We start from the raw sequence: 115,343 nt of genomic DNA on the forward strand, positions 1-115,343 counted from the left end.
CCGTGCGCGCCGTTGAAGAACGCCATGATCCAGCCGGAAATCGGGCTGCCGATCATGCTCGACAGCGGCAAGCCGACCATGAACAGCGCCACGATGCGAGCACGGCGTGCATCGGGATACCACTGCGTCAGATAGAGCAGTACGCCCGGCAGAAATCCGGCTTCGGCGACGCCGAGCAGGAAGCGCACGATATAGAACTGCATCGGTGTGGTGACGAACAGCGTCGCGCCCGACAGCAGACCCCAGGTAATCATGATGCGCGCGATCCACAAGCGCGCACCAACCCGCTGCAGAATCAGATTGCTCGGTACTTCGAAGAGGATATAGCCGGCGAAGAACAGACCCGCGCCCAGGCCGTAGACGGTATCGCTGAACTTGAGCGCGTCGAGCATCTGCAGCTTCGCGAGACCGATGTTGATCCGGTCGAGATACGCCGCGAAATAACACAGACAGAAGAACGTGATGAGACGGATCGTAACCTTGCGATAGAGATCGCTGTTGTCGGTGCTGCTCGTGTCGAGCACGGCACTGCCCTGATAAACATTCGCCATGACTGCCACTCCCGGAAGGTGGTGCGAAAAAAGGTGGATGTCGTGCGACAGAGATCACTCGCACTTCGCTTGCAGATATCTGTGTATCACGCTAAAAACGTAGCGTATACGCTTCAAAATACGATGTCGAAAAATACTGATCAAAGCCCATCGAATTTCCTCGTTGAGTCGCTCTATTCCTCGTAAAAATGCCTGTAATCCGTGCTTTTTTACGAGCATGTTCGTGCTTGTTGCACAACGAAAGTGCACGGAAAATGTAAAGCGTGTTAGCTACAAATAAGCCACCCGATGCGAGGGCTTGATCAAGGTCGTATTGAGGGTCCGGTTAGAGGGTGTACACTCTTTCTCTTTCGTCTTCAGGCCGCCCGGCCTTGTACCCCTATGGCGCCGCGCAAGGATTCCTACGACTTTCACGATCAGATCGGCCACTTGTTGCGTCGTGCGTATCAACGGCACGTCGCGATTTTTCAGGAAGCGATTCCTGATTCCGATCTGACCGCCGCACAGTTCGTCGCACTGTGTGCGGTCAAAGAGCAGCAACCGTGCTCACTGAACGACATCGTCAAAGCAACTGCAATCGATCAGGCGACGATCCGCGGCGTCGTCGAGCGTCTGAAGGCGCGTGCACTGATCGAGGTGGGCGCCGACCCGAACGACGGACGCAAGCTCGTCGTGCGTCCCACCGCGGCCGGCCTCGCATTGATCGAGCGTACCGTGCCGTTCGCCCAGGAGGTCACGGAGCGCACCTACGGCGCGCTGAATGCGGGCGAGCGCGTCGCCATGCTGTTTCTGCTGCGCAAAATGATGGAGTCGGATGCAGACGGCGAGTAAGTGAGTCACACCGTAATCGTCTTGCCTGGCTCCTAAATATTCGTCGCCTGCGCCGGTTCAGCCGCCAGCAGCTTGCCGGCGGCGCGCAAACCTTCGCGCACAGTCTCTGGCGTGAACGGCGGCGCGAGCAGGCGCACGCCAGTCGCGTCGTAGATCGCATTCGCGAGCGCGGCGGGTCCAGGCACGGAGGCCGATTCGCCGGCGCCCAGCGGCGGTTCGCCTTGACGCGGCATCAGCACGATGTCGACGGCCGGCAATTCCGGAAAAGTCAGGATCGGATAACTGCCCCATTCGCGGCTCGCCACCTTGCCGTCGATGAATCGCACGCGCTCCTTCAGCGAGCGGCTCAGTACCTGGATCACGTTGCCGTGAATCTGATGACGGACGCCGTTGGGGTTGATCATCGTGCCGGTGTCCTGGCCGACCGTGATGCGCTCGACCCGCACCTGCCCGGTCACGCGATCAACAACGAGTTCCACAGCCCACGCTGACCATGCCGCGCCAAAACCCGGAAAGCGACTGTGCACGTAGCGTGCGTAAGCGATGCCATGTCCGCGCGCATAGCGCTCGTTAGCCGCTTCACTGCCGCGCTTGCGATGCTTCCAACCGGCGCGCGCGGCAAGCGCTTCAAGCAGTTCGGCGGCGCGTGTGTCGTTCAGATGGCGCAACCGAAAATCCAGTGGGTCACAGCCGGTTAGCGCGGCCATTTCATCGGCGAACGAATCGTGCGCGAACGAGTTGGGCAGCGCCGACACACCGCGAAACCATGATGAACGCACGAGCGGGGCGAGATCGTCGCATGCGAAACGGCGGTGTGGGCTTTCGTACGGCGAGACAGCGGTGCGGTCGCCCATTTCGAAGACACGCGCTTGCGGGGCGACGGCGCCTGTCAGCAGTGACGCGAGCAGCGGTGCATCGTTCGACGGATAGCGCGTCACGAAGTCGTAGCCGAGAAGACGGCCGTCGTCGCTCACCGTGCCGGTGACGTCCACCACCTGGCCACAGCCTTTCGGCTCCCACGTGTGTTCGTCGGCACGCGAGAGCTGCACGCGCACCGGCGCACCGACCGCGCGCGAGAGCAGCAGTGCGTCGCCGCAGACGTCGTCCGCACAATTGCGTCCGTAGCAGCCCGCCGCTTCCATGCGGACGACGTCGATGTCGGCTTCGTCGCGTTGCAGGAGAGTCGCGAGATCGCAGCGTAGCGAGACCGGATTCTGCGTACCCGACCAGACGGTGATGCGTCCCTTGCCGGGCTCCCGGTAGTCGGCCACCGAACACGATGGACCGATCGAGCCATGCATCTGATAAGGCCACACGTAGGTGCGCGACAACGTGGTCGTGCCGGGCAGGCCGCGCACGGATTCGACGTCGCCTTCTTCCAGCAGAGGCCGTCGTTTTGCCGGCGCAGCGGAGATCGCAGCGCCTGGATCATCCAGAGATTCGAGCGGCGGCAGCGGCTTCCATTTGACGCGCAACTCGCGTGCGGCACGAATCGCCTGTTCTTCGCGCTCGGCCACGACGCCGATGAAATCGCCGATCACCACCACGTCTCGTACACCGGCAATATGGGCGACGGATTCGCGTTCAACCTGCTCGAAAGATGTGCCGACGAAAGCGCCGCTATCGATGCCGCTATAAGGCGGACGCACCACCCGCCCGTGCAGCATGCCGGGCACGCGCATGTCATGCACAAAGGTCAATGCGCCGGTCGCCTTCGCCGGCAGATCGACGCGCGGCGATGAACGCCCGACGAGCCGGTACGTCGATGGATCCTTGACGGGTGTGGCGATGTCGAGTTCAAGCGTCATGCTGCGGCCAGCGAGCAGTTCGGCAAAAGTCACATGTGCGCCGTTCGGGTTGGCCGCGCAGAAAATCCGGGCGTCGTCAGTGGCAAGCTGTTCTATGGCGACACCGAGGCGCTGCGCCGCGAGTTCGAAGAGCGCGCCGCGCGCCTGCGCCGCCGCACAACGCAGCGGTACCGCCGAAATCTGGATCGTCGCACTGGCGATCGTGGGACCCTGATTCGGCGTGGCGGCGGTGTCGCCGAGCAGCACCGTGACGCGCTTCGCCGGCACGTCGAGTTCTTCCGCGACGATCTGGCCGAGCGATGTGCGTATGCCCGTGCCGAGATCGACGTGACCGTTGAACGCGAGGATCCGTCCGTCATCGAGTATCGCGACGAAGACTTCGGGTACGTCCGGCACGTAGGTCGAGAGGCTGCCTGGCTGTCCGGCGGCGGGCGTGACGGGCGCAGCCGGCCGCCGGATTACGGCAAGACGGCCGATGCGTGCCAGAAGTTCGGAGCGATTCACGGGCGGAGTCCCTGGATGTGCACCACGCTCATGCGTCAACGCACGCGCTGCTCGATCGCGACCAGCGCGTCCGCGAGCGGCATCACCGCCGCGTACTTCTGCTGCATGTCAAACAGGTTCGCGTCGTGCGGGCCGATGGCCCGATCGCCGACGCAGTCGGACAACACCAGCGGCCGGAACCCATATGACATCGCATCGACAACACTGGCGCGCACACAACCACTCGTCACCGCACCGGCCACGAGCAGCGTTTGCACGGCGCGCTGCGTAAGCCACGGCGCGAGTTGCGTGCCGAAGAACGCGGACGGCACGGTCTTGCGCACCACCAGTTCGCCTTTCGCGGGCGTCAGTTCCGGCACGATCGCACTATTGGGATGGTCTTCGGTGAGCGTCGCCATGCCCGGCACCTTCAGCGAGAACACGTTGTCGTCGCTGCCGTCCTCCGCGTAGACGATGCGGCTGTGTGCGACCGGCCAACCCGCGGCGCGGGCGTGGGCAAGCGCCGTCACGGTACGTGCGATCGCCGGTGCGATATTGCCGCCGCCGAATGTAGACGGATCAGCAAAGCCGACCACGAAGTCGACGATCAAGAGGCCAATATTGCCGTGCACGGGCAGCGGCGTGCCGAACCCTTGCTGCTGATACACATGGGCTTCGGCGTGCGTTTGGGGAGCATTCATCGCATTAGGTCTCAGCGTGTCGGTTCGATTACGCGGCCGTCGCGCACGACGACATCATCGTCGAGCAGCACGGTGCAGTGGCGCAGCGGAATATCGATGTGGCAGGTCGTGGTGCGGCTGCCGCCGCCTTCGTTGTTCGGGCCGAGCGAGAAGAGGAAATTGCCCTCGAACGCGCGCGCATCCATGCCGATGGTCGCTTCACGATCGTAGAGCCCGAGCGTCGACCAGCGCGCACGCGGCTGCAGCCCCCAGCCGATATGCGAGATCGCATAGCCTTCTGGGTCATTGAAGGTTTCCATGTAGTCGCGCAGTAACGCGGCATCGACACCTCCTTCGATCTTTGTCGCATAGCCGCCTTCAACAGTCAGCACGATCGGCTCGCTCACATAGCGTTTCTGCGGCAATAGGATGTCGCCGCGATCGATCACGATCGTGCCGTGCGCGGTGCGATCGTTTGGATAGGTCAGCGCGAAGCCGCTCGGCCAATGATCCCAGCGGCCGGGTTCGTCGACGAAACCGTATTCGGCGGTGGGTCCGAACTCGCCGAGCGGACACACGAGCGACGTGCCGGCCGGGGACGTCACGCGCATTTCCCGCGCCGCGGAGATGCGCTTCGCGGCGCCCAGCACCCGAGTGCGATCGGCCTGGGTCGGCACCATGCGCGCGAGCACCTCGGGAGGCTCAACCGCCAGCAGGATTTTCGTGCCGGACTTCAGGATGTTGTGCTGCTCAGGGGAGAACAGCAGGGTCATCAGATCGAGCACGAGATCGCTCGCTTTCAGCGCGGCGATCGCGGGGCCGTTGCCGGTGAGTGGCGTGGTGCCCAGATAGGCGAGCGAATCGCGGCTGAATGCCTTCTCGCCGTTCACCGGCGGCAGATCGAGCCGATTGACGATCGCGCCCATCGATTGCGTCGCGATGAGTGCGCACGACAAGGTCTGCGGATGCGTGGCCGGGCTCGTCAGGATCGTGACGCTCTGGCCGGGTTCGAGGCGAGACAGCGTGAGCACTTCCTTCCACGCTTCGATCAATTGGTAGTCGCTGACTGGCATCGACGGTTCCTTTTTACGGTCAGTAGGCGAGCGGCGCGCCGAGGAAGTCGCTGAAGGCGGCGTAAAAGCCGGCAGCGTTGTCCCACGGAATCATGTGGCCGGCGTTGGGCACGCGTACGTGCAGCATCGCCGGTGTGGCGCGCTGCAGTTCGGCGACGTCCTCGTCGCGCACCACGTCGCCGTTCTGCGCGGTCATCAGCAGCGAGGGCACCGTAAGACGGGCGGCGTCCGCGTGGAAATCGTCGGTGTGGAAGCCTTCATAGGAGGCGAGTACCGCGCGCTCGTCGCAGGTATGCAGCCATTCGGCGCGCAACTGGCGTTCGGCTTCCGTCCAGGTTGGGCAGAACGCGCGCATGCCTTCGGCGTCGGTGCCGCTTCGCGCGAGCGCCATCGAATCGACGTACCAGGGCAGCTTGCCTGGATAGTCGCGGCGGCCGGGCCCGGAAACCGGCGGATCGATCAACGCCACCGATACGAGTCCGCGCGGCGCATGCAGCGCGGCGCGCGCCGCGATGCGCGCGCCCATGGAATGGCCGACCAGGCTGAATTCACGCAGACCGAGCGCCGCGACGAACGCTTCCACGTCGGCGGCTTGCGCGTCGAGGCTGTAGTCGAGGGTCGGCGATGCCGACGACAGGCCGCGGCCGCGCACGTCGAGTACATACGTGTCGTGCGTGCGGCCCAGCACTTCGCCGACGAAGCCCCACGTGATTGCCGGACTGGTAATGCCCGGAATGAGCACGATAGCGGGGCGTTTCGCGCGTGAACCGTCGGCGCCGCCGTAGCGCAGATAGTGCTGACGGATGCCGTTGGCCGCGACGTTCGCGCCGTACAGGAAGGTAGTCATGTGCGTCCTCTTGCGGCGGCGGTCAGTAAGCGCCCGACAGCAGGGCGCCTGCGCCCGGCACGATCGGTTCGAGATCGAGTTCGCGCAGCATCGCGTAGGTGGTGGCGATCGCGGCCGTAATCACCGGCTTGCCCGTCATGGCCTCGACCTTGGCGACCGCCGGCAGCGACGGCATCTGTACGCAGGCGGACAGCACGATTGCGTCGGCCTGCTCGAAAGGCATGCTTTTGACGATGTCAGGCAAGCGTGCCGGATCGTGGCGGCCCACGTCCAGGTTGTCGGGAATTTCGAGCGCACGATAGTCGATGACTTCATACCCTTCGTGGCGGATGTAGTCGACCACGAGCTCGGTCAAGGGCTTCATATACGGCGCCACGACGATGACGCGTTTGGCGCCGATCACACGCAGTGCATCGACCAATGCCCCCGCGCTCGTCAGGACAGGCGCCTGCCCGCCGTTTTCCGCCGTGCGCTGCGTCAGGCGCGCCTGCGACACGCGGTGATAACCGTGACCCATGGCCATGATCGCGACGAGGCAGGCATAGCCGAGCACGTCGACGCGCGCGTCGGACAACTCGAGGGCGCAGCGGTCCGACTCGGCGTCCATTGCCGCCAGTTCTTCCTTGACGACCTTCTTCATGCGCATCCGGCTCGAATGGAAGGTGAAGCGCTGCGGGCGGATCGTCTCGCGCAGTCGCAGCATGGCCGGGATCTCCGTTTCCATCGTGGTGTTCGAGCTCGGCACGATCTGGCCGATCCGGTATGTCCTGGTCATTGTGATGCTCTCCGGTCAATGTGAGTGATGCCCGGCGCCTTGCGACGGCGAGGGGCGTCGTACGTTGAAGAAAAGTCTAGTGTGTACGTTATAAAAATTCAACAGAATAAAAATGTTCCAGGCGAGTGACAGCAAGAATGAATGCACGATTACACGTATATAGGCGATAAATTCGGCGTTCGAGTGTACGAAAAATTTTTGTTGTCGAAAGAATTTCGAATGTGTACGCTACATTTAATCGAACTCAACCGGGCCGTCGAAGCATGTCGCTGGGCGGGCGCACGAACAGGAGAACATCATGAGAAAAACCCGTATCGCCGTTATCGGCGCAGGCCTCGGCGGCACGGCGGCTGCCGCGTTGTTGCAACGCAGCGGTTATGACGTCAGGCTTTACGAGCAGGCTCAGGCGTTTTCACGCCTGGGTGCGGGTATTCACCTGGGGCCGAATGTGATGAAGATCATGCGTCGCATCGGCTGCGAGGACGCTCTGAACCTGATGGGCTCGCATCCCGACTTCTGGTACAGCCGCGACTGGAAAACGGCCGAAGCGATCTCGCAGATCCCGCTCGGCGATCACGCGCTCAAGGCCTATGGCGCGAGCTATCTGACGGTCCATCGTGGCGACTTTCATGCGCTGATGACCGAGGCGGTTGCGCCCGGCACGATCGTCTTCGGCAAATGCTTGAAGTCTGTCGAAGATACCGGTAGCGACGTGCGCATGACTTTCGCGGACGGCTCCGTCGAGACGGCCGACATTGTGATTGGCGCGGACGGCGTCAACTCGAAGATCCGCGATCACCTGCTGGGCTCGGAGCCGCCGCGTTATACGGGCTATGTTGCGCATCGCGCGGTCTTTCCCGCGTCGCTGCTCGGCCACAAACCGTATGACATGTGCGTGAAGTGGTGGTCGGAAGACCGTCACATGATGGTCTACTACGTGACCGAGGCGCGCGACGAGTACTACTACGTCACGGGCGTGCCGCAGGCAGAGTGGCCCACGGGGGTGTCGATGATGGAAAGCAGCCGCGAAGAAATGCGCGAGGCGTTCGCGGGTTTTCATCCGGACGTGCAGAATCTGATCGACGTGTCGCCGTCCATTACAAAATGGCCTTTGCTCGAACGCGATCCGCTGCCGTTGTGGAGCCGCGGCCGCCTGGTGCTGCTCGGCGACGCATGTCATCCGATGAAGCCGCACATGGCGCAGGGCGCGGCGATGGCGATCGAAGACGCCGCCATGTTGACGCGCTGCCTCGACGAAGTGGGCGCGACGGATTACGCGGGTGCCTTCGCGCTGTACGAAGCAAACCGTGCGACGCGCGCCTCCAAGGTGCAACTGGTCTCGCACAACAACACGTGGCTGCGCACGAATGAAGACCCGTCGTGGGTCTTTGGCTACGACGTGTTCAACGTACCGCTCGTGTCGCCGGCCGCCGAGGTCGCTTCGGCCTGAGTGTGTGAGTGGCAAGCACGCGATACGGAAGCGCGTGGCGCCGGCGCCATAGCACGCTGCGTGCTTCCGCTGTAACGTCGTCCCTTTTCATTTATGAACAGGCTCAGATATGGCGCATTCGAGTCCGCCCGCCGGTCCGCTGACGCTCACCGTCAACGGCGTTCGTCGCACCGTTCAGGGCGCCACGCCGGATACGCCGCTGCTGTATATCCTGCGCAACGACTTCGAACTGAATGGGCCGAAGTACGGATGCGGCCTCGGGCAGTGTGGCGCGTGCACGGTGATCGTCGACGACCAGCCGACGCGTTCGTGCGTCGTGCCGGCGAGCATTGCGATCGGGCGCGAAGTCACGACGCTCGAAGGACTGGGGACGGCGGATGCGCTGCACCCGGTGCAGCGCGCGTTCATCGACGAACAGGCGGCGCAGTGCGGTTACTGCCTGAACGGCATGATCATGAGCACGAAGGCGTTGCTCGACCGTAACCCGGAGCCTGACGACGACGCGATCCGCGACGCGCTGCGCTTCAATCTGTGCCGATGCGGCACCCACTTCGAGATCGTCAACGCGGTGCGTCGCGCTGCGCAATATCTGCGGCATGAAGGTGCGCATGAATCAGAACGGTGACGATCTCGTAGCGGTGCGTGATGATGAACGTACGCTTGAGTCTGTGCGTGCACAGTCTGTCGGGAACGAAAAACCCGGTGCGGCACTGTACCGGTCGGAAAGGTATCAATGGCCCGTACGAACGCAAACGGGCGACGCAGCCGCTATGGCCTATGCGGACATGATGGTCGAGACCGGCCACGAGCGCGATGGCACGATGAAAACGTGGCAGTACCGCGCGCGGCTGGAGCACGAAGAGGCTCCAGTGTGCGATGACGACGTCGAGGCTGGTGCGCCTTTACTAGTGTATCGACACGCCCAGACGTCCGTAGCGGTCGAAGCCTCTGCCGCTCGAGCAATTCCCGCTCAAGCGCACGCCTTTGCCCGCGAATCGTTCATCGACGAACTCGCCCACGCGCTGCAACGCGACCCCGTCGCGTTGCGCCTGCAGCACCTCGACACGCAGCGTGACGGCGGCGCGCGCGAAACGATCCGCATGGTGACCGAGCGTGCCGCGTGGGGCGGGGCGCTCGCGGCTCAGGTTGAGCCGGCGTCGCCCTGGGTGCGCGGCCGCGGCTTCGCGTTCGACGGCGAAGCGCTCGAACCCGGCGCGCCGCTATCGTCGGATGAGAAAGGCAGTTTGCCTGTGCGCGTCACAACGGCAACGCCGAATCCGAGTGCCGATAGCTGGACGGCGTGGGTCGTGGACGTCGACGTGAATCGTGAAACTGGAGATGTCGCGATCAGGCGCGTGGTTGCGGGCCGTGGTTCGGGCGAACCGGGTGCCGCGCGCGTCTCGGGCTTGCCGTCGTGGCAGGTGGCCGAGGCGATCGAGCGCTCCACCGGCGTGCGCTTTCTTGCCCGGTCAGCCCACGATGAAACCGGCGTTGCGAACGGCGATGCCGCGGTGTCGCATGAACTGAGCGTGGCGGGGAGAGCGCTGAACGAGTCGACAGCCGGGACTGCGCGGGCCTTGACGAGCGCGGAGGCCGGCACGATAGAGCGTGCTGCCGCGCCCGCCGCAGCCGCGATTGCGAACGCCTTGTTCGATGCAACCGGCGTGCGTTTCCGTGCGCCCCCGTTCGACGCGGAGCGCATCCGCCGCGCGTTGGCTGACGCACCTTCCGCTACGTTGGCTGAGGCGCCTACGCCAACGCGTCGTCCGTCGCGTTGGCGGCGCTGGTTGGCCGGGGGCGGTATCGGTGGCGTGATGGGCGGTTTGATCGGCCTTGCCTGCTCGGTCCTGCCAGGGCCGGCGCCGATCGCACCGATTTCCACCATCGATACTTCGCTGTGGTCGACGGCCACGCTCGAACGCGGTCGTCAGATCGCCGCCGCGGGCGATTGCGCGGTCTGCCACACCGCGCCGGGCGGCAAGACCAATGCCGGCGGCTTCGCGCTCGACACGCCGTTCGGCACCGTCTACTCGACCAACCTCACGCCCGATGCGCAGACCGGTATCGGCACCTGGTCGTACGAAGCGTTTGCGCGAGCGATGCGCGAAGGTATTTCGCGCGACGGCTCGCATCTTTATCCGGCGTTTCCGTACACCGCGTTCGCGAGGATGAGCGAGTCCGACATGATGGCGCTCTACGCGTATCTGATGTCGCAAGCGCCAGTCAAAAACGCGCCGCCGAAAACGAACCTGCCGTTCCCGCTCAATCAAAGACGGCTGGTGGCCGGCTGGAATTGGCTGTTTCATGACACACGTCCGTTCCTCCCCGACGAGACGCGCTCGGCGCAGTGGAATCGCGGCAAGTATCTGGTCGACGGCGCGGGGCATTGCGGCGCGTGCCATACACCGCGCAATGTGATCGGCGCGGAGAAGGGCGGTTTTGCGTATCTGTCGGGCGGGAGCGCGGAAGGCTGGGACGCGCCGTCGCTGGTGGCTTCGCGCGCGTCGCCGGTGCCGTGGTCCGAGGCTGCGCTATTCGACTATTTGCGCACGGGCTTTTCTGCGGAACACGGTGTGGCGGCGGGGCCGATGGCACCGGTCGTCGCCGGGCTCGCTACGCTGCCGGAATCCGACGTACGTGCAATGGCTCATTACGTCGCGTCGTTGTCGCCACCCGTTGACGCGGAGGTGTCCGCCCGTGCTGCGGCCGTGCGGGCGATTGCGACAGACGCGGGCTCGACGACGACACTTGGCTTCGAAAACGGCCGTCGCATTTTCGAAGCATCGTGCGCGGTGTGTCATGCGGAATCGGGCGGCGTCGGCCATTTCGGCGTGCGCCCGTTGATGGGGTTGAACACGAGCGTTGCCCAGGCCTCACCGGACAATCTTCTGCATGTGTTGCAACACGGAATCGATCAGCCCGCAACGGAATCGCTGGGCTACATGCCCGGCTTCGCAGATGTATTCGACGACAAGCAGATGGCCGAGCTCGCGTCGTATATCCGCGCGCGCTACGCGCCGGGGCAGCCGGCGTGGCGCGATCTCGAATCGGCGTCGGCAAGATTGCGCGCGGGGCACTAGCGCTGTCCGGGCAAATAGGCGCCTAACTTGTGGCACCCTCGGCGCCTTTCTCAATCAATACCTGATTGACCACGTCGAGGAAAGCCTGCACGAGTCGTGCGGCTTTACGCTCGGCGAGGCAGGCGACATGCGCGTGAGTCGATACCTGCTCGCCGAGGATCGTCAGTTTGCGCAGCCGCGAGTCGTCGACATGTTCGCGCTCTGACACCGCCGCGATGCCGAGCCCAAATATGACCGCTTCGCGCACGGCCTCCCGGCTGCCCACTTCCAATGCAAAGTTTGGCTCGATGCCGTGCTTGCGTAGTGCGTCTTCCAGCGCCTTGCGGGTGGTGGAGCCCGGCTCGCGCATGATCATGGGCTCGTTGCGAAGCTCTTCCGGACGAACGCTGCGCCGGCGCGCCAGCCGATGCGTCGCCGGAACGATGATGACCAGTGGGTGTTGACGATAGGGCACATAGTGAAGCAGGGGGTTTGCGCCGTATTGCGCGAGCACCGCGACGTCCGTTTCATACGACAACAGCCCACGCACGGTTTCCTCTGAGTTGCCGAGCCGGATCGATACACGCAGTCCCGGGTAACGGCGATGAAACGCCGCGACGATTTCCATTGCATGTAATGGTCCGACCGCGCCCACGTGAATGACGCCGGTGCTCAGGCCCGCCGATTCCTTCAGAAAGTCGATTGCCTCCTGTTCGTTGCCGAACATTCGCTGAGCAATGGCAAATAACGTCTCCCCAGCCGCCGTCAGGATGATTCGACGGCCGCTGCGATGGAACAGCTCCACCCCGTAGCTCTCTTCCAGATCCCGCACCTGCGTTGTGACAGTCGGCTGGCTGACGTGCAGCGCCCGCGCGGCGGCCGTCACGCTGCCGTGCTTGCCGACGGCGTAAAACGAGCGCAATTGAGTGAGTCGCATAGATTGGCTGAATACATCGACAGAAATATTTGTATTTTTACTATACATCGATGTTTCCCATAATTCATCCGTAACGCACACAGACGAAAAGAGGGGAGACGATGAACGGTGTCTTTTGGAATCCTGTAGAGGTGAATTTCGGCCCCGGTTGTATCGCACGGCTGCCCGAGATTCTCAACGGCCGCCGCGCCGTAGTCGTGACGTTCGCGGAGGCGGCGCAGATCGGTCTCGTGCAGCGTGTGCGCGAGTTGTGTGGTGACAGCGTGGTCGCGGTGATCGACGACGTACAGCCGAACCCGGACGTCACCCATATCGCCGGGCTGTACCGCGACTTCTGGCGCAGACATGAGGGTTGTCCCGTTGTCGTGGCGATCGGCGGCGGCAGCGTGCTCGACACGGCCAAAACGCTGATGGTCGGTACGGAAAGCAATGAGTTCGACGAACTGCTGGCCTTGCTCGATACGGGCAAGCCGTTCACACCGCCGCGCGTGAAGTCGCTGATTACCGTGCCGACTACCGCAGGCACTGGCAGTGAAGTGACGCCATGGGCGACGATCTGGGATCGCACGATCAAGCAGCGCAAGTATTCGCTGCAGCTCCCGCAGACGTGGCCCGAGGCCGCGATCGTGGATCCGGATCTCACGCTCTCGCTGCCGCAATCGGTCACGGTGCAGAGCGGCCTCGATGCGCTATCGCATGCACTCGAAGCCATCTGGAACGTCAACGCGAACCCGATCTCCGACGAATTCGCGGTGTCAGCCGCGCGCGACATGCTGGCCACGCTGCCGGCGCTGGTTGCGAATCTGCAGGACCGGACACTACGCGAACGGGCTTCGCTGGCGGCGCTCAAAGCCGGGCTCGCGTTCTCGAACACGAAAACCGCGCTGGCTCATTCCATTTCGTATGAGATGACGATTCATCACGGTCTTCCTCATGGCATCGCGTGTTCGTTCACGCTGCCGATGGTGCTGGATCTCGCGCTTGGAAAAAACACTGCGCGTGACGCTGTGCTCGCGAAAGTCTTTCCGTGCCCACTGGCCGATGCACGGGACTACCTGACCAATTTTCTCGAAGCGCTTGGCGTACGTACATCGTTTTCAAGCTATGGCGTGAGCACTGAGGAATCGGACCGGATGATCGCGCACGCGTTGAGCGGGCCGCGTGGACGCAACTTCATCGCCGCTGCGGCTTGAAGTTCTGGTAGCGCCGAAGCAAGGAGAACAGCATCACGAAACGGTGATAGAGGAGGAAAAGAGACATCCGGTTTCGCACCGGCGTATCTCGCAGCACAACAAAAGCCGCACGAACGGCAAGAGCCGAGGCAGCGGACGTCAAGCGACGTCACGGGCCCGGCAACTATCAGGAGACAAGCAATGGAAGCGGTGGATATTGCAGGAGGCGCGGCAATCAACGTCGACGCCAGGTCTGTGAAGTCGGTTGCCCTAGCCAGTCTGATCGGCACGACCGTCGAATGGTATGACTTCTTTCTCTACGGCACGATCACCGGCCTCGTATTCGACAAGCTCTTCTTTCCGACGGGGAACGCTTTCGTCTCCACCATGCTGGCCTATACGGTGTACGCGGTTGGTTTTGTCACCCGGCCGCTCGGCGGTGTGGTCTTCGGCCATTTCGGCGACCGGTTCGGACGCAAGCCCTTGCTGGTGCTCACGCTTTCCATCATGGGCGTCTCCACTTTCCTGATCGGGGTACTGCCAACCTATGCGTCGATCGGCATCTGGGCGCCGGCCTGTCTCCTGTTGTTGAGGTTGCTGCAGGGCATTGGCCTCGGCGGCGAGTGGGGCGGCGCGGTGCTAATGGCTTTCGAATACGCGCCCCGCAAACACCGCGGCCTGTACGCGTCATATCCGCAGATCGGGCTCGCAATCGGTCTGTGCCTGAGCAGCGGCGCAGTGGCCGCACTGACGACCTGGCTGACGCCCGAAGCCTTTCTGCAATGGGGCTGGCGGGTCGCCTTCATGGCCAGCATCCTGCTCGTCGGCGTGGGCATGTTTATCCGCTTGCGCGTCGTCGAAACACCCGCGTTCACGAAGATTCGCGACACCCACGCGGTCGCAAAGGTACCGGCGCGCGAGGTGTTCGCTGACTACCGCGGCAATGTGCTGCTGGGCTGGGGCGCGCGCTATATCGACGGCGTGATCTTCAACACCTATGCGGTGTTTGCGCTGAGCTATCTGATCGGCATCCAGCACTACGCGAAGTCGGCGATCCTCGTGGCCGTGACGCTTGCCGCACTGGTGCTGATGTTCATGATTCCGGTCGCGTCGCGCCTGTCGGACCGGATCGGCCGCCGCAAGGTGTTCGGCTGGGGCGCGCTGGTCTGCGGCCTGAGCGCGTGGCCGGCCTTTGCGGTCTTTCATTACTCGAGCAGTCTCGCTGCCGTGACGGCCACCATCGTGATTGTGCTCGGCGTGATCTACGCGTTCGTCTACGGTCCCGAAGCCGCGCTGTTCTGCGAATTGTTCGATACGCGGGTGCGGTACAGCGGCATCTCGATCGTGTATCAGGTATCGGGCATTGTCTCCAGCTCGATCACGCCGCTCGTCGCCACCTCGCTTCTTCACTACGGCAATTTGCAGCCGTGGTGGATTGCCCTCTATATCGCATGTGTGGGGTTGCTCAGTGCGGTCTGCACGTACTTCATCCGGCGCACGTTCTGAACATCCGATCTCCAGGGGAACTCGACATGAATTCAGTTTCAACCATAGCAGTCAACGGTCGAAGCTATCGTTTGCCGCATCGGCCGACGGTTATCGTCTGCATCGACGGGTGCGAATACGATTATCTGCATCGGGCGGCGGAAGCTGGCGCCACGCCGTTCCTGCGCGAGCTGCTCGAAAACGGCACGGCGCTCCACGCGAAATGCGTGATGCCATCCTTCACCAACCCGAACAACCTCTCGATCGTGTGCGGCGCTCCGCCGGCCGTGCACGGCATCTGCGGCAACTATTTCTACGATCGCGATGCCGACGCGGGCCGTGGCCGCGAGGTGCTGATGAACGATCCGCGCTATCTGCGGGCCGGCACCCTGCTGGCTGCCGCGGCCGAAGCGGGTTCCCGGGTGGCTGTGGTCACCGCGAAAGACAAGTTGCGCGCGCTGCTTGGCCATGGACTGGACGGCATCTGCGTGTCGGCGGAAAAGGCCGACGAGGCCAGCGTCGAAGCAAACGGCATCGAGCGCTTGCTGGAGCGCGTGAATATGCCGCTGCCCGATGTGTACAGCGCGGCACTCTCCGAATTCGTCTTTGCGACCGGTGTGTGGCTGCTCGAAAACGATCGCGCCGATCTGATGTATCTGTCGACGACCGACTATGTCCAGCACAAGTTTGCCCCGGGCACGGACGGCGCAAACGCGTTCTACGCGATGATGGACCGGTATCTGTTGCGTCTGCACGAACTGGGCGCCGTACTCGGCATCACGGCGGATCACGGGATGAACGCGAAGCACGATCCGAAGACCGGCGAGCCGAACATTATCTATCTGCAGGACCTGCTCGACGACTGGCTCGGGCGCTGCGTTGAAGAGGGCGGTCCACGTGTGATTCTGCCGATCACGGATCCGTACGTGCGCCACCACGGGGCCCTCGGCTCTTACGCGACGGTGTATCTGCCGGCCGGCGACGACGGCGTCGTGTTGCGCAGGCGCCTGGCGGGATTGCCACATATCGAGGCAGTGTTGACCCGTGAAGAAGCGTGCGCGCGCTTCGAACTACCGCCCGACCGCGTGGGTGATCTCGTCGTCATCAGTGACAAATCTTATGTGCTCGGCAGCAGTGCCGCGGCGCACGATCTCTCGGGATTGACGGTGCCGTTGCGCTCGCATGGCGGCCTGTCGGAGCAGACCGTGCCGCTGTTGTTCAACCGTGCGCTTGCCGGGCCGCTCGAAGACCGCACCCTGAGGAATTTCGACGTTTTCCATATCGCGTTGAATGCACTTCAGGAACAACCTGCCATCGCACCTCATCCGGAGCAGCACGCATGAACACGATTGATCTGGAACCGCTGCAGTTTCGTGAAGAGACGCTGCGCATCAATGGCAAGAAGCTGACGCGCGACCGCGTGATCGAAGTGACCAATCCCTACACCGGGGACGTGGTGGGCACTGTGCCCAAGGCTTCGGTCGACGACGTCCGCATGGCTTACGAGGCCGCGCTCCGATACCGGCCGACGCTGTCACGCTTCGAGCGCGCTTCGATTCTCAACCGCGCCGCGGAACTGCTGCGCAGCCGAACCGAAGAGGCCGCTGCGCTCATCACGCTCGAATCGGGTCTGTGCATGAAGGATTCGCGCTATGAGATTGGACGCGTGGCGGACGTGTTCAACTTCTCCGCGAACGAGGCGTTGCGCGACGATGGTCAGGTGTTTTCATGCGACCTCACGCCCCACGGAAAGAAGCGCCGTGTGATCACGCAGCGCGAACCGCTCCTTGGCGTCATCACGGCAATCACGCCGTTCAATCACCCGATGAACCAGGTCGCGCACAAGATCGCGCCGGCGATCGCCACCAACAACCGTACCGTGCTTAAACCATCGGAAAAGGTGCCGCTGTCCGCCTGCTATCTGGCGGATCTGCTTTATGAAGCGGGGCTGCCGCCGCCGATGTTGCAGGTCGTGACCGGCGATCCGGCGGAAATTGCCGACGAGCTGATCATGAATCCGAATGTCGCGCTGGTGACGTTCACGGGCGGCGTCGCAATCGGCAAATACATCGCTGAGCGGGCAGGTTATCGACGCGTGGTACTGGAACTTGGCGGCAACGATCCGCTGATCGTGATGGACGATGCCGATCTCGGGCGCGCTTCGGACCTTGCCGTGCTCGGTTCGTACAAAAACTCCGGGCAACGTTGCACTGCGATCAAACGGATTCTGGTGCACCGGACGGTGGCTGATCGCTTCACCGAACTGGTGGTCGAAAAGACCCGGGCGTGGAAGTGTGGGAACCCAGGCGACGCCAACACCGACATGGGCACGGTCATCGACGAAGCGGCCGCGTCGTTGTTCGAGGCGCGGGTCAATGAAGCGATCGCACAGGGCGCACGCCTGTTGGTTGGCAACGAGCGTCAGGGGGCACTCTTTCCGCCGACCGTTCTGGACCGGGTCACACCGTCGATGGAACTGGTCGCGCAGGAAACGTTCGGGCCAGTCTCGCCGATCATTGCATTCAACGATCTTGACGACGCCATCCGCATAGCCAACGGCACAGCGTATGGCCTGTCGTCCGGAGTCTGCACGGACAGTCTCGAGAACATCACGCGTTTCGCAAATGAACTCAACGTGGGAACCGTGAACGTTTGGGAAGTGCCCGGCTACCGGATCGAGTTGACGCCGTTCGGCGGCATAAAGGATTCGGGGCTGGGCCATAAGGAGGGCGTTCAGGAAGCGATGAAGAGCTTCACGAACGTGAAGACCTTTACCCTGCCTTGGGGCTGACAAAAAAACGACAACGAGGAGAACATGATGCCGGGCAATATCGAACTGATCGCAAGGTTGCTCTTTGCCGCGGTGTTGGGCGGCGTCATCGGCTTCGAGCGGGAGCGGTTTGCTTTTCCGGCCGGACTGCGTACGCATATGCTGGTGTGCGTGGCGTCCTCGCTGGTGATGATGGTCTCGGCGTTCGGCTTCGAGGACACCCGCTCGATGCCGAACGTCGCCCTCGATCCATCACGTGTCGCGGCGCAGGTCGTGTCGGGAATCGGCTTTCTCGGCGCCGGCGCTATTCTGTTGCGCGGCGAGGTAGTGCGAGGGTTGACGACGGCCGCGAGTGTCTGGGCCGTCGCGGGCATCGGGCTCGCGGCAGGTGGAGGGCTCTACGTGCTGGCGTTGGCGTCGACGGTGATCATTCTGGTGACGCTCACATGGGTCAAACCTGTCGCGCGGCAGTTGCGGACGAAAGGGAAACTGCGCCGGGCATTGCGCCTTCAGGTGGATCGAGGTGCGATCACGCTGCCCGTCCTGTGTCGCCTGTTCGGCGAGGACAGCCCCCGGCTCAGGCACATCAGCGTTCATCCGGACGACGATGAACAACGGGACCTGGTCACGATTTCGCTGTCGCGCATGTCTGCCGACGAATTCGTTGCGTACCGCAACATGCTTTGCGAATTGATCGGTGTGCGCGAGGTCGAGGAGATCGAAGTGCACTGAGGGGAGTGGTTCATCCAGTCCGTTTCAGTTGCCGATCCTCAATGGACCCGGAACCCTAAGCCCGCTTTGCTTTCCCAGTCTTGCCGACAGCAGGGGACTTCCGCATGCGTTCTGCGCCTTCCGGTGGATCGGCCTGATGAAACATATCGTAAATGGCGTCGACCAGCCAGGCGATTCCCGGGTCCGCCGAGAACTGCGCATGGCAATGGACCTGAATTTCAATGGGTGGCAACGAGAAGGGCAGCGGGAGGATGCGGAAGGACTTGTTGCGGTTAAAGCGCTGCGCGATGCTTCTGGGGAAAATGACGGCGAGATCGGTGTTCTGAACGATCTCGGGCGCGACGACAAAATGAGGCAGGCGCAGCACGATATCGCGGCGCAGATTCAATTCCTCCAGCCATTGCTCGACCATCCGGTGTCCGGTTGCGTTTGTACTTGCGTAGACATAGCGCAAGCCCGCGAGGTCTTCCTTGGTCGGTTTCAGTTTGCGCAAAGGGTGACCCGCCCGCACAACGCAAACATGTTCGTCGAAGAATAGCGTCCTGCTCACGCAACCTGAATCCAGACCCGGAACGTAACCGAGCGCGAGATCGATTTCACCGCTGCGCATCGCGGCGCTCACTGAATCGACGGAGACATTCGCGATCTCGATCCGGATGCCGCGCGCAGTACGGTCGAGCATCGAGAGCAGTGGCGGCAGGAAAAAGTACTCCGACATATCCGACATCGACACGCGGAATACGCGCGTCGTCGTAGCTGGGTCGAATTTCGCGAGCTGCTGCACTGCCCCGTTGATGATCTCGAACGCCTGCGTGAGCGGTGCGTGCAAACGCAGTGCCGCATCTGTGGGCACCATGCCGCTGGGCGTGCGCACAAAGAGCGGGTCGTCGAAAAAGCCACGCAGCCGGCGGAGCGCGTGGCTCACCGCAGGTTGCGTGAGCCCGAGGCGTTCGCCCGCAGCGGTCAGGCTGCGTAGATCCGAAATGGCCAGAAACACGCGCAGCAGATTCAAATCCGTAATGCCAGAGTGCGACTTTGTCATGACGTTCGGATCGCGGCAGTGAAGGAGTCTGACGATCGCGTTGCGTCAGGCTCTGGCTGTTAAAACGGACGCGCAACTTTCGGTGCGACAGTATCCGGTTCGCAGAGCGGGACCTGACAGCCGCCTACTGCTTAGGGCTATCCGCGTCCGGCTTTACGTCCGCTGCAGATTACCGTAAATGCTGTGCATAGGGAAATGCGAGGCCGGTCCGCTGTACGGCGGGAATGCGTCGAAATCCTGCTTCATCTGCGCGCGTATCGGCGAGGCCAGCGCTGCGGCCAGCCCCGCGGAATCGTCGAAGACCACTTTGTTCCGCTGCATGGCGGTTGCTTGCGGAATATCTAAACCGGTTCGATAGTCGACCCGCGTATAGATTTCCAGCTCACGAATGCCGGGCAGCTGTGCCATGAGCGGAGGATGATGCTTAAGATAGTGCGTTAACCACGCATTGAAATTGTGGGCTTCTCCTTCATAGCCGACGAGATATGTACATTTCTCAGCCGGATCTCCAATGCCGGGGGCATTGGGCGTGGCAAATTTTCTCACCGCCATGAGTTGCTGCGCGAATGCAAGGCGGTCCTGGGCGGCGTCTATCGTTTGCTCCACGATCGTGTGTGCGGCACCGCCGCGTTGAAGCACCGCTTCAGCAGGATCGAGATCGTCGAAATACCATTGCAGTGCCCAGCGTGGCTTCAAAGCATGTTCGTTTGACTGAGGATCGCCATTCGCCGACTCGATAGAGCGATGGATCACGAAGCGCCGCAGCCCTTCCACGTTCTGTGACACCGCTTGAATCAACGATATATCGATGTCGCGCGGCTCCGGATGCATGCCATTGCTGTAGCCGATAAAAAACAGACAGACTTCCACGTTCACCTCGCTGCGCTTGCGACGACTGGCTGCGCCGTTGCTTCTGGCTGCGCCGTTGCTTCTGGCCGCGCGAGGCGGTGGAACTGCCGGCCAAAGTAGATCAATCCATCGCCTTCCGATCTGGTCGAGATATGCCCGATTTCCACAAACATGACCGAATGCGAGCCGACACTCTTGAGGTCGACGATCTCGCCTTCGAGACTTGCAATCGCATGCGAGAGGACTGGGGCTGACTGATGTCCGATCGTCCATGCATGACGTGCGAACCGCTCATCCATCGAACAGGCTGTCATGCCCGCGAAATCACGCGCGACGTCCTGACATTCCGCCGCCAGCACATTGATGCACACGCTCCGGTTGCGATGCAGAACATCGTGTACGTAACTGGCCTGATTGATACAAACGAGCATCGTAGGCGGCGCATCCGTCACGGAACAGACTGCGCTTGCGGTAATCCCGCAACGTCCGCTCGGGCCATCCGTGGTGATGATGTTGACGGCCGCGGGCAGGCACGCCATCGCATCGCGGAAACGCCGTTTGGTGTCGTCGATCGTCATGATTGTCCTCTCATCAGGGATACGGCGTTACCGGCGCGATGCCGGCAAACAGCGCGCCTGATGCGTCGTAGGTGCCTTCTCCAAGGAACGCATGCTGCGTCACGACAATCGAGTCGCGTACCAATCGCTGCAGCCGATTCTCGCGGTAGATCGCCGCGATGCCCGCCAACTGATAGGCCTGCATCACGACCTCCGCACACACTTGCGCAGCGTGAGTCGCGCTGAGGCGCATCAGATTGGCCTGATGCTGTGTCACAGGATCGCCGGCGACGATGGTCTGCCACACCGATTCGGCGGACTCGTAGAAGAACGCGCGAGTACTGCGCCAGTTGGCCTCTGCTTTCGCGAGACCGGAGCGGTAGTAACCGCGGTCTGCAAGACGCGGGGCGCCGGTGGTGGTTTTAGTCGATCCCGACATGTCGGTCAGCAGATCGAGCGCGGCACGCGCGAGGCCGATGTTGACGGCGGCGTGCACTTGCGCCTGATACGCAACGGCGGGATAGCGGTAGAGCGGTTCGTCGATCAGCGCCTGGCCGCCGCGAACGAATGTCCATTGCTCGTCGACGAATTTGTCGCGAAGCCGCAGATCGTGGCTGCCGGTGCCCTGCATACCGACCACGTTCCAGTTCTCGACGATCTCGACTTCGTGCGCCGGGAATACGGCGGTGAATGGTTTTCCTGCGCCTGTATCACCCGAATTAGCGGGCGTGCCGCCGATCCCCACGCCGATCCAGTCCGCGCCCTTGCAACCGCTTGCAAATCGCCATTGGCCGCTGACCATGAAACCACCCGGCACTTTGGCGGCCGGCTGCAGCGGATAGAGTCCGCCGGCAAAAACCTGATCCGGTCCTTTCGCATAGATATGCTGCTGCGTTTCGATTGGGAGCGACGCGAGATAGGTATTCGCCGACCCGAACGCGGCGACCCACGCGGTCGATCCGTCGGCGATTGCGATGCGCTCGAGCATGCGCAGAAACTGCGGCGGCGGCAGCGCGTCTCCACCGAAACGGCGCGGCGTACTTGCGCGATAGATGCCCGCGCGTTTCATCTTTGCGATCATGTCGCGCGGAACATGCGACAACTGATCGAACTCGTCCCTGCGACGCTCTATTTCTTCGATCAGAACATCGAGAGAAAGGGGACCCGCGTACTCCGGATACGGATCGGTTTGATCGACGACGCGAGGTTCATAGGCGTGCGTCGGAAGGCTGGCACTTTGAAGGCTTTGCATGATGGCAGGGTGTCGGAATTGAATAATCGATCCGTCTGGTGCGGCTGCGCCTCGGCGCTGCCGCTTGACGGCGTTAAGCGCTTTCTTTCGCCTGAAGTCTCAGAGCCTTCGGGAAAGTCTCGGGCGCAAGACAGGTCGCGAGCACGGTGATCAGTCCGAGAACAACGAGGTAAATGACGACTGGCGTGGCGCTACGGTAGTGAGCGAGCAGTGCGGTCGCGATCATCGGCGACAGGCCGCCGCCGAGTACCGACGACATCTCGCGGCCAATGCCAAGACCCGAGAAACGCAGATGGACGGGCAACAATTCGCTGATGAAAGCTGGCTGAGCGCCTTCGAGGATACCCAGTGTGATGCTGTTGGCGAGGACGAGCGCCAGGATGACTTTCCACAGCACACCCGAGCCGAGCAGCACGAAGTAAGGGTAGGCGACCAGCACCATTGCGATCGCGCCGGCGAGATAAACCGGCTTGCGGCCGATTTTGTCCGTCACGTGACCCATTACGAGCGAAACGGGGATCATCAGCAGCATCGAGACGGTCAAGCCACCCAGAATCCAGCTTGATGGCAGGCCGACAAACCGGCCGTAGGCAATCGAAAAAGCGAAGAAGATGTACGACGCAGCGCCTTCGCCAAAGCGCAGGCCGAAAACAGTCAACACCTGACGCGGACATTGGCGAAGCACTTCGATAATCGGCATGCGGCTGTCGCGGCGCGTGGCTTTGACCTCGGCGAACTCGGCGCTTTCGTCGACGGAGCGGCGCATCCACAGCCCGAGCGCGACTAACACGGCGCTGCACAGGAACGGCACGCGCCAGCCCCAACTCAGAAAGTCGGAAGACGACAGCGTCTGGACGAGCAGAAACGCAGCAGTGGAAAGAACGAAGCCGAATGCGGCGCCGCAGGGACTCCATGCAGACAGCGCACCGCGTTTCGATGCGGGCGCGTTTTCATGGATCAGCAAAATACTGCCGCTCCATTCCCCACCTGCCGCAAGACCCTGCAAGATGCGCAGCAGGACCAGCAAGATGGGGGCCGCGATGCCGATTTGCTGATAAGTCGGCAGGAGGCCCATGCAGACGGTCGCGCTGCCCATCATCAACAGCGTGAGCATCATGACCGTCTTACGGCCGTACCGGTCCCCGATGTGGCCGCACAGCACGCCGCCAATCGGACGGGCAATGAAGCCGACCGTAAAGCCGCCGAATGCCGCAATCGTCCCGGTCAGCGGATCGGTACCGATGGGAAAGAACAGGTGGCCGAATACCAGCGCGGCGGCGGTTCCATAGAGAAAAAAGTCGTACCACTCGAGAATCTGGCCGAGCACTGCAGTCGTCACCGCGCGGCGAACCTTGCTGGCCGGACGTAGGTCGGATAGGGGAGCAAGCGTAGCTGTTGCGTCAGGATTCATGGCATTTCGCAGATCACGGTGTTGGAGATCCCGCCTCTCGATAACACGGATCGGCAGGTACGACGATGCGCACGGGGCAGGCATGTCCGCACAATATGGCCGAGGCAAAAGCCGGTCAAATTCAGGACAAAAATGAACGACATGAATGGCGTGCATGACGACTCATGCAGATGCATGAAGTCAGCCGGGGCGCGGAGCGTCACTTCTAGCCGCTGGCGTCGACGTCGACCGACGTGATGACTTTGTGGCAAGCTTGCTCCCACATCGAGCCGGACGACCATCTCCCGACCGAACCATTCGTTGCCACCCAACCACGTGATTGCCGCATGCCTCGACAGCCGACTCCATCGCCGCTCAAACCGCGCAGGGCGCCCAGCCAGCCCCGTTCTGAACGCATGGTCGCCACCTTGCTCGAAGCGGCCGCACAGGTGCTTGAAACGAAGGGACTCGAAGGGTTCAATACGAACGCGGTCGCCGAACGCGCCGGCGTTAGCATTGGTTCGCTGTATCAGTACTTCCCGAGCAAGGATGCGTTGACGATCGCGCTGATGCAGCGTGAAAGTGAACGCTTCTATCGCGATGCGCTGGTTGCCCTCGATCACCCTAGCGGACCGATCGCGCTCACGCATCTGATCGACGTCTCAGTGCGGCAGCAGTTCGCGAGACCTACGCTTGCACGGCTGCTCGACGTCGAGGAGAGCAGGCCGCAACTGCGCATGGCGCTGGCTAGCACCGGATCGGTGCGCAGCGTGTTATTGGAAGTCCTCGTGCGTGACGGTTTGCCACCGCAAGAGGACGTGGCTGTCGCCGCGAGCGATCTGATGGCGATCGTTCGTGGACTCGTCGACGCCGCTGGCGAGCGCGAGGAGACAGACACAACTGGACTCACTCGCCGCGTGACGGCCGCCGTATTGGGCTATCTGACGATGATGTCGAGTGCGGAAGGTAGTGACGATTCGCCCGCCGAAGACACGCCGCAACCCGCGAGCAAACGCGAGCAGGCCGTACGCAAGGCGGGGACGCGAGGGCTGAAACGCCCGTAGGACGGGGCTGAGCGGCTGCCGACGCAAACGCGGCGACGCGAGTATTGAACGCGAGCTTTTACTCGTAACATTCTCCGTACGGAACGCAACGAGCGATCCAATTCAACGGAGATCGACATGACCCATATCACCACCACCATGAAGCTCAACCACGTGAGCTTCCCTTCGTCCGATGTAAGCGCCACCGCCACTTTCTTCGAGGCTCATCTAGGCTGTACCGTCGCCGGGCGCGGCGCGAGCTGGCTTCTGAAACGTCCCGGATTCGACATCGTGATCGAGGACGCTGCTGATCATCCGGTCGCGTGGCCGCATAACTTTCACATCGGCTTTGAACTGCCGACCCTCGACGAGGTTCGCACGCTCTATGACGAGATGCTAGCAGCAGATGTCGTGATGAAAACCGGCGTGTTCAAGCATGAACGCGGCTCGCGATTTTTCTGTGAAGTACCGGGCGGCGTTCTCGTCGAAATCAATACCCGTTCAGATGCCGACGAGAAGTATCGAGGCACCTTCGATCTCTGACATCTTGGGCGACGGGACTGCAGACATTTTTTGTTAGCGACTTGCGCTTGTCATCAGCGCCTGTCGCGCATCACTTCCCAGCAATCGCGATGATCCATCCGGCTGAGTTTGCGCCGTCGCGTCATTTCGCGCCAATAGTGAACGGCGACCAGCAGCACGGCGGCGCTCAACCCACACAGGCCCACAACGATTCCTGTCCACGATTCGGCCACGGAACACTCCTTGACTGTGAAACAGATCAAGCGATACGTGTCATTCGTCGTTCAGGATACGAGCGGCAGCCTTCAGAAACATCTGTCCGTCGTGAGTAATGAGAGGGCGCTGTTGCCCGGAAGGGAGGTTCTCCAGCGTGACGAGCTGACGGTCCAGAAGCGCTTCCAGATCGGCACCGTCCAGACTCAGCCAATCCGGCGCATCTTTGAGCAGCATGAGGGTCGCGAATTCGTGCGGACTGAGCATCTCCGTCTCCTGGCCAATCCTGCTTTGCTGGGAACCTGATCCGTTGGCCTCGCTACGCGAGCAGGATCGATTCGGGGATGGCTACTGCAGGCTGTCACCTTGCGTTCGGGTGACATGTCGCGCGCCATGGCATTCATCTTAATGCTGAGTTGTCCAATAGATCAATATTTGGGAAAAAATTTTTCGCTATTTTTACGGGGCCTTCGTGAAGCCGTCGCGGTGCAGCATGACCTGTTGAGCGGCAATCGCGTGCCGCTTCGCACAACGTGTTCGTTAGCGCACAGACGTGATGCGTGTCACACTGATCCTGGTGAATGCTGCTGGCAGCGCTTCCATATGCTTCCATATGCCCGTCTGCATACTCGAGGTGAATTCCGGATGCCTGGCGCTGCGATCGAAACCTGAAGGAGACAACCGTTGACCACCTTCCTCCTACGTAACGGCGCACTGCTCGACCCTACCCATCCTGATCTTTTACAAGGCTTCGAAGTCCTCATCGAGGACGGTTTCGTCCGCGAGGTTTCGGACAAGCCGATAAAAGGCGGTAGCGCAAGCGTGATTGACGTCAAAGGCAAAACGATCATGCCGGGGCTGATCGATCTGCATGTGCATGTCGTTGCGATCGAGTTCAACCTGCCGCGCGTGGCGACGCTACCCAACGTGCTGGTGACGCTGCGCGCCGTGCCGATCATGCGTGCGATGCTGCGCCGCGGCTTCACCACCGTGCGTGACGCAGGGGGTGCCGGGTATCCATTCAAGCAGGCGGTCGAGTCAGGGCTGATCGAAGGTCCGCGGCTTTTCGTGTCCGGCCGCGCGTTAAGCCAGACTGGTGGTCACGCCGATCCGCGCGCCCGCTCCGACTTCATGCCGCCCGATTCACCCTGCGGATGCTGCGTGCGTGTGGGTGCGCTTGGCCGCGTGGCGGACGGCGTCGATGAAGTGCGCCGGGCTGTGCGCGAGGAACTGCAGATGGGCGCCGACCAGATCAAGATCATGGCCTCGGGCGGTGTTGCTTCGCCGACCGATCCGGTCGGCGCATTCGGTTACTCCGAAGATGAGATCCGCGCGATCGTAGCGGAAGCTCAGGGGCGCGGCACCTATGTGCTCGCACACGCCTATACGGCTGCGGCGATCGCGCGCGCAGTGCGTTGTGGCGTACGCACGATCGAGCACGGCAATCTGATTGACGATGAGACCGCCCGCCTCGTCGCGGAGCATGGCGCGTATGTGGTGCCAACCCTTGTTACTTACGACGCCCTTGCAAGCGAAGGCGAGAAGTATGGCTTGCCGCCGGAAAGCATTGCCAAGGTCGCGGACGTGCACGGCGCCGGCATGCACTCGATCGAAATCATGAAGCGCGCCGGGGTCAAGATGGGCTTCGGCACGGACTTGCTCGGCGAGGCACAGCGTCTGCAAAGCGATGAATTCCGGATCCTGGCCGAGGTTCTGTCACCAGCCGAGGTGATTGCGAGCGCGACCCTGGTTGGCGCGGAAGTGCTGGGCATGCAGGACAAGCTCGGCAGAATCATGCCGGGTGCCCATGCCGATGTGCTGGTGGTCGACGGCAATCCTCTCAAGTCCGTCGATTGCCTGTTGGGCCAGGGTGAGCATATTCCGCTCGTGATGAAGGATGGCCGGCTCTTCGTCAACGAACTCGAAAGATATTGACCGTAGTACGCTCGTCCGCGGTGCCCCACAGTCCCTATCGGAGCCTGTTCATGACGATGATTTCCGCCCGCATCGAGCGCTTGCCGTTTTCAGCTTTTCACCGCCGTCTGCTATTGATGGGCGGCCTCGGCTACACCTTCGATGCAATGGACGCCGCCGTGCTCGCTTTCCTGCTGCCCGTGTTGCGCACGCAATGGGGGCTGACGAGCGTACAGACGGGCGTACTGGGAAGCGGCACGTTCATCGGCTATTTCGTCGGCGCGATGCTGGCGGGCATGCTCGGCGATGTCATCGGCCGGCGCAAGGTCATGATGTACGCGCTCGTGATTTACTGTGTTGCGTCGCTTGCCAGTGCACTGGCGAATGACTGGGGATTTTTTCTCGCGACGCGAATTGTCGCCGGCTTGGGGACGGGGGCGGAGAGCGCCATCGTCGCGCCGTTTCTCTCGGAGTTCGTTGCGCGGCGGTATCGCGGGAGTTTCACGGGCAGCCTCGCGGGGTTTTTCTCCTTTGGCTTCGTGGCGGCTGCACTGCTCGGCTATCTGGTGATCCCGCTCGCGCCCAATGCGTGGCGCGCCGTGATGGTCATCACCGCGCTGCCCATTCTGATGCTGCTGTGGTGGCGCCGCGCGTTGCCCGAGTCGCCGCGCTGGCTCGAGGCGCGTGACCGGCACGCGGAAGCCGATGCGATCGTGTCTCGGATGGAGGCGGAGGTCACTCAAGCGGGCGTGCAGTTGGAGCCGCTGTCTCCGGTGCGCGGCGGAACCGTTCCGCTCGCAGCCGGACGAGCCTCGATCGTTGCGAACGTCAAGGCGTTGTGGGCGACGAAACTCGCGCGCATCACAGCCATGACGTGGCTGATGTGGCTATCCATCACGTTCAGCTATTACGCTTTCTTCACGTGGATTCCCGGCTTGCTGGTTCAGAATGGAATGACGATCACGCGGAGCTTTTCGTATTCGCTCGTGATCTACATTGCACAGATCCCGGGATACTTTTCAGGCGCGTGGCTCAACGAGAAAATCGGCCGGCAGGCGACGATCGCGTCATACATGATATTGGGCGGCGTATCGGCGCTTGGGCTTGCGTTGACGCGTACGGATGCCGGCATCATGGTGTCGGGAATCCTGCTGTCGTTCTTCATGAACGGCACCTACGCCGGCGTTTACGCCTATACCCCCGAGGTGTTCCCCACCGACGTGCGCGCAACGGGCACCGGGCTCGCTTCGTCAGTTGGCCGGCTGGGCGCGATTGCTGCACCTATCCTCGTCGGGTACGTCTATCCGAAGCTGGGCTTTGGCGGGGTGTTCGGCGCGACAACGCTTGTGCTGCTGACGGGTGCAATGGCCGTGCTACTCATGGGAGTGCCGACACGCGGAAGATCGCTCGAGGACATTGCAGCAGGGCAAATCGAGCAGTAAGAACAGTAAGAAAAGTAAGTTGCGTGCCTAGCCCGGCCACCGTCATCTGCGCATGCTCCGATGACGCCACTGTGTCACGTGACTCGAACCCGTGAAGCGATCCCGCGCTGTTTTGGCGAACAGGCGTTCTTATGACATTATCTGCCAGCGCAGACGTGGTGAGCGTTGATGAGCGAACTACGTCGCGCAGCCATGCAATCAACACGCAGCAGGCGTTTCACGGCAGCCACAGCTTCGAGCGCCACACTGTTATCGCGTCATTCTCTCAGAGGCAAAGCCATGAAGTTGACCATTGCCGCACCACTTTTGCTCATTTCGTTACTCGGCACGTCCACGGCCGTCTTTGCGCAGCAGCACGACGACAATCACGGCGGCGGACAGCCTTCGCACGACAGACAGAATCAGGGTCACGGGGGCCAGCATGGACATGGCCACGGGCCTGCGCCGCACGATGCATCTTTGGGAGGGCCGGGCGGTCCCGTTCCTCACAACGACTGGCACAAGGGTGAGCGGCTTCCGACGGAATACCGCGACCGTAATTACGTTGTCGACAACTGGCACGAGCACGGCTTGCAGGCGCCGCCGCGCGGGTATCAGTGGGTCGGCGTGAACGGCGACTATGTACTCGCCGCCATCGCAACGGGTGTCATTGCCAATGTGCTGCTAGCCGGGCACTAGCCAATCGAGCTGGACTCGATTAGCGCCAAATGTCGCGTGCTATGCTTGGACCGGCAAGTATCTCCACGCTACCCAGCTCTATCCGTGTCGACGACGAGGTAAGTGCCATTCAGAACGCCGCACCGGTCGGCGCAAAAACTGAGCCGGACACGACCGCGATCGTTGACCATGGACTATCGTCATCTGCAGCAGCGCAAGAGCCTGCACGGCCGCATTGTGCAGGAGCTCGGCATGGATATCGTCGGCGGCAAGGTGCAGCCGGGGCAGCGGTTGCCTGCTGAAGCCGACCTGTGCGAGCGCTATGGCGTGAGCCGCCCCGTGCTGCGCGAGGCCACCCGTGTGCTCGTGGCGAAAGGGCTGGTCGTGTCGAAACCGCGTGTCGGCAGTGTTGTGAAGCCTCGCGCGGAATGGCACATGCTCGATCCCGATGTCCTGTTCTGGACGATCAATAGTGTTCCCGAAGGCGAGTTCTTCAGCTCGCTCCTAACCGTGCGCCGCGTTATCGAGCCCGCGGCGGCGGCACTCGCCGCCACGGCTGCAACAAGCGACGATCTTGCGCGCATCGCATCGGCTTACGACCAGATGGAGCGCGCGGAAACCGCAAGCGCGCTACTGGATCCTGACCTCGAGTTTCACCGCGCCATCATGGCGGCCACCCACAACGACCTGCTGGCCTATATCGGCAACATGCTGTCACTTGCGCTAACGGAATCGATCAAGCTGACAAGTCGTCATCCCGACACGCATGCGCTTTCGTTGCCGCGGCACAAGGCGATTCTCACTGCAATCCAGAGCCGCGACCCGTTGGGCGCGCGGCATGCAAGTCTGGTCCAGCTCGACAATGCGCGCGCGGACGCCGAGCGCGTTCTGGAAACCGGCAGCCAGTTTCAGACAGAACCCTGATACGAACACGTCGGCTTAGCCGAACTATTGGGAAAAGCGTAGCAGACGCGTTTCATTCTTCCTGTCTCTTTCCTTCCAGACGCTAACTGGATAGTAATACTATTAAAGTGGTCTATCGTCCAGATCATTTCGACAGTGCACGACCCGCGGCAGGCGAGCGAGGCCTGTCCTGTCGTTGTGTTGCGCTGCACGGCGGGACGCGAATAGGGTATAGCCGCGCTGCACCGCAAAAGATTAATTAGTCGGACTAGTTAAGGGTATACATCGATTAGTAGGCAATAGGGCGTGATATAGCATTTTCTGGAGGGTAGTCATGCGTACGCGCGTGCACGTGGGTTTCATGAAAGGAATGATTCCCGGCTCCGGTGCTGTTCTTGCCGGGGCTTTTCCTGCTTGCGCCGTCATGGACATTGAAGTGTTCAACAACTGAGAGACGGGAGACTGAGATGGCGCAAGCGAAGGAAGACAAAGACCAGGCGGACCAAAGGGACCAAAAGGACGAAGTGCAAGGCATGCGCCGCGGCTTGCTGCAGGGCGCGGGCCTGTCCGCTGCACTGGCGCTAATGGGTGGAATAATCACGCCGGCGCAGGCGGCGGAAGCCGGATCGTTCCCGGCGCACAAACGGTGGAAGATCGTATTCGTCAACCACGTCACGACGAATCCGTTCTTCGTTCCCACGCAATACGGCATTCAGGATGCGACCGCGTTGCTGGGCATGGACTATCAATGGACCGGCTCGGCCAATGCCGACATCGGCGAAATGGTGAATGCGGTCAACGCGGCGATTGCCGGGAAAGCTGACGCAATCGCCGTACCGATCGTCGATCCCAAGGCGTTCGACAAACCCATCCAGGCCGCGCTCGACGCCGGCATCCCCGTGTTCGCCTATAACGCCGATGCGCCCTCGGGTTCGACGAATCCACGCCTTGCCTATATCGGCCAGGATCTTTATCTGTCCGGCTACCAGATGGGCGAGCGAATCGTCAGCCTCATCGACAGCGGCCTCGTCGCGCTCTTTATTGCCACGCCAGGCCAGCTCAACATTCAGCCCCGGCTTGACGGCGCAGCGGCTGCAATCAAGAAATCGGGCAAGAAGATCGACGTGCAGACCATCGCAACGGGTGCGACCGTCAACGAGGAACTATCGAAGATCAAGTCCTTCTTTCTCGGCCACCAGGATCTCAAAGGCATGTTTGCCGTGGATGCGGGCAGCACCCAGGGCGTTGCCGAGGTGATGAAAGAATCCAACCTGCCCGCCAAAGGTGTGCACGGCGGCGGCTTTGATCTGTTGCCGCGCACGGTCGATCTGATCCACGAAGGTTTCCTGGACTTCACGATCGACCAGCAACCCTATGTACAGGGTTTTTATACGGTGCTGGAGGCCTTCATCTTTCTTTCGTCCGGCGGCCTCGTTGGGCCGGCCAATATCAACACGGGTCTGAAGTTCGTCACCAAGGGCACCGTCGATCCATACCTGAACACCTCGACGCGCTATGAAGGCAAAAGCACGAAAGCCCAGATCGTGCCGCGCACAGGCGCGATCAAAGGGTGAGCTCTGCCGTGCCGGATCAACCACCCGCTAAACGTCCGAGGCGCTGGTCAAGCGCGCTCGGGCGTTCCAGCGAGATTCGCATCTTTGCCGTCGCGCTCATCCTTTGCATCTACTTCGAGACAGTCAACCATGACTTCCTGCTGACCGGCGCGAGTCTGCAGAATCTCTCGCAGTTCATCGCCCCGGTGGCGATCATTGCCTTTGGTGAAATCATGCTGATGATCGGAGGAGAGATCGATCTTTCCGCCGGGATGGTTTTTGCGTTTGCGCCTTTCATCATGCATTTTTCTCTCGAAGCAGGCCTGCCGGCATGGCTTGCGATGTTCACCGGCGTTATTGCGGCAGGACTCGTCGGGCTCATTAACGGGGCGGTGACGGTCTATCTGCGCATCCCATCTTTTGTGACGACGCTCGGTACGTTGTTCTTCGTGAACGGCCTTACGCTGACAATCTCGCGAGGTACACCGGTTTCGCCACCGGAGGATTCCGTATTTGCTGCAGTCATGGGGGGCTGGGGATACAGCGAGATCATCTGGACGCTGGCCATTGCCGCGGTCATGCACGTGCTGCTTCGTCATACACGCTGGGGGTTGCATACGATCGCGTCGGGCGCGAATCCGCTGGGCGCGAGCGAAGCAGGGATACAGGTCAGGCGGCTGAAGCTCGGCAACTTTATTCTTGCCGCGCTACTGGCCGGCTTGACCGGGATTCTGGAGGGTTTTCGTATTACGTCGATCGATCCGCAAGCGGGCGGCAATCAGATCATGTTTCTCGCCGTTGCCGCAGCCGTGATTGGCGGCACGCCGCTCGCGGGTGGATCGGGCACGATCATCGGCGGTTTGATCGGTGCGGCGGTGCTCGGCATTCTCAACGACGGCTTCACGCTGATCGGCATCAACGCCTTCACCTTCAACATGATTCTCGGCGCGGCGATTCTCGGGGCCATGATCTTCAACATCCACGTGGTTCGTCTCGCGCGCAAAGGGGAGTTGTGATGTCCGAGGTGCTGGAGGCGCTGCGCGGCGAAGATATTGTCAAGCGTTTCGGCGCGGTCACCGCGCTCGACGGCGTGTCGCTGACGCTAAGACAAGGTGAGATCCTTGGCGTGCTGGGCGACAACGGCGCGGGCAAATCGACGCTGATCAAGATTCTGACCGGGTTTCATCAGCAGACCAGCGGCAAGCTTTTTGTAGGTGGCGAAGAAACCATGCTTCGCTCGGTCGATCACGCCCGTTCACTCGGCATTGAATGCGTCTACCAGGATCTGGCGCTCGCCAATTCGCTGAGCATCTATCACAACATGTTTCTGAATCGGGAAATCATACGTCGAGGCCCGTTTCGCCTCTTGAACAATCGCGCCATGCGTGAGCGCGCCGCGGAGTGTCTTGAAGAAATCGGCGTGCACGTGCCTTCGGTCGACCTGCCGGTCGAGCAGCTTTCCGGCGGGCAGCGCCAAGCTATCGCAGTTGCGCGCGCGGTCAATTCGAATGCCAGGATATTGCTGCTTGACGAGCCGCTCGCCGCGATGGGCGCTCGCGAGGCCGGACTGATCATCGACCTGATCCTTCGACTCAAGAATAAAGGTGGCCTGTCCATCATCATGATCATGCACAACTACGCTCAGACGCTCGACATTGCGGACCGCGTGATGCTGATGCAGCGCGGACGTGTCACTTACCAGCGGGAAGCAGCCAGCACGTCGGTCGAGGAACTGATGGATATCGTGCGACGCGAATATCGGGCAATGCGGGCAGCGACAAACTGACAGCGCGCGGTACGTTGCAGATCGATGTCGCCTCGCGCATGTCGCGATTTCGCCGAGCCGTTCGTGCTGTTGCTGAAGTCAGTCGGTTCCTTGCCGCCCACCGGCCGACAGACCTTGATCGTGGGCAGGATCCGTGACTGGCGGGACGCCGAGTTTGATCCCGCTATCCGCCAGCATGACGATGAGTTCCGTACGGCGCCGCAGATTGAAATGCGCAAGCAGATGACTGACGTACTTTCGTACCGTAATGTCCTCGAGCCCCATTCTTAGTGCAATGGCCTTGGAGGGAAGTCCACGCACCAGCCACGCCAACGTTTCGAACTCTCTCGGCGTGAGTCCCAGTTCGGTTGCGTTGCTCACTTGCGAATGACCACTCGACTGTGTTTTTCCGGCGTTATTTTCCGGAGCCTCGTCCGTCCCCATGTCATGCCTCAGCTTCGCGATGCTGGAGGCGGGCAGGAACACGCCGCCGGCAAGCGCCGCGCTAATCGCTGCATGAAGCGCTTCAGGCGGCGACGATTTGGGTACGTATCCCATGGCGCGAAGTTCGATGCATCGACTAATGGTTTCCACACTCTCGTCGGCCGATATCACGATCACCGGTAGCGACGGTCGCGATTCTTTCAATTCGGCAAGCGCGTTGTAACCGTGACCATCGGGAAGATCGAGATCGAGAAAAACGATGTTCAGGAACTCGCCAAGCGCATGATTCAGGCCTTGCGACAGCGTACTCGCGTGCAGCAATTCGATGTCCGGAAAGAGCTCTCTGAGTAGAAGCGCCAATCCGGCTCTGAATAGCTCGTGATCATCGACGATCAGTACGCGCATTCCATGGTCTCCCAGGACCGCTTTCAAGGCGAGCCGCAATGACACAGCGGACGAGGCTACATCTGTAGCAATCACCCGCTGTTGTTCAGACCAAATAGTACTCGCAGTTCATCTATGCTACGGACAGTTTGCGGCTGCCCTATATGGCATTGGCTAAAAAGTGGCGGCTTTCGCCAGTCACCTGACGAGTGCGTCGCAATTCGTAATTTTCCGCAAGAATGTGCTGATCCACTTGCCAACGGAATATCGGCAGTCCGTCGTTTAAAGACGAAGTGTACGAAGTGATTTTTGATGATGTTCCAAGCCGCACCGATACGCGGTTCCAAAGGGCTCGTGGTGTTAATCCTGAAACGCTCTTCGTTCAGACGGCAACAATTTGCGTTGGCTACAGGAGATGAGTTTGAAAGTTACTCGCAGGGCCTTCCTTGCACTTGCCATCGCTGATCTGGTGGCGCAGAGCTCGATCTCTTTCGCAGGACAGTCATCTGACGCGATAGATTGGCCGGGAGCAGAGTGGGACCGTATCACGCCCGAGCAGGCGGGATGGTCGGCCGACGCGCTTGCGCAGGCCCATGGCTATGCTCAATCGATCGGCACGGCGACGCTCGTCATCGTGCATCGCGGTCGCATGCTTGACAGCTTGGGTGATATTGCTCGCAAGCTGCAGGTCAATTCAGTACGTAAGAGCCTTCTCAGTGCGCTGATTGGCATCGCCGTGGCAGAGAAAAAAATCGATCCCGACACAAGCCTGGCAAGCCTGAATATCGACGACACGCCTCCCGGCCTGACCGATGCGGAGAAAGAAGCAACAGTTCGGCAGCTACTCCAGGCGCGTTCAGGCGTATATCATCCGGCGCTCTACGAAACAGTCGGGGAGAAGCGGCTGCGGCCTGCTCGCGGCAGTCACCCTCCCGGCACGTTCTGGTATTACAACAACTGGGACTTCAACGTTCTCGGTGCGATTTATGAACGTGCGGTCGGGGCATCGATTTTCGAGAGCTTCCGGCAGCGCATTGCGAGTCCGATCGGGATGCAGGATTACCGTCCGCAGGATGGGCATTACGTCCGTGGACCGGAGTCCATGTATCCCGCCTATCTGTTCCATCTGAGTGCGCGCGACCTGGCTCGTTTCGGCTTGCTATACCTTCGGTCCGGCCAATGGAATAACGAGGCTATTGTTCCCGCAAGCTGGGTCAGCGAAAGTACCCGGGCCTGGTCCGAAAATCGCCTTCATTCCGGATATGGCTATCTCTGGTGGACCGGGTTGGCCGATCGACGCACTGCGGTGATGGATCTGCCGCCCGGTGGTTTCTGGGCCGATGGCCATGGTGGCCAGTTCGTGGTGGTCGATCCCGTGAACGACATTGTCGTCGTCCATCAAACCGATGGGCGGAAGGTCACTGAACGGCAAATGGGCCATCTTATGTGGTTGATTTATACGGCTGCCCACGTCAGCGATCCCGGGGCTGATCCTGTTTAGGCGAGAAAGCAACGACCGCACCGCCCCATCCCGCACACGCAGCAATTCCCGCCGAAGCGTACGCACGGTGTGCCCATTTGCGCAAAAGTGATTTCGATTTCCGGCACTTCTGAGGCCAGCGGCCCGCACCTATAGTCAGGTCAGCTTTCGGACGCTAACCCCAACTTCATGATGGGACCCGGACGAAACCCGCCTAACCAAAGGAGCAGACCATGTTGACCAGGACATCCCCGGCGCTTCTCGCCGAACCCGCTGCTGCGACTCTGGACGCGCAATACTTCGAATACACGTCGTCCGCCAATCCGATCGGCGCGAAGCTCATCTCGCGCGTGCCTTTCCGCAATTTTCCGCCTTCGCTGTACGCGGATGGCGCAACGCGAGTCGTGCCGCTCGACCTCTCCGCAGAGTTGGGTTGCCCAGGCCCTGCGACCGGTCCCGGCTTGAGCGCCAATTTCCTGCGCATCAACGCAGGCGATGCATTGACGCTTGCCCCGAATGCGACCTCACAGGTCTGCTACGTCATTAGCGGGACCGGCAGCGTGACGCAGGCCGAAACGAGCTTCCCGTTCGCGCGGGGCGATTTTTTCACGTTGCCAGGCGGTGATGCCGCTGTGCTATCCGCCGACGCGACGGCCACGCTCTATTACGTCAACGATGCGCCGCTGCTTACCTATCTCGGCACGACCGGCGTCCGCGCGCGTTTTGCGCCGACGCTCTATCCGGCTGCGCAGGCACAGGCGGAATTGCGCAAGGTTTCGGAAGAAGCCAATGCGGGGCGCCGCAACCGCATCAGCGTGCTGATGGGCAACGCCAACTTCCCGCAGACGAGAACGGTCACGCATGTGTTGTGGGCCATGTTCGGCATTGTGCCGCCCAACTCGATCCAGAAGCCGCACCGTCACCAGTCGATTGCACTCGACTTCATTGCTGGGGGGCAGCCAGGTGTCTATACCCTGGTGGGTACCGAACTGGATGAGAACGGCAATATCGTCAATCCGACACGCGTCAATTGGGAAGCCGGGATGGCGTTCGTTACGCCGCCGGGATACTGGCACGCGCATTTCAATGAAACGGACGAAAACGCTTATGTGATTCCAATTCAGGATGCCGGCTTGCAGACCTGGCTGCGTACGCTCGACATTCGCTTCGCCCGTTAAGCCTTAAGCGCCAACGCGAGTCCGTCGTCCCAGTACGGCGGCTCGCCAAACATCTCGGCGTAGAAATCCACGAACGCGCGCACTTTCGACGAGACGATTTTCTTCGGCGGGTAGACCGCCCAGACCGCTGGTTCGGCTCGCCCCGTGCGCGCCTCCCATTCAGGTAGCACGTGCTGCAGGTGTCCTTCGCGCAGGGCTGTAGACGCAAGCCACGTCGGCAGAAGCGCCAGGCCGCAGCCGGCCACAGCGAGTTCCAATACTGCTTCGGAGTCGTCTGCGCGCAAGCGTCCTTGCAATTCCACCTGTACCTGTTCCGGCGACGCCTGTGCATCCGCGACGCGGGTGAAAGACCATTTGTCGTCCGGCAGCAGGGACAAGCGAAGCGTATCGTGCGCGGCCAGATCTTCAGGGACAAGAGGCATCCCGCTGTGCTCGAAATACGCCGGGCTACCGCAGACGATACGACGATGCGGCGCAATGCGTTTAGCCATCAACGAAGAGTCGGGCAACACGCCGATACGGATCGCCACGTCAATGCCGGCTTCGATCATGTTGAGCGTTTCATCGGTCGACACGATATCGAGGCCAATGTCGGGGTAGCGCGTCATGAACGCCGGCAGATGCGGCACGATATGCCGGCGCCCGAATGCCGAGGGCATCGTAACGCGCAGCACGCCTTGCGGTGTGAGATTCAACGATGACGTAACCTGGCGTGCGTCATCGAGCGCCTGCAGGGCGATCATGGCGTGTTCGCGAAACAGTCTGCCGCCTTCGGTCAGGACGAGTCCTCGCGTCGACCGGTTGAACAGGGCAATGCCCAGATCCTTTTCGAGCTCGCTGACGTAGCGTGAGACGGTCGAGGTCTTGACTGCCATTTCATGGGCTGTCTTGCTGAAGCTCTGCAGCTCCGCTGCGTTAATGAAGGCCCGTACCGCGGCAAAATAATCCATGGCTAGATTTCCCGCATGAAACAACGGACGAGTTGTGGCAAGTAAAAAATTCACCCTCAGAAAATGCCAGGCGACTGACTGTCAACGATCGACGTGCATGTGTCGCTGTGAGTGTCGAAGGATAACCCCTTAGTCATCACTCTTGCAGCAAGAAACGGGGGGCTGCTGAAGCGAACATGACACCAATGTAATGTGAGCGTCAGCGTGCATCCATCTTCACCGTACAGAATAAGGAACACTCACTCACGTTTCCAAGAGGTGGTGAGATCGGAGGCTTCAGTCACGGTGGCGTGAAGCTGAGCAAACTTAAGTTCGGGAGATATTTCATCATGAAGACCCTTATCTATGCAGCGTTGATTGCCGGCATATTTGTCGCTCCAGTTGCCTCTTTCGCGCAGGACGCTACGGCTCCGCTGACGCGGGCCGACGTACGCGCGGATCTGATTCGCGTAGAACAGGCCGGCTACCGGCCGGCCGCCAAAGATGTGCACTACCCAGACGAAATTCAGGCGGCGGAGGCGCGTGTTCAAACGCAGAATGTCGCGGCGCAGGGGAGCACGGATGTAGGCGGAACGTCGGATGGATCATCGCAGGCGGGTGCGCCGACGGCAACCGTAAATACTCATTCGATCTATTTCGGTCACTGAAGCTCGCGGACCTCACAAGCCATCGTTGGTTACTTCTTTCGGCGTATTGAGTGAATCGCCGTCTGAAAATACCAACATCGGCGAGATTAGCAAGCGCCATGGAATGTTTCAGATCCATTACAGGTATGGCATTCACTGAATGCAGACCATAAATAAGTTTTACTTTCCGATTTTCCACTGCGCCGCCATTGTGTGAGCCATACAGCCGCATCGATGGGGAATGTTGTTATCTGTTCAGATGAACATTTCTTAAGATTCCTTAAGAAATGGTTCGTCGATCGAGAGCGGTGGGAAGGTCAAATACTCAGGCCGATCCGTGGACCAACGGTCGAGCCAATAAACGGAAAGGAGACGAATCGATGGAAAAGCGCCTGATGGCCGTGATATTGCTTGCTGCGGCCGCATTGGCCGGCTGTGGCGGTGGGGATAACGTCAGCGGACCGACACCGCCAAAGCTACTGACGAACATCGCCGTGCCCAATGCTTCGAGCCCACCATTCAGTTTCGACATCGGCTACGCCGAGGCTGGCAAGTACTTTCTTGCTGACCGCAACAACAAAGCAGTCGATGTCGTAGACACAAAATCGAACACGTTGATCGCCCAGATTCCAGGGCCGTTCATCGGTGCCGGCGCCACGACGAACGAGTCCGGTCCCGATGGAATTGTAGGCATCACCGGCACGAACACGATCTATGCCGGCGACGTCGATTCAGTCAAGGTGATCGATACGGCTGCGCAAAAGACGGTCAACACCATCACCATCAGTAATTCCGGACAGCGCGTCGATGAGGGTTGCTACGATCCTGACGATCATCTCGTGATGTATGCGAGCCCCGGAGACTCGCCGCCGTTCGTCACGTTCATTTCCACGCTGACGCAAACGGTGCTGGTAAAGCTTCCTTTCAACGGTTCGTCGGGGCTGGAAGCATGCACATATGATTCTGCCTCGAAGAGCTTTTTGATTAACAACGACGGGACCACTGCCAATCCCGAGGGCGAACTCGATGTCATCACTGCCAGCTCCGCGGTGGCGGGAAGTCCTGCTGTCAGCAAGTCGTTTCCGCTAGGGAAATGCGGGCCCGCGGGCATCGTGCTCGGTCCGAATAACGACGTGCTCATTGGATGCGATCCACCGGCCGGCGATCCGCTCATCACGCTGATCCTCGATCGCACGAGTGGCGCAATTCAGGCCAGCCTGCCATTTGGCGGGGTGGACCAGGTCGGTTACGATCCGGCGTCCAACCGCTATTTCCTGCCGGCCCGGCACTACGTGACGAGCGGTATTGCTGCCGCCTCAGGGTTTAGCCCGCAGATGGGCGTAGTCGATGGCGCGTCACGGCAGTTGCTCTTTAAGATTCCGGTGGGCACAGGCGCGCATTCTGTCGCCATCAACAGTTCGCTTGGGCAAGTGTATGTGCCGTTCCAGCCCGGCGCCGCAGGATTCCCCAACGGCGGCATCTCAGTGTTCTCGACCCACTAACTGATCACCAACGCCCAGGCAGGCTCAGCTCGCACGATAGGGCCGTTCTTCAGGCGAGCGGCGCCTCCTGGTCTCCAACAGAGCGCTGCGGGCTACGAAGGCTGCTGTCGCGGCTGAAGTACGGCAAAGCAAACAGGTAGAGCCCCGAGAGCAACAGAAGGGCCAGCGGCAGCAGCGGCGCGTAGGTGATCCAGGGCGGCGGGGCGCCGCGTCCTTGGGCCATGGCGGCAAAGTTGGCGATAACCGTCAGCGTGAAGGCGATGGATATCCACCGGTGGGACCGACGAATCCAGGCGCTGGTATTCATGTCGTGCTCCTCGGCGCCTGGATCATCTTCCAGCCATTGCCGGCAGGGTCGCGAAAACCGGCATCGACGCTGCCGAAGCGGTCTATCGGCTCCTGCGTGAATTCCACGCCGCGGGCTTTCAGCTGGATGTAGCTGGCGCGACAGTCGTCCACAGAGAGAACCAGGGGCGGCATGGCCCCTTTGGCGACCATCGCGCGCAAGGTTTGCGCAGTGGCGTCGTCGTGGATGGGCGGGCCGGGTGTGAACAGGCCGAGCTGGAACGAGGGCTGATCCGGATGCTGGACCGTGAGCCAGCGGTAGGGACCGTTGCGCACGTCCGTGTGGACGCGGAATCCGAGCTTGTCGACGTAGAACGTGAGCGCTTCGTCCTGGTCATCCACGTACAAGCCCACAACATTTACACCTTGGTTCATGGCACCTCCCTGGTTGATGGTCAGAATGTATCTTTGGCCACGCGGCGGCGCTTCTCCAAAACTGCGATGTTGAGGTCGGGGCGTTGTGCGGCCTTCAGGACGCAGGCGGGCACACGGTCGAGTGGAGGCATGTTGGCCCGAGCCTCGAGGCGCAGGGCGCTGGGGCTTTGGCCGGTGATGTCGCGGAAGATGCGGCCGAAGGTGCCCAGGCTCTCCCAGCCGGTGGCAAAGGCAATTTCCGTGATGCTGAGTTCGGTGTCGCGCAGGAGGGTGGTGGCCTGCTCGATACGCCGTGTCAGCAGGTAGCGGTGCGGTGGGAGGCCGAAGGCCCGCTTGAAGGAGCGCGCGAAATGGGCCTCCGAGACGCCGCCGACCTCGGCGAGGCGCTTGACGGGCCAGGCCTCGTGCGAGGCGGCGTCCATGCGGTCCTTGGCGCGTAGCAGGCGGCGCAGCAGGGCCGGGTCCTGCAACGTGTCGGCGCCGGCCGGTGTGGGGGACGAGGCAAGCGGCTGGGCGTGATGGTCTTCGCGACGGGGCATGAGTTCCAAGGGGGCCGACGGAATCTGACTAGTTTAGGCTCAACACGGGTACCCGCAAAGCGGCGCACGGGTGCCCGCCGAGGCCGGTAACGTATGTCTCGGCCTATCTAGTCTCAGACCTTGGACAACATCCATTCCCGGAACCGCTTCAACCCCGGCTGTGTTTCCATGCGCCCCGGGAAATAGCAGAGATAGTGTCCATGATCGACGTCGATCGGGGCCGTCAGCGGCTCGACAAGCATGCCAGCGGCGAGGTTGTCGCGCACGAGAAAGGCCGGGATGAGCGCCAGTCCCAGACCGGCCTGAGCTGCCTGGATCAGCACGGAGTATTGCTCGAAGCGCGGGCCTGCAAGCACATGCATGTCGCGCACATCGTAGAACTCGGCCCATTGACTCCATACCTGTTCAGCCTGGCTGTGCAACAGCCGGGGCACACGCGCGGCATCCTGCAATCGGCGCAACGCATACCTTTGCCGACATTCAGGCGCGCAGACCAACAGAAAAGTACGTCCGTCGATGTAATCGCATTGAACGCCCTCCCAGCTTCCATCGCCATAGCGGATAGCCGCGTCCAGATCCAGCGGAAACGGATCGCCGTGCGCGAGGTGTCGGCTGAAGCTGATCGTGAGTCCCGGGGTGCTCGACAGGAATTCCGGTAGCCGGGGAATCAGCCATTTGGTCGTGAATGTCGGCACGCTCGCGATCGTCAGCACGTCGCTCTGCCCGGCGGCGCTCATGAGTTCGAGCGATGCGTTGCCCAGGTCGCGCAACGGGGCGGCCACGCGCGCAAGGTAAAGGCTGCCCGCGCGGGTAAGCGCAAGATTGCGGCCGTCCCGAATGAAAAGCTGCACACCGAATGAATCTTCCAGGCTGGCAATTTGCCGGCTGACTGCGCTCGGCGTCAGTCCCAGTTCACGCGCCGCTCTCGAGAAGTTCAGATGCTTGGCGGAGCTTGTGAAGGCAAGTAATTCGGTGAGGTTCGGGTAAAGGTGTTTCATCGGTCTGGCGTCGAAGTATTCCGGATGCGCACAGCGCAATGCGTGTTTTGTACGTTTTTTTCATGACGACGCCATGTCGCATCCGCACACTTGCAAGCAAATCGAAATCTTGCGCCCCGTCCTGTCAGGGCGCGCGGGTTTCCGTCCGTTTTACTAGGAAAGCTTGCATGCAAACGCCTGCCGCACCGGTCATCCAGCCCCATGTTCCCGCTCGTCACAGCAGCGGGCGCTTCGCGTCGATCCAGCGCGTCGTGCTTCAGGCCGTAGTGGTGCTCTTCGCGATCTACATGCTGCTGCCGATCGCTCTGCTGCTGATCGGCGCATTCGGTGAAACGTGGACCAACACCGTGCTGCCGACCGGCGTCACCGGGCACTGGTTCGCGGACCTTGCCGCCAATACGAGTTTCCGCCGCGCTTTCGGCGTGAGCCTGATGGTCGCATTGGCCTGTTGCTGCGCGGCTGCCGTGATCGGTTTGCCGCTCGCGTATGCGTTGCACTATCGCTCGCTCTCCGGGCGCGGCATGACCGCGCGGCTGGTCGCCTTGCTGCCAGTGGGGGTGCCCGCGCTCACGCTGGGCTTCGGCTACATCGCCATCTTCAGCGGCGACACGCTGCCCTGGCTCGGATCGTTGTCGTTGCTGATTGCCGCCCATACGGTGCTGACTTTGCCCTACCTCATGCAAACACTGCTTAGCGACTTGCGCCACCTCGACATCGCGCGCCTCGAAGCCTGCGCTGCGACGCTCGGCGCCACGCCGCTGCGGCAGTTCTTCACGATTGTCTTGCCCAATCTCCGACAAAGCCTGTTTTCGGGACTCGTGATGGTGGCCGCACTGTCGATCGGAGAATTTCAGGTGTCCAACCTGATCGCCGGCTTTCGCTACCGGAACTATCCGGTCGTGCTGCTGCAGGCGTTTTACGGCGCGACCGGCATGGCATGTGCCGCCACCGTGGTGCTGCTTTGCCTCGCGGTGATTGCGACCCTGGTATCGATCAACACTGTTCAACGACTGAAGTAAAACGATGAGCCTCCATTTCGACAACGTGAGCTTTACTTATCCCGGCGCGCAACACGGTATCGAAGCCGTCACGCTGTCGGTCACGCCGGGCGAACTGCTCGCCGTAATGGGCCGCAGCGGTTCTGGCAAGTCGACGATCCTGCGCTTGACCGCGGGTCTGCTGGACGGCTATCGAGGACGCATCGCAATCGACGGGCGCGACGTGGTGGGCGTTCCGGTGTGGCGTCGCGAGGTCGGCATGGTGTTCCAGCAATACGCGCTTTTCCCGCATCTGAACGTGCTGGACAACGTGGCCTACGGGCTGCGGATGCGCGGCATCGATGCCGCAAAACGCCGGGTTCGCGCGCTCGATATGCTCGAACGGGTCGGTCTTGCCGAACACGCCGGGCGGCGTACGACTTTGCTGTCGGGTGGGCAACAGCAGCGCGTCGCGCTGGCTCGCGCACTGGCGTTTGAACCGAAGGTGCTGCTGCTCGATGAACCGCTTGCCGCGCTCGACGCAGGCATCCGCCAGCAGCTTCGCGACGAGATTCGCACGCTGCAGCGCGCATGCGGCGCCACCACCCTGCTGGTCACGCACGATCAGGACGAAGCGTTGAGTCTCGCGGACCGCGTGGCCGTGGTCGACGGCGGGCGTGTCTTGCAGGTGGACACGCCTGAACGTCTCTACGAGCAGCCGGTATCGACCCAGGTCGCGCGCTTCGTCGGTCATTCGAGCGTGATGCCGGGACGCGTGATTGCGAACGGCACGGTCGACGTTTCCTTTGCGCTGCTGTCCGCCGATACCCGTGATTTTCGCCCCGGCGACCAGGTCGAGGTGCTGCTTCGTCCCGAGCACGTGCAGCCCGATCCGCCGGCGAACGCGGTCAACCGGCTCGCCGGCCGCCGCGCCGAGGTGCGCTACTTCGGGGCGACGTGTCGCTACGACTTCGTTCCGGATGCCACGCAGAAGCCGCTTCTGTGCGAAGGGCGCCGTCTTGCCGAACACGCTATCGCCATCGACCCCGAACACTTGCGCGTGCTGCCCGCGCAGACCAGTCAAGTTTGCTAATTCACCTTCCTTGTTTGATGGAGAACCAGAATGTTTGCAGGGCTTAGTCTTTTGTCGCGAGTCCGCCGTGTCGCCGGAGTCGTTTGTGCGTTGTCGATACTGACTGCCGCGTCAGGCGTTTATGCCGCGCCGGCCGCGCCGCTTTATCCCGGTGAAGAAGCGTTGTACGCGAAGGCGGCGGATGAAGGGCTCGTCGTGTCGTTCGACACCGGTCCCGAATGGGCCAACTGGAAGGCGCTGTTCGCCGAGTTCAGAAAGCGCTATCCGAAGGTCGAGATCACGTACAACGACATCGGCTCGGCGGCGACGGTGGTGGCGCTCGACAAGTCGCGGCGGCGTCCGCAGGCCGACACCGCGTATTACTTTGCCGCGTCCGCACTGGACGCCGTCAACAAGGACGTGGTGGCGCCATTCAAGCCGCTCAATTTCGACAAACTGCCGCCGGTGTTTCGCGAGCGCGACGGCCGCTGGTTCACGGTCCATTCGCTGAACATCGCCTTGCTGGTCAACCGGAAACTGATCAAGGACGTCCCGCAAGGTTGGGCCGATCTGCTCAAGCCCGAGTACCGGAATTCGGTGGTCTATCTGGATCCGCGTTCGACGGGACAGGGACAGGTCGCGGTCTTCGCCGCGGCTTATGCGTTCGGCGGCAGCGTCGACAATCCGAAGCCGGGTGCCGACTTTTTCGGCAAGTTGCGTGAGGCGGGCAACGTGATGCGCGTCGAAGGAACCACCCCGTACGCCAAGTTCGTCAAGGGCGAGATTCCGATCCTGATCGGCTACGAAAACGACGGCCTGAAGGCGAAGTATGCCGACGGCATGGGCGACGCCGTCGAGGTGGTGATCCCGAAGGAAGCGACGGTGTCCGCGCCGTACGCGATGAGTCTCGTGAAGGACGGTCCGAATCAGAACGCAGCGCGTCTGTGGCTGAACCTGGTCATGAGCGACGTCGGCCAGGCGCTGTTCGCGCAAGGCTACGTGCGTCCCGCGGTGCCTGACGTGCAACTCTCCGCGGACATCCGCGCGAAGATGCCCGACGTGCCGCAGATGCATCCGCTCGACGTGGTCAAGGCCGCAGCGAAGAAGGCGGAAGTCGACCAGTTGTGGGCGCAGGCCGCGCTCGCGAAATGAGGTGCGGCAGATGGGGACTTCCTCGATGAACGAAGTGAACGAAGGGCTGGCGCGGCGCTTCGGCGCGGTTCCGGCGGGCCTCCTCCTCGCTCTGTTCTTTGCGCTGCCGCTCGGCGCATTGCTGGTCTCGGCGGCTGAGGGGAACGGCGCGGCCTTCGTGCGTCTCGCCCATGATCCGCTGGTGGTCAGTGCGCTCGGTCACTCGCTCGCGCTGGCGTTTGCTGCCGGCACCGTGTCGCTGGCGGTAGGACTGCCGCTTGCGATGGTGCTGGCCGGACAGCCGCCGCAGCGGCGCGGCTGGTTGCTCGCGTTGCTTGGTGTGCCGTTGGCATTTTCCGGTCTGGTGATTGCGTACGGTTTCATTCTCGCCTTCGGCCGCGCCGGCTTCGTGACGAGCATCTTCGCTCGACTCGGCGCCGACCCGGCCACGGTTGGGGCGCTGATCTATACAACCGCGGGACTGGTCGCGGCTTACGCGTACTACCTGATCCCACGCGTGGCGCTGATGCTTTATCCGGCGATTGCCAACCTGGACCGCCGTCCGATCGAAGCCGCGTTGACACTGGGCGCGTCGCCGCTGCGAGCGCTCTTCGACGTGGCGTTGCGGGAACTGTGGCCATCGATCGCCGCGGCCTGGTGTCTCGTCACATCGATTGCACTGGGAACCTACGGTACCGCACTTGCGCTCGCCGGGACGCAGATCAATATCCTGCCGCTACTGATGTACCTGAAACTTTCAGACGGACAGACGGATTTCCCGCAGGCAGCCGCGCTTTCGCTGGTGTTGATGGCGGTCTGTACGTGCGTTCTGGCACTAGGAGAATGCCTTGCACGGCAACGACGACACTGAATGGTCCAACGCAGCGTATCTGGCGCTGCAGAGATTGGCGGTTCACCAGACGGGGCCGATGCGGCATGCGATGCCGGTCGGATTGATCGGTCCGAGGGAAGCCACACCGGAGCAACTGCAGGCGGCGAGAAGCCTGAGCTACGCGTTAGCGGGCACCGGCATGGCGATTCTCTGCGGTGGCAAAGGCGGGGTGATGGAAGCGGCCGCGTTCGGCGCGAAACGCGCGGGCGGCATCGTGGTCGGCCTGCTGCCCGAGGACGATGCGAACGAGGCTAACCCGTTCCTTACCGTGGCGCTGCCAACCGGACTGGGCATCACAAGAAATGCGTTGATTGCGCGTGCTTCGCTCTGTCTCATTGCGATTGGAGGCGGACTGGGCACGCTGTCAGAGATGGCGCTTGGCCTGCAGTGGAACAAGCCCGTCTTCACCCTGCTAGGCGCACCTTTGGTACGGGGGGCCGAGGTGTTCGACGATGTTGATACGCTCGTCGCCAGTGTGGCGAACTGGCTTGTAACCGCGAGACAGACGCAAACAGCCAAAGAGTGAAACGGAATGCGAACGCGAGTCACCGACTCGCGTTCGAAGCTCTGACGTAACAGGTACTAAAACCAATTTGATCACTTCTCTCTAATAAATAGGCATCCTTATCATGATGAAAAAAACCACCGTTACATTACTCGCGATGAGCAGCCTGTCGCTCACCGCACACGCACAGAGCAGCGTGACCCTGTACGGGATTGTTGACGCAGGCGTTGGCTATACGAGCGGCCAACGCGTCGTGCAGACCAAGGGTGCTGCAGGCAAGCCGGCCGTCTACAGTAATGGATCGAGTTATGGGTTTGCGAGTGGCACCTGGTCAGGCGATCGCTGGGGGCTGAAGGGCAACGAAGATCTGGGTGACGGCCTGTCGGCGGTGTTCCAGTTGGAGAACGGTTTTAACATCGGTACGGGGCAGCTCGGCCAGGGCGGCCGCGAGTTTGGTCGTCAGGCATGGATGGGATTGTCGAGCACCAAACTCGGCAAGCTCACGCTGGGTCGCCAGTACGATCCGATCGTCGACTTCGTCGGCACCATCAGCGCGGGCACCTTCCTGACGGGCATGGGCGCGCACCCCGGCGATCTGGATAACATCGACAATCAGTCGCGTGAGAGTAACTCGATCAAGTACACGAGCCCGGTATTTTCAGGGCTTCAGTTCGGCGCACTGTACGGTTTCGGCGGTCAGGCGGGCAGCGTCAAGAACCAGAACACGTGGAGCCTGGGCGGCCAATATACCCGTGGTCCGTTCGCCATCGGCGCGGCCTACATGCAGGCGACCAACGCTTACGGGGCCAATGGCGGCGCCTGGACCAGCGCGTATGACGGCACATTCGCTTCGTCGATCAACGAAGGCTTTGCGTCGGCAAAGAGCCAGCAGATCATCGCGGCTGCAAGCACGTATCAGATCGGCTCGGTGACGCTCGGTGTGTCGTATAGCAATACGCAATACCAGGCCGGCAGCTTCTCGTTATTCTCCGGCAAAGAGACGTTCAACTCGGCGGGCGCGACGGTCTCCTGGCAGGCGACGTCGGCGCTACGCGTCGCCGCAGGTTACGACTACACGCAGGGCAGTTCTATCAAAGGCGCGTCGGCGCCGAAGTACAACCAGTTCAATCTCGCCTCGTATTACTTCCTGTCCAAGCGCACGGCACTTTACGGACTGGTCGGTTACCAGAAGGCGAGCGGCAAGACGCTCGACGCATTTGGCAATACGGTCAACGCGACGGCCTCGGTTGGTGACGTGGGGAACGGAATTTCGTCGGCAAACAATGTGCAAACACTCGTTCGAGTGGGTATCCGGCAGACGTTCTAAGTGTTCGGCGGCGCACGCCGCCGCTTCACTGATCCGCGTCACGTAAACCAGGATGCCTGGCACGCACTTCAAGCTGGGTCGCGGCGCTGCCGCGACTCGCTGCGCCGACCCCCAACCGGCCGCAACCGGACCCCAGGATTAGCACTCCCTGTAATTTCCCCGCCGCTCCGCTATAAATCATCGTAGGGGAGGGCTGCGTATTGTCGTACCGGCACGGTCGATGCATTCGTGTATCGACCGGCCTGTGATCGCGCGCGCCTGGCCCTGGCATCACGACCGCCACGGAGGTGCATTGTGTTTGCCCCGACTCTTGCGCGCACGTTGCTCCACGCCGCCCTGATAGCGGCGGTTTTCTCCAGCTATCTGTGTCTGCCTCCGACGGCGAATGCCGCGAGCGTCGCTCCGCCGCCCGTGAAGGAGAAGCGGGTTCCGCCGGCCGGCGCTTCAGCATCGGTCGATTTCCCTACCATCGTGGAACGATACGGGCCCGCCGTCGTGAATATCAGCGCGACGGCGTCTGAGCAGTCATCGTCGACACCCGCTCCCGCAGCGATCGATGCTGACGATCCCATTCTTGCTTTCGTCAAGCATGTGACGCCGAAATCGCAGGCGTCTCAGGACGGTTCGGCACGCGCCGTTACGGGTACGGGCTCCGGTTTTATCGTTACCCCCGACGGCCTCATTCTGACCACCGCTCATGTGGTGGATCAGGCCGACGAAGTGACGGTCAAACTCACCGATCGGCGCGAGTTCAAAGCGAAGGTCCTGGCGGTCGACGCCCAGAGCGACGTCGCATTGATTCAGATCGATGCCACGAAGCTGCCGACCGTCAAACTTGGCGACTCGTCGCGGGTGCGTGTCGGTGAATCGGTCCTGGCGATCGGCTCGCCCGACAGCTTCGCGAATACCGTTGCCGCCGGCATCGTGAGTGCCACGTCTCGCACGCTCCAGGACGGGAGCAGCTTTCCCTTCTTTCAAACCGATATCGTGGCCAACCCGGACAATTCGGGCGGCCCGCTGTTCAACCGTGCCGGCGAGGTGGTCGGCATCGACGTGCAGATCTACGCGGACTCGGACAGGTCCCCCAGCCTGGCCCTTGCCATTCCGATCAACATGGCGGCCAAGGTGCGATCGCAGGTGCAAGCCGCGCAAGCGACCTCTCCTGGCGGTCTTGGCGTGGAGGTGCAGGACGTCGGCCCTGGTCTCGCCGTAGCCTTTGGCCTGCCGCGACCGGCAGGTGCGCTGGTCAATTCCGTTGCGCCCGGCACAACGGCCGCCGCGAGCGGCCTCAAGCCTGGCGACGTGATCGTCCGGATCGGCGACAAGCCGATTGATCGCTCGACCGAACTCGGCGAGAATGCGGCCGCTTTGCCGCCCGGGACGAAAACCACACTCAAGCTGATCCGCAATCGAAGGCCGATGACACTCACCGTCATGGTCGGCGTGTCCGCGGAAAGCCCCAAAACTCGACCAGCCGAAGGCGGCTCAGGCTCAGGGGACCGCCTGGGCTTGAGCATGCATCCGCTGAATGAAGACGAGCGGCGCGCGAACGATCTGGCGGTGGGTCTGATGGTGGACGGCGTTGATGGGGCGGCGGCGAGCGCCGGCATCCAGCCTGGCGACATCGTGCTGTCGCTCAATGACACGCTGGTCGAAACGCAGGCGGACGTGAGTGCGCTGGAAGCAAAGGCAGGGAAACAGGTCGCCGTGCTGATCCAGCGCGGCCACGCGCGCAGTTTTGTTTCGGTCGCGGTTAGATGAACAGCAGGCTTGCGCCAGTACGCATCCCGACCAGGGTTAACCCATTCGAAACGAGGCGGCAAAGCACATACAGTTCTGACATACCAGCAGGCTTCTGACGCGGGTAGATCTCCGCCGGGGCGTGTCCGGCGGTGTTTCCTTGGTTCCACGAGATCAAAGGAGATGACAGATGGAAATCCGCGATCCTTCCCCCGGCCTCTACAACGAAGATCTCGCGCCCGCCAGACAGCGCAACTGGGGTGCCTTCAGCATCTTCAACGTCTGGACCTCGGACGTGCACAGCCTCTGGGGCTATTACCTCGCCGCCAGCCTGTTCCTGCTGTGCGGCAGCTTCATCAACTTCGTGCTGGCGATCGGGCTCGGCTCGCTGGTGATCTTCGCGCTCATGAACCTGATCGGCTACGCCGGCGAGAAGACCGGCGTGCCTTATCCGGTACTGGCGCGCGCCTCCTTTGGCGTGTGGGGCGCCAATCTGGCAGCCATGGTGCGCGCCGTGGTGGCCTGCTTCTGGTACGGCGCGCAGACGGCGGCCGCGTCGGGCGCGATGGTCGCGCTGCTGATTCGCAGCGACAGCCTGATGGCGTTCCACAAGGGCACGCAGGTATTCGGCCACTCGGGGCTGGAGGTGATCTGCTACGTGATCATCTGGGCGCTGCAGTTGCTCATCATCCAGAAGGGCATGGAAACGGTGCGCAAGTTCCAGGATTGGGCCGGTCCGGCGGTGTGGGTCGCGATGCTGATTCTGGCGATCGGCCTGTGTGTGAAAGCCGGCGGCTTCTCGTTCACCCATGGCATTCCGATGGACGTGCTGCTTCAGAAGACCGGCGACGCCGGCGTCAGCGGCGAGCCAGGCTCGTTCTGGGCGCTGATGGCGGTAGGCGCGACCTGGATCACCTACTTCGCGGCGCTCTACCTGAATTTTTGCGACTTCTCGCGCTACGCGAAAAATCGCGACGCGGTGAAGAAAGGAAATCTGTGGGGCTTGCCGGTCAACCTGATCGCGTTCTCGCTGGTCGCCGGCGTCACTACCATCGCTGCCTTCAAGGTGTACGGCGAAGTGCTGCTTCACCCCGAACAGATTTCGGCCAAGTTCGACAGTTGGGTGCTGGCGCTCATCGCGGCACTGACCTTCGCGGTCGCCACGCTGGGTATTAACGTGGTGGCCAATTTCGTCTCGGCGGCGTTCGACATCTCCAACACGTTCCCCAAGCGGATCAGCTTCAAGAAGGGCGGTTACATCGCCGCGGCCATCGCGCTGGTGCTCTATCCGTTCGCGCCGTGGGAAGGCAACGCCGCGCATTTCGTCAACGCCATCGGCGCCACGATGGGCCCGCTGCTGGGGATCATTCTGGTGGACTACTACCTGGTGGCCAAGGGCAATATCAATGTTGCGGCGCTCTATCAGGAGCACGGTGAGTATCGCTACGAAGGTGGCTGGAACATCAACGCGCTGGTCTCCGCCGCGGTCGGCAGTGTGTTTTCGACTTTCCTGCCTAACTTCACCAATCTGCTGCCCGTCTGGTGGAATACCTATGGGTGGTTTTTCGGCGTGGTGATCGGCGGCGGCATGTACCTGATCATGGCCACGCTGCGGCCGCGTACGGCGATCGCGCCGACCCGTGCCTGAAGGTTTTCCTGACGCGCCGGTAGGGGCGGCTCCCGGCCCCGGCGCGCGGAACCGGCACGGCAACAATGCTTATGGTTGGCCGTCGCCGGGCGTGCTAGGATTTCTCGCAAACAACTCCGGAGACTGCTATGCCGTTCATCTGCGAAAACGTTGAATGTCGCGCCGTGCTGGCCCGCGGGCAAGTTAGATCCATTCACGAGGACGCGGGGTGGTGCTTCTACTGCCCAGACTGCAAAGCGAGGAACGCGTTAAAGGATATCGGTGAGCCGGGCGGTCACGTTGAGTTGGTTCAACCGGAGAGATCCGGTCTCCCGCACAAGGTGATTGCAACGGCTCGACCGTTGGAGGACGGCAAGTACGCGGCGCAGTTGCGCGTGCAAAGGGCACTCGGTATGAAAGGGACCTACGCGGTCGAAGAACACTGGGAGCAGCTCGGTGTATTCCCCGACCCGAACCAGGCTGTCGCGCACGCGAAGTCTATTGCGGCAGATTTGCTGGACCGAAAGGCCTAGTTTCGAGCGCAACGCTGGATTCAGCCGCGCGCACCGCGCGCGGCTCCTGACGGCTGGCCCATGACCGTAGATCCGTACAACACCGGGTGCTGCTTCGTGCCGGTGCTGTGAGGGCCGACATCACTCACGGCGCATCGACGGGAGCGAGCTTGATAAATAGTTTCGCGGCTTCGTTGCCATGCGACAAAGCGCGCAGTGCAAGGGAGAGCGCTAGCTGCGCATCGTGCGCGACTGCACTACGGTCCTGATCGAAGAGTTTGACGGCGTGGCGCATATGCTGCGCCGCCTGATCGTGAAGCTCAGCCGCCAATGCGTGCTGCTTTGCGGCGTTTGTGTTGTCTGCGCCAGAGCCGGTCGATGCCGGTGCGACCGGCGGCGTGTTCGCGCTGTGTGCGCCGGCGTCGTGTGCCTGATCGATCGCGTGCAAGGTGTGGCCATGGGCCATCATCGCCTGATGTGCGGCGTGGGCATAGTCTTTACCCGCCTCGAAATGCCGTGACGCCCCTCGGTGAAATCGCGAGGCCTGCTCGTGATGTGATGCTGCGGCTTCAAGATGTTCTTTTTTGTTGTGCTTCGTGCTCATACCGGCTCCTGTAAGTCCATAAGACCAACGCCGATGACGACCGATTCGAAGACCAGTGGCGGGTCGAAAACCACTGGATTCGAATTTACACGCACTTGCACCCCCGGTGACGTTTTCGTCGCGCGGAATACTTCAACAACCGGCTGCGGGCGAGGGTCGAATACGAATGACCACGGCAAACATGGCGGCAGCCATTAGCTATCTATCCCGCTCCCTCAGAACGAGAACGTTGTATTGAGCATCACCAGACGCGCCTCGCCGACCGCAATGATCAGATTGCTGTTGCTTGACGGGTAGTACGTCTTGTCGAAGACGTTCTTTACGTTAAGTTGCACGCGCGTTGGAATCTTGCCGATCTTCGTTTCGTAAGCGGCGAACAGATCGGCGACGACATAGCCCGGCAGCGTAAAGCTGTTTGCCGTATCGCCCGGGCGCTTTCCGACCAGCCGCGCGCCGCCGCCGAAACGCCATTGCCCCGGCAGATAGGGCAGCATCGTGTCGTACACGGCAAACACGCTGCCGGTATGGCGCGCTGCATTCACGAGACGCGTGTTGTCTTCGCGGTCGACCGCATCCGTGTAGGCATAACTCGCAATCACGCTGACATGCCGTGTCAGCTGACCGGCGACATCGAGTTCGATCCCGCGTGAACGTGCGCTGCCGATTGTCGACGTCGTATCGCCGACGGTGACCGCGACATTCTGTTTGTCGATCTGATAGACCGCGAGCGTGCCTGTAATGCCGGGCTTCGCTTCGAACTTCAAGCCGGCTTCGTAGACCCGGCCGCGCTCGGGCGCGAGGGGCTCGCTGACCTCCGTGGCAACGTTCGGCACGAACGACTTGCTGAAGTTCGCATAGGCGGACAACGCGGGAGTGAGCTTGTACACCAGCCCGAACTGCGGCAGCCACACTTGCCCGTGCGAGTGATCGGCGATGACGAATGGACGCCCAACGCCGGACAGTTGCTGCCAGTTTTCCCAGCGCACACCGCCGACGGCAATCAGGCGGTCGGTCAGGTGGACCGTGTCCTGCGTAATCAGCGAGTACGTATGGACCTTCGAGAGGCTGTCGCTTTGCGACGCGCTCGCTGTGCCGCCCGTCGAGAGCGTCCCATAGACCGGGTCGTACAGGTCGAATCCGGACACTGCCTTGCCGCGGATCGTGTCGCCACGGAAGGAGCGCTGCCGTTCGTATTCGCCGCCCACATAGACTTCGTGGCGCATACCCGCGAGGTTCAGGTCGCCGACCGCGCCGATCGTGGCGATCTCGTCGGAATCGTTGCGGCCAAGGTTTGCATCCGATGAACGGCTCATGATGCCGGTCGTGCTGTTGAATGCCGTTGCGCGGGTCAGGTACTGATCGTAGCGGTCGCGGCTCCACCCATAGGTGGCACGCATGCGCCACTGCTCGGAGAACCGGTGTTCGATCTTGGCCCGCAGCGTTTCCTGCTTGCCGGTACTTTGCGCCCATGCTTCTTCGTAACGGGTGTAGCGCAACGCGTCGTCCAGATGACCGTTCACCAGAACCGTCCCGCGGTCGAAGGGCGTCGTGTAATCGACGTACTGGTAGCTCAGATCGATCGAGGTGTTGGCGTCGTGCCACGACAGTGATGGCGCGATTAGCGCGTCGCGCTGCCGTCCGAAGCTGCGCCAGTAACGCGCGGTGTTGTATTCACCGGTCAGCCGGAAGGCTAGCGTTCCTCCCGCCACCTGACCCGGTTGTCCGATCGGGCCGGTGAGGTCGAAGCTGGTTCCGCTGCCACGGTGGCTGGTGTACGTCGCCGATACCGAGCCGTGCAGTTCGTCCTCCGGTTTGCGCGTGATCATGTTGATCACACCGCCCGGTTCCTGAATGCCGTACAGCAACGAAGCCGGCCCCTTCAACACTTCGACGCGATCGATCGTGGCCAGATAGCTGTGCAGGATCGGCGATCGGATGCCGTCGACAAGGATCGAGCCGTCGTTGTTCGAGCCGAAGCCACGCTTGATGAACGCGTCGCGTGTTCCGCCGAGGGTGTTGGTCTGGGTGATGCCGCTGACATTGCCAAGCACATCGTCGAGGCTTTGCGCCTGCTGATCCTGCATCACGCTCGAACTGACTACCGCGACAGACTGCGGAATCTCGCTGATTTTCCGCTCGCCACCGCCGGATATCCGGCTGGTAAGCGGGCGATAACCGACCGTCGGTTCGAGGTCCGGTGCGGCGCGTACGGAAACCGCCGGCAACTCTTTCTCCGTGGGCGTTTGATCGCTGGTGACGTCGGCCGAGGCGCCGATGGCGGAATGCGTCGAAGCTGCGTACATCAGGAAGGCTATGTGCAGACCGAAGCCGAAACGGCGGTAACGCCCCGGGAGCGCGGAAATTCGCAGAAAACGCATGTGTCAGGAGACCGCCTGCCGACCCATGCGAGAACGCAGAAAGGTGGTTGTAGCGGTGAGCCAAGGGTTATGAAAGAGATCGGATGTTAATGTAAATGGGAATCGTTATCAATAACGATCAAAAAAATAAGATGTTAGGCGGGCGTTGCGGGTCAGGGCGAATCGCGACGCTGTTGTTTTTCCAGGTCCAATCTGACTATGCGCGCCGCTGACGCCAGGTAAAGCGGTGATGGATTGCGACGGTCCTCGCAAAGACACGTGTACGTCAACTTGATCACGTGATCGTCGTTTGATGCCATGGCCATCCGGCACACGTCGTCCCAGCCAACAACTTCGTCAAGCGAATCTGTTTCAACCGTCGCGGGCGTGCGGACCGTTGCATACGCCGCGCACAGCGCAATCCACAAACCGGGCAGCAATCGTTCCGCCAACGCGTCAGGCAATTGTGCCAGGAGGATTTGCGCCGCGTGTGTCGCAGTAACCGTATGAAGCACCGTGAAGTCCGGCGAGCGCCAGTAAGCGCTAATCGTCGCCCGTGCGAGATCGTCGAGTAAGGACACAGTGACGGGAGGCGCAAGGACGGCCTGCCTGAACCGCACATCGCCTGCGACGGCGCGCAAGCGTGACGTGATCGAGTTGCCCTGTACGACACTGTCGCCTATTGCACGTACGACGTTGTCAAACCCGGCTTCGACGTTTTCCGCCGTGCGGGCCTCATTGAAACGGGCATCAATCGGCAGATGCGAGGAGATTAATGCGGCGAGGCCGGAGGCGATTTCGCCGGGATGCGCCGCCTCGATGCCGTATGCCAAGCGGATAAGCGCGTGAAATGCCTGCGTTGCAGGCGCGAACGGCGCCTCTTCCAGCACTGCCGTGATAACCGGGACGGGGCCGCCTTCAGCAATCCAGTCCAGAAAACACAGGCGCAAAGCGCCGAATGCCGCGGCATTGCCGAGCTGCCGCGACCATTCGTGACGGTTGACGATTGTGTCGACAGGCGGCGCGCTCAATGCATATTCGCGCTCCCACATATCGAAGAATTCCTGCAGTCGAGCAGGCGACGCTCCCATCCCGGCCAACGCGACAAGCGCCATTGGACAATGGTTGGTCGTACCTCTGGCCATCAGGTCGAAGCGAGCGTTTCCATCCAGAAGCTCATTCAACTTTAGCTTAACGGGGTCCTTGCGCATATTGCCGTCTCTCGATCAAAGGAATGAATCCATTGTGAAAGTTCAAGTAGACTTGAAGTCAAGAGAGAATTCGTGGAAACGTCATGAACGAGACGACGATTACAATTGGTGAGCTTGCCAGCCGCTCGGGCGTAGCGGCAAGTGCGATTCGTTTCTACGAGGAACAGGGGCTGATCAGCAGTACCCGGACAGAAGGCGGTCATCGACAGTATCGAAGGGAGGTCCTCCGCCGCGTAGGTTTCATCCGCGCCGCGCAGGCTGTCGGATTGAACCTCTCGGAGATTCGTTCTGCCCTTGAGACGTTGCCCTGGCAACGCACGCCGACCAAGCAGGATTGGCAACGTCTCTCGCGCGCCTGGCAGCCTCTGCTTCAGGAACGCATCGACGGTCTTATTGCATTGCGCGATCAGCTTGCGTCCTGTGTCGGCTGCGGCTGCCTTTCGCTGAAGTCATGTTCTCTCTACAATCCCGACGATGTCGCCCGACGACGTGGAAGCGGTGCGCGATATCTGTCGGGCGACACCTCACGCGCTGTGTTGGCGGACGATCTCGCGGATAAGCAGAAAACGTGAGACGGCGGAACTGATAACTCGTCTGTGAAGCGCTTGCATCGGCCTCCTTCGTCACAGACGCCGCTGAACCCAAAAGGAAGCATGAAACGCCTATTCCTCGCTGCGCTCGCAGCCACCTCTTTCGCGACTTGCGTTCATGCGCAAAGCAACGACTCCGGCCCGCTCGTCACGCCCGCGGGCAAACTGCAGTTCGAGCGCGTCGACCATGACTTCGTGGGGATGCTCGACAAGGAAATTTTCGATCGCTTCGGTGCGAACACGCTCTCGCACTTCGATGATGTCGGCAACGCAAATGACACCGTCACGCGCATGCTCGTGCAAACTGATTCCGGCCCGGTGCTGTACGACTTTCGCCACCGTCCGCCGCTTGTGCAGCGCCTGGGTGAGCGTATGACGGTCAAGCGCGTGTTCTGGCAAAGCGATGAAGTCGTGATGCAAAGCTCGCAAGGCTGGTTCCGATTCAAGCGCGGCGTGCTGACGAAGCTGCAGTCGTCTACGACGACGTACCATTGATCACGCGCGCACTTCTATCGCCCTGACGGGCTTGTCATCGCCTTGTCCAGTTTCTCCAAAAGAAACTCAGCGAAGACCGCTACCGCAGGCGGCACCGGTGGGCGGCTCGTGTAGACGAGCTGCAGACCAAGGCCGGTGCCGGCGCGCCGATAGGTCGGCAGCACGCGCACCAGTTTCCCCTGCGTGATGATTGGCTCAACGATTAACTGCGGCAGCAGCGCAATGCCTAGTCCTGCTATACACGCCTGCGCCAGCACACGCATGTCGTTGACTGAGAACCGGCTGTTGATCGACACCTCCTGACTACCCCGTGGACCCTGCAGACGCCACGTGCTGCGGCCCTGGCGATTGGAAATCGTCAGACAGTCGTGTTCGGCCAGTTCGCGCAGCGTGCGTGGTGCAGCACGCCGTTCCAGATAGGCCGGACTCGCCGCGAGGATCATGGCACTCGGCGCCAGCCGACGTACCTTAAGGCCACTACGGCTCTCAATGCCCATGCGCAAGGCCAGATCGACGCGCTCGGCGATCAGATCGGTAGGCGTATCGTCGAGCAGAAAATCGACGCTGATGTTTGGAAAGCGCGCGTAGAACTCGACCAGCCATTCCATGCGAAAGAATTCGAACAGGCCGGCCATCGCGGTGACGCGAACCGAGCCGGACGGTGTCTGCTCGTCTGCATGGAGTCGACCGATCTCGAAGATCTGATCAAGCGCCGGCGCATAGCGTTCGAACAGCGCCTGACCTTCCGTGCTCGGCGCGAGCTTGCGAGTCGAGCGATGCAAGAGACGTGTGCCGAGTTGCCCTTCGAGTTGATCGATGCGGCGGCTCAGCGTATTTGCCGGCATCTGCAGACGCCGTGCCGCCTCCGAGAAGCTGCCGGCGCGGACGACCTGAACGAACATCGCCAGATCATTCAGATCGAGCATGACATCTCTCCATAAATGGATTAATCAAATCCGATTTTACCATCTAGTGTGAAGCGCCTTTAATCCCCATACTTGGCATGTCACACAGGAAGCGGCCGTAAAAAGCCATTCTCCTGCTCCACTCTACGGTGGCATTGCATATCCCCGATACCGCGCACGGGCGCGGCAACTTAATGATTCAAGGACATTGATTTGAAGAAGCATCTGATGATTGCGGCTGGTGCACTCGCCGCCTCACTGTCGTTTTCGGCCTTCGCAGACGTATCGACATACCAGCTAGATCCGGAACACACGTACCCGAGTTTCGAGGCCGACCACATCGGCGGCCTGTCGGTCTGGCGTGGCAAGTTCGACAAGTCACAAGGCACGGTAACGCTCGACCGCACTGCGGAGACCGGCACGGTTGAAGTGACGACCGGCATCGCGTCGATCCACACGGGTAGCACGAAGCTCGACCAGACCCTGCAGTCGGACCAATTCTTCGACGCATCGAAGTTCCCGGAAGCGACCTACAAAGGCACGATCAAGTTCAAGGGAGACAAGCCGGCCACTGTCGTCGGCAATCTGACGATGCATGGCGTGACCAAACCGTTGACGCTAAAAATCGACTCGTTCAAGTGCATGCCGCATCCGATGCTGAAGCGCGAAGTGTGCGGTGTCGACGCAGTGGGCGAATTCGATCGCAGCGACTTCGGCGTCGACTTCGGTAAGGCGTACGGCTTCAGTATGAAGACCAGGCTGCTCATCTCGGCCGAAGCACTGAAGCAGTAATCCCATCGGACCGCTGCGCTCGCCGCGTGAGCTGGCACCGTCCCAACAAAATACCCCATGGAGAACAACCATGTCGAACACCCAGAAGCTCATCGCTGTAGTGGGCGCAACCGGCCAGCAAGGCGGCGCCGTTGTGCGCGCGCTGCAGGCGAGCGGTCAATTCAAAGTGCGCGCGTTGACGCGCAATCCGGGTAAGCATCCGAAGCTGGGCGACGAAGTCGTTCTGGCGGATTTCAATCGTCCGGAAACGCTTAAAGCCGCATTTGCCGGAGTACACGGCGTTTTCCTGGTGACCAATTCCTGGGAAGCACAAGATGACGAGCCCAAGCAGGCGCTCGCCGCAGTCAACGCAGCGAAAGACGCCGGCGTACAGCACTTCATCTGGTCGACGCTCCCCAATGTGGAGACGATCAGCGGCGGCACGATCAACGTCCCGCACTTCACGGTCAAGGCGAAAATCGAACCCACCGTGAGTGAAGCCGGATTCCCGTATCACACGTTCGTGATTGCGCCGTTCTATTACCAGAACCTGATCGGCCTGATGGCTCCGCAGAAACAGGCAGACGGCGCCGTGGGTTGGGCGCTGCCGCTTGATCCGGAGCGGCGCGTCATCCACATGGGCGACATCACGGAACTCGGTCGCCTCGTGGCCGGCGCGTTCGCGCAACCGGAACTCGTGGGGCACGGCGAACATTTGGCACTGGTCGGCGATTTCCTGAGCTTCAACGAGATCATCGCCAGTCTGAATCAACAAGGAAACAAGCTCTCGTTCAAGCAGGTCCCGCGCGAGGTTTTTGCCGGCTGGTTTCCGCACGCCGACGGTATCGCGGCGATGCTCGCCTACTTCGAGGCGCACACCTATCTTGGCTCGGATTCGCGCGACGCTATCGCACTTGCCAACAAAGTCGCCGGGCAGCAGCCGACGAAGTTTGCCGCATGGGCCAAGGCGAACTTCGCGATCCCGGCAGGCACGTGAACGAAGTGCCCTGATCAAACTACGAACGAGCGAGTAGCCATGAGCCGAATTCCTACCCACACAATCGAAAGCGCGCCCGATGCGTCGCGCCCGCTTCTGCAAAAGATTGCCCAGTCTGCGCCGACGGGACGTCCCCTGAACCTGCATGCTCAGATGGCGCATTCTCCGGCGGTGCTGGCGGCGTACGCATCGCTGCGCGCCGTAACCGCCGAGCACGGCACCCTGGATCCGAAGGTGAGCTGGGCGCTCAATCTCGCCATTGCGGCCGCGGTCGGGAACGACTACATGATTGGTATCGCCAGTCGATTCGCCGGCATGAGCGGTTGGGCCGAAGCGCAGATCGCCGCGCTGCGGAAAGGCACAACGACGGGCGACGCCAAGGTCGACGCGCTGACCCGCGTGGTCAGGGAAGCGACTGCCAATTCGGGAAACGTCGCCGACGCCACGTGGAAGGCCGCTCAACAAGCGGGCTGGAGCGATGAACACCTGACGGAGGCATTCGCGTTCCTTGGGCTGACGATGTTCACGGGCTACTTCCTCAACTACGCGCAAACTGATTCGGATATCTGAACAGGCACGTCATCGATAGCAGCAAGATGCCTGCGGGGCGCCACATGATTGTCAGCCCCCATACTCCGTTCGGACCCAATCGTCCGCTCAGCCAGGATTGTCCGCAACCGAGATCAGCGCAAGCGCCGCCGGCACGAGCGGCTGCGCTGCCTCCTTGTTTGCCAACTGTCCGTAGACGTAGGCACCATCGATAAGAAGCGCGATCTGGTTGGCCAGATTGTCCGGCCGGGCAACGCCGATTTGCTTCGCAAGCGCACCGAGGCGGCGGCGCAACTCCACCTTATGCCGGAGGGCCACCACCCGCGCGGGATGATCCGGCGCCGGAAACTCTGTTGCCACATTGAGAAAAGGGCAGCCGCGGTATTTCGGCGCGGCGATGTCACGAGCGATCCACTTGAGGTGGGCCGTGATCTCATCTTTCGGGGCGTTCCGGTGGCGCGTCGCGGTCTTGTCCCAATCGGCCCAATAATTCGCGTCGTCCCGCTCGAGCACCGCAGCGACAAGATCGTCCTTGGTTGTGAAGTGCCGATAGAGACTGGTCTTCGCAACCCCTGAGCGTTCGACGACGAGATCGACGCCGACGGCCCTGACACCCTCCCGATAGAACAACTCCGCCGCCGTATCGAGTATGCGTTCCCGGACGCTGGCGGAACTCGTGGCTCCAGCTTCTTTTGCTGCGGTAGGTGTGCCTCTGCTCATGGCAAGTCCTCTTGAGAGACGGAATCTTTTTGCTTACCGGCTACTGTACCAACATATCCCTTGACACGCTACAGATCTGTACTCTAATCTACAAAAAAGATACCGATCTGTAGCGTTGTTGTCTTGCCAAGCTGCTGTCCCCCCATTCGAAGAAACACCATAACAACTGGAGGTCTGCAATGCCGTCGAATCAAACCGTGGCCGTCTTCGGCGCCTACGGCCACACCGGCCGCTTCGTGGTGTCTGAACTGGTCAGGCGTGGCTGGAGACCTATCCTCTCCGGGCGCGATGCCAGCAAGCTGAACGCCCTCGGCGCCGCTTCCCCCGGGCTGGACATTCGGCCCGCGTCGGTAGATGACCCGGATTCTCTCGACCGGGCGCTTGCAGGTGCTGCCGCTGTGATCAATTGCGCCGGCCCCTTCGCCAGTACGTCCGCGCCGGTGATCGAAGCCGCGTTGCGCGCACGGATTCCGTATCTGGACGTCGCGGCGGAGTTAGAGGCCAATCTGGATACGTTCAAGCATTACGCTGAACGGGCGCGCGAGACGGGCGTCGTGATCGTGCCGGGGATGGCATTCTTCGGCGGCTTGGGCGATCTTCTCGCCACGGCGGCAATGGGCGATTGGACGGCAGCGGACGAAATCTGCATCGCCTATGGGCTCAGCAGCTGGAAGCCGACGCTCGGCACAAGGGCGGCGGGCCAGGTTTCGCGGCAGCGTAGAGAGGGGCGGCGACTTGTCTTTACGAACGGGCAGATGGTGTTCCGCACGGACGCAGCGCCGGTTGGCGAATGGCAGTTCCCTGCACCGCTCGGCACGCAGCCGGTTATTGGCGAATTCACGATGGCGGATACGGTGACGATCGCGCGCCATCTGAAGACACCCGAGATTCGCTCGTACATGACGGCGGTGGCGGTTAAAGACCTGCTGGAGCCGGATGCGTCGCCGCCTGTCGCGGTCGACGAGAACGGACGCTCCGCGCAAACCTTCCTGGTCGACGTTGTCGTGCGCTCGGGCGGCAATGAACGTCGCGCATCGGCAAGCGGTCAGGATATCTACGCAATCAGCGCGCCTCTGGTGGTTGAAGCAGTCAGGCGCGTCGTCAATGGGCTGGTCCATGGGGCAGGCGTCTTCACCGCCGGCGAAGCCTTCGACGCGCGTGATTTTCTGGAGTCACTGCGTCATCAGGAGCATCTGGCATTGGAGATGCCGTGAACGGTGCTCCTGCTTTCAGGCGCTCATTGTGACGCTGCCTGCCTGTCCGGATGCCGCGGATCATGTAGCTGATCTGCCGACCAGCCGCCGCCCAGATCGCCGAATAGCGAGGCGGCGTCCAGTAAGCGCGTCTCCTGAACATTCAGCGCGGTCTGCTGAGTGGCCAGCTGTGTGGCCTGCGCGGTTGCCACGGTCGTGTAGTCCACCGTACCGGCCTCGTACTCGTTGAACGCGATCTCGGCGCCGCGGGTCGCATCTTGCACAGCCGTGTCCAGAACGACCGACTGCTCGGCCAGGATTCGCAACCCGGACAAGTCGTCTTCAACGTTCTGGAACGCCGTCAACACCGTGCCCCGGTAGTTGGCGACGGCCGAGTCGTAGGCAGCCTTTGCCGCGTCGACATCGGCACTGCGCAAGCCGCCGTCGAAAAGCGTTTCGGTGGCGCTGCCGCCGAGCGACCAGACGTAGTTAGCCACATTGAAGAGACCGGACAACGGCGACTGCGTGAGCCCGGCCAGCCCGGAAAGGGAAATCTCCGGGTAGTACGCCGACACCGCCACGCCAATCGCCGCGTTTTGCGCAGCCATCTTGCGCTCGGCGGCGGCGATATCGGGCCGGCGTTCGAGCAGCGTCGACGGCACGCCGACGGGCACACCCGGCAGTGTCGGCATCGTGGTGCTGTGCGTAATCGACAGCTCTTCCGGATTTTTGCCCACCAGCACGGCAATCGCGTGTGCGTCCTGAGCGCGCGCCACGCCGAGAGCGATCAGATTGGACTGCGCCGTTTCGAGCTGGGTGCGGGCAGAGATCACGTTGGACGGCGGGACGGTGCCCGCCTGATCCTGGTCCGACACGACATCCAGAAAGTGTTGGTAGGCCACGACAGTCTTCTGCAGAAGGTCGATATTGGCGTCGCTGGTGCGCAGTTGGATGATCGCCGTGGCCAGCGCCACCTGCTCGGAGAGCGTCGCATTGGCGAGCGTCGCTTCGCTCGCTTGCGCCGTCGCGGCGTTTTCTTCGATCGTGCGCCGCACCTGGCCCCACAGATCAGGCGCCCAGCTGACGTTGCCTTCGAGCGAGGCCGAGTTGACCACTCGGGCGGTATTGCCGACCGAGCTGCGCGCCTTGGTGCCCGAACCGGTTGCGCCGATGGTCGGGAACAGGCCGGCACGCGCCGCCCGCACTTCTGCCAGCGCTTCCTGATAGTTCGCGTAGTCCGCGCGCACGGTCTGGTTCGACACCGACACCAGCGGTTCGAGCTGGTCCATCAGCGGATCGTTGAAGGCCGTCCACCAGTCGCCCTTCGGTTTGTCAGCAGCGGGCTCGGCTTGCGTCCAGCCCGGCAACTCCGAGTAGGTGGCGGCCACGTTGACTTGCGGCCGGTGGTAGTCCGGGCCGACCATGCAGCCGCTGGCCAGCAGGGCCAGCGTCGCGACGGCCAGCGGCCGAAGCGGGCCAAAGCGACCAAGGCGGTCAAAGCGGTTACGGGAAATCTTCATCGTCATGCCCTCGTATCCGGTTGTCCGGGTTGCTGCGCGTCGCGATTCCATGGCAGGTTGGCGGACCATCTGACCAGCTTGGAACGCAAGCGGTCGAGGTAGAGGTAGATCACCGGCGTCGTGTACAAGGTAAAGACCTGACTCAGGATCAGGCCGCCCATCACCGTGATACCGAGCGGTTGCCGCAGCGAGGCGCCCTGGCCAATACCGATGGCGAGCGGCACCGCGCCGAGCACGGCCGCGAATGTGGTCATCATGATCGGCCGCAGACGGACCACGGCGGCCGAGTGAATCGCGTCCCTTGCCGGCATGCCTTCGGTGCGCTGCAAATGAATCGCGACGTCGACCATCATGATGCCGTTCTTCTTGACGATACCGATCAGCAGGATGATCCCGATCAGCGCGATCACTGAGAACGGAGTGCCGAAGATCAGCAAGGCCAGCGTCGCACCGATTCCCGCTGACGGCAGTGTCGACAGGATGGTCAGCGGGTGGATCGAGCTTTCGTACAACACGCCGAGCACGATATACACCACGCCGAGCGCGGCCAGGATTAGCAGCGGCACTGTTCCCATGGACTGCGAGTAGGCCGCCGCCGCGCCGGCGAACGAGCCGTGGATGCTGGCGGGCATGCCGATCTCGCGGATCGTGTTGTTGATCGCCACGCCCGCCTTGCTCAGGGTACCGCCCGCTGGCAGGTTGAACGAAATCGTCCCGGCCACGAGGCCGCTCTGGTGGTTCACCTGTGTTGACGTATGGCTGTTCGAGAACGAAGCCAGCCCCGCCAGCGGCACCATGGTTTCCGCCGACGTGCTGTCCGCACTGCCGGTCGAACTGCCGCCCTTGCTGTTGGCAATGCTGTTGGTGGTCGCGTTGGCTTGCGCGTTCGAGTTGAGCGCATTCGTGGTCGTGGTGGCACCGGCTTCGGTCGCGACGGTCACGCCCGAGACCGTGGCACCCGGCATCTGCGTGGCCGCCGTGCCGGTGGCGTTGCCCGACGCTCTGCTCAGGTAAATCTGGTTGAGCGCTTGCGGGTATTGCCAGTAATCCGGCGCCACCTCCATCACCACGAAATACTGGTTGAGCGGGTTGTAGATGGTCGACACCGTGCGCTGGCCGAACGCGTCATACAGCACGTTGTCGACCTGGTTCGGCGCGAAGCCGTAGCGCGCCGCCGTTGAGCGATTGATGGTGACGTAGGTCTGCAGACCGTTTTGCTGCAAGTCCGAATTCACGTCGAGCAACTGCGCGTGCTCCTTGCCGAGCGCGGCGACGAGCAGCGGTGTCCACTTGAACAGCGCGGCGGAATCGTCGCTGGTGAGCGTGTACTGATACTCGGCGGCGGATTGCCGTCCGCCGATTCGCAGATCCTGCTGTGCCTGGATAAAGAGCCGGGCGCCCGAGACCGCATTGAGCTTGGGCCGCAGGCGGTTCACGACCTCGGTGGCCGAAGCGTGGCGTTGGGCTAGCGGCTTGAGTTCGATGAACACGTTCGCGGTATTGAGCGCGCGGCCGCCCGTAAAGCCCGCTACCGAGGCCACGGCCGGATCTTTCTGCACGATCTCCTGCAATTGCGTGAGCTTCTTTTGCATCGCCGGAAAGGAGATGCTCTGGTCGGCGATGATCTGTCCGATCAGGATGCCCGTGTCCTGCTCGGGAAAGAAGGTGGCCGGCACCAGCTTGAACAGAAACACGTTGCCCACCAGCAGACCGATCAACAGCAGGATGACCAGCAGCGCATGGTCCAGTACAGCGGTGAGCGAGCGCGCGTAGGCATTCTTGAAGCGATCGAACTGTTTTTCGACCCATATCGCCCAGCGCGCTTTCGAATGCCCGGCGTTGTCGCGGCTCAGCACGTAGGCGCACATGGCCGGCGTGACCGTCAGCGAAATCACCAGCGAAATCAGGATGGCGACGGAGAGCGTGACCGCGAACTCATGGAACAGCAGGCCGACCACACCCGGCATCAGCATGATCGGGAGGAACACCGCGATCAGCGAGAGGCTCATCGAGATCACCGTGAAGCCCACTTCGCCGCTGCCTTTCAAGGCGGCCTCTTTCGGACTGAGCCCCAACTCCATGTGACGCACGATGTTTTCCAGCACCACCACCGCATCGTCGACCACGAAGCCGGTGCCGATGGTCAGCGCCATCAGCGAAAGGTTGTCGATGCTGTAGCCGAGCAGGTACATCGGCCCGAAGGTGCCCACGATCGAAAGCGGCAGCGCGACGGCCGGCACCAGCGTGGCGCGCGGCGATTGCAGGAAAATAAACACGACGCCCACCACCAGCAGCACGGCGATGAACAGCGTGCGCTCGGTGTCGCCCACCGACGCTCTGACCGACTCCGAGCGGTCGATCGCGATGCCCACGTGCACACTGCTCGGCAGCGTCGCCTCAATTGAGGGCAGGACCTTGCGGATCTGCGCGACGGTGCTCACAACATTGCTGCCGGGCATCGGATACACGATCACAAGGATGGCGGACTTGCCATTGAAGAGCCCGGCATTGCGGATATTTTCGTTCGAATCCCTGACCTGGGCCACGTCGCGCAACTGGACCGGCGCGCCGTTGCGGTAGGCGACCACCAGGTCGCGATACGGCGCGGCATGCGTGATCTGGTCGTTGGACGTGACCACGTAGCGCTGGTCGCCTTCGTCGAGATGGCCTTTCGCGCTGTCGGCGTTGGCGGCGCTGATCGCCGCGCGCACGTCTTCCAGGCCGATGCCGTAGCTGTTCAGTTTGCCCGGTTGCAATTCCACGCGTACCGAAGGCAACGCGCCACCGCCAAGCGTGATCTGACCCACCCCCTGAACTTGCGAGAGTTGCTGCTGGATCACCGAATCCGCGGAGTCGTAGAGCTGTGCCTTGGTGAGCGTGTCCGAGGTCAGCGAGAGCACCATGATCGGCGCATCCGCCGGGTTGTACTGGCGATAGCTCGGGTTGCTGCGCAGCGTGGTCGGCAAATCGGCGCGCGCCGCCTGGATGGCCGCTTCGACGTCGCGCGCGGCGCCGTTGATGTCGCGCTTCAGGCCGAACTCGACCACGATCAACGACGAGCCGACGGAGCTGGTCGACGTCAGTTCTTCAACGTCGGCAATCGTGGCGAGCCGCCGCTCGAGCGGCTCGGCCACCGTGGTGCCCATGATCTCCGGGCTCGCGCCCGCCATGTTCGCCTGCACCACGATGACCGGAAAGGCGATATTCGGCAACGGCGCAACCGGCAGCCGGAAGTAGGCGAGCGCCCCGGAGATCAGGATCGCGACGGCCAGAAGCGTGGTCGCGACAGGCCGCCGGATGAATAACGCCGAGATGTTCACGGCGTTTCCTCCGCACCGCCAGGAGGCGAACTCTCCGGTTTATTGCGGTTGCGCCAGCGTCTCGTACGCTCGGCCATTCTGTCGAAGAACAGATAGATCACGGGCGTGGTGAAGAGCGTCAGCACCTGGCTTAACATCAGACCGCCGATGATCGCGAGCCCCAGCGGCCGGCGCAATTCCGAACCCGTGCCGCTGCCGAGCAGCATCGGCAACGCGCCGAGCATGGCGGCGAGGGTGGTCATCAGGATCGGGCGGAAACGCAGCAACGAAGCCTCGAAGATCGCCTCGCGCGGCGGCTTGCCGTGATTGCGTTCGGCATCCAGCGCGAAGTCCACCATCATGATGGCGTTCTTCTTGACGATACCAATCAGCAGCACGATACCGATAATGCCGATCACATCCAGGTCGCTGCCGGCGATCATCAGCGCGAGCAGCGCGCCGATACCCGCCGAGGGCAGCGTGGAAAGAATCGTCACCGGATGGATGAAGCTCTCATACAGCACGCCGAGCACGATATACACCGCCACCAGTGCCGCGACCAGCAGATAGACTTCGCTCGACAGCGAATCTTCGAATGCCTGGGCCGCGCCCTGCAGCGACGAGGTGATCGACGGCGGCAGGTTCACCGACTGCTCGGCTTGATGGATGGCCTTGACGGCGGTGCTCAACGAAGCATCTTTCGCGAGGTTGAACGAGATGGTGACCGATGGGAACTGCGCCAGATGGCTGATCACGAGCGGCGACTTGGTGATCTGGATCTTCGCGATACCCGACAGCGGCACCTGGCCCGTGCTGCTGGTCTGACTCGGCAGATACAGGTTGCCGATCGACTGCACGTTCGGCAACGATTCCGGTTTGGCGACGAGAATCACGCGGTACTGGTTCGACTGCTCGAAGATGGTCGAGACGATCCGCTGGCCGAGCGCGTCGTACAGCGCGTTGTCGATCGTCGCGGGCGTAATGCCGAAGCGCGCCGCCAGTTGCCGGTTGACTTCGACATTCACACTGAGACCGTCGGTATTCATGTCGCTTTGCACGTCGGCAAGCGACGGAATCTGCTTCAGCTTCGCTATCAGTTCCGGCACGTACTTCTGGAACGCCTGCTGGCTCGGTCCGCGCAGCACGAAGCTGTACTGGTTCGGCGAGACCGTCGTGTCCAGCGTCAGATCCTGCTCGGGCTGCATGTAGAGCCTGACGCCCGGCACATTGGCGACTTCCTGCTGCAGACGCCGCGCCACTTCCTGCGCCGTGTCGGAACGTTTGTCGCGGTCGCGAAGATTGATCAGGAAGCGGCCATTGTTCAGCGTCGAGTTCGTGCCGTCGATACCCACGTAGGAGGTCAAAGAGACGACATCCGGGTCTTTCAGGATCGCGTCGGCGAGCGCGCCCTGGCGTTTCACCATCGCGGCGTACGACACCGAGTTGTCGGCCACGCTAATACCCTCGATCACGCCGACGTCCTGCACCGGAAAGAGGCCCTTCGGAATCACCACGTACAGGATGCCGGTCAGCACGACGGTGCCGATGGCCACCACGAGCGTCAGCACCTGGTGATCCAGCACCCAGCGCAGCCCGCGCTCATAGGCGCCGAGCGTTTTGTCGAACAGGCCCTCGCTGATGCGCTCAAAGCGGCTCGGATGACGGTCGGCCTGCGCGCGCAACATGCGCGCGCAGAGCATCGGCACTACGGTCAGCGAGACGATTGCGGAGATCACGATGGTGACGGCTAGCGTCACCGCGAATTCGCTGAACAGACGCCCGATCACGCCGCCCATGAAGAGCAGCGGAATCAGCACGGCAATCAGCGAGATGGTCAGCGACAGAATCGTGAAGCCGATCTGGCCCGCGCCTTCCAGCGCGGCCTCGAGCGGTGTCTTGCCTTCCTCCAGATAACGCACGATGTTCTCGATCATCACGATCGAGTCGTCGACCACGAAGCCGGTGGCGATGATGAGCGCCATCAGCGAGAGGTTGTCGATCGAGTAGTTCAACTGGTACATCACAGCCAGCGTGCCGATCAACGAGACCGGCACCGAAATGCTCGGAATCAGCGTGGCGGGCACGTTGCGCAGGAATACGAAGATCACCGCGACCACCAGTACGATGGCGAGAATCAGCTCGAACGCCGCGTCGGAGACCGACGAGCGGATCACGCCCGTGGTGTCCGACACCACGGTCACTTTCATGCCGGCCGGCAGCGTGGACTCGAGCTGCGGCAGTTGCTTCATGATCTGGTTGACGGTCGCGATCACGTTCGCGCCCGGTTGCCGCTGCACGTTGAGCACGATCGCCGGCGAGCCGTTGTACCAGGCGCCGCGCTCGACGTCCTGAGCGGCCTGACTGACCCGCGCGACGTCGCGCATGAACACCGGGGCGCCGTTCTGATAGGCGATCACCGTGTCCAGATAGTCCTTCGGATCGGTGATCTGATCGTTGCCGTTGATCGTGTAATCGAGCTCCGGGCCGTCGAAATTGCCCTTCGGCTGACTGACGTTGACATAGCTGAGCAGTGTGCGCAGATCGTCGATGTTCAGGCCATACGCGGCCAGCTTGTGTGGGTCCGCTTCCACGCGGATCGCCGGTACATTGCCGCCGCTCGTCGTGACCACGCCCACGCCCGACACTTCGGAAATCTTGGTGCCGAGACGGTTGTTGGCGACGTCTTCAAGCTGGGTCAGCGACATCGATTTCGACGTGACCGCGAGCGTCAGGATCGGCTGGTCGGCCGGATTGACCTTGGCATATGTCGGCGGCGCCGGCAGACCGGAGGGCAGGTAGCTGTTGGAGGCGTTGATTGCCTGCTGGACGTTCTGTTCGGCGATGTCGAGGTTCAGCGACAGATCGAACTGCAGCGTGATGACCGACGCGCCGTCCGAGCTATACGACGTCATCTGTTGCAAGCCGGGGATCTCGCCCAACTGGACTTCGAGCGGCGCCGTGACCGTGGTGGCCATCACGTCCGGGCTCGCGCCCGGATAGAACGTCTGCACCTGGATGGTCGGATAGTCGACGTTGGGCAGCGACGAAACCGGCAGCACGCGCATAGCGACGAGGCCCACCAGCACGAGGGCGATCATCAGCAGCAGCGTGGCTACCGGTCGAAGAATAAACAGGCGGGAGATGTTCATCGGCGCGTGAGCTTGCTACGACGAAGCAGCATTGGCCGACGCCGCTGCTGGCGCGGACCCGGCAGCGGGTTCGGACGCGGCAGGCTCCGCGGCGGCGCCGCTGGCCGACGCACTAGCTGCCGCGGGCTTCGGCTTGGCCGGCTGGATTTTGGCGCCGTCGTTCAGGCGGTCGGTGCCGTCCGTGACCACCTGGTTGCCCTGCGAGAGGCCGGACAGGATGACCGTGTTCTTGCCGTCGCTCGGGCCGAGCTTGACCTTGTGTACTGAGACGGTGTTGTTCGCGTTGACCAGATAGACGAAGTCGCCCGGCGCGCCGGTTTGCACGGCGGGCGTTGGCACCAGCACGGCATTCTGCATCGTATCGACCAGCAGCTTGACGTTGACGAACTCGTTGGGGAACAGCGCTTCGTCCTGGTTGGCGAAAGTGGCGCGTAAGGTGACGGTGCCGGTCGACGTGGCCATCTGGTTGCTGACGGCGTAAAGCGTGCCGGTGGCAACCTCGCGCGCGTTGTCGCTGGAATAGGCGGTGACCGGCAAGGTGGCGCCGCCATTCAGGCGCTGCACGATGGAGGCCAGTGCGTCTTGTGGCACCGTGAACTGCACGGTCGTCGGCTTGATGGTGGTGATGACGACAATCCCCGTCGACGATGACGCCGTCACGTAGTTGCCCGGGTCCACGAGGCGCAGACCGACCTTGCCGGCGACCGGCGCGGTGATGTAGCAATAGGCCAGGTCGAGGTCGAACTGGGCGATGTTGGCGAGATCGGCCTGGACTGCAGCCTCGTCCTGCTGCACCAGGAATTGCTGATCCGCAAAGGTCTGCTGGGCGATCGACTTGCGCTCGTTCAACTGCGTGAAGCGGACCAGATCGGCACGCGCCTGGGCCAGCGTTGCGCGGTCTTTGGCGAGTGTCGCCTGAGCCTGCTGTTTGCTGATCTGATACTGGCGTGGATCGATCTGGGCAAGGAACTGGCCTTTCCGTACTTCCTGGCCTTCGTGATAACCGACGGCAGTGAGGTAGCCGCTTAGCTGCGGCAGCACGGTCACGGTGGCGGTCGGCGTAACCGTGCCGAGTTCGCTCAACGTGACTGGCATCGAACCGAGTGTAGCGCTCGCTACAGTGACGACGATGGGTGCGACGTCGCGCGTGGGTTTCTTCTGGGTCAACAGGTGAACAACGACAAGCGCGACTAGCGCCAGCACGACAACCGCAAACAGAATGAGCCCGCGTCGGGAGCGCTTGGGTTGCTTGGACACGGCTTCGCTCATAGGTATCTCCGAAAACAGATGCTGCCGTTGATGATCGGACGGGGAGTCATTCTCTGCCGGGATGTTGGGAACATGCCATGGTTCTCGCGCGTTGTCACAACCCAACGACTGTTTGGACTGCTGTTATCTAATTGCAAGCAAAGCGGACTGCGCAAAATGCATAACGTCTTGACCGGCACATGGCGATGTTATGGCCTGGTGACGGGATCCGTGACGATGAATGCGCTTCGTAATTGGCGGTAACGTTTTGTCGAGGTGGCCTCGCGAAATAGCGCGTACGGCGAATCGCCGACGGCCGCGAAGGCCTTGCTGACAGACCGTGTATTGCTCACGTTCGCCTTGGTGGAAGCGGCTGGACAACCATTGAGACCAAGCATGGCATCAATGTACCCAAGGCGCGCAAGGCTTGAGTTACCGGAGTGATACATGTTGGGGTCTGAAAGACTCCGTCGGGAGTCTTTCGGCCCGCAGCCGGCGGCAATGAACCGGCGATCGTAGGGGTGTTCTTTGGGCGGGGGGCGTAGCGAGCGGGAAGGTGCGTTGAAAGCTTTTTGAAATTATCTGCGCGGAAGTTCAAGACGAGGTCCGCGACGCTCGGACTCAGCGACAAGACGGACCTCAGGGAAGGCAGTATGGGTAACAGATTTCACGCTGACGGAAATGACCGCTGACGAAGAGGCGAAACTACGTCAATGGATGCCGTCCTGTTTGGCATAGGTTGACTCCCACCCGCCGCCGAGCACCTTGCACAGCGTGATGAGGTTAGCGTCGGCGTCGGCCCTGCTTTGCTCAAGCTTGCTCTCTGCGTCGAGCAACTGCTTCTGCACGTTAAGTACGTCGAGAAAATCGACCGCGCCTGCCTTGTACCGTTGCTGCGCAATCGAAAGCGCACGCTGGTTCAGGCTCACCACCGCCGTCAGGCGATCGCGTCGCCGCTGTTCAGCGTCATAGACGACGAGCGCATCGTCCACCTCGCGCCACGCCTCGAGTACGGTACGTTTGTAGACAATCGCAGCCTCCTGCTGTTGTGCCTCGCGCAAATGGAGCGTTCCTTTGAGGCGCCCGCCTTCGAATATGGGAAGCGTGATCGACGGTCCGACGACAAACTGGCCGGACGCCCAGTCGGCGAGATTCGAGAGCTGAAGGCTCTGGAACCCCGCGCTGCCGTTCAGCGATATGCGTGGATAGAAGTCGGCTTTGGCCATGCCGATCGTCGCCGTGGCCGCGTGCAGTTGAGCCTCTGCTTTTCTGATGTCGGGTCTGCGCTGCACCAGCTCCGACGGAAATCCGATGGGCACCTGTTCAGGCAGCGCCGGTACATCGTGCGACTCGCCGAGCGTTTGCTGTAGCGCGCCCGGTTCCTTGGCCAGCAGTACGCCAATTGCATTGATCGTGGTCTCGCAACGCGATTCAAGCGTGGGGATCAGGCTTTCGATCGACTCCGCCTGTGCCATCGCGTTGGCCACGTCCAGGTCCGTAGTGACGCCCTCGTGCACCCGGGTTTGCGTGAGCCTCGTGGCGTCGTGAGCGATTTCAAGGTTCTGCTTCGCTATCTGAAGGAGAGCCTGTGTGTCGCGCAACTGAATATAGTCTCGCGCGAGTTCAGCGCGCGCGGACAACAGAATCGCATTGCGGTCCTCGTATGAGGCATCGGACAGCGCCGTTGCAGCCTCGACACCACGTCGCGCCCGACCCCAGATGTCGAGTTCCCAAGATGAATCGAAACCGAACTGGTAGAGGTTGTAAGCGGGCGAGCCCTTGGCGCCCGGCAACGGGGCCACGCCAAGCGGCGTGCCGCCTGACGCCGACTGCGCCTGGCTTCCTGTCGGGGTGGTGCCGAGCAATGACAGAATGCCGTTCGGACTGCCGCGCTCGCGGTCATAGGATGCGGCGCCGTCCAGCGTCGGATACTCTTCGGCACCGGCGATCCGTTGCTCGGCCCGGCTTTGCCGCAGACGTGCGGACGCTGCCGCCACGTCGAGGTTCGCGTCCGCCAGTTGTTGTTCAAACGAGTCCAGCACGGGGTCGTTAAACAGCTTCCACCATTCTTGACTGAACTCGGATTCGACTGCTTTGCTGGGCGCTTGCGCAGACTGGGTGCGGTTAAACACATCTGGCGTAGTTGTCTGCGGAGGTTCGAAGTTCGGGCCCACAGTACAGCCGGCCATCACGAGGCACGCCAGCATAAACAGCGCTAACTCGCGGAGGGAGAATTCGCTCGCTTTCATTTTTTGTCTCCCCCTTCTGTGCGGGTATCGGCATGCTTGCCGACGGCGACCTCCGTTTCGACAGAAAGTCCCACGCTCAGCACAGACGCGGCTTGCTGTCCGCGGTCAATGGTGATCTTCACAGGCACGCGTTGGACGACCTTGGTGAAGTTGCCCGTTGCGTTGTCGGGTGCGATCGGCGCGAAGCTCACGCCGGTTGCGGGGGCAAGACTATCCACATGCCCTTTGATCACCTCGCCTGGAAAGCTGTCGACCTTGATACGCACGGCGTCGTCGGGCCGCATTCTGGCGAGCTGGTTTTCCTGAAAGTTGGCGACGATATAGGCATCCGACAGCGGGACGATCGCGAGCAGCGGCGCGCCGGGCGTAACGAATGCGCCGACCCGCGCCGAACGTCGTCCCACCTTGCCGTCGATGGGCGCGCGAATCTCCGTATAGGACAGGTTGAGCTTTGCCTGTTCGAGCGCGGCCTCGGCGTGCGCCAACGCGCCTGCAGCCTTGTCGCGCTGAGTACGCAGAACATCGAGGTTCTGCTCAGTCGCCAGAAAAATAGCCTGATTGCGGGACTGCTGCGCGAGTTGCTCGGCCAGTGCGCTCGTAGCATGCTGTTGCTCCTGCGTGGTTCCCGCGCCGGCTTCCGAGAGATTCTGGTAGCGCGAGGCATTCGCTCGCGCAAACTCGAGTGCAGCAGCATCTGAGCGAAGCGTGGCACGCGCCTGATCGACGAGCGCGGGTTGCCGTGCGATCTCGGCATCGTAGTTCGCGACCGATGCGGTTGCTGCCGCTACGTCCGCTTGCGCACTCATCAAGGCGGCGCGGAAGTCGCGGTCATCGATACGCACCAATAATTGTCCAGCTTTCACCTGCTGGTTGTCTTCTACGAGTACCTCTGACAGTTGGCCCGCAACGCGTGGCGCTACCAGCGTGAAATCGGCCGTCACGTAGGCATCGTTCGTGGTCTCGCTATTCGAGTTGGCAAACAGCCGTGTGCCGGCCAATACGGCTACGGCGAGTATGACCACATACGCGGCAAGACGAATTGTTTTGGGAGAAAAACGGGTAACGGATGACATATCTATCTCCGCTTAGCGGGAAGAGGGAGGCGTAGTACTCCATGGCGGATAAATGCGCACGGGTAACACCGGAATAACGAAAAGGAAGGCGACGGCGATAGCTGCCATCACGCGATAAAGATCCGCCGATGTCAGCACTACGGCCTGCTCGTGGATCCGATGCGCGAGTTCACCGAGGCCATGAACCGCATCGATGCTTTGGCCCGCAACCAACGTGTTGTTGCCCAAGCGGTCCACGAGCATGCTCGAATGAAAATGCTCGCGCGTCGTACCCAGTCCTTCGATGAGACCGGTTGCCGCAGCGCCAGTAAACGTTTTGAGCGTGTTGAACATGGCCGAAGCAAACGGACCTTCCGTTGGCGGCAAGCCTGTCGTTACGCCCATCAGGATCCCCATGATCACCATCGGTTGCGCAACGATCTGTAACGACTGAAGCCAGTAGAAGTTCTCGCGAATCCACTCGGAGGTCATGAAACTCCCCATGAAGCACGAGGTGGCCATCAGCGAAAGTCCAATGGCCATGATCCAGCGATGGTCGACCTGCCGCAGGTTCAGGACGGCGGCGGTCGCAGGCAGCGCAATCAACAGGGGAATGGCGACCAGCAAAGACAGCGGCGTGGTTTGCAGCGGCCTGTAACCGTGAATCTGTGCGAGATACTGGCCGGGTATGGCGGCAACGCCCACCAGCAGCACAACTGCGCCTACGAGTGTCAGGAGTCCGTGTGCGAAGTTCCGGCGGGACAGCAGTTGCAGTTTGAAAAACGGCAGCGGATGAAACCACTCGTTGACAAGAAACGCCGCGAACAAAAGCGCCCCGCCATAAAACATCGTGGAGATAAACGTGGAATTCAGCCAGTCAAGGCGGTCCCCCTGCAGAAGGCCAATGACGAGCATGGCTATGGCGGGGTACCCCAGGATGAATCCGCTCCAGTTAAACAAGCGGAACCGCTCGAGTTTGGTGGGATCGGCCGGAAGTCCCTTGTAAATTGCCACGCAGCTCACTAAGCCAAGCGGCACGATTTGCCAGAAGGCCATTTGCCAACCGACGTATTCGGTCCACAAGGCTGCGAGCGGCGTGCCGAGCGCCGGGCCGAAGGTCGCAGTCAGCGCATAACCTGCGAGTCCGTATAACTTGATTTTCGGTGGCAGATAGCGGAGTGCCACGATGATCAGCATCGGCGGCAGACATCCGCCGGCCACGCCCTGCAGCGCACGCAACACATAAAGCGTATGCAGGTTCGGCGCAAACGGACACAGGAATCCAAGCAACATCACGGCCAGCACGGCGCCGATCGTGAATCGCTTCAGTGTGAACGTCATCCCAAACCACGGAGCAAATACCATCGTGGCTACGTTTGCAGCCTCGAAGAGCGTGGTCAGCCACGTCCCGTCGTCACGTCCGATCGAGAACGCACCGCGAATATCAGTCAGCGCCACCGCGGTGACCTGTTCGTTCAATATCGCCAGCAGCGACGCCAGCAACATTCCGATCAGGCCGATCGCAAGACGAAGCGGCAGCTTTGCTTCCGCGGACGTCTGCTGTACAGGCGTCTCTGTCATGCGTACAGAAACCGGCGCCGGCGATTGTGCGAGCTTCGGTTCTCGCGCGCCGGCTGTCCGTGGGTTGGCGGCGTTCATAAGGGTCTGGCCTCGGGCTGCGCCTCTGCAAAGTATTGAGGCGCCTCGCGACGATCGAACATTCCGTACTCCCGGACGATACGGATGTGCCGCAGGCGTACGCCTGCCGGCAGAGCCGCATTGCGCTCAAAGGCTTCAGCGGCTTCCAGGTCGGCCCATGTCGCCACCGCGATGACGTCGCCGGGCGTCAGCAGCGCGTCGAACGCATCCCACGCAAGGAGGCTGGATGCCTCTGTATCTAGTCCGAGCGACTTCGCGACTGCCTCTGCACCTGCTTGCTTGACCCAGTCCGGCGCGTACTTCGCGTCGAGCAGCGTGACGGCCTTACCCATTCCCGCTTCGGTGGTGTCGAGGCGTTGCTCGACCAAGGTCTGCCCCGCAGGCAAGCGCGTATCCGCAACGGTCTGGCCAATGCGCAGGCGGTAGTCCGCAAACACACGATCACGCGCCGCCTGTTGCACCTTGTGATGGTTCGCCGTCACTCGCCAGCGTATCAGCGACTTTTCATCGCGCCAGCTCGATAGCGAGAGCAGCCATCCCTGGCGCGTCAGACTGGCGTAGCGGGTGTTGTCGACGAAGCCGTCGATCGTTTCGAGCTCGGGGCGCAGCATCTTCGCCATGCCGAGATAGGCGTCGAATTGTTCGACTTCTGGATTGACTTCAAGCATTGCAGAAAACATGGATTCCCTCGTCTGGGTGAGGATGCCTAATGATGTGGCGGCACTTGCGGCACTTGCGGCGCAGTGGTGATGGCGATCTTGCGGCGCGCGTCCGTACCCTGCATCGGGCGATCAGTCGATTGATTAACTGGCGACTGCCGCGCGATGCGTTACATCATTGTCGGAGATGGACCGAGGTTCTTAAAGTCCAGGTAGGCCGCGTATTGGGCCATTTCATGCGGGAAATTTGCCAGGCCCCTCAGGGATGCCTTGGCAACGCACCGATCAGGAAAATTTCACTGAGGTGGAGTATCGCGAAGGGCTGAACCGGCCGGCGCGACTGCAAGCCGAAGTTCGCGGTAAGCCGTCACTAGCGCGTCCAGGCTGAAGGTCCGGTTCAGGCCGCTGGGATTTGGCAGCACCCATGCGCGGGCGCCACCGAACGTTGCGGGTTGTAGGCCCCAGTGAATGTCGCGCGTGTCCGTCATTGCGGAGAGCGCCATCTTCCCGAGGAAGGCAACGCATTGCGGCGCATATCGTTCAATCTTCCGCTCGAATTCTGTTGCAGCCGCTTTGAACTCCCACTGTGATAGTTCGTCGGCTCGTGCGGTTGGACGCGACACGACGGTTGTCAGGCCACAACCGAACTGCAGGAGCGTGCGATCGTCCTCAGGAGAAATCTGTTCAGGAGTAAAACCCGCCAGATGAACGACCCGCCAGAACCGATTGCCTCTGCCGGCAAAGTGGCGCCCGGTGGTTGCCGCAAGGGCGCCCGGATTGATTCCGCAAAACACCACCGATAAACCCGGTTCAAGGAGGTCAGGAAGACATTGAAGTGGATCGGAGTGAGTCACGGATGGTGTGCGCCTTGATTGGGAGGGCTTCCTGGGAGAGACCCCCGCAAGCGCAACAGTTTGAGCCACCGCGTCAGAGCGGGCAAGCCACAGGAGGCTCGATTCCAGGTCAAACGTGCCCGGATTCTGGCCAACGACGTTACATACCTGCGCCTCTCCGCGTGAGAGGCGCTTCTCCAGGCCCGGCCGGCCTCGGGAAGACCGGAAAGCTATCTCACGCTTCCATCTCGGCTATTTCGAGTTCCTCGTTGACATCGCTGGAAGTCAACTGCTGCGTGCCTGCCGTACCACGGAATCGTTGGCGATACTGTCTCGGCGTTACATTGAGCCGTCGGAAGAAAATTGCTCGCATATGCGTGGCGCTATGAAAACCGCAGTTGAACGCCACGGTCTTGAGCGGCGCATCGGTTTCTTCGAGCAGCTTCCTCGCCGTGTCAACACGAACCTGTTCGACAAACGCGGACGGCGTCACCTTTGCATACTTCGAAAACAGCCGCGAGAAGGTACGCCGGCTGACTGAAACCGCGCTCGCAAGCTGTTCGATTGATAGCGTATCGGTGATGTGCTCGGTCACGTATCCGAGCACCTTGCTGACGATCGGATCCTGGTCCTTCCGTACGCCAACGTAAGGGCTGTATTGAGACTGCCCGCCTTCTCGCTGGATATAGACGACCAGACGCTTCGCAACCCGCACCGCAAGCTCGTGCCCCCAGTCCTCCGCCACGAGCGATAGACACAGGTCGATGCCTGCCGTCACGCCGGCAGACGTAAAGAGGCGCCCGTCGCGGATGAAAATCCTGTCGGGCTGCACACACGCCTGCGGAAACTCGTCAGTGAGACGGTCCGCATCGGCCCAGTGGGTCGTCACTTCCTTGCCGTCGAGCAGTCCGGCGTGCGCGAGCACGAATGCGCCGTTGCAAACGGAGCCAAACCGCGCCGCGCCGCGCGCCTGGTCCTGCAACCATGTCAGAAACTCTCTTCGTGGCTGGGCATCAGGCAACTGCGGTCCTCCTGCTATCAACAGCAGGTCGAATGGCGTGTCGAACTCTGCGTAGCCGTAAGGAACCGAGAGTCCCATCCCGTTCGAGCAGGCCACGGTGCCCGCCTCATATCCGACGAGAGAGACCTGATAGCGCTGATGCTCAGGCAGGAACGTGTTTGCTTCCGCGAACACGTCAAGGGGGCCAGCGACATCCAGCGCCTGCACACCGTCGAATATAACAATGCCGACTTTCATGCCGTGACCCTCATTGATTGTAAGCACGCCACCGTTGGGACGACTTCGCGCCGCCCGGTGGGTGGCTTGCCTGCCGATTCGCGATACAAATTTGCCTTCGATGCGCGCAAGTCTATAAGCGAAGCGCGGCCGGATAAAGCGTCTGCGCTGAAAGTCACTTGTTACATGGAGGATGGGTATGCAACCCGGGAAGCCGGGCAACGGCCTGCGCACGTGTGATGCGAGGGTCGCGTCATGCTCCGCGCACTGTTCATGGCCGACGCGCATGCCGATCGCTGCTACGTGGCCCAAATCTCATCCCGATTGGCCTGGCACCGCGCCATCCGCGTATTCCAGTTGCCGTGCCGACTATCTATTCTTGATCTCACCAATGCGGCCATGTCGACGTTCGGACCTGGCGCCAATCGAGGACGGATTCATCATGCTAATGCAGAAACATCAAAGCTCTTTCCTGTTCGGGGGAAACGCCCCCTATGTCGAGGAGCAGTACGAACTTTACCTCGCTGACCCGGCGTCGGTCGCCGATGAGTGGCGCGCCTATTTCGACGCATTGCGTGAAACCCCCGCCATCGACGGGAGTGACCGCGATGACGAGCCGCACGCGCCTGTTGTTTCCAGCTTCGTCGATCTCGGCAAGCGGTCGCGCGCCACCGGGATGACGCGCGATGACGGTCTTGCGATCGCCAGAAAACAGGTGGCGGTGCAGTCACTGATTGCTGCGTTCCGCATGGTCGGCACGCGCAAGGCGAAACTGGACCCGCTGCTGTGGACTGCGCCGCAGGCTTCGGTCGAACTCACACCAACGTTCTACGGCTTGTCGGCAGCAGACATGTCCACGCGATTCAGTACGGCCGACACATTTCTGTTTGACGAAGACGCAACGTTGCACGATATCGTCGCAGCGCTCGAAGAGACGTATTGCGGCACGCTGGGCGCCGAGTTCATGCATCTGACCGATGCCAGCGAGCGGCGTTGGTGGCAGATGCGGCTTGAGTCAACACGCGCAAGACCTTCGTTTTCAGTTGCGGAGAAAAATCGGATTCTCGAGCGCCTGACGGCCGCCGAAGGACTGGAGAAGTACCTTCACACCCGTTATGTCGGGCAAAAGCGATTCTCACTCGAAGGCGCGGAATCGTTGATCGTGCTGCTGGACGAACTCGTGCGCTATGGCGCGTCGAAGAAAGTCAGCACCGTGGTGATGGGTATGGCGCACCGCGGCCGTTTGAACGTCCTGATCAACATTGCCGGCAAGTCTTTGCGCGCGCTTTTTGACGAGTTCGACGGCAAGGATGGGGAGCATCTTCCGGCAGGCGACGTCAAGTACCACAAGGGCTATAGCAGTGTCACGCAGACGAGCGACGGACCGGTCGAAGTCGTGCTGGCATTCAATCCCTCACATCTGGAAATCGTCAACCCGGTGGTGCAGGGCATGGCACGCGCCAAAGGGGAAGCGTCAGGTGCAGGAGACGGCAGTGACGTGCTGCCCGTCGAAATTCACGGCGATGCGGCGATGTCCGGGCAAGGTGTCGTGATGGAGACGTTGAATCTTTCGTACACCCGCGGACACGGTACCGGCGGAACCGTCCACGTCGTCGTCAACAACCAGATCGGCTTTACGACCTCGGATCCGCGCGATACGCGCTCGTCGTTCTATTGCACGGACGTCGCGAAGATGATCGAGGCACCGGTGCTGCACGTCAACGCCGACGACCCCGAAGCGGTGGCCATGGCAGTGCGGCTCGCGCTCGACTATCGCAGCGCTTTCAGGCGCAGCGTAGTCATCGATCTCGTCTGCTTCCGCAAGCACGGACATCAGGAGCAGGACACGCCCAGCATCACGCAGCCCCTCATGTACGGCTCGATCGCCAGCCATCCAGGCGCGAGGACCGTTTACGCTGAACAGTTGATTCAGGAGGGCGTGGTGACGTCCGTACAGGTCAGCGACTACGTCAACGCCTATCGCGACGGTCTCGAGCTTGCGCGCAAAAGCGAGGCGCCTTCGGCCTCCGTCCAGCCAGACGAAATGCCGGCATGGCCGAAGTTTCTCGAGGACTATGCCGGCCCCGTCCACTATGGTCCTCCGTTGCCCGCGCAGGTGCGTGCATGGGCGCGGCAGATATCGACCGTGCCGGACGGTGTTGAACTCCATCCACTAGTCGGCAAGATGATGGCTGCACGCCACGAGATGGCGGCCGGAAGAAAACCGATCGATTGGGGGATGGGCGAACACCTGGCATTCGCCTCGCTGCTGGCCGCTGGAGTGGATGTGCGCTTGAGCGGGCAGGACAGCGCGCGGGGGACGTTCAACCACCGTCACGCCGTTCTGCACAATCAAAAACGGACGAGCCGGTCGGAAGGCGTGTACATCCCGCTCGATCACGTCGACGAAGCACGAGGCCGGTTTACCGTGACGAATTCCATTCTCTCGGAGGCGGCCGTTCTGGCCTTCGAATATGGCTACTCGACGGTGAACCGCAACGCGCTTGTCATGTGGGAGGCCCAGTTTGGCGACTTCGCGAACGGTGCCCAGGTTGTGATCGACCAGTTCATCGCAGCGGGTGCCGCGAAGTGGGGGCAACTCAGCGGTTTGACCCTGCTCCTGCCACACGGGCAGGACGGGCAAGGTCCAGAGCACGCGTCGGCGAGGCTCGAACGATACCTGCAACTCTGCGCGCAAGACAACATGCGAGTCGTCCAGCCGACGACGCCTGCACAACTGTTTCATTTACTGAGGATGCAAGCGGTCGTGTTCGATCGCCGGCCGCTCGTCGTGATGACGCCGAAGTCGCTGTTGCGTCATCCGGAAGCAGTGAGCACGCTCGACGAGTTGGCCAGGGGCGCGTTCCGTGAGGTCCTGGGCGACACACAGGTCGAGCCGTTGCGGGCGTCGAGCGTGGAGCGCGTCATCGTATCTTCGGGTAAGGTCTACTTCGAACTGCTCGAGCACCGCCGCACGTCTGGCGTTGTGGATGTGCCGCTCATCCGTGCCGAACAGTTGTATCCGTTTCCGTCCCGGCAACTGGCGGCGGAATTTGCGCGCTATCCGAATCTGAAGACGGTGGTCTGGTGTCAGGAGGAATCGCGCAACCAGGGTGCATGGAGTTTCATCGAGCCGCAGTTGCGTGAGATTCTGCCTTCGACCGCGCAACTGCAGTATGCGGGACCGCTCGCATCCGCATCGACTGCGCCGGGTTACCACGCGGCGCACGCGGCAAGACAGGCGGCGCTTATTTCGAGTGCATTTGCGGAGTATGCGAGCCAGTCATGAACCGAAACTCAAACGTTGTTTCAGGCGCCTTCCGGGAAGCATCGCTTGCCGGCGAATCGATGTCGGGCGCCGGTACTGTATTCGGTTCGAGAACGACATAACAGCAAACGATGGACAAGATTTCCGCAATGAAGGTGTACGTGAAGGTGGTCGAAGCGACCACCTTCACGAGGGCTGCCGAAGTTCTGCATACGTCGGCAGTCTATGTGACCCGTATGGTTCAGGCCCTTGAGTCGGATCTGGGCGTGAAACTGCTTATCCGAACAACCCGCCGGAGCAAGCCGACCGATGCGGGCCTTCGCTATTACGAACGTTGCGTCGCGCTGCTTCGGGATCTGGATGAAATGGACGCGGATGCTCAGGCTTCCAGGGGAAACAAAAGCGGAATAGTTCGCGTCAGCATGCCCTCGCTCGTCGCGAAGTCGACTGTTATCCCGGAGCTGCCGAAATTTTTCGCCAGCAATCCGGATATTCGACTGGACATCCGCATTGCCGATCAACACTCTGATCTGATCGAGGAGGGGCTCGACTGTGCTGTGCGCGTGGGAGCGGTGAGCGAGCCTGGACTGGTCGCCAAAACGGTGGGTCATTACAAAACGCTAACATACGCGTCGCCCGAATATATCCAGGCCCATGGTGAACCTTCCACCCTGGATGACCTCAGCGATCATGTCGGCGTGAATTACGCCATGAAGTCAGGCCGTATCAGAAGTTGGGAATTTCTCGAGGGGAACGAACTCCGTTCTGTTCCGCTGAAGAGCGCGATCCTGGTTAACGACGCAGATACCTATGTGGCGTGTGGGCTTGCGGGCCTCGGATTGATACAGGGGAGCACTTTCATTCTCGACGCTCATGTGCGAGCCGGCCGATTGAGAAAAGTTCTGAGGGACTATCCGTTGAATCCTCGTCCTGTGTCCGTTGTGTATATGCCTAATCGAACCAAGCCGCGGCGGGTCGACATTTTTATCGACTGGTTAGTTGATTTGTATTCGATTCACCTCCAGATCGAATCGCAAGTGATAGATTTGTTGCAAGCGAACCTGTGATCCGAAAAGTGACCGTGCGCAGGGCCCTCGACGGAGGCGAAAAATAAGGGTGGATGCACCGTCCGCAATTTTTCGCCACCACCTGTCCGTTAGCACGCCGCCCGAGCGTCATTGTCATGGCGGCCCGATATGTTCACCCGCCCTAACCCCATGACGGAGGCTCATATGCAATACCTATTGATGATCTATTCGGAAGAAAACGGCTGGAACAAGATGACCGACAGCGAGCGGCAGCAAGGCGTCGCCGCGTATCACGCGTACACCGAGTCGCTGAAGAAAGCGGAGGTGCTGGTGGGCGCCAACCGGCTGCAGAACACGAATTCGGCCACCACGGTGCGGCTCGTCGACGGCAAGCCGCAGGTGCTCGACGGACCGTATTCGGATTCGAAGGAGCAGCTCGCCGGCTACTACCTGATCGACGTGCCCAACCTGGACGCGGCTATCGCGTGGGCATCGCGTTGTCCAGGCGCGGCGCACGGCCTCATGGAAGTGCGACCGGTCTGGACTGCCCCCTACGACGCGCCATCTGCTGTATGAGTCCGTCCGGCGGCGGCCGCGAAGCTGACGGCGCCGAGCGTTCGATTGCCGAGGCGGTCGCTCGCCGCAGTTACGGCAAGCTCGTCGCGCTGCTGGCGATGCGCACGCGCGACGTCGCCGCCGCCGAGGACGCGCTCGCCGACGCGTTTGCGGCCGCGCTCGCGGACTGGCCCGAGCGCGGTTGCCCCGCGAATCCCGAAGCGTGGCTGATGACGGTTGCGCGCCGCCGGGCGATCGATGGCGCGCGCCATCGGCATGTCGGCGACGAAGTGGTGAACCAGCTCGCGATCCTCTCCGACGAGATCGACGAGCATGAAGCAGGCGTGTTGCCCGACCGGCGGCTTGCGCTGCTGTTCGCGTGCACGCACCCCGCGCTCGAGGCCGCGATTCGCACGCCGTTGATGCTGCAGGTGGTGCTGGGGCTCGAAGCGAAGACGATTGCGTCCGCGTTCCTGACGTCGCCCGCAGCGATGAGCAAGCGCCTCGCGCGGGCGAAGAACAAGATCCGCGAAGCGGGCATTCCGTTCAGCGTGCCCGAGCGCGAGGAGTTGCCCGGCCGGCTCGCTGCCGTGCTGGAAGCGGTCTATGCGGCGTACGCGGAAGGGTGGACCGAGCCGGTCGGCGGCGACACCGAGCGGCGCGACCTCGTCGGCGAGGCGCTGTTTCTTGCACAAGTGCTCATCGAGTTGCTGCCCGAGGAACCAGAGGCGCTGGGTCTGCTCGCGCTAATGCTGTATGCGCAGGCGCGGCGCGATGCGCGACGCGATGCGGCTGGCGACTACGTGCCGCTGTCGGCTCAGGATCCGGCGACATGGAACACGCCGATGATCGACGCAGCCAACGCACTGCTGCGACGCGCGAGTACATTCAACGCAATTGGACGCTTTCAGCTCGAAGCCGCGCTGCAGTCGGCACACATTTACCGCTGTCAGACGCATCGGCCGAACTGGGACGAGATCGTGCAGCTCTACGATGCGCTGCTCGCGATCGCGGCGTCGCCAGTGGTTGCGGTGAACCGTGCGCTCGCCCTGGCGGAACGGGACGGCCCGCAGGCGGCGCTCGACGCGCTCGCGCCATATGCGGACGATCCGCGGCTGGCCGACTACCAGCCGTACTGGGCCGCGCGCGCCGATCTGCTCGCGCGTGCCGGCGCAACGGCCGAAGCGCTCGGTGCGTACGACCTCGCGATCGGACTCGAGCGCGATCCGGCCGTGCGTCGGTTCCTGCAGCGCAAGCGCATCGAGCTGTCATCGGCGAGAAGTTAGATCGACGCGTTGCGTTTGCCACACGAGCCTGCAAGCCTTGTGCTGATGCGGAATGCTCAACACCCACACTTCCACTGCGGCTGCTGCAACGTCATCCCATGCTGCCCCTTGTACGCGGCAACTGCGGGCGAGGTCCATCCCTCCAGCATCTGCGGAGCGAGCCGGTAGATCTCGATGCCGAGCGGACGGCATACCTCTAGCGGATCGCGCGCGTCCGGCCCCCACATCGGCAACGAGAGATCTCCGCCTGGGCACGTCGACAACGCGCAAAGCAGGTCAATCTCCGCGAAAAATTCGAGGTAATCCCCCTTCTTTGCGGGACATGCTTTCATGAAGTACTTGTCTTCGAGATTCAGCCCGGTGCACTGGAACACGTTCAGCACGTCGTGCACGTCGTATTCGGTCAAGCCATACGGAGCAATTGCGCGCGTCAGGTTCGAGTGGCAGTGGAAATGGAAATCCTCACCCGTCAGCATGCGGTTCACGTACGGATCACAACGCGTGCCGAGCAGGTCGTGAACGCGGCCGCCATGCTCGTCGACGCCGTAATCGGCGAGGCTGTCGTCAGTGATCGTCACCATGGGGCGCAGGAAGGGTAGCGTCGACCACAAACGGTCGAAGGTGCTCACGTGCGCCTGTTGCAACTGGCGCGTGCGCGAGGCCCACATGCGCTCGCGCGGGTTGTGCAGATTCCACATGTTCAGGTCGGCTACTTGCGGACCTTCAATCGTGACGATGCGAAACACGTGGCCAGCCGGTACGGTCCATGCCTGACCCGAGCGGATGGGCACGACGATCGATTCAACCAGCGTGCGCGTATCGTGTTCGGAGGCGATGCGACCATAAAACGCCTTGTCAGGGTCGAGCGCTGAGCCCTTGGTGGATTGATAGGCGGCGGGGTAATTCAACACGATGGAGACTCCTTGATAAAGCACACGGACAGGATGCGCTTGTCACGCGCTGTCGCCTGTGTGAGCAGTAGCCGTGAATCGGTGGACGAAGCAGGAATGGGAGGCAACGAATCAAAGGTAATCGAGCAGAGCGTGCTCCGATTGCTTCAGGTAACCGGCAAGCGCGGCGCTTGCCTCGGCGGTGCGCCCACTCGCGATCAGTTCGAGAATCTCCTGATCCTTCGCAATCCAGGGACGCTGAAAGCGCCGCTCGTCGGGGGCCGAGGCAAACACAAGACGCAGTTGCGCCAGTATCGTCGTGAAGAATGTGTCGAACAGCGGGCTGCCGAGCAACTGCACGATGCGCCGGTGAAACAGCAGACTGTAGGTGCCGACACTGCGCCAGTCGCCTTCGTCCGCCGCCGCTTGCGCGTGCACGACGGCGTCGCGCATCGCCGCGATTTCATCCTCTTCAATCGGGTCTTCGCGCATCAGGGCTTGCAGTTCGAGCGTGCGCCGCACCCGATAGATGTCGCGCACATCGTGGCGCGTCAGGGTGCGCACGATCACGCCGCGATGCCGGTAATGCACCGCGAGCCCTTCACGGCACAAGAGACGCAGCGCTTCACGCAGCGTGTTGCGCGAGACCTCGTGCGCCTGGGTGAGATCGTTCTCGACGAGTGCGGTGCCAGGCGGCAATTTGCCTTCAATGATCTCGTTGCGGATCGTCGACAGGATCCGGTCCGTGACCGATTGCTCGGGCTCCTGTGCAGCGAGGGGGGTAACAGTTGATTGCGAGGTGGGCATACGGTGTTTTATGCAAGGTGGACGTCTTTGAGGAAGCTGGCGATACGCGAAGTCTTGTCGAGCGTCGCCAGTTCGCGCGGCGGCGCATCGCTCACTATCGTGCCTGCTTCCATGAACACGATGCGGTCTGAAATACGGAACGCAAAGTTGATTTCGTGTGTGACGATAATCATGGTCATGCCTTCCTGGGCAAGTCCCTCGATGACCTTCAGTACTTCGTTGACCAGTTCCGGATCGAGCGCCGACGTCGGTTCGTCGAACAGAACAATCGACGGCTGCATCGCGAGTGCCCGCGCAATCGCGACGCGCTGCTGCTGACCGCCGGACAACTGATGCGGATACTTGTGCGCATGCGCAGCCATGCCTACCTTTGCCAGCAAACGCATGCCGGATTCGTCGAGCGGGGTTCCGGTCAGACGCCCGTGATAGCGTGGCGCGAGCGTCACATTCTGCAGCACAGTCTTGTGCGGAAACAGGTTGAAGCTCTGAAACACCATGCCGATATCGAGGATGCCGCGCATGTACTGCGCGTGCGGCACCTTGCCATGCCTCGCACGGGGCGGCCACAGGAACGCCTTGTCATGCAGCCGCACTTCACCGCCGTCGAGCGTCTCGAGGCCGTTCAGCGTGCGGATCAGCGAGGTCTTGCCCGAACCGGACGGGCCGATGATCGACACCACTTCTCCTGCGCGCACGGTCAAGTCGATCCCCTTGAGCACTTCATGATCGCCGTAGCGCTTGCGGATGCCGATGGCTTCCAGCGAACGCGTCGCGCTGCTTGTCCGCGCGGTACGAACGTCCTTTGCTGCCTGCACGGGCCGCGGTGCTTCCACGGGAATGACAGCGTTCGCAGCCCGTGTGCGGAGCGTGACATCAAGGTGCTTTTCGAGCATTTTCAACGCGTGGCCGAACACCGTGACGATCAGCACATAGTAGAACGAGACGGCCAGCATCGTCTCCAGCACCTTGAAGTTCTGCGTGTACAGGCGTTCGCCGACCAGCAGGATTTCCGCGAGCGAAATGACGGACACGAGCGACGTCAGTTTGACGATCGTAACGTACTCGTTAATGAGCGAGGGCAGCGCGACGCGAAACGCCTGCGGCAACACGATAAGCCGTTGCAGGCCGACAAAGCGGATCCCGAGCGCCTTGCCTGCTTCGAGCTGGCCCTTGTGGAGCGACAGCAGGCCGCCGCGATGGATCTCGGCGATGTAGGCCGCTTCGCTGATCGAAAGCGCCAGCAGGCCGGCCCAGAACGGGTCGGACAACAGGCCGCCCGTCCAGGGCAGCACCTGCGGCAGGTTATAGACAAAGATCAGCAGCACCAGCAGCGGCAGGCTGCGAAAGAGCCAGATGTAGGTGCTGCATGCTACGCGTAGCGGCATGAAAGCAGACTGTTTGCCGAGCGCGAGTGCGAAGCCCGCGACAATGCCGATCAGCCAGGTCGCCGCGCTCAGTTCGACGACGAGCCAGGTGGCTTTCCAGAAGGCGGCGTCGAACAACAGCGAAGCCGTGTAGTGCCAGTCGAATACCATGTGCTTCCCCTTACGACGCGTAGCCGCGAGGGCGCGGGCGAGTGCCCGGCCTCAGGCTGCGCGCGCAACGTGCAGTTAGTTCGATGCCGTGCCGAGCGCCTGGGCAATGTCATTGCCCGTCGGCTCCGCGACGTTGTACTGCTTGAGTAGCGCCTGGTATTCGCCCAGCTGTTTCATCGACGCAAACGCGCTCTTCAATTGGGCCAGCAGCGTGTCATTGCCTTTCTTGACGCCGAGCCCGATGACGACCGGATAGAGCGGGGTTGTCGACGTAATCGCCACGCGTCCGCCGAGCTTGTTGACGGTCATCTGCGCGACGGCCGAGTCTTCGAATTGCGCGTCGACGGCGTGCGAGAGAACGGCCTGGGCCGCTTCCGGCGAAGTCTCGAACTCGCGCACGTCGATTGCGCCGCGGCCGGCAGGCGTACAGACCTGCTTCGACACGTCGTTGAGTTTCGGAATCCACGACGCACCCTTGATCGAGCTCACGCGCTTGCCACACAGATCTTCGGGCTTCTTCGGCTCAAAGCCGGTGTGGCTCAAGGCGAGCAGCGACCCGCCGGTTTTCAGGTAGGGCACGAAGTCGATCTGTTTCGCGCGCTCCGGCGTCACATAGAGCGCCGACGCGATTACGTCGAAGCGATTGGCGTTCACGCCGAGGATCAGATTCGCGAAACGTGTGTCGACGAAGCCGGGCTGGAGCTTCAGATGCCCTGCGAGCTTCGTCATGAACGCGGGATCGAAGCCGGCCGGATCCGCGTCCTGCACGTAGTCGTACGGCGGATACGTCAGATCCGCGCCGATCGTCAGCTTGCCGGGCGCCACGGTCGGCGCGCCGCTCGAGGCGAACGCGTGAGACGCGGCGCATAGCGCGAGCGCGGCGGCGCACTTCGCGATCCGCGGCAGGGAGGGCATGACCGTTTTCAGATGAAGTTGGGCTTTCATGGAGTTCTCGCTCGTCGGGGTGGAGGTAATATACATTGTTGAACAATAGAAAACATATTGTTCAACAATAATTCCTGCATAAGCAGAATCCGAGCCAGGGAAACGACGAGATGGGTAAGCGCGCTGTGATGTGGGTCTGGCGCGGCTGTGCGAGAGATGCCGGCTGGTCTTTAACGGAGGCGTGGCCGCCGTAGGCGCACCGGTTCCGTGCGCCTGCGCGTGTTACTGGCGAACGCGTTCAGGAACGGTGCATTTCGTGGGGAAGAAGGGAGCGTGCCTGCGCGGCGCGACTCACCCGATGCTGCCTGCAAATCTCTCAGCCAACCGCTCCCGCTCGAACGCCTCGACAACGAAATCGACGAACACCCGCGTTTTCGCCGGCAGCAGCGCTCGCGTCGCGTAGTAGATCGAGATCGCCCCAGCGTCCGCGTACCAGCGCGGTAGCAATCGCACGAGTTCCCCCTGCTCAATCGACGACAGCACGTCCGACACGGCCAGCAGCGTCACGCCCAGTCCGAGAATCGCTGCCTCGCGCATCGCTGCCGGGTCGTTGACCATGATGGTCTCGCCGAGTTGTGCGGCCATCTCATCGCCCACCGCGTTACGCATGGTTCGATGACGCACGCGGCCTGTGCGGCTCGAGCGCATCACGATGCCGTCGAGGTCCGCAAGATCGCCGGGATCGGTCGGTGTTAGGCGGCCGGCCATGTAAGCCGGAGACGCGACCGCCACGAGATGCGCGGGCGCCAATGCGCGCGACACGACACCCGGCGCGAGATCAAAACCACCACCGAGCGCCGCGTCGTATCCCTCTTCAATCAGGTCAACCGGCCGGTTCTCGAAGTGCCAATCCGGACGAATCATTGGATAGCGCGCGAGGAACGCCGGCAGCAGCGGCATGACGTACGTGATGCCGAACGTGGGCGCCATGCTGACCTTCAGCACGCCGGCCGGCTCGCTGCGATCGTTCGAGACGGACGCGATTGCCGCCTGCAGCGCATCCAGATTGCTGTCGATTTCCACGAGAAAGCGTTCGCCTGCCTCGGTCAGCGTGAGTTTGCGTGTCGAGCGTTGGAACAGCCGCACGCCGAGATTGCGTTCGAGCAGCGCAACGTTCCGGCTGACCGCTGCGGGCGTCAGCGCAAGGCGCCGCGCAGCCGCGGAGAAGCTGCCCGTTTCGGCGCTGCGGACAAACGACTCGAGGTTGGCGAGGGTTTCCATGCTGGAATCTTAAAGCATCGCTTGAAAATAATTCAAGCGATTCCCGGCTAATCATCAAGCAATAAAGGCGGCAACATTCAGTCACCTAGCCGCGGGAGTGAACCTCAGATGTCCTTCTCCTTGCCGGCTTACCACTTGATTCATCACTCTTCACCAGGAGCATCGTTATGAGCACCATCGGTATCATCGGAGCAGGCGCCATCGGATCCGCGTTCGCGAGAGCGCTTGCGGGCAAAGGCCTCAAAGCCGTCATTGCGAACAGCCGAGGCCCGGCCTCACTCACCGAGCTCGTGCGCGAGCTCGGCCCCTCGATCACGCCGGGAACGCGTGAACAGGCGGCTGCGCAGGACATCGTCCTTGTCGCCGTCAACTGGACGAAGCTGCCGACCGCCCTGGCCGGGCTGCCGGACTTCGGCGGACGCATCGTGATCGACGCGAACAACCCGATCGAGCCGCCGCTGTTCAAACCGGCCGAATTGCATGGCCGGACGTCGAGCGGAATTTTCGCGGAACTCGTGCCGGGCGCACGCGTCGTGAAGGCGTTCAACCATCTTCCGGCACATCTGCTCTCGAAGGATCCGCAGGCCGAAGGCGGACGCCGCGTGCTGTTCTTCGCGGGAGACGACGCGCAGGCGAAAGCGGCAGTGAGCGGATTGATCGAGCAGCTCGGTTTCTTCGGCATCGACCTGGGTTTGCTCGAAGCTGGTGGCCAGCTAGTTCAGATCCCGGGCGGTCCGCTGCCGGTGCACAACTTCGTCAAGTTTGGATAACCAAACAAAGGCGCGGAATGCCGCGCCTTTCATCAGACTTTAGGCGAATCGCTTTCGCCAGAACCGCGCTGCCGGCTCGGCACAAAGGAGATGGCACCGGCCTTTCCAAAGGCTTCCCAAAGGGTTGAGGCGAATATCTTGTTGCGGTCGTCAAGGTGTATCGTGACAACGATGCTGTCAGCTGTAAGCATCGCCGACCGCACAGATGTCGCCTTGTCCCGTACATGTCATGCGTACCGGCGCAGATGAGCCAAATGAACGGGGCTCGCGCCCTCTTGAGCCATGACGGGCGAAGCTCGAACACCAGCCACAACAGATGGACGCCACACACGGATTCGACCCAGGTAGCAGCGTCCAGATTCTTTGGGAGGACGGCGAGCGCGTCTTCTGTCGGTGGCAGACTCAAGACAGCCGCGATAGCGTGCTTGTTGCGCGCATCGCCGCCGAACATCCCTCGCCCGCCAGCCTCGCGCGCCTCGCTCATGAGTTCGCGCTGAGGGATCAACTCGGCAGCGCGTGGGCGGTGCGTCCCAAGGAACTGCTGCGGGCAGACGGCCGTACGATGCTGGTGCTCGAGGACCCGGGCGGTGAACCGCTCGAGCGATTGGTCGGTGCGCCAATGGAGGCGGGCAGTGTTCTACGCCTTGCCGGGGGAATCGCGGCAGCGCTGGGCAAGCTCCATCAGCACGGCCTCGTCCACAAGGACCTCAAGCCGGCTCATATCCTGGTGAGCTGCGCGGACGCTCAAGTGCGGCTGACCGGCTTCGGCATTGCCTCACGGCTCCCACGCGAGCGGCAACCGCCCGAGCCGCCCGAAACCATCGCCGGGACGCTCGCCTACATGGCACCCGAGCAGACCGGACGGATGAATCGTTCGATCGATTCGCGCAGCGACCTCTACGCGTTCGGCGTCGTTCTCTACCAGATGCTCACCGGCACACTGCCGTTCAGCGCTGCCGCCCCGATGGAATGGGTGCACTGCCATGTTGCCCGCACGCCGATGTCACCCAGCGCGCGGGTCACGATGGTCCCGCCCGGCGTCTCCGCCGTGGTCATGAAGCTGCTCGCGAAGACACCCGAGGAGCGCTACCAGACCGCAGCAGGCGTCGAGTGGGATCTGCGGCATTGCCTTGCCGAATGGGAGCACCGGCATTGCGTCGACGCATTCCGGCTGGGCGCGCACGACACCCCCGATCGGCTGCTCATCCCCGAGAAGCTCTATGGACGGGAGCGCGAGGTTGGAGCGTTGGTGGGCGCTTTCCACCGCGTCGTCAACAGCGGCGCGCCGGAACTGGTGCTGGTTTCCGGCTATTCCGGCATCGGCAAATCCGCGGTCGTCAATGAACTGCACAAGGTGCTGGTTCCGCCGAGGGGGCTCTTTGCCTCCGGCAAATTCGACCAGTACAAGCGCGACATACCCTATTCGACGCTGGTGCAAGCCTTCAGGGGGCTGGTGCGACCCCTGCTCGGCAAACGCGAAGTGGAACTGGCGATCTGGCGCGACGACTTGACGGAGGCCCTCGGGTCTAACGCACGGCTCGTGACCGATCTGATCCCCGAACTTAAGCTGATCATCGGTGATCCGCCGCCGGTCCCGGAACTCGAACCGCATCATGCGCAACGTCGTTTTCAGCTTGTTTTCCGGCGCTTCATAGGAGTCTTTGCCAAGCCCGAGCATCCGCTGGCGCTGTTTCTCGACGATTTGCAATGGCTCGACGCCGCGACCCTCGATTTGCTGGAGGACCTGCTTACGCGTCCGGACCTGCGTCATTTGATGTTGATCGGGGCCTATCGCAGCAACGAGGTCGACGCCACGCATCCGCTGATGCGCACGCTTCAGGCCGTCAGAAACGCGGGCGCGAAGTTCGATGAAGTCGCCCTCGCGCCGCTGGCCAGCGAGCACGTCGAGCAATTGATCGCAGAGGCGTTGCACGATGCACCGGAACGCGCCGTACCGCTCGCGCAACTCGTACACGAGAGGACAGCTGGCAACCCGTTTTTCGTCATTCAGTTTCTACACGCGCTCGTCGACGAAGGCTTACTCGGCTTCGATCACGACGCGGCCCGCTGGCTCTGGGATCTGCCGAACATTCATGGCAAGGGCTATACGGACAACGTAGCGGACCTGATGGTTGCGAAGCTGGCCCGCTTGCCGGCCGAAACGCAGCAGGCGTTGCAGCAGTTTGCCTGCCTTGGCAACACCGCCACGATGGCGATGCTGTCGAACGTTCTTGAAAATTCGAGGCAGGAGATCCGGGCGTTGTTGCGACCGGCAGTGGAACAGGAGCTTATCGAGCAGCTTGAGGAATCTTTCCGGTTCGCGCATGACCGGGTGCAGGAGGGTGCCTACTCGATGATCCCGGAGGCCGCGCGCGAGGAGGTCCACCTGCGCATAGGGAGGCTGCTTGCGGCGCAGACGCTGCCCGAGAATCGGAAAGAAGCCATCTTCGAGATTGTCAATCAACTCAACCGCGGCGTGGCCCTTGTTGCGCGACAGGAAGAGCGGGAGCAACTGGCTGAGTTCAATCTGATTGCCGGCCAGCGCGCGAAGGCCTCGTCAGCCTATGAATCGGCGCTCACTTATCTGAGCACCGGCGCTGAACTCCTCACGGACGACTGCTGGGCGCGCAGGCATGAACTGATCTTCGCGCTGGAGTTGAACCGGGCCGAATGCGAATTTTTGACCGGTTGGTTACCGATCGCGGAAAAACGCCTGAACGTGCTCTCACGCCGTGCCGCGACTGTGCCTGAGCGCGCCAATGTGGCGTGTTTGCGCATCGACCTGTACATGACGCTCGATCAGGCCAGCCGCGCCGTCGCGGTCGCTCTCGACTATCTGAAGCATCTGGGGATCGACTGGTCGCCGCATACAAGAGAAGAGAAAGCGCGAAAGGAATACGAGCGAATCTGGTCACAGCTTGGGAACCTCCCGATCGAAAGACTCATCGATCTGCCGCTGATGACCGACCCGGAATCGCTGGCGACAATGGACGTCCTTGTCAAAGTCATGCCCGCGGCGTTGTTTACCGATGCCAATCTGTGGTCGCTGGTCGTCTCCACGGCAGTGAATCTGAGCCTCGAACGCGGCAATTGCGATGGATCCTCCTCCGCCTATGTCCGGCTCGGCATGATTGCCGGCGCGCGTTTTGGCCACTACAAGGTCGGATTTCAATTCGGGCAGCTTGGTTACGACCTCGTCGAACGGCGCGGGTTGATGCGCTTTCGCGCAAGAACCTATATGCACTTTGGAAATGTCATTTTGCCTATGGCCAGACATCTGCGGGGTGGCCGCGAACTGATGCGTCGCGGGGTCGAGGCTGCTAAGAATACTGGCGATCTGGTTTGTGAGGCCTACTGCTACACCCATATGACGACCAATTTGCTCTTCGCGGGAGATTCGCTCGCGGACGTGCAGCGCGAAGCCGAAGCCAGTTTGACGTTCGCGCAAAAATCGCATTTCGGATTCGCCATCGACGTCAGCTCTACCCAGCTTGGTCTGATACGAACGCTGCGAGGCCTGACGCCCGCCTTCGGCTGTTTTGACGACGGACAGTTTGACGAGATGCAGATCGAGCGCCACTTCGCGGAAAATCCAGACCTGGTGATTGCCCATTGCTGGTATTGGACCCGCAAGTTGCAGGCGCGCTTCTTTGCGGGCGATTACGCAGCGGCCGCGGAGGCCTCCTTGAGGGCACAAGGTCTTTTGTGGACATCGGCCTCTTATCTGGAAGAGGCCGAATATCATTTCTACAGCGCGCTATCTCTCGCCGCCTGGCGCGGCCCCATATCCGAGCTCAAGCGGCGGGACTCCCTCGAAGCCATAACGGCTCACAACAGACAGCTGCAATTGCGAGCGCAGACTTGCCCCGAAAACTTCGAGAACCGCGCGATGCTGGTCAGTGCCGAGTTAGCCCGCCTGGAGGGCCGCGACGTCGAGGCGATGCGCCTCTATGAAGAGGCGATCCGGTCGGCACGCGCAAACGGTTTCGTGCACCACGAAGCGCTTGCTGGCGAACTCGCGTCCCGCTTCTATGCGGCGCGCGGGTTCGAGAAGATCGCGCGCGTGTATCTGCAGGACGCCCGGCAAGCTTATCAACGCTGGGGCGCAGACGGCAAGGTACGGCAACTCGACGAGATGCACCGGTATCTCAGGGAGGTCGAGCCGGCGCCTCGACCAACCAGCACAATCGGGACGCCGGTCGAACACCTCGACCTCGCGACCGTGATCAAGGTGTCGCAAGCGGTCTCAGGAGAGATTGTTCTCGACAAGCTGATCGACACGGTGATGCGCACGGCGATTGAACAGGCTGGCGCCGAGCGGGGCCTGCTGATTCTCCCTGAGGGCGATGAACAACGGGTCGCGGCGGAGGTCACGACGGACGGCGACACGCGGCGCGTGCAACTACGCGATGTCCCGGTGAGCCCGGCGATGCTGCCCGAATCCGTTCTCTACCATGTCCTGCGCACGCAGGAGAGCGTAATTCTCGACGATGCCGCGGGCGATCCCACGTTCGCCGCGGATCCGTACATCCGTCAACACCAGATCCGTTCGATGCTCTGCCTGCCCTTGATGAATCGGGCCAAGCTCATCGGCGCGCTGTACCTCGAGAACAATCTGATCACCCGCGTATTCGCGCCGGCACGGATCGCCGGACTGAGGCTCCTCGCCTCCCAGGCCGCGACATCGCTCGAAAATACCCGCCTTTACCGTGATCTGGCAGAACGCGAATCCAGAATCCGGCGGCTGGTCGACGCCAACATCATCGGCATCATCGTGTGGAGAGTTAACGGCGACATTCTCGAGGCCAATGACGCATTTTTGCGCATGGTGGGATACGAGCGCGAGGATCTCGTCTCGGGTCGCGTGCGCTGGACGGATCTGACGCCGCCGGAGTGGCGGGAAAGCACTGAACATGCTTTGGCAGAGCTCAGCAGGGTTGGGCGCTTGCAGCCGGAGGAAAAGGAGTACCTCAGAAAAGACGGTAGCCGCGTGCCCGTGATGATCGGCAGGGTCGCTTTCGAAGGAAGCGGGAAGGAGGGCGTCGCCTTCGTGATCGATCTGACCGATCGCAAGGAGGCAGAGCACCGCCTGAGGGAGTCATACGATATGTTGCGGGAACTCACGTCGCGTCGCGAGACGGCACGCGAGGAAGAGCGCAAACACATCGCACGGGAAATGCACGACGAGCTCGGGCAGTATCTCACCGCGCTTCGCATGCGTGCGTCGGCATTGCGCATGCAATTTGGCAACGATCGCCCGGAGCTGTTCGACGGGACCCGGGCGCTGATTGCCCTGGTGGACGAAACCATGCAGGTTGTGCGCGGCGTCATCGCGTCGCTGCGTCCGCCGGCACTGGACGCCGGCATCGTGGCAGCGCTCGAGTGGCTTGCTGCCGAGTTCGACCGCAACGGTCGTACGGTGTGCCGCCTTCGCGTGCAGGACGAGACCATCGTGATGAGCGAGGACCGCGCTATCGTGCTGTTTCGCCTCGTCCAGGAGGCACTGACGAACGTCGCTCGTCATGCGGCGGCCAACGAAGTGATCATCACGCTCGAACGAACGCCCGACGCCTGCGTGCTGGAGATCCGCGACGACGGTCAGGGGTTCGACGCACAGGCAATCAGAAAAACATCGTTCGGCCTTGCGGGGATGGAAGAGCGGGTCTTGATGCTGGGCGGTCGGATCGAGGTGGTCAGCTCACCAGGAACCGGCACCGCGATCAAGGTCAGCCTTCCCGATCGTCCAGCGACGTCGGCCTAGTTTGGGGCGAATCCGGCGAATCGGGCCATGCAACGAACGGCTGCGCGTTGTTATCGGTTGTGTTAGCGGGTTGTGGCCGGATATTGCTCTTGTGCCAGCCAATGCGTCGCCAATGGCACCAATGCCGTTTACGATGGCAGAATTCAGGACACGCATTTTTTTGGGAGGTACCGAGATATGAGCACTGAGAATCAACTGCGGTTTGCCATTGAGCCGCACGCCAACGCTACCCCCGCTGACCAGATCGCCGCCAAGCTGGTCAACCCGGCGTTCGGGCGCGTCTTTTCCGATCACATGGTCACGATCCGCTGGACCGAGGGTACGGGCTGGCATGACGCCAAGGTCGAAGCCCGTCGTCCGTTCGAGATCGACCCGGCCTGCGCGGTGCTGCACTATGCGCAGGAGATTTTCGAAGGCATGAAGGCGTATCACGGCGAGGACGGCAAGATATCGCTATTCCGCCCGCAAGCCAACGCCAGGCGTTTCCGTGAATCGGCCGAACGCATGTCGATGCCGCAACTGCCCGAAGCCGCGTTCGTTGAAGCGGTCGAGAAGCTGGTTGACATCGACCGCGCATGGATTCCGTCCGACGAAGGTGCGAGCCTGTACATCCGTCCGTTCATGTTCGCTTCGGAAAGCTTTTTGGGCGTACGCGCAGCGCACGAGTACATCTTCTGCGTGATCGCCTGTGCGGTTGGTCCCTACTTCAAGCCCGGCAAGTCGGCCGTCACCGTGTGGGTGTCGGATAAATACACGCGCGCCGCTTCGGGCGGTACCGGTGTCGCGAAATGCGGCGGCAACTACGCTGCCAGCCTGATTGCGCAGACCGAGGCGTCCAGCAAGGGCTGCGACCAGGTCGTGTTCCTCGACGCCGCGGAACACAAGTGGATCGAAGAACTGGGCGGCATGAACGTGTTCTTCGTGCTGGACGATGGATCGCTGCGCACCCCGCCGCTGTCGGGCACGATCCTGCCGGGCATCACGCGAGCCTCGATCATCGAATTGGCCGCGCGTGAAGGTATCGCTGTCGACCAGTCGCCGTACTCGTTCGAAGCATGGCAAGCGGACGCCGCCAGCGGCCGCGTTAAGGAAACATTTGCCTGCGGCACCGCGGCGGTCGTCACGGCGATCGGCGAGGTCCGTCATGCCGGCGGCGAGTTCAGGATCGGCGACGGCGGCGAAGGCCCCGTCACGCAACTGATTCGCGCCAGGCTCACCGGCATACAGCGCGGCAGGATCGCCGATCCGTTCGGTTGGGTCCGTTACGTCGCTTGAGTGCGAAGTGCTGGCCGATCAGTCCGAAACTCGAGGGGACCGCCTGCGTGCGTTGAAAAATCGCTTAACTCGCACCGCGCGCCGCCGTTAACTCAGACGATATCCCAGACCAATTCGACGCGTCACGTCACACGCTTCGCGACGCACGTGCTCGAATCGTCTGGGTTCGGACTCCAAGTTTGCCAGGGTTGGCAACACCGGGCTATGGACGCCTGTACTGCACGGCGTGCGATCGAAGAAACTTCCCTCATGGTTTTCAAAGGACTCTGTACCGCGTTCGTCGCGGTAGTGCTGAGCGCAGCGGCTGCGTCCATTTGCGAAGCACAATACTCCACTGGGTGGATAGCCAACACACATGGCACGACCACGACTCGAGTGGGCAATGTGGCCCGCTCGATGTGGGTGGCACCAGAAGGGGTGATCTATACCGCATCAATGTGGGACGAAGGTGAAGGCGGCATCGCGATCTATCAGAACGGACAGAACATCGGTTCGATCGGGGCACACGCCGAATTTCAGGGGGGCGCGATCACCGGCAACTCGACCTCGCTTTTCGCTGCGCTGCAGTTCAACGCCACGTATGGAAGCGGCAAGGTTGGCCGATACGACCGGACAAGCCGCACGCGCGACCTGCTCATCACGGTAAGCGCGACGACCACCGAACGTCTCGCGGATGTCGTCACCGGACTCGCGACGTCCGGCTCGCTGCTCTACGCGAGCGATTTTCCAGGCAACCGCGTGCGCGTGTTCACGACCTCCGGTGTCTGGCTGCGCGATATCAGCGTGGCAGGGCCGGGCGCACTCGCGGTGGACGCGGGCGGCAATATCTGGGTCGCGCAACAAAGCATGGGCGCTGTGATCCAGTTCAGCCCGACCGGCGAGCAGCGAAACGCCATCCAGTTGCCGGCCAAAGCGCAACCTTCTTCGCTGTATTTTGACTCGTCCACCGGGCAGTTATGGATCGGTGACGAGGGCCCGGATATGAACATCAAGATCTATGACGTGTCCGGCGCACCTTATGGTGTGGGTACGTTCGGTGTTCAAGGCGGCTTCCTCAATACGGTCACTGGCATCAAGGGGCAGGTGGGCGACAGGCGCTTTACGCGCGTCACCGGCATCGGCAGGGATGCCGCGCGCAACCTCTATGTCCTGAACAACCCGTGGGGCGGCTCATGGGACCTCGGCCGCAACGGCGGCACCGACATCCACGCGTACGACGGAAGCGGGATTCTGCGCTGGCAGCTCCAGTCGGTGAACTTTGAGGGCAGCGCGGCACCGGACCCAGCCACCGACGGAGCGATCTTCTACGGCGGAATGAACATCTATTCGGGCACCGTGGGAGGCACTTTCGTCGCCAACACAATCGATCCGATCACCTATCCGTCCGATCCGCGGATCAATCTCGCCGACCACGAACGCGGCGAACATTTCGCTCAGGTCGCGAGCGTGAGCGACCATCGGATACTCGTCGCTGCGAGCCAGAATCCCGATACCTTCTACTTTTTCCACTTCAACCGGGGGAGCGGATACATTGCGATTCCGGATAGCACGTTGCCGGGAACGTCCTTCGGTACGATGGCGAAAGTCCGCAATGGTTTCTGCCTGGATAGCAAGGGCGGTATCTGGGCGGGTCTCGACAAAACCAACGTCATTTCTCACTATCCGCTCACCGGATTCGATGCGAGCGGCAAACCGGTCTGGGGTGCCGCGGTCACGATGCCGATCCCTCGCACAATCTCGCAACTGACGCGAATCATCTACCTGGCTGATAGCGACACGATGATTCTCACGCAGGGGCCAAGCGGCAGCACGGACTGGACCGCGGTCGGCTCGCGCGTCGAGGTCTATCACGGCTGGCTGGCCGGCAACAGGAACACGCCGAACCCCGTGATCAATCTCACTGGCGCGAATGCCAAATCCATTGCGGCCACCGGCAATTATCTGTTTGTGGGCTACGTGCATACCGTGCCGAATATCGATGCCTTCAACCTCACGACGGGACAGCTCGACATCACGTTTACCAATAGCAACCCGAACAAAGTCGACGTCGGCAACGATGTGGACTCGATGTACGGACTTCGGGCCTATCGGCGTTCGACCGGCGAATATGAGGTGACGAAAGACAACTACAACGACTCGAGCATTGTGGTGTATCGCTGGACACCGCCCGCATCGACCGGGACCGGGGTGAGTGCGACGAAGGCGACGGTGGTGTCGCCATTCAGTGTGAATTGACGATGCTGGGTGGTGGTGCCGGCGCCGAGTGTCAGACAGCCAGAGCGCCTCGACACAATCGCTGTTCGCCCCGAGAGTACCGAGCCGGGTGAGTTCTCACTCGACGTGAGCCGCTGGCGAGCGTCGCGAGTAGCCCTGCGAGATCGCGAGCAAGGCAATAATCAGGAAAATCGGCAAGCAGCTCAACAACACGATTCGCTGTGGCGAAAACCCAAGCGTTAGCAGAATGCCGCCGATTGCCGGGCCGACTACTGCACCGACGCGGCCCGCTGCGGCAGCGCACCCAACCCCGGTTGGGCGTAGGGCGGGCGGATACGCCATGACAGCAAGTGTGGCTTGCCCGACGCAGGCACTGGTTGTGCCCGCACCCACCCCGGCAATGAGCAACAGCACGGCGCTCTGCTCCACGCTCAGGAGTCCGAGGCACACAATGCATCCGATCGCGAGGCATGCAGTGAGGATAAGCGAGCGCTGAACACCGTATCGCCCGACAAATAGCAACAAGGCCATATTCCCTGCAATACCGCCGATTGCGCTCGCTGTGGAGCCCAACGCTGCGCTCGCTGGCGAAAATCCGTACGACACGAGCAGAGTCGGTATCCAGAACATGAATTGATAGGTCACCAGAAAGGCGAGGAATGCGATGGACCAGATGAGAGCCGTTCCCAGCGCTAGCTGATGCCTAAACAAAGCGACGATGCCCGACGACTGTGATGCGTTGGGCGTGTCTGTGTGTATCGTTGAGCCGTCCGCTTTCTGATTATCGGTTCCGTTGAGTGCGACCCAGACAAAGGGCAACAACATGAGTGGCAGGGCGCCACCTGCGATGAAAACCGACCGCCACCCATGATGCGCGATCAACAGCGATGCCAGCACGCCGCCCAACGCAGCACCGGCTGACAAACCCGTTGTGGCCGCAATAGTTGCAGCAGCGCGGGATTGCTCGCCGGCATGGTCGGCGGTACAGGAGATCGCGGCCGGCACAACCCAGCCGAGGCAGACCGCAGTGACCAATCGCACGGCCGATATGCTGACGATGGAGCCGGCAAGCGCGGTGCCGAGCGAGAGCAGCGCGAACGCCACGGTAGCGAGCACGATGAGACGGCGCCTCCCGATGCGCGCCACGAGCGCACCGCTCGATACATAGCCGATCACCGCACCGATACTTGTGGCGAGAAAGGCGGGTGTCAGCGCCGCGTGTGCGATGTGCCATTCGCGAGCGAGCGTCGGCGCGACGTACGCAATCGACGCTGTGTCGAAGCCATCCACCGCCATTACGCAGAAGCAGACAAGGCCGATGATCCACAACTTCGCGTCGACCGCCAATGATGGCGAGGCGATTTGCGCAGGTGATGCAGGTTTCATGATGTCGCTCTTTGAGTATGGTGTGGAAGGCAAGGCACGCTGCGGCTACACGGCGTCTTTGTCGAACGACATCAGAAATGGCGTCGTGTCGGAAAACGCATGCCACTTGCCGAGGCCGGGTTTGCCAGTGCGAACGAAATTCGTGACGCTGGCGCTAAAGCGTGACGCGAGCGGCTGCAACTCATCGCGGCTGAAGCCTTCGAGCATCGGCGCATCGAACCAGTCGGCGAGATTGCCGAAGAAGAACGGCAGTTCGAGACAGTGCGGCGCATACAGATTGGGCTGCCGGGTCTGCAGATCGAAGCGATAGGCGAATGCGTGCCCATGCCTGGCGTAGCTGCTCGCCATCGCCATCGCGGGCAACCCGAATATGTCTTCCGACATAGCGTCGACCCACTGCGTATAAGGCGTCGCGCCCGTCCTGTGCAACGCCGCCTGGCGATATCGCAGCGTAGCGTCGGCGCCATGCGTATTCCGATACCAGGCGAGGACAGAGTCGGGTGCGTGATTGATTGACTCCGCCTGTTGCCAGAGGAACGAGGTGAATTCTTCGCGTGTAAAGCCGACCATGATTTCACTGCAGTGCGCGCGCCCGGCAGCAGTATCCAGGTCGTCCATCCAGTCGTGCAGCAGCACGCCGTCCGCGTAGGGGCGAAAGAGTGGCGCCACTGAACCCGGCACGGTGCGCTCACGGGTCGCTGTTGTCACCGCCTCGAGGACGCGGGCAGCGGGTTCCCGTGCGAGCGCGGCGACATCGGACACACCGAGAATCCGCATGACGTGGCGTGTTGCATCGCCGATATCGTCCGACGCCGCACCCAGGCGCCCCGGGCAACTCAGCATGATGGCGCGCTTGAAAAGGCCCTTTGCCTCGGCGCACAAGGTGAGCAACCGGGTCAGCAAGGCGCCGGCAGACTGGCCCGACAGCGTCACGTTGGCCGCGTCGCCACCAAATGCATTGATATTCGCGGCGACCCAGCGCAACGCGGCCAGCACGTCGCGCACAGTATTGTTCGAGGGCGCGTTTGGTGCGTACAGGCTGCCCCAGATGCCGAGCCGGTAGTTGACGGTCACGACGACGATGTTGCCGTCGCGCGCCAAGGTACTACCGTCGTACCAGCGCGTGCCGCCGCCTGAACTGAAGCCGCCGCCGTGCACGAACACGAGCACCGGGAGTCCTTGCGCATTGGGCGGAGCGAAAACGTTAACGGTGAAGGCCTGATCGGATTGCGGATATGCATCGATGGCCGGCCCCATGACGGCCGCGAGTCTGCTTTGCGGTTGCGTGAACACCGCGGGCAAGCCACCGCAGTCGAGCGTGCCGTCCCACGCGGGTGCGGTCCCGACTTCGGCGAACGGGCCGAGTTCACCGGTGGCCGCGCCGTAAGGCACGCCGAGCCAGATTCCGACGCCTTCGTTTACGTGGCCGCGAACTTTGCCGGAGTGAGTTTGAACAACGGCCGCGGCCTGACTGGAGAAATGTTCCATGGTTATTGATCTGTTCGATTGTCAGAGAAAATGGGAAAGAAGCAGAAGAAGGCGCTCGCCTAAAATACTGTCTGGATACCTAATGAGGTAACGACCTGGTTACCGGAACTCGAAGCGCCCGGTGTGCCGTTGATCTGCGCTCTGGCACCCGGACCCGTGGCGCGTTGCGCGATGACTTCCACATAAACCGTGGTACGCCGGGAGAAGTTGTAATTGAGAGTGCCCGCGAGGCTCTGCGCATGCTTGTTCTGCAACACCTCGTTGCCGTCCATGTAGGTGTAAGTCAGGCTGGCTCCGACCGCGGGCGTGAAGTCAAAGCCGACTGTTGCGTCGTAGGCGGCGATCTGGCCACCGGTTGCGGTATTTTTGGTCCAGGTTGCGAGCGCTGCCAGCTTCCACGGCGCGGGGCGGATATTGGCGCCGATGCCGATATTGCGGATACCGTCGTTGCCATTGTTCAGTTGCGTGTATTTGGCCATCGTGTAGGCGGCGCCCACGCCGAACAACGCATTGGAGTAATTCGCACCGAAACTGCTCGACGAATCCGCACCGAACCGGCCCGCCAGACCGCCGAAACCGTACATCGCGCCAAACGTGAGTCCGTTGAAGTTGGCCGAGGTGAACTTCACGCTGTTGTTGAGCGCTTCGCCATTGATGCGGTCGAAGTCCATATCGCCACCACCGCCATACGGCACGCCGAAGCCGGCAAACGGTCCCTGATGGGCGCCGACGATACCGGCGTAATAAGCGCCGGAGTAGCCGTCGACGGACAGGTCGAACATGAAGTCGCGGTGTGAACCCGCCGTGAGCGTGCCCCATTGATCCGACAAACCGACGTAGGACTCGCGAGAAAACAGCGAACCGCTACCGCCGACGTTGGTGCCGTTCGCAATGTTGAACATCGTCGAGAGGAGAAAAACAGACTTCAGGTCGCCACCAAGGTCCTCGGTGCCGCGCAGAAAGAACACGTTCGGCCGCAACACGCCGGCGGGGCTCATATAGGTCGATGAGCTGCCGCCGACGTTGGTCGCGTAGTTCAGACCGGCACCGACCAGACCGCCGAGTTGCACGCTGCTTTGCGCGCCGGCGTGGGTCGCGCCAAGTGCGAATGCGACGGCCATCGCCGTGGAGCATTTGCCGAATGTCCGTTGTTTTTCCACTGATTCTCCGCTCGAAAAAGGTTGATTCGGCCACCACACGCTTGCCGATATAATCGGTTCGATGTTCTGCTCGCGGCGGAACTGGGTGCGGCTTGAACCCAAGTCTGCTGGCACTTGGCACGCCAAAAAAACGAATTAACCGGCGAGGGACATGAAGAAACGTCATGCCCGGGAAAACACCGAATGGACGACACCAGAAAACGTGTAGGGCGTCTGAAAATGCGGCACCTTTCGGTGATCTACGAGATCGGGCGCACCGGGAGTCTGCAAAAAGCGAGTGAGCAACTGGCGCTTAGCCAGTCCGCGATTTCAAAGGCGCTGACCGAGGCGGAAACGCTGATGGGAACGCAACTGTTCGAGCGCACGCCGTTCGGTTCGCGCGCCACCTTGCAAGGTGAAGTGTTGATGCGCTATAGCGCCAAGGTGATGGCCGACCTGGAGCGTGCGGAAGACGAGTGCGACGCCTTGTCCAGAGGCGAGTCGGGCAAGCTGACGGTCGGCGTATTTACGCCGGTGGGCTGGTGGGAAGCCCTGTCCCGCTGCGTCGACGTGTTCGGGAAAGTGGCGCCGCGCGTGGGGCTGACGCTTCGCCAGGCATCGATGGAGCAATTGTTGTCTGAACTCGACGCGGGTGACGTGGACCTGGTGATCGGTCGATGGAACGACCTCAACCGCCCCGGCCTGCGTGCCGAACCGTTGGTCCATGATGGCGGCCCTGCATTCGTTGGGCGTGTGCATCATCCGCTCGCCGGCAAGACGGTCACACTCGAGGAAATGGCTGCGTTCCCGTGGTTCCTGCCGGAAGGACCGAGCGTGCTACTGAAGAGTTTGCGTGATGCACTGGATGCCGCACGGGTGCCGCTGCCGCATCGCGTGATTTACTCGCACGTCTACACGATCAATCTCGCGATTTGCGCGCAAACGGATGCGATCGCAGTATTGCCGGGATTTGCGGTCGACGAAGTCGGCGCCATGTATGGATTGCGTAAGATCGGCTACGCTCCGCTGTTCGGAGCGCTTCCGCTGTCAGCCATCTGGCGGGAGGACAGCCCGGGGCGAGAGGCAGCCGAAAAGTTCGTCGCCCAGCTCAAGACGATTTGCGAGGAGAGCCCAAGCTAGGTGCTGACGTGCAGCGAAGCCTGAAAGCAGCAGCACCAGTGCAACCTACGCCTTAAACTCCACCGAAACAAAAATCTTCTTACACGGCTCGACCACTTCCCACGTCCCCTTAAACCCCGCCGGAATCAAAAACCGATCCCCAGCCCGCACAGTCTTGCTGGTCCCATCCGCATCCCGAATCACGGACACGCCCTCGAGAATCTCGCAATACTCACTCTCGGTGAAATTCACCGTCCATTGTCCGCAAGCCCCCTCCCAAACGCCAGCCGCGAGCTGCCCACATGGGCTCGCAAAATGCGTGTGAACAAGCTGCGAAGGATTGCCGGCAAGCACCGCTTCCGCCTTCGGCATGTACTCAACGCTTTCTTTGGCGGGCTGCGCAAAATCTACGATATTCAGAATGCTCATAATGGCTCGATGCAAACAGAGTTAAAAATCAAAGCTTCAAAAAGGGCGTAGCGCACACACCCACTGCATGCGCCACGCTCAAAAGGTGACACTTACCGTCAGCAGACTACATCAGCTAAACCGAATTCAACTCCCCGACTTCAACTGCGCCCACAGGCGGTTTTCAAGCCGCATGATCGGTGCAGGCTGCGGTCGCATCAAGGTCATCTTGTTCAGCACAGCCTCTGGCGGATACACATTCGCATCCTGCTCGATCGTCGGCGTCACAAACTGTCTCGCAGCGCGATTCGCAGTCGGATAGAACACTTCGTTCGTAATCGCCGCGCTCACTTTTGGATCTTCGATGTAGTTCATCCACTTCATCGCCGCTTCCGGATGCGGCGCATCTTTCGGAATCACCATCACGTCCATCCAGAGCAAGCCGGCGTCCTTGATATTCGAGAACCGTACGTCGTACGAACGCTTCGCTTCCGACGCACGTCGCCGCGCAATTCCCACATCGCCCGAATAGCCCAACGCCACGCAGATATCGTTGTTCGCCAGATCGTTGATGTAGCCGGACGAATTGAACTGCGTGATATACGGCCGCACTTTCTTCAGCACCTCATACGCGGCCTGGTAGTCGCCGGGATTCGTGCTGTTCGGGTCCTTATGCATGTACTGAAGCACGGCCGGGAAAACATCCGCGGCAGCGTCGAGGAAAGACACGCCACAACTCTTCAGCTTCGAAAGATTCTGGGGATCGAACAACAACGACCAGCTATCAACCGGCGCATCGGCACCGAGTGCCTTTTTCACGGCCTGAACGTTATAGCCGACACCGTCCGTGCCCCACGCCCACGGCACACCGTATTGATTGCCGGGGTCCGCATCGGCAATCAGCTTCATCAATCCCGGATCGAGGTTCGCGAGGTTCGGCATCTTCGATTTGTCGATCTTCTGATACACGCCGGCTTCGATCTGGCGCGCCATATAACTCGATGTGGGCACAACGATGTCATACCCGGAACTGCCTGCCAGAAGTTTCGCCTGCAACGTGTCGTCGCTATCGTAGCTGTCGTATTTCACCGTGATGCCCGATTGCTTTTCGAAGCCGGTAATCGTGTCTTTGGCGATGTAGTCCGACCAGTTGTAGACATTGATCGTCGTATCCGCTGCGTGTGCAGCGTTCATTGGGGTTAAAGCGGTCAACGAGCACAACATCGTGCCGGTGAGCGAGAGAAGCTTGGTATGACGGATCTTCATTCGACTATCTCCTTGGTTTCGATCTTCAGTTTTCGCCGCAGCGCAGGCACCGATGCACGAACGTGACGACCCGCACGTCCTTATGTTCCGCACGAATGCGGACGAATAAAGGACGCGACGCCGCCTGCCGCAGCGTAAGCGCACAGCAGAGCTAAAAGGGACGCAGAGAGGCGAGCGCTATAAGCCGGCCAACGCTAGCAAGACGACTTGCAAAGCGCGGACGGACAAATGCATTGCAGACGTTCGACCGCCAGATAAAGCGGCCTGATCGCATGCAACACGTGCTCGCGAAAAGAGAAGGGGGCTAAGGCAGAAGCGACGCGATTTCGTCAGTACGCACCCCGATAGCTGCGGGTGCTGCAATGACGTTGTGTCGGCGGACGGAGCGACGCGACAACACGGTATCGATAGACAGGGGGCGGGATGGCGAAGCGCAGTTGCTCCCCTGATGAGCGATCGAACAGCCGGACAGGAACGTTCTTTCCCGACCAGGCTGATATCTCACCAATGGACCACGGACTTTCACGATGGAACCCGAAGCGACGTTGAGTAGAAGTCCTCGCTGATGCAAATTGACCACTCTGCGAGAACCACCAGACTGCCGCGCTAGGATATATGAGCCATTATTTTCGTCAAAGGATTTTCTGACACTGCGCTGTCATCGTCATGCGCGGAGAAACGCGTTCATGCGAGCGCATGCTTCAACAAGCGTGGCTCGCATCGAACTACGCAACGGCGGATAGCGTTGGCGTTTTACTGGCCTGCGGGCGCAGCGGGCATCGGTGTGCCGGTTTGCGATGAACCGTTTGCCGACGAACCATAACCGGTGGCGTCATGCTGTGCTGCTACGCGTGCTTCGGCTGCCTGAATGTCAGCGGGGTAGGTTGAGTCGGTTGCGGTGGCGGGGTTGTAGCCGGCCTGTTCGATCTGGATCAGTTGCGCCTTGACCTCCGCGCGGGTCAGCGGTTGCTCGGACTGTGCGAACGAAGCGACCGGGGCTGCGAGTACAACGACCAGTGCCACTGCTTTGATCAGCGATTTCATGATGCTTCCCTCCGGGGATGTTTTATTCGGCGCCGCAACATGTGTTCGGCGACCTATGGAGGGATTCTAGGAAGCGGGTGATCTAGGGCAAACCCCTAAACCCGTAATTCAGTCTTGCAGCAAATGATAAGTCGGCGTTATGTAATGCTCTTCCTAACATATGAAGAATTGCTTCAGACTCCAGAACGTACACCCACGCGGTACGCCGTCACCTGCCGGTATGTGCTGCCGGGCCGCACGATGACTTGCTCCTGCTCAGCCATATTAACTTCGTTCGGAAAGCCGCCGGCTTCGAGACACAGTCCGGCGTGCGCCTGGTAGGCGACGCCGCCGCGTCCTGTGTCGCCCTTCAGGAAATTGCCGGTGTAGAACTGCAAGCCGCGCTGATCGGTCAAGACGGTCAGTTCGCGTCCGCTGCCAGGGTCATAGGCGCAGGCAACCTGGCGTACCTGCGGTTCGCGTCGGGTCATCGTGGCATCGGGCGCGTCATGCAGCACATAGCAGTGATCGAAACCACCGGCCTTCGCCAACTGCGCATGCGGCCAGTCGAGCCGCGCCCCGATCGGCGCGCTCTGCCGGAAGTCGAACGCATTGCCTGCCACTTCGGCAAGCTCGCAAGGAATCATCGACGCGTCGACTTCGAAGAACCGGTCGGCATCGATCGACAACACATGGCCGCGAATGTCGGCATCCCGCCGACCTGTCAGGTTGAAATACGGATGGCTCGTCAGGTTGAGCGGCGTTGGGGCGTCCGTGATCGCTTCATACGCGATCGTCAAGGTGCCGTCGTCGTCGAGCGTGTAACGCACTTGCACCGTGACATTGCCCGGAAAGCCGGCGTCGCCTTCGGGCGATTCCAGACGCATAAGCAGCGCACCGTTGTCTTCGCTCACGTCCCACAGTGCGCGATGAAAACCCTGCGTGCCGCCATGCAGCAGATTCGCGCCTTCGTTGCGATCGAGCATGTATTCGATACCGTCCAGCGTGAAACGCGCATCGGCAATGCGGTTCGCCCAACGGCCGACCAGCCCGCCCATGTAGGTTGTGGCCGCAACGTATTCGGCGGGCGTGTCGTGTCCGAGCAGAATGTCGCCGAGACGACCCGCGCGGTCCGGCGCATGCCACGACACCAGCGTCGCGCCCAGGTCGCTGATGGCGACTTTCATGCCGTGCGCATTGCGCAGCGTGAAGAGCCGCACAGGATCGCCGCCGGGCAGAGCGCCCCATGGCTCAGAAGAAAGTGGTGCGATGCTGATCATGTCGTCGGTGGAAAGAATAGGTGAAAGGCATGCTCAGCCGGGTGTTGCGGTCGAATTCACACGGTCCTGGTATTCGCGCGGCGTACAGCCGAGTTCGCGGCGAAACACCGCGTACATGTATTGCAGCGACGTGAAGCCGCAACGAATCGCCACCTCGGCACTCGACGCATCGCGCTTCGCCAGCAGCGCTTTCGCGACGTCGAGTTTATGGCGCAGTATTTCCTGATGCACGGTGCACTGTCGTTCGCGCCGGAAGTACTCTTCGAGCGACGATCTCGACACGCCCACGTAATCGGCAACCTGTTCGGTGCGAATGCCCTGGCACGCGTACTGGCGGATGAAGTGCCGCGCGCGCATCACATACGGACTTGCGAGCGGCTGGTGTTTCGTCGATTCGAGCACATTGATGCCGACCGGTGGTACGAGAATGCGCCGCCCCGGAAAACGCGCGCCGTGCAGCATTTGATGCAACAAGTGAGCGGCGGTGCGGCCCATTTCCTCGGTGCCTTGAATCACGGAGGAAAGCGGAATGCGGGTCAGCGTACGCGTGAGCGGATCGTTGTCGATACCGATGATCGCCACTTCTTCAGGCACGGGAATACCCGCGATCAAACAGGCCTGCAGCAGATGCCGTGCGCGGGCGTCGGTGACGGCGATGATGCCAACCGGCTTCGGCAACTGGGCGAGCCACGCGGTGAGTTGCTCGGTTGCCTGATTCCATGACGGCGCGCTGGTCGACAGGCCGCGATAGATCTCGGTGCCGATTTGCTCGGCGCTATGGCCGTCCGTGCTGCGCAAGTGAGCGAATGCCAACTCACGTTGCTGCGCCCAGCGATTCTCCTGCGCTTGCGGAAGGCTATACAAAGCGAAGTGCTCGAGTCCCGCGCCGATCAGATGCGTGTACGCAAGCGAAACGAGCTTGGCGTTATCGGTGGCGATATAGGGTAAGTCCGGGGGATAGTGCGCCGGATCTTCGAACGATGAACCGACCGCCACCACCGGCAACGGACAATCTCGCAGCGCTTCACCCACGGCGGGATCGTCGAAATCCGCGATGATGCCGTCGCCGTCGAAACGCTCGATACCCGTCAAGCGGCAGCGGAAATCTTCTTCGAGGAAGAGATCCCACGCCACGCGCGTCGACAGCAGGTAATTGCCGATGCCGGTGATGATCTCGCGGTCATACACCTTGTTCGCGTTGAACAGCAGCGCGATCCGATGGGTCGTCTGTGGTGTTTGCGGACGGGTCATGGCAGTGGTGGCGTGCGGATCGTCAAGATTCGCAGCGCCGTTGTCTCCTGTTAGGCGTGCTCTGAAGGCAGCACCGTTTTTAAGCGTTTGGTTATTCTAGGCCGCGAACATCGCGCCGGTGTGAAACAAACGCATGGGCGGTAAGAAACATCAAGCACGCTGCGCAATTTCGCAATTGCCGATGCACCTTGCAAGCGGCAGCATGGCGTCACCTTGTCGACCGGCGCGGCGATACCGCACGGGTTGCAGTGCAGCATAAAACAGGAGACGCTGATGTCCTACTTCGAACACATTCCCGAGATCCGCTACGAGGGCCCGCAATCGGATAACCCGCTTGCTTATCGCCATTACGACAAGAGTAAGCGGGTGCTCGGCAAGACACTCGAAGAACATCTTCGCATTGCTGTGTGCTACTGGCATACGTTTGTCTGGCCAGGCGTCGATATCTTCGGGCAAGGGACGTTTCGGCGTCCCTGGCAGCAAGCCGGCGACGCCATGGAACGGGCGCAGCAAAAGGCGGATTCCGCGTTTGAGTTCTTCTCGAAGCTCGGTACGCCGTATTACACGTTTCACGATACCGACGTTGCGCCGGAAGGCGATAGCCTGAAAGCCTATAGCGAGAACTTCACGCGCATCGCCGACTATCTGGCGCGCAAGCAGCAGGATACCGGCGTCAAACTGCTGTGGGGCACGGCCAATCTGTTTTCGCATCCGCGTTATGCAGCAGGTGCGGCGACCAGCCCTGATCCCGAGATTTTTGCGTTCGCTGCGACGCAGGTTCGTCATGCTCTTGATGCGACCCAAATGCTGGGAGGCGAAAATTATGTGTTGTGGGGCGGCCGTGAAGGCTACGACACGTTGCTCAATACCGATCTCGCACGCGAACGTGATCAGCTTGCCCGTTTCCTGCACATGGTGGTTGAGCACAAGCACAAGATTGGCTTCAAAGGCGCACTGCTGATCGAGCCGAAGCCGCAGGAACCGACCAAGCATCAATTCGACTATGACGTGGCGACCGTGCACGGCTTCTTGCTGCAATACGGGTTGGAGAAAGAGATTCGCGTGAATATCGAAGCCAATCACGCGACGCTTGCTGGTCACTCGTTCCATCACGAGATCGCGACGGCCTACGCGCTAGGTATTTTCGGCAGCGTCGATGCGAATCGCGGCGATCAACAGAATGGCTGGGACACGGACCAGTTTCCGAACAGCGTCGAAGAACTGACGCTGGCCTTCTACGAAATCCTCAAACACGGCGGCTTCACCACCGGCGGTATGAACTTCGACGCAAAGGTTCGGCGCCAGAGCGTCGATGCGGAAGATCTGTTCTTCGGCCACATCGGTGCAATCGATAACCTCGCGCTCGCCGTCGAGCGTGCAGCGACGCTGATCGAAAACGACCGGCTCGAAACGTTCAAACGTCAGCGCTACGCGGGCTGGGAGTCGGAGTTCGGCAGCAAAATTCTGAAGGGTGACTATTCGCTCTCGACGCTGGCTACGGATGCATTGGCACGCGGTCTGAATCCGCAGCACGCGAGCGGCAGGCAAGAGCAACTGGAAAACGTTGTAAATCAGGCGATTTACAGCCGGCGCTAAAAAGGCAGTCATGAAGTAACCGCTCGAAAAAGGGCACGCAGTAAGACATAAAAACCGCGCGGCCACGTTGACCGCGCGAATAAAAGAAGCTTTGGGTTGTCGCTTGTCCGGTTCTGCGGCTCGCAGCGCAGACCGTCCAATCCGGTATTCCGGCTATCAGAACAAGGAGTGAGACATGAAATTCGCAACGCGTCGTACCGTACTGAGTTCGCTCGTGTGTGGAGCGATGCTCGCCAGCCTGTCGCTTGTCGCGCCGCTCGCGCATGCAAGCAAGGACCACCCGGAAATTGGCTTCTGTATCGATGATCTGCGCGTCGAACGCTGGTCGCGCGATCGTGACTACTTCGTTGCAGCGGCAGAAAAGCTCGGCGCAAAAGTATCGGTGCAATCCGCCGATGCGAGCGAAGAGCGGCAGATTTCGCAGATTGAAAACCTGATCTCGCGCGGGGTCGACGTGATCGTGATCGTGCCGTTCAATTCGAAGACACTGGGCAACGTGGTTGCCGAAGCCAAGAAAGCCGGCATCAAGGTCGTCTCGTACGACCGCCTGATTCTCGACGCCGACGTGGATGCCTATATCTCGTTCGACAACGAGAAGGTCGGCGAGCTGCAAGCACAAGGTGTCTTCAACGCGCAGCCGAAGGGCAACTACTTTATGCTCGGCGGCGCGCCGACCGACAACAATGCCAAGATGCTGCGTGAAGGCCAGCTCAAGGTGTTGAAGCCCGCAATCGACAAGGGCGACATCAAGATCGTCGGTCAGCAATGGGTACCGGAATGGAGTGCGTCGACGGCGCTGCGTATCGTTGAAGATGCGCTCACGGCGAACAACAACAAGATCGACGCAATCGTCGCTTCGAACGATGGCACCGCAGGCGGCGCGATCCAGGCACTGGCTGCGCAGCACATGGCAGGCAAGGTGCCGGTGTCGGGACAAGACGCTGATCTGGCCGCTGTGAAACGCGTAATCGCCGGCACGCAGACGATGACCGTGTACAAACCGCTGAAGCTGATTGCAGGCGAAGCGGCGAAACTCTCCGTCGCGCTTGCGAAGGGCGAGAAGCCGGCCTTTAATGCACAGTACGACAACGGCAAGAAGAAGGTCGACACGGTGCTTCTGCAACCCACGTTGCTCACCAAGAGCAACGTTGATGTGGTCGTCAAGGACGGCTTCTACACCCAGGCCCAGCTCGCGAGCCAATGAGCGTAACGTGTGCGTAGTTCAAGCCGATGTGCCTGGCGTGCGTCAGGCACATCGGCGCGACCGCGCGCCCTGCAGCGAGGCATAGCGAATGAGTGAACCATTACTGACGATGCGCGGCATCGTCAAAGCGTTTTCCGGCGTGAAGGCGCTCGACGGCATCGACCTGACGGTGGCGCCAGGCGAGTGCGTAGGCTTGTGCGGCGAGAACGGCGCGGGCAAATCGACGCTGATGAAAGTGCTGTCCGGCGTCTATCCCCACGGCACGTGGGATGGCGAAATCACCTGGGAAGGCGAGCCGCTGAAGGCCGCGAGCATAAGGGACACGGAACGCGCGGGCATCATCATCATCCACCAGGAGTTGATGCTGGTGCCTGAGCTCTCGGTCGCGGAGAACATCTTTCTCGGCAACGAAATTACGCTGCCTGGCGGCAGAATGAATTACGCCGCGATGTATCAGCGCGCCGACGAACTGCTGCGCGAACTCGGCATAAGCGGAATCAACTCCGCGCAACCGGTGATGAATTACGGTGGCGGCCACCAGCAGTTGATCGAGATCGCTAAGGCGCTGAACAAGCGCGCGAAGCTGTTGATCCTCGATGAGCCGTCGTCGTCGCTGACGGCTACGGAGATACACATCCTGCTGGATATCGTGCGCGATCTGAAGCGGCGCGGCGTCGCCTGTGTCTACATCTCGCACAAGCTCGACGAAGTAGCAGCCGTGTGCGACACAATCAGCGTGATTCGCGACGGCCGTCACGTCGCGACCGAACCTATGCGCGCGCTGACAACCGACCGGATCATCTCCCTGATGGTGGGCCGCGAAATCAAGAACTTGTTTCCGCGTGAACCGCACCCGATTGGCGACGTGATCTTCGAAGCGCGCCACGTGACCTGCTTTGACGTCAACAATCCGCGCCGAAAGCGCGTGAACGATGTATCGTTTGCGCTGCGGCGTGGCGAGATTCTCGGCGT

General features: G+C 61.5%; 97 protein-coding genes (2 of these 97 only partly in view). 49 read left to right on the forward strand and 48 right to left on the reverse strand.

The window, feature by feature from the left end:
- Nucleotides 1-551, reverse strand: the beginning of a protein-coding gene (locus tag KHO33_RS03960; RefSeq protein ID WP_200561413.1) for an MFS transporter. Its footprint begins 760 nt before the window's first position; 551 of the gene's 1,311 nt are visible here — the first part of the coding sequence; it begins with the start codon at nt 549-551; its stop codon lies beyond the left edge, outside the window.
- A 381-nt stretch (nt 552-932) separates the two neighbouring features.
- Here KHO33_RS03960 and KHO33_RS03965 point away from each other — a divergent pair, with 381 nt between their 5' ends.
- Nucleotides 933-1,382 carry a MarR family winged helix-turn-helix transcriptional regulator gene (locus KHO33_RS03965; RefSeq protein WP_054034851.1) on the forward strand — a complete coding sequence of 150 codons (450 nt, stop codon included), beginning with the start codon at nt 933-935 and terminating at the stop codon, nt 1,380-1,382.
- A 32-nt stretch (nt 1,383-1,414) separates the two neighbouring features.
- On the opposite strand, the gene KHO33_RS03970 is transcribed toward KHO33_RS03965, so the two are convergent.
- Genes KHO33_RS03970 through KHO33_RS03990 form a run of 5 tightly spaced genes read right to left on the reverse strand, consistent with a single transcriptional unit; the run spans nt 1,415 to nt 7,048 of the window.
- A complete protein-coding gene (locus tag KHO33_RS03970) occupies nt 1,415-3,694 on the reverse strand; it encodes a xanthine dehydrogenase family protein molybdopterin-binding subunit (protein WP_200561415.1) in 2,280 nt (759 codons plus the stop codon).
- Between the two features lie 35 nt (nt 3,695-3,729).
- Entirely contained in the window at nt 3,730-4,374 is a 645-nt protein-coding gene (locus tag KHO33_RS03975) for an isochorismatase family protein (protein ID WP_054034852.1), read from the reverse strand.
- Nucleotides 4,375-4,385: 11 nt separating this feature from the next.
- Nucleotides 4,386-5,426 carry a M29 family metallopeptidase gene (locus KHO33_RS03980; RefSeq protein WP_200561417.1) on the reverse strand — a complete coding sequence of 347 codons (1,041 nt, stop codon included), beginning with the start codon at nt 5,424-5,426 and terminating at the stop codon, nt 4,386-4,388.
- 19 nt (nt 5,427-5,445) lie between these two features.
- On the reverse strand, nt 5,446-6,273 hold the full coding sequence (locus tag KHO33_RS03985) for an alpha/beta fold hydrolase (RefSeq protein ID WP_200561419.1): 828 nt from the start codon (nt 6,271-6,273) through the stop codon (nt 5,446-5,448).
- A gap of 22 nt (nt 6,274-6,295) precedes the next feature.
- Nucleotides 6,296-7,048: a maleate cis-trans isomerase family protein gene (locus tag KHO33_RS03990; RefSeq protein ID WP_028194760.1), complete on the reverse strand. Its 753-nt coding sequence runs from the start codon at nt 7,046-7,048 to the stop codon at nt 6,296-6,298.
- A 298-nt stretch (nt 7,049-7,346) separates the two neighbouring features.
- Between KHO33_RS03990 and KHO33_RS03995 the strand changes: the two genes are divergently transcribed.
- The 3 genes from KHO33_RS03995 (at nt 7,347) to KHO33_RS04005 (ending at nt 11,578) form a co-directional block, all read left to right on the forward strand.
- On the forward strand, nt 7,347-8,498 hold the full coding sequence (locus KHO33_RS03995; protein WP_093635026.1) for an FAD-dependent monooxygenase: 1,152 nt from the start codon (nt 7,347-7,349) through the stop codon (nt 8,496-8,498).
- Nucleotides 8,499-8,607: 109 nt separating this feature from the next.
- Nucleotides 8,608-9,123 carry a (2Fe-2S)-binding protein gene (locus tag KHO33_RS04000; RefSeq protein ID WP_200561421.1) on the forward strand — a complete coding sequence of 172 codons (516 nt, stop codon included), beginning with the start codon at nt 8,608-8,610 and terminating at the stop codon, nt 9,121-9,123.
- Between the two features lie 145 nt (nt 9,124-9,268).
- Nucleotides 9,269-11,578: a c-type cytochrome gene (locus KHO33_RS04005; RefSeq protein ID WP_407946155.1), complete on the forward strand. Its 2,310-nt coding sequence runs from the start codon at nt 9,269-9,271 to the stop codon at nt 11,576-11,578.
- 22 nt (nt 11,579-11,600) lie between these two features.
- Here the strand turns inward: KHO33_RS04005 and KHO33_RS04010 are convergent, their stop codons facing one another.
- Nucleotides 11,601-12,542, reverse strand: a complete 942-nt coding sequence (locus KHO33_RS04010) for a LysR substrate-binding domain-containing protein (RefSeq protein WP_328822795.1) — start codon at nt 12,540-12,542, stop codon at nt 11,601-11,603.
- A gap of 53 nt (nt 12,543-12,595) precedes the next feature.
- On the opposite strand from KHO33_RS04010, the gene psrA reads away from it, so the two are divergent.
- The 5 genes from psrA (at nt 12,596) to KHO33_RS04035 (ending at nt 18,653) form a co-directional block, all read left to right on the forward strand.
- Nucleotides 12,596-13,687 (forward strand): iron-containing alcohol dehydrogenase PsrA, encoded by a 1,092-nt coding sequence (gene psrA, locus KHO33_RS04015; RefSeq protein WP_200561425.1) that lies wholly within the window; start codon nt 12,596-12,598, stop codon nt 13,685-13,687.
- 180 nt (nt 13,688-13,867) lie between these two features.
- On the forward strand, nt 13,868-15,172 hold the full coding sequence (locus KHO33_RS04020; protein ID WP_200561427.1) for an MFS transporter: 1,305 nt from the start codon (nt 13,868-13,870) through the stop codon (nt 15,170-15,172).
- A 26-nt stretch (nt 15,173-15,198) separates the two neighbouring features.
- The gene (gene phnA / locus KHO33_RS04025) at nt 15,199-16,494 is read left to right on the forward strand and encodes a phosphonoacetate hydrolase (RefSeq protein ID WP_200561429.1); all 1,296 of its coding nucleotides are present in this window, start codon (nt 15,199-15,201) and stop codon (nt 16,492-16,494) included.
- Nucleotides 16,491-17,942 carry a phosphonoacetaldehyde dehydrogenase gene (gene phnY / locus KHO33_RS04030; RefSeq protein ID WP_200561431.1) on the forward strand — a complete coding sequence of 484 codons (1,452 nt, stop codon included), beginning with the start codon at nt 16,491-16,493 and terminating at the stop codon, nt 17,940-17,942. The genes phnA and phnY overlap by 4 nt, the downstream gene beginning before the upstream one ends.
- Nucleotides 17,943-17,969: 27 nt before the next feature.
- Complete coding sequence (locus KHO33_RS04035; protein ID WP_200561659.1) at nt 17,970-18,653, forward strand: MgtC/SapB family protein; 684 nt, start codon at nt 17,970-17,972, stop codon at nt 18,651-18,653.
- 55 nt (nt 18,654-18,708) lie between these two features.
- Here KHO33_RS04035 and KHO33_RS04040 read toward each other — a convergent pair whose 3' ends face one another.
- The 5 genes from KHO33_RS04040 to KHO33_RS04060 all read right to left on the reverse strand — a co-directional run bounded on the left by KHO33_RS04040 (nt 18,709) and on the right by KHO33_RS04060 (nt 23,764).
- Entirely contained in the window at nt 18,709-19,695 is a 987-nt protein-coding gene (locus tag KHO33_RS04040) for a LysR family transcriptional regulator (protein WP_234475130.1), read from the reverse strand.
- 153 nt (nt 19,696-19,848) lie between these two features.
- Entirely contained in the window at nt 19,849-20,565 is a 717-nt protein-coding gene (locus KHO33_RS04045) for an EthD family reductase (RefSeq protein WP_236074656.1), read from the reverse strand.
- Between the two features lie 2 nt (nt 20,566-20,567).
- On the reverse strand, nt 20,568-21,122 hold the full coding sequence (gene hpaC / locus KHO33_RS04050; RefSeq protein ID WP_200561433.1) for a 4-hydroxyphenylacetate 3-monooxygenase, reductase component: 555 nt from the start codon (nt 21,120-21,122) through the stop codon (nt 20,568-20,570).
- 13 nt (nt 21,123-21,135) lie between these two features.
- Complete coding sequence (locus KHO33_RS04055; RefSeq protein ID WP_200561435.1) at nt 21,136-22,353, reverse strand: acyl-CoA dehydrogenase family protein; 1,218 nt, start codon at nt 22,351-22,353, stop codon at nt 21,136-21,138.
- A gap of 73 nt (nt 22,354-22,426) precedes the next feature.
- Entirely contained in the window at nt 22,427-23,764 is a 1,338-nt protein-coding gene (locus KHO33_RS04060; protein WP_200561436.1) for an MFS transporter, read from the reverse strand.
- A 395-nt stretch (nt 23,765-24,159) separates the two neighbouring features.
- Here KHO33_RS04060 and KHO33_RS04065 point away from each other — a divergent pair, with 395 nt between their 5' ends.
- On the forward strand, nt 24,160-24,807 hold the full coding sequence (locus KHO33_RS04065) for a TetR/AcrR family transcriptional regulator (protein WP_328822070.1): 648 nt from the start codon (nt 24,160-24,162) through the stop codon (nt 24,805-24,807).
- A gap of 117 nt (nt 24,808-24,924) precedes the next feature.
- The gene (locus KHO33_RS04070) at nt 24,925-25,329 is read left to right on the forward strand and encodes a VOC family protein (RefSeq protein WP_200561440.1); all 405 of its coding nucleotides are present in this window, start codon (nt 24,925-24,927) and stop codon (nt 25,327-25,329) included.
- Between the two features lie 53 nt (nt 25,330-25,382).
- Here the strand turns inward: KHO33_RS04070 and KHO33_RS04075 are convergent, their stop codons facing one another.
- Complete coding sequence (locus tag KHO33_RS04075; protein WP_167378395.1) at nt 25,383-25,541, reverse strand: hypothetical protein; 159 nt, start codon at nt 25,539-25,541, stop codon at nt 25,383-25,385.
- 40 nt (nt 25,542-25,581) lie between these two features.
- Nucleotides 25,582-25,788: a hypothetical protein gene (locus KHO33_RS04080; RefSeq protein ID WP_054034863.1), complete on the reverse strand. Its 207-nt coding sequence runs from the start codon at nt 25,786-25,788 to the stop codon at nt 25,582-25,584.
- A 417-nt stretch (nt 25,789-26,205) separates the two neighbouring features.
- On the opposite strand from KHO33_RS04080, the gene KHO33_RS04085 reads away from it, so the two are divergent.
- The 7 genes from KHO33_RS04085 to KHO33_RS04115 all read left to right on the forward strand — a co-directional run bounded on the left by KHO33_RS04085 (nt 26,206) and on the right by KHO33_RS04115 (nt 33,776).
- On the forward strand, nt 26,206-27,456 hold the full coding sequence (locus KHO33_RS04085) for a metal-dependent hydrolase family protein (protein WP_200561442.1): 1,251 nt from the start codon (nt 26,206-26,208) through the stop codon (nt 27,454-27,456).
- Nucleotides 27,457-27,506: 50 nt separating this feature from the next.
- Nucleotides 27,507-28,877 carry an MFS transporter gene (locus tag KHO33_RS04090; RefSeq protein WP_200561444.1) on the forward strand — a complete coding sequence of 457 codons (1,371 nt, stop codon included), beginning with the start codon at nt 27,507-27,509 and terminating at the stop codon, nt 28,875-28,877.
- Between the two features lie 279 nt (nt 28,878-29,156).
- Nucleotides 29,157-29,555 carry an RcnB family protein gene (locus KHO33_RS04095; protein ID WP_054034866.1) on the forward strand — a complete coding sequence of 133 codons (399 nt, stop codon included), beginning with the start codon at nt 29,157-29,159 and terminating at the stop codon, nt 29,553-29,555.
- Nucleotides 29,556-29,723: 168 nt separating this feature from the next.
- Entirely contained in the window at nt 29,724-30,458 is a 735-nt protein-coding gene (locus tag KHO33_RS04100) for a FadR/GntR family transcriptional regulator (protein ID WP_054034867.1), read from the forward strand.
- Nucleotides 30,459-30,970: 512 nt separating this feature from the next.
- Nucleotides 30,971-32,011, forward strand: a complete 1,041-nt coding sequence (locus KHO33_RS04105) for a sugar ABC transporter substrate-binding protein (protein ID WP_407946159.1) — start codon at nt 30,971-30,973, stop codon at nt 32,009-32,011.
- 8 nt (nt 32,012-32,019) lie between these two features.
- Entirely contained in the window at nt 32,020-33,006 is a 987-nt protein-coding gene (locus KHO33_RS04110) for an ABC transporter permease (RefSeq protein WP_236074657.1), read from the forward strand.
- Entirely contained in the window at nt 33,006-33,776 is a 771-nt protein-coding gene (locus KHO33_RS04115) for an ATP-binding cassette domain-containing protein (RefSeq protein ID WP_054034869.1), read from the forward strand. Before KHO33_RS04110 ends, KHO33_RS04115 begins: the two co-directional genes overlap by 1 nt.
- 78 nt (nt 33,777-33,854) lie before the next feature.
- Here KHO33_RS04115 and KHO33_RS04120 read toward each other — a convergent pair whose 3' ends face one another.
- Entirely contained in the window at nt 33,855-34,631 is a 777-nt protein-coding gene (locus tag KHO33_RS04120) for a response regulator transcription factor (protein ID WP_211629145.1), read from the reverse strand.
- Between the two features lie 373 nt (nt 34,632-35,004).
- Here KHO33_RS04120 and KHO33_RS04125 point away from each other — a divergent pair, with 373 nt between their 5' ends.
- A complete protein-coding gene (locus KHO33_RS04125; RefSeq protein WP_456291054.1) occupies nt 35,005-36,084 on the forward strand; it encodes a serine hydrolase domain-containing protein in 1,080 nt (359 codons plus the stop codon).
- A 212-nt stretch (nt 36,085-36,296) separates the two neighbouring features.
- A complete protein-coding gene (locus tag KHO33_RS04130) occupies nt 36,297-37,241 on the forward strand; it encodes a cupin domain-containing protein (RefSeq protein WP_200561451.1) in 945 nt (314 codons plus the stop codon).
- Here KHO33_RS04130 and KHO33_RS04135 read toward each other — a convergent pair.
- Nucleotides 37,238-38,191, reverse strand: coding sequence for a LysR family transcriptional regulator (locus KHO33_RS04135; protein WP_200561453.1), 954 nt, complete (start codon nt 38,189-38,191; stop codon nt 37,238-37,240). The two genes, KHO33_RS04130 and KHO33_RS04135, sit on opposite strands and share 4 nt — an antisense overlap.
- 290 nt (nt 38,192-38,481) lie before the next feature.
- Here KHO33_RS04135 and KHO33_RS04140 point away from each other — a divergent pair, with 290 nt between their 5' ends.
- Together KHO33_RS04140 and KHO33_RS04145 are read left to right on the forward strand one after the other, a co-directional pair.
- The gene (locus KHO33_RS04140) at nt 38,482-38,838 is read left to right on the forward strand and encodes a DUF4148 domain-containing protein (RefSeq protein ID WP_407946156.1); all 357 of its coding nucleotides are present in this window, start codon (nt 38,482-38,484) and stop codon (nt 38,836-38,838) included.
- Nucleotides 38,839-39,197: 359 nt separating this feature from the next.
- Nucleotides 39,198-40,319, forward strand: a complete 1,122-nt coding sequence (locus KHO33_RS04145) for a hypothetical protein (protein ID WP_200561665.1) — start codon at nt 39,198-39,200, stop codon at nt 40,317-40,319.
- Between the two features lie 49 nt (nt 40,320-40,368).
- Here the strand turns inward: KHO33_RS04145 and KHO33_RS04150 are convergent, their stop codons facing one another.
- The 4 genes from KHO33_RS04150 to KHO33_RS04165 all read right to left on the reverse strand — a co-directional run bounded on the left by KHO33_RS04150 (nt 40,369) and on the right by KHO33_RS04165 (nt 42,576).
- Complete coding sequence (locus KHO33_RS04150; RefSeq protein ID WP_200561455.1) at nt 40,369-40,626, reverse strand: hypothetical protein; 258 nt, start codon at nt 40,624-40,626, stop codon at nt 40,369-40,371.
- Entirely contained in the window at nt 40,623-41,039 is a 417-nt protein-coding gene (locus KHO33_RS04155) for a VOC family protein (RefSeq protein WP_200561457.1), read from the reverse strand. Before KHO33_RS04155 ends, KHO33_RS04150 begins: the two co-directional genes overlap by 4 nt.
- A 20-nt stretch (nt 41,040-41,059) precedes the next feature.
- Complete coding sequence (locus KHO33_RS04160; RefSeq protein WP_200561459.1) at nt 41,060-41,578, reverse strand: helix-turn-helix domain-containing protein; 519 nt, start codon at nt 41,576-41,578, stop codon at nt 41,060-41,062.
- Between the two features lie 113 nt (nt 41,579-41,691).
- Nucleotides 41,692-42,576 carry a LysR substrate-binding domain-containing protein gene (locus KHO33_RS04165; RefSeq protein ID WP_200561461.1) on the reverse strand — a complete coding sequence of 295 codons (885 nt, stop codon included), beginning with the start codon at nt 42,574-42,576 and terminating at the stop codon, nt 41,692-41,694.
- Nucleotides 42,577-42,863: 287 nt separating this feature from the next.
- On the opposite strand from KHO33_RS04165, the gene KHO33_RS04170 reads away from it, so the two are divergent.
- From KHO33_RS04170 to KHO33_RS04210, 9 genes are all read left to right on the forward strand, one after another.
- Nucleotides 42,864-43,595: an ABC transporter permease gene (locus KHO33_RS04170; protein WP_234477113.1), complete on the forward strand. Its 732-nt coding sequence runs from the start codon at nt 42,864-42,866 to the stop codon at nt 43,593-43,595.
- A 4-nt stretch (nt 43,596-43,599) separates the two neighbouring features.
- Entirely contained in the window at nt 43,600-44,646 is a 1,047-nt protein-coding gene (locus KHO33_RS04175; RefSeq protein WP_054034878.1) for an ABC transporter ATP-binding protein, read from the forward strand.
- A gap of 30 nt (nt 44,647-44,676) precedes the next feature.
- Nucleotides 44,677-45,777, forward strand: coding sequence for an extracellular solute-binding protein (locus KHO33_RS04180; RefSeq protein ID WP_054034879.1), 1,101 nt, complete (start codon nt 44,677-44,679; stop codon nt 45,775-45,777).
- 10 nt (nt 45,778-45,787) lie between these two features.
- Nucleotides 45,788-46,627 carry an ABC transporter permease gene (locus KHO33_RS04185; RefSeq protein ID WP_236074658.1) on the forward strand — a complete coding sequence of 280 codons (840 nt, stop codon included), beginning with the start codon at nt 45,788-45,790 and terminating at the stop codon, nt 46,625-46,627.
- Nucleotides 46,628-46,685: 58 nt separating this feature from the next.
- A complete protein-coding gene (locus KHO33_RS04190; protein ID WP_200561668.1) occupies nt 46,686-47,174 on the forward strand; it encodes a TIGR00725 family protein in 489 nt (162 codons plus the stop codon).
- Between the two features lie 106 nt (nt 47,175-47,280).
- The gene (locus KHO33_RS04195) at nt 47,281-48,480 is read left to right on the forward strand and encodes a porin (protein WP_054034937.1); all 1,200 of its coding nucleotides are present in this window, start codon (nt 47,281-47,283) and stop codon (nt 48,478-48,480) included.
- Nucleotides 48,481-48,774: 294 nt separating this feature from the next.
- Nucleotides 48,775-50,241 (forward strand): trypsin-like peptidase domain-containing protein, encoded by a 1,467-nt coding sequence (locus KHO33_RS04200; protein ID WP_200561670.1) that lies wholly within the window; start codon nt 48,775-48,777, stop codon nt 50,239-50,241.
- A gap of 169 nt (nt 50,242-50,410) precedes the next feature.
- The gene (locus KHO33_RS04205; RefSeq protein WP_200561466.1) at nt 50,411-51,868 is read left to right on the forward strand and encodes an NCS1 family nucleobase:cation symporter-1; all 1,458 of its coding nucleotides are present in this window, start codon (nt 50,411-50,413) and stop codon (nt 51,866-51,868) included.
- 128 nt (nt 51,869-51,996) lie between these two features.
- Nucleotides 51,997-52,380 carry a hypothetical protein gene (locus KHO33_RS04210; protein WP_054034881.1) on the forward strand — a complete coding sequence of 128 codons (384 nt, stop codon included), beginning with the start codon at nt 51,997-51,999 and terminating at the stop codon, nt 52,378-52,380.
- A 124-nt stretch (nt 52,381-52,504) separates the two neighbouring features.
- On the opposite strand, the gene KHO33_RS04215 is transcribed toward KHO33_RS04210, so the two are convergent.
- The 3 genes from KHO33_RS04215 to KHO33_RS04225 all read right to left on the reverse strand — a co-directional run bounded on the left by KHO33_RS04215 (nt 52,505) and on the right by KHO33_RS04225 (nt 56,531).
- A complete protein-coding gene (locus KHO33_RS04215; protein ID WP_054034882.1) occupies nt 52,505-52,963 on the reverse strand; it encodes a hypothetical protein in 459 nt (152 codons plus the stop codon).
- Between the two features lie 215 nt (nt 52,964-53,178).
- Complete coding sequence (locus tag KHO33_RS04220) at nt 53,179-55,266, reverse strand: TonB-dependent siderophore receptor (protein WP_234480372.1); 2,088 nt, start codon at nt 55,264-55,266, stop codon at nt 53,179-53,181.
- 227 nt (nt 55,267-55,493) lie between these two features.
- Nucleotides 55,494-56,531, reverse strand: a complete 1,038-nt coding sequence (locus KHO33_RS04225) for a questin oxidase family protein (RefSeq protein WP_200561470.1) — start codon at nt 56,529-56,531, stop codon at nt 55,494-55,496.
- 83 nt (nt 56,532-56,614) lie between these two features.
- Between KHO33_RS04225 and soxR the strand changes: the two genes are divergently transcribed.
- On the forward strand, nt 56,615-57,103 hold the full coding sequence (gene soxR, locus KHO33_RS04230) for a redox-sensitive transcriptional activator SoxR (RefSeq protein ID WP_200561472.1): 489 nt from the start codon (nt 56,615-56,617) through the stop codon (nt 57,101-57,103).
- 81 nt (nt 57,104-57,184) lie between these two features.
- Nucleotides 57,185-57,616 (forward strand): hypothetical protein, encoded by a 432-nt coding sequence (locus KHO33_RS04235; RefSeq protein WP_054034885.1) that lies wholly within the window; start codon nt 57,185-57,187, stop codon nt 57,614-57,616.
- A 14-nt stretch (nt 57,617-57,630) separates the two neighbouring features.
- Here KHO33_RS04235 and KHO33_RS04240 read toward each other — a convergent pair whose 3' ends face one another.
- Nucleotides 57,631-58,542, reverse strand: coding sequence for a LysR family transcriptional regulator (locus KHO33_RS04240; RefSeq protein WP_200561474.1), 912 nt, complete (start codon nt 58,540-58,542; stop codon nt 57,631-57,633).
- A gap of 192 nt (nt 58,543-58,734) precedes the next feature.
- Here KHO33_RS04240 and KHO33_RS04245 point away from each other — a divergent pair, with 192 nt between their 5' ends.
- The 3 genes from KHO33_RS04245 to KHO33_RS04255 all read left to right on the forward strand — a co-directional run bounded on the left by KHO33_RS04245 (nt 58,735) and on the right by KHO33_RS04255 (nt 60,859).
- A complete protein-coding gene (locus tag KHO33_RS04245) occupies nt 58,735-59,313 on the forward strand; it encodes a YceI family protein (protein WP_054034886.1) in 579 nt (192 codons plus the stop codon).
- Nucleotides 59,314-59,383: 70 nt separating this feature from the next.
- Nucleotides 59,384-60,289, forward strand: coding sequence for an NmrA/HSCARG family protein (locus KHO33_RS04250; RefSeq protein WP_200561475.1), 906 nt, complete (start codon nt 59,384-59,386; stop codon nt 60,287-60,289).
- Nucleotides 60,290-60,328: 39 nt separating this feature from the next.
- The gene (locus tag KHO33_RS04255; RefSeq protein WP_054034888.1) at nt 60,329-60,859 is read left to right on the forward strand and encodes a carboxymuconolactone decarboxylase family protein; all 531 of its coding nucleotides are present in this window, start codon (nt 60,329-60,331) and stop codon (nt 60,857-60,859) included.
- 87 nt (nt 60,860-60,946) lie between these two features.
- Here the strand turns inward: KHO33_RS04255 and KHO33_RS04260 are convergent, their stop codons facing one another.
- A complete protein-coding gene (locus tag KHO33_RS04260) occupies nt 60,947-61,558 on the reverse strand; it encodes a TetR/AcrR family transcriptional regulator (RefSeq protein ID WP_054034889.1) in 612 nt (203 codons plus the stop codon).
- 179 nt (nt 61,559-61,737) lie between these two features.
- Here KHO33_RS04260 and KHO33_RS04265 point away from each other — a divergent pair, with 179 nt between their 5' ends.
- A complete protein-coding gene (locus KHO33_RS04265; RefSeq protein ID WP_200561477.1) occupies nt 61,738-62,772 on the forward strand; it encodes a saccharopine dehydrogenase family protein in 1,035 nt (344 codons plus the stop codon).
- A gap of 23 nt (nt 62,773-62,795) precedes the next feature.
- Here the strand turns inward: KHO33_RS04265 and KHO33_RS04270 are convergent, their stop codons facing one another.
- The 10 genes from KHO33_RS04270 to KHO33_RS04315 form a co-directional block, all read right to left on the reverse strand.
- Nucleotides 62,796-64,277 carry an efflux transporter outer membrane subunit gene (locus KHO33_RS04270; RefSeq protein ID WP_407946157.1) on the reverse strand — a complete coding sequence of 494 codons (1,482 nt, stop codon included), beginning with the start codon at nt 64,275-64,277 and terminating at the stop codon, nt 62,796-62,798.
- Complete coding sequence (locus KHO33_RS04275) at nt 64,274-67,591, reverse strand: efflux RND transporter permease subunit (RefSeq protein WP_200561481.1); 3,318 nt, start codon at nt 67,589-67,591, stop codon at nt 64,274-64,276. The genes KHO33_RS04270 and KHO33_RS04275 overlap by 4 nt, the downstream gene beginning before the upstream one ends.
- Nucleotides 67,588-70,719, reverse strand: a complete 3,132-nt coding sequence (locus KHO33_RS04280) for an efflux RND transporter permease subunit (RefSeq protein ID WP_200561483.1) — start codon at nt 70,717-70,719, stop codon at nt 67,588-67,590. The genes KHO33_RS04275 and KHO33_RS04280 overlap by 4 nt, the downstream gene beginning before the upstream one ends.
- 15 nt (nt 70,720-70,734) lie before the next feature.
- Nucleotides 70,735-71,988, reverse strand: a complete 1,254-nt coding sequence (locus KHO33_RS04285) for an efflux RND transporter periplasmic adaptor subunit (protein WP_200561485.1) — start codon at nt 71,986-71,988, stop codon at nt 70,735-70,737.
- Between the two features lie 689 nt (nt 71,989-72,677).
- Nucleotides 72,678-74,216, reverse strand: coding sequence for an efflux transporter outer membrane subunit (locus KHO33_RS04290; RefSeq protein ID WP_200561487.1), 1,539 nt, complete (start codon nt 74,214-74,216; stop codon nt 72,678-72,680).
- Entirely contained in the window at nt 74,213-75,289 is a 1,077-nt protein-coding gene (locus KHO33_RS04295) for an HlyD family secretion protein (RefSeq protein ID WP_200561488.1), read from the reverse strand. The genes KHO33_RS04290 and KHO33_RS04295 overlap by 4 nt, the downstream gene beginning before the upstream one ends.
- Nucleotides 75,290-75,301: 12 nt before the next feature.
- Nucleotides 75,302-76,849: an MFS transporter gene (locus KHO33_RS04300; RefSeq protein WP_200561490.1), complete on the reverse strand. Its 1,548-nt coding sequence runs from the start codon at nt 76,847-76,849 to the stop codon at nt 75,302-75,304.
- A gap of 74 nt (nt 76,850-76,923) precedes the next feature.
- The gene (locus KHO33_RS04305; protein WP_054034894.1) at nt 76,924-77,607 is read right to left on the reverse strand and encodes an antibiotic biosynthesis monooxygenase family protein; all 684 of its coding nucleotides are present in this window, start codon (nt 77,605-77,607) and stop codon (nt 76,924-76,926) included.
- Nucleotides 77,608-77,882: 275 nt separating this feature from the next.
- Nucleotides 77,883-78,440: a G/U mismatch-specific DNA glycosylase gene (gene mug, locus KHO33_RS04310; protein ID WP_200561492.1), complete on the reverse strand. Its 558-nt coding sequence runs from the start codon at nt 78,438-78,440 to the stop codon at nt 77,883-77,885.
- A gap of 214 nt (nt 78,441-78,654) precedes the next feature.
- Nucleotides 78,655-79,677, reverse strand: a complete 1,023-nt coding sequence (locus KHO33_RS04315) for a GlxA family transcriptional regulator (protein WP_200561494.1) — start codon at nt 79,675-79,677, stop codon at nt 78,655-78,657.
- 421 nt (nt 79,678-80,098) lie between these two features.
- On the opposite strand from KHO33_RS04315, the gene KHO33_RS04320 reads away from it, so the two are divergent.
- The 4 genes from KHO33_RS04320 to KHO33_RS04335 all read left to right on the forward strand — a co-directional run bounded on the left by KHO33_RS04320 (nt 80,099) and on the right by KHO33_RS04335 (nt 85,793).
- The gene (locus tag KHO33_RS04320; RefSeq protein ID WP_200561496.1) at nt 80,099-82,945 is read left to right on the forward strand and encodes a 2-oxoglutarate dehydrogenase E1 component; all 2,847 of its coding nucleotides are present in this window, start codon (nt 80,099-80,101) and stop codon (nt 82,943-82,945) included.
- A gap of 110 nt (nt 82,946-83,055) precedes the next feature.
- On the forward strand, nt 83,056-83,991 hold the full coding sequence (locus KHO33_RS04325) for a LysR family transcriptional regulator (RefSeq protein ID WP_200561498.1): 936 nt from the start codon (nt 83,056-83,058) through the stop codon (nt 83,989-83,991).
- A gap of 165 nt (nt 83,992-84,156) precedes the next feature.
- Nucleotides 84,157-84,528: a YciI family protein gene (locus KHO33_RS04330; protein WP_054040106.1), complete on the forward strand. Its 372-nt coding sequence runs from the start codon at nt 84,157-84,159 to the stop codon at nt 84,526-84,528.
- The gene (locus tag KHO33_RS04335) at nt 84,525-85,793 is read left to right on the forward strand and encodes an RNA polymerase sigma factor (RefSeq protein WP_200561500.1); all 1,269 of its coding nucleotides are present in this window, start codon (nt 84,525-84,527) and stop codon (nt 85,791-85,793) included. Before KHO33_RS04330 ends, KHO33_RS04335 begins: the two co-directional genes overlap by 4 nt.
- A 56-nt stretch (nt 85,794-85,849) precedes the next feature.
- Here the strand turns inward: KHO33_RS04335 and KHO33_RS04340 are convergent, their stop codons facing one another.
- The 5 genes from KHO33_RS04340 to KHO33_RS04360 all read right to left on the reverse strand — a co-directional run bounded on the left by KHO33_RS04340 (nt 85,850) and on the right by KHO33_RS04360 (nt 91,191).
- Entirely contained in the window at nt 85,850-86,704 is an 855-nt protein-coding gene (locus KHO33_RS04340) for an urea carboxylase-associated family protein (protein ID WP_054040108.1), read from the reverse strand.
- Between the two features lie 111 nt (nt 86,705-86,815).
- On the reverse strand, nt 86,816-87,490 hold the full coding sequence (locus tag KHO33_RS04345) for a GntR family transcriptional regulator (RefSeq protein WP_093635085.1): 675 nt from the start codon (nt 87,488-87,490) through the stop codon (nt 86,816-86,818).
- 8 nt (nt 87,491-87,498) lie between these two features.
- Nucleotides 87,499-89,025: an amino acid ABC transporter permease/ATP-binding protein gene (locus tag KHO33_RS04350; protein ID WP_200561502.1), complete on the reverse strand. Its 1,527-nt coding sequence runs from the start codon at nt 89,023-89,025 to the stop codon at nt 87,499-87,501.
- Nucleotides 89,026-89,100: 75 nt separating this feature from the next.
- Nucleotides 89,101-89,970, reverse strand: a complete 870-nt coding sequence (locus KHO33_RS04355) for a transporter substrate-binding domain-containing protein (RefSeq protein ID WP_200561504.1) — start codon at nt 89,968-89,970, stop codon at nt 89,101-89,103.
- Nucleotides 89,971-90,261: 291 nt separating this feature from the next.
- Nucleotides 90,262-91,191: a LysR family transcriptional regulator gene (locus KHO33_RS04360; RefSeq protein ID WP_200561505.1), complete on the reverse strand. Its 930-nt coding sequence runs from the start codon at nt 91,189-91,191 to the stop codon at nt 90,262-90,264.
- A 161-nt stretch (nt 91,192-91,352) separates the two neighbouring features.
- Here KHO33_RS04360 and KHO33_RS04365 point away from each other — a divergent pair, with 161 nt between their 5' ends.
- The 4 genes from KHO33_RS04365 (at nt 91,353) to KHO33_RS04380 (ending at nt 101,232) form a co-directional block, all read left to right on the forward strand.
- Entirely contained in the window at nt 91,353-91,961 is a 609-nt protein-coding gene (locus tag KHO33_RS04365; RefSeq protein WP_407946160.1) for an NADPH-dependent F420 reductase, read from the forward strand.
- Between the two features lie 316 nt (nt 91,962-92,277).
- A complete protein-coding gene (locus KHO33_RS04370) occupies nt 92,278-97,722 on the forward strand; it encodes an AAA family ATPase (RefSeq protein WP_200561509.1) in 5,445 nt (1,814 codons plus the stop codon).
- Nucleotides 97,723-97,899: 177 nt separating this feature from the next.
- Nucleotides 97,900-98,997, forward strand: a complete 1,098-nt coding sequence (locus KHO33_RS04375; RefSeq protein ID WP_200561511.1) for a branched-chain amino acid aminotransferase — start codon at nt 97,900-97,902, stop codon at nt 98,995-98,997.
- Between the two features lie 249 nt (nt 98,998-99,246).
- Nucleotides 99,247-101,232 carry an SMP-30/gluconolactonase/LRE family protein gene (locus KHO33_RS04380; protein WP_200561513.1) on the forward strand — a complete coding sequence of 662 codons (1,986 nt, stop codon included), beginning with the start codon at nt 99,247-99,249 and terminating at the stop codon, nt 101,230-101,232.
- Nucleotides 101,233-101,328: 96 nt separating this feature from the next.
- On the opposite strand, the gene KHO33_RS04385 is transcribed toward KHO33_RS04380, so the two are convergent.
- The 3 genes from KHO33_RS04385 to KHO33_RS04395 are packed head-to-tail and all read right to left on the reverse strand — an operon-like array spanning nt 101,329 to nt 105,245.
- Entirely contained in the window at nt 101,329-102,597 is a 1,269-nt protein-coding gene (locus KHO33_RS04385) for an MFS transporter (RefSeq protein ID WP_200561515.1), read from the reverse strand.
- 45 nt (nt 102,598-102,642) lie between these two features.
- Nucleotides 102,643-104,085, reverse strand: a complete 1,443-nt coding sequence (locus tag KHO33_RS04390; RefSeq protein WP_200561517.1) for a carboxylesterase family protein — start codon at nt 104,083-104,085, stop codon at nt 102,643-102,645.
- A gap of 59 nt (nt 104,086-104,144) precedes the next feature.
- Complete coding sequence (locus tag KHO33_RS04395; RefSeq protein ID WP_200561520.1) at nt 104,145-105,245, reverse strand: porin; 1,101 nt, start codon at nt 105,243-105,245, stop codon at nt 104,145-104,147.
- Between the two features lie 183 nt (nt 105,246-105,428).
- On the opposite strand from KHO33_RS04395, the gene KHO33_RS04400 reads away from it, so the two are divergent.
- Nucleotides 105,429-106,364, forward strand: coding sequence for a LysR family transcriptional regulator (locus KHO33_RS04400; RefSeq protein WP_200561522.1), 936 nt, complete (start codon nt 105,429-105,431; stop codon nt 106,362-106,364).
- Nucleotides 106,365-106,409: 45 nt separating this feature from the next.
- On the opposite strand, the gene KHO33_RS04405 is transcribed toward KHO33_RS04400, so the two are convergent.
- The 5 genes from KHO33_RS04405 to KHO33_RS04425 all read right to left on the reverse strand — a co-directional run bounded on the left by KHO33_RS04405 (nt 106,410) and on the right by KHO33_RS04425 (nt 111,571).
- Nucleotides 106,410-106,772, reverse strand: coding sequence for a cupin domain-containing protein (locus tag KHO33_RS04405; protein WP_054040125.1), 363 nt, complete (start codon nt 106,770-106,772; stop codon nt 106,410-106,412).
- Nucleotides 106,773-106,898: 126 nt separating this feature from the next.
- Nucleotides 106,899-107,975 (reverse strand): polyamine ABC transporter substrate-binding protein, encoded by a 1,077-nt coding sequence (locus KHO33_RS04410; RefSeq protein WP_234480399.1) that lies wholly within the window; start codon nt 107,973-107,975, stop codon nt 106,899-106,901.
- 795 nt (nt 107,976-108,770) lie between these two features.
- Nucleotides 108,771-109,061, reverse strand: coding sequence for a DUF4148 domain-containing protein (locus KHO33_RS04415; protein ID WP_054040126.1), 291 nt, complete (start codon nt 109,059-109,061; stop codon nt 108,771-108,773).
- 173 nt (nt 109,062-109,234) lie between these two features.
- Nucleotides 109,235-110,320 carry an aldose epimerase family protein gene (locus tag KHO33_RS04420; RefSeq protein WP_200561526.1) on the reverse strand — a complete coding sequence of 362 codons (1,086 nt, stop codon included), beginning with the start codon at nt 110,318-110,320 and terminating at the stop codon, nt 109,235-109,237.
- Nucleotides 110,321-110,353: 33 nt separating this feature from the next.
- Nucleotides 110,354-111,571, reverse strand: a complete 1,218-nt coding sequence (locus KHO33_RS04425) for a XylR family transcriptional regulator (RefSeq protein ID WP_154558009.1) — start codon at nt 111,569-111,571, stop codon at nt 110,354-110,356.
- Nucleotides 111,572-111,844: 273 nt separating this feature from the next.
- On the opposite strand from KHO33_RS04425, the gene xylA reads away from it, so the two are divergent.
- From xylA to xylG, 3 genes are all read left to right on the forward strand, one after another.
- On the forward strand, nt 111,845-113,167 hold the full coding sequence (xylA, locus tag KHO33_RS04430) for a xylose isomerase (RefSeq protein WP_200561528.1): 1,323 nt from the start codon (nt 111,845-111,847) through the stop codon (nt 113,165-113,167).
- 175 nt (nt 113,168-113,342) lie between these two features.
- Entirely contained in the window at nt 113,343-114,371 is a 1,029-nt protein-coding gene (gene xylF / locus KHO33_RS04435; protein WP_054040132.1) for a D-xylose ABC transporter substrate-binding protein, read from the forward strand.
- Between the two features lie 88 nt (nt 114,372-114,459).
- Nucleotides 114,460-115,343 carry the 5' portion of a D-xylose ABC transporter ATP-binding protein gene (gene xylG / locus KHO33_RS04440; protein WP_200561530.1) on the forward strand. The gene runs 685 nt beyond the window's last position, so the window shows 884 of its 1,569 coding nt (coding positions 1-884); the start codon lies at nt 114,460-114,462; its stop codon lies off the right edge, out of view.

Source organism: Paraburkholderia nemoris, assembly GCF_905221015.1.
Lineage (GTDB): Bacteria > Pseudomonadota > Gammaproteobacteria > Burkholderiales > Burkholderiaceae > Paraburkholderia > Paraburkholderia nemoris.

Coding starts and splice junctions, on each gene's coding strand:
- KHO33_RS03965 (WP_054034851.1), top strand. CDS start 933: ATGGCGCCGCGCAAGGATTCCTACGACTTTCACGATCAGATCGGCCAC.
- KHO33_RS03975 (WP_054034852.1), bottom strand. CDS start 4,374: ATGAATGCTCCCCAAACGCACGCCGAAGCCCATGTGTATCAGCAGCAA.
- KHO33_RS03980 (WP_200561417.1), bottom strand. CDS start 5,426: ATGCCAGTCAGCGACTACCAATTGATCGAAGCGTGGAAGGAAGTGCTC.
- KHO33_RS03985 (WP_200561419.1), bottom strand. CDS start 6,273: ATGACTACCTTCCTGTACGGCGCGAACGTCGCGGCCAACGGCATCCGT.
- KHO33_RS03990 (WP_028194760.1), bottom strand. CDS start 7,048: ATGACCAGGACATACCGGATCGGCCAGATCGTGCCGAGCTCGAACACC.
- KHO33_RS03995 (WP_093635026.1), top strand. CDS start 7,347: ATGAGAAAAACCCGTATCGCCGTTATCGGCGCAGGCCTCGGCGGCACG.
- KHO33_RS04000 (WP_200561421.1), top strand. CDS start 8,608: ATGGCGCATTCGAGTCCGCCCGCCGGTCCGCTGACGCTCACCGTCAAC.
- KHO33_RS04005 (WP_407946155.1), top strand. CDS start 9,269: ATGGCCTATGCGGACATGATGGTCGAGACCGGCCACGAGCGCGATGGC.
- KHO33_RS04010 (WP_328822795.1), bottom strand. CDS start 12,542: ATGTATAGTAAAAATACAAATATTTCTGTCGATGTATTCAGCCAATCT.
- psrA (WP_200561425.1), top strand. CDS start 12,596: ATGAACGGTGTCTTTTGGAATCCTGTAGAGGTGAATTTCGGCCCCGGT.
- KHO33_RS04020 (WP_200561427.1), top strand. CDS start 13,868: ATGGAAGCGGTGGATATTGCAGGAGGCGCGGCAATCAACGTCGACGCC.
- phnA (WP_200561429.1), top strand. CDS start 15,199: ATGAATTCAGTTTCAACCATAGCAGTCAACGGTCGAAGCTATCGTTTG.
- phnY (WP_200561431.1), top strand. CDS start 16,491: ATGAACACGATTGATCTGGAACCGCTGCAGTTTCGTGAAGAGACGCTG.
- KHO33_RS04035 (WP_200561659.1), top strand. CDS start 17,970: ATGCCGGGCAATATCGAACTGATCGCAAGGTTGCTCTTTGCCGCGGTG.
- KHO33_RS04040 (WP_234475130.1), bottom strand. CDS start 19,695: ATGACAAAGTCGCACTCTGGCATTACGGATTTGAATCTGCTGCGCGTG.
- hpaC (WP_200561433.1), bottom strand. CDS start 21,122: ATGACGATCGACGACACCAAACGGCGTTTCCGCGATGCGATGGCGTGC.
- KHO33_RS04055 (WP_200561435.1), bottom strand. CDS start 22,353: ATGCAAAGCCTTCAAAGTGCCAGCCTTCCGACGCACGCCTATGAACCT.
- KHO33_RS04060 (WP_200561436.1), bottom strand. CDS start 23,764: ATGAATCCTGACGCAACAGCTACGCTTGCTCCCCTATCCGACCTACGT.
- KHO33_RS04065 (WP_328822070.1), top strand. CDS start 24,160: ATGGTCGCCACCTTGCTCGAAGCGGCCGCACAGGTGCTTGAAACGAAG.
- KHO33_RS04070 (WP_200561440.1), top strand. CDS start 24,925: ATGACCCATATCACCACCACCATGAAGCTCAACCACGTGAGCTTCCCT.
- KHO33_RS04080 (WP_054034863.1), bottom strand. CDS start 25,788: ATGCTCAGTCCGCACGAATTCGCGACCCTCATGCTGCTCAAAGATGCG.
- KHO33_RS04090 (WP_200561444.1), top strand. CDS start 27,507: ATGACGATGATTTCCGCCCGCATCGAGCGCTTGCCGTTTTCAGCTTTT.
- KHO33_RS04095 (WP_054034866.1), top strand. CDS start 29,157: ATGAAGTTGACCATTGCCGCACCACTTTTGCTCATTTCGTTACTCGGC.
- KHO33_RS04100 (WP_054034867.1), top strand. CDS start 29,724: ATGGACTATCGTCATCTGCAGCAGCGCAAGAGCCTGCACGGCCGCATT.
- KHO33_RS04105 (WP_407946159.1), top strand. CDS start 30,971: ATGCGCCGCGGCTTGCTGCAGGGCGCGGGCCTGTCCGCTGCACTGGCG.
- KHO33_RS04115 (WP_054034869.1), top strand. CDS start 33,006: ATGTCCGAGGTGCTGGAGGCGCTGCGCGGCGAAGATATTGTCAAGCGT.
- KHO33_RS04130 (WP_200561451.1), top strand. CDS start 36,297: ATGTTGACCAGGACATCCCCGGCGCTTCTCGCCGAACCCGCTGCTGCG.
- KHO33_RS04135 (WP_200561453.1), bottom strand. CDS start 38,191: ATGGATTATTTTGCCGCGGTACGGGCCTTCATTAACGCAGCGGAGCTG.
- KHO33_RS04145 (WP_200561665.1), top strand. CDS start 39,198: ATGGAAAAGCGCCTGATGGCCGTGATATTGCTTGCTGCGGCCGCATTG.
- KHO33_RS04150 (WP_200561455.1), bottom strand. CDS start 40,626: ATGAATACCAGCGCCTGGATTCGTCGGTCCCACCGGTGGATATCCATC.
- KHO33_RS04155 (WP_200561457.1), bottom strand. CDS start 41,039: ATGAACCAAGGTGTAAATGTTGTGGGCTTGTACGTGGATGACCAGGAC.
- KHO33_RS04160 (WP_200561459.1), bottom strand. CDS start 41,578: ATGCCCCGTCGCGAAGACCATCACGCCCAGCCGCTTGCCTCGTCCCCC.
- KHO33_RS04165 (WP_200561461.1), bottom strand. CDS start 42,576: ATGAAACACCTTTACCCGAACCTCACCGAATTACTTGCCTTCACAAGC.
- KHO33_RS04170 (WP_234477113.1), top strand. CDS start 42,864: ATGCTGCTGCCGATCGCTCTGCTGCTGATCGGCGCATTCGGTGAAACG.
- KHO33_RS04175 (WP_054034878.1), top strand. CDS start 43,600: ATGAGCCTCCATTTCGACAACGTGAGCTTTACTTATCCCGGCGCGCAA.
- KHO33_RS04180 (WP_054034879.1), top strand. CDS start 44,677: ATGTTTGCAGGGCTTAGTCTTTTGTCGCGAGTCCGCCGTGTCGCCGGA.
- KHO33_RS04185 (WP_236074658.1), top strand. CDS start 45,788: ATGGGGACTTCCTCGATGAACGAAGTGAACGAAGGGCTGGCGCGGCGC.
- KHO33_RS04190 (WP_200561668.1), top strand. CDS start 46,686: ATGCGGCATGCGATGCCGGTCGGATTGATCGGTCCGAGGGAAGCCACA.
- KHO33_RS04195 (WP_054034937.1), top strand. CDS start 47,281: ATGAAAAAAACCACCGTTACATTACTCGCGATGAGCAGCCTGTCGCTC.
- KHO33_RS04205 (WP_200561466.1), top strand. CDS start 50,411: ATGGAAATCCGCGATCCTTCCCCCGGCCTCTACAACGAAGATCTCGCG.
- KHO33_RS04210 (WP_054034881.1), top strand. CDS start 51,997: ATGCCGTTCATCTGCGAAAACGTTGAATGTCGCGCCGTGCTGGCCCGC.
- KHO33_RS04215 (WP_054034882.1), bottom strand. CDS start 52,963: ATGAGCACGAAGCACAACAAAAAAGAACATCTTGAAGCCGCAGCATCA.
- KHO33_RS04220 (WP_234480372.1), bottom strand. CDS start 55,266: ATGTACGCAGCTTCGACGCATTCCGCCATCGGCGCCTCGGCCGACGTC.
- KHO33_RS04225 (WP_200561470.1), bottom strand. CDS start 56,531: ATGCGCAAGGACCCCGTTAAGCTAAAGTTGAATGAGCTTCTGGATGGA.
- soxR (WP_200561472.1), top strand. CDS start 56,615: ATGAACGAGACGACGATTACAATTGGTGAGCTTGCCAGCCGCTCGGGC.
- KHO33_RS04235 (WP_054034885.1), top strand. CDS start 57,185: ATGAAACGCCTATTCCTCGCTGCGCTCGCAGCCACCTCTTTCGCGACT.
- KHO33_RS04240 (WP_200561474.1), bottom strand. CDS start 58,542: ATGCTCGATCTGAATGATCTGGCGATGTTCGTTCAGGTCGTCCGCGCC.
- KHO33_RS04250 (WP_200561475.1), top strand. CDS start 59,384: ATGTCGAACACCCAGAAGCTCATCGCTGTAGTGGGCGCAACCGGCCAG.
- KHO33_RS04255 (WP_054034888.1), top strand. CDS start 60,329: ATGAGCCGAATTCCTACCCACACAATCGAAAGCGCGCCCGATGCGTCG.
- KHO33_RS04260 (WP_054034889.1), bottom strand. CDS start 61,558: ATGAGCAGAGGCACACCTACCGCAGCAAAAGAAGCTGGAGCCACGAGT.
- KHO33_RS04265 (WP_200561477.1), top strand. CDS start 61,738: ATGCCGTCGAATCAAACCGTGGCCGTCTTCGGCGCCTACGGCCACACC.
- KHO33_RS04270 (WP_407946157.1), bottom strand. CDS start 64,277: ATGACGATGAAGATTTCCCGTAACCGCTTTGACCGCCTTGGTCGCTTT.
- KHO33_RS04280 (WP_200561483.1), bottom strand. CDS start 70,719: ATGAACATCTCCCGCCTGTTTATTCTTCGACCGGTAGCCACGCTGCTG.
- KHO33_RS04285 (WP_200561485.1), bottom strand. CDS start 71,988: ATGAGCGAAGCCGTGTCCAAGCAACCCAAGCGCTCCCGACGCGGGCTC.
- KHO33_RS04290 (WP_200561487.1), bottom strand. CDS start 74,216: ATGAAAGCGAGCGAATTCTCCCTCCGCGAGTTAGCGCTGTTTATGCTG.
- KHO33_RS04295 (WP_200561488.1), bottom strand. CDS start 75,289: ATGTCATCCGTTACCCGTTTTTCTCCCAAAACAATTCGTCTTGCCGCG.
- KHO33_RS04300 (WP_200561490.1), bottom strand. CDS start 76,849: ATGACAGAGACGCCTGTACAGCAGACGTCCGCGGAAGCAAAGCTGCCG.
- KHO33_RS04305 (WP_054034894.1), bottom strand. CDS start 77,607: ATGTTTTCTGCAATGCTTGAAGTCAATCCAGAAGTCGAACAATTCGAC.
- KHO33_RS04315 (WP_200561494.1), bottom strand. CDS start 79,677: ATGAAAGTCGGCATTGTTATATTCGACGGTGTGCAGGCGCTGGATGTC.
- KHO33_RS04320 (WP_200561496.1), top strand. CDS start 80,099: ATGCTAATGCAGAAACATCAAAGCTCTTTCCTGTTCGGGGGAAACGCC.
- KHO33_RS04325 (WP_200561498.1), top strand. CDS start 83,056: ATGGACAAGATTTCCGCAATGAAGGTGTACGTGAAGGTGGTCGAAGCG.
- KHO33_RS04330 (WP_054040106.1), top strand. CDS start 84,157: ATGCAATACCTATTGATGATCTATTCGGAAGAAAACGGCTGGAACAAG.
- KHO33_RS04335 (WP_200561500.1), top strand. CDS start 84,525: ATGAGTCCGTCCGGCGGCGGCCGCGAAGCTGACGGCGCCGAGCGTTCG.
- KHO33_RS04345 (WP_093635085.1), bottom strand. CDS start 87,490: ATGCCCACCTCGCAATCAACTGTTACCCCCCTCGCTGCACAGGAGCCC.
- KHO33_RS04350 (WP_200561502.1), bottom strand. CDS start 89,025: ATGGTATTCGACTGGCACTACACGGCTTCGCTGTTGTTCGACGCCGCC.
- KHO33_RS04355 (WP_200561504.1), bottom strand. CDS start 89,970: ATGAAAGCCCAACTTCATCTGAAAACGGTCATGCCCTCCCTGCCGCGG.
- KHO33_RS04360 (WP_200561505.1), bottom strand. CDS start 91,191: ATGGAAACCCTCGCCAACCTCGAGTCGTTTGTCCGCAGCGCCGAAACG.
- KHO33_RS04370 (WP_200561509.1), top strand. CDS start 92,278: ATGGACGCCACACACGGATTCGACCCAGGTAGCAGCGTCCAGATTCTT.
- KHO33_RS04375 (WP_200561511.1), top strand. CDS start 97,900: ATGAGCACTGAGAATCAACTGCGGTTTGCCATTGAGCCGCACGCCAAC.
- KHO33_RS04380 (WP_200561513.1), top strand. CDS start 99,247: ATGGTTTTCAAAGGACTCTGTACCGCGTTCGTCGCGGTAGTGCTGAGC.
- KHO33_RS04385 (WP_200561515.1), bottom strand. CDS start 102,597: ATGAAACCTGCATCACCTGCGCAAATCGCCTCGCCATCATTGGCGGTC.
- KHO33_RS04390 (WP_200561517.1), bottom strand. CDS start 104,085: ATGGAACATTTCTCCAGTCAGGCCGCGGCCGTTGTTCAAACTCACTCC.
- KHO33_RS04400 (WP_200561522.1), top strand. CDS start 105,429: ATGGACGACACCAGAAAACGTGTAGGGCGTCTGAAAATGCGGCACCTT.
- KHO33_RS04405 (WP_054040125.1), bottom strand. CDS start 106,772: ATGAGCATTCTGAATATCGTAGATTTTGCGCAGCCCGCCAAAGAAAGC.
- KHO33_RS04410 (WP_234480399.1), bottom strand. CDS start 107,975: ATGTTGTGCTCGTTGACCGCTTTAACCCCAATGAACGCTGCACACGCA.
- KHO33_RS04415 (WP_054040126.1), bottom strand. CDS start 109,061: ATGAAATCGCTGATCAAAGCAGTGGCACTGGTCGTTGTACTCGCAGCC.
- KHO33_RS04420 (WP_200561526.1), bottom strand. CDS start 110,320: ATGATCAGCATCGCACCACTTTCTTCTGAGCCATGGGGCGCTCTGCCC.
- KHO33_RS04425 (WP_154558009.1), bottom strand. CDS start 111,571: ATGACCCGTCCGCAAACACCACAGACGACCCATCGGATCGCGCTGCTG.
- xylA (WP_200561528.1), top strand. CDS start 111,845: ATGTCCTACTTCGAACACATTCCCGAGATCCGCTACGAGGGCCCGCAA.
- xylF (WP_054040132.1), top strand. CDS start 113,343: ATGAAATTCGCAACGCGTCGTACCGTACTGAGTTCGCTCGTGTGTGGA.